Here is an 87,329-nt window from a genome sequence, read left to right on the forward strand (position 1 = left end):
GTAACGCTTATGGCTCCAAAAAGTAGGCGAACGAGCAACTGTAGGCGTTAAAAACGCCGATGGACCGGAAAGTAACTCTGATTAGCGTCCATAGGCGGTAGTAACGCTTATGGCTCCCAAAAGTAGGAGAACGAGCAGCTATAGGCGTTAAAAACGCCGACGGACCGGAAAGTAACTCTGATTGGCATGCATAGTCGTTAGTAACGCTTATGGCTCCAAAAAGTAGGCGAACGAGCAACTGTAGGCGTTAAAAACGCCGATGAATCGGAAAGTAACCCTGATTAGCGTCCATAGGCAGAATAGCGACGCTCCTGTCCGTTAGAAGGACAACCCTTGCATAACGGAGCTTTGTGGGATCTTAATATCGTACGCTTGACGCAACACTGAAAATTCTACCTAAAGTCTCTGCTTTTTCGGTTATTCGAAAAACAGCAAGCGGTTACAATTAGGGAGCAGACAAGTTGAGAACAGGGTAAAGCGCCATCTGCAAACATTATTTGGGAGGGGATAGTCTTGAGGAAAGCAATGAAGGTTATCGGTCTGCTCGCCATATCGCTGACAATGACGTTGGCAGGCTGCTCGCAAGGCAGTAATGGAAATCCAGGGTCGCCTTCGACGAACAACGGTTCGAACCAAACGGACAAGGCGCCTAAGGACGTAACGCTTAGAATGTCTTATTGGGCAGGCTCGCAGCTAACCGTAGACAAAAACAATGCTGTGATCGAACTGTTCGAGAAAGCGTATCCTCACATCAAGATCGAAGCCGAATATTACGCCGGAGACGCCTACAACGACAAAATCAATGTACAGGCTGCATCCAACAGCTTGCCGGACATTATCCGGGTGGACTACGCGCAAATTAAAAACTATGTCAATAAAGGGCTGCTGACGCCGCTTGACGATTACATCTCCGATCAAACCATCAATATGGAGGGCGTTGCCGAAGTTAATATGAAGGGCGGCATGATCGACGGCGTCACTTACGGCATTAACATCGGCAACAACGCGCTTGTTATGTTCTACGATCCCGACAAGCTCGCGGAAGCCGGCGTAAATCCACCCGAACCGGACTATACATGGGAGCAATACGAAGCCGATCTGCGTGCCGTAAAGGATAAGCTTGGTTTGTACGGAGATACCCATCTGGCCCGCGAACACTTTGAAGTCTGGTTGAGGCAGCACGGGCAGAAGCTGTACGCAGCCGACCAGAAGACGTTAGGTTATGAGGACGATCAATTGTTTGTTGAGTTTATGGAGCAGCAGCTTAGATGGCAGAAGGAAGAAATGATCAGCCCTATCAGCGTTGAACTGGAAATTCGAGGTTTGGAAGATGGACCGTTTCCGAAAGGCGAATCCGCCTTTGGCGGCTATTCCTACTGGAGCAATCACGCCGACATTATGGAGACTCAACTCGGCAAAGAGCTAGGGATGGCGATGTATCCGGGCTCCGGCGACGGCAAAGGCATGTATATGAAACCGTCCTTCTTCCACGGGGTGTGGTCGGGTTCCGAACATCCGAAAGAAGCGGCCATGTTCATCGAATTTTTTACAAACAACATCGACGCCGCCAAATCGCTAAACGCTTACTTCGGCATGCCGTATCATCCGAATCTGGTGCAGGAGATGCAAGCCACGTTCTCGGAGACTCAGAAGCGAGTGTCGGCATATCTCCAAGTGGTCGAGCAGCATTCCTCCGAGATAGATCCGCCTGCGCCGGTTGCCGGCTCGGAGGTCGGGAAAATCTTTACCAACGTAGCTTCGGAAATTTTTTACGAGCGAATTACGCCTGCAGAAGGCGCGGCCAAATTTAGAACGGAAGCGAATGCGGCTTTGGCGAAAGCCAAGTAACGATTCCACAGCCAGGAGGTGACAAGAGCATGCGCGGAGTTGGCAACAAATCCATATGGTCTTCCGACAATACGGCAGGATATCTCTTCATATTCCCCTGGCTGTTCGGATTTCTTGTCTTTTCAATCATTCCCATCGGAGCGTCCTTGTTTCTCGCCTTTACGCGCTACGATATTTTATCCCCGCCCGAATGGGTAGGAATGAACAACTTCAAAGCGATGTTTACGGAAGACAGCCGGTACTGGCTGTCGGTGAAGGCGACGCTTCTCTTCGTATTCGTTGCCATCCCCTTGCGTCTCGTCTTTGCGCTGATCGTGGCGATGGTTCTGAATCAGAAGCTCCGATTTCTCGGGTTTTTCCGTTCCGCTTATTATTTGCCTACGCTTATTGGAGGTAGCGTGGCGGTTGCGGTGATGTGGCGCCATCTGTTCGGTCTTAACGGAGCGCTCAACTCATTTCTTGAGAGCGCCTTCGGCATCACCGACAAAATATCGTGGATCACGCATCCGTCCACGGCGCTGCCTTCGTTGATCCTGTTGTCGGTATGGCAATTCGGTTCCGCCATGCTGATCTTCCTCGCAGGATTGAAGCAAGTGCCCAAGGAGTTATACGAGGCTTCCGAAGTAGACGGGGCCGGTTCCTTCCAACGTTTTAAGTCGATAACGTTGCCGCTGCTGACTCCCGTGCTTCTGTTCAACTTGATCATGGGCATCATTAACGGATTTAAAGTGTTTACCGAAGGAATGATCGTAACCGGAGGGGGACCCTTCGACAAAACGTTGTTCTACGTGCTGTATTTGTACGAGAAGTCGTTCAGGTATTACGAGATGGGTTATGGCTCGGCGATGGCCTGGATTCTGCTGATGGTTATCGCGGCTTTCACGGCGATAGTGTTCACGACGTCCAGGCATTGGGTGCATTACGAGTCGAAGGGGGACTAAGACATGGGAACGTCTGTGAGGACAATACGCCTGCTCCGAAGTGGGATTTTTCATCTGGCGGTTACGGCATTTGCGCTCGTCATGCTGTATCCCATGTTATGGATGCTGTCGAGTTCGCTCAAGGATACGACCGAGATTTTCGTCAATTCGCATCAGTTAATTCCAAGCGAGTGGAGCTTCGATAACTATGTGACGGGGTTTAAAGGGTTTGCCGGCATTTCGTTTTCCGTATTTTTTAAAAACTCGTTTATCATAACGATTTTATCGGTTCTGGGGACGGTAATATCCTCCGCGCTGGTGGCCTACGGTTTTGCCAGAATCCGCTTCAAGTTCGCGCCGTTTTGGTTCGCATGCATGATGTTGACGATGATGCTTCCGGCTGAAGTGCTAATGATTCCCCAATATATTTTGTTTCACAAAATAGGCTGGATCAATACCTTTCTTCCACTCATCGTGCCGTCGTTTTTCGGAGGAGCTTTCTTCATATTTCTGATTATTCAGTTTATGAGAGGGATTCCGAAGGAGCTGGACGAGGCGGCGGTCATTGACGGATGCGGCAAATATCGAACATTCGCCATGGTCATCCTGCCGCTGCTGACGCCGCCGCTTATCACGACCGCGATATTCAAGTTTTATTGGACCTGGGACGATTTCTTTAGCCCGTTGCTCTACTTGAATTCACCTAAGCTGGCAACCGTATCGCTGGCGATCAAAAATTTTTCCGATCCGACGATGAAGACGGATTGGGGAGCGATGTTTGCGATGTCCGTGTTATCGATTATACCGATCGTCGTCGTCTTCTTTCTCTTCCAACGCTACATCGTTGACGGAATCAGCACGACGGGACTCAAAGGGTAAAAAGAATGGAGGGACAGACCATGAGCCATTATCAGGCGCAAGCGCAACGTTATGAACAGATGACCTACAATCGATGCGGGGTTTCGGGCTTGAAGCTTCCCGCTGTCTCGCTCGGGATGTGGCATAATTTCGGGGATGTGGACGTCTATACGAACGCGAAGGCAATGATGCTTCGAGCCTTCGATCTCGGCATTACCCACTTTGATCTGGCCAATAATTACGGGCCGTCGCCTGGCTCTGCCGAAGAGACGTTCGGAACCGTCATTACACGGGAACTGAAGGCTTACCGGGATGAGATGATCGTCTCGACGAAAGCCGGATATTATATGTGGCCCGGACCCTACGGAGAGTGGGGCTCCCGCAAAAACCTGATCGCCAGTCTCGATCAAAGCCTGAAGCGAATGCGGCTGGATTATGTCGATATTTTCTACTCGCATCGGCCTGATCCGAATACGCCGCTGGAAGAGACAATGGGCGCGCTGGCGCAGATCGTGCGGGAAGGCAAGGCGTTGTACGTGGGCATCTCCAATTACAGCGCGGAACAGACGCGGGAAGCGATAGGCATTCTGAAACGGCTGGGCATCCCCCTATTGATCCATCAAGCGACGTATTCCATGTTCAACCGCTGGGTCGAAGACGAGTTGCTGGATGTGCTTGACGAAGGAGGGGCGGGCTGCATCGCGTTTAGTCCGCTCGCGCAAGGTTTATTGACGAATCGTTATCTGGGCGGCATCCCTGACGATTCGCGCGCGGCGAGCGCGAACAGTCCGTTCTTGAAGTCGGGAGACGTTACGGCAGAGAAGCTGGAGAAACTTCGCGAGTTAAACGAGATCGCCAGGCAGCGCGGACAATCGCTTGCCCAGCTTGCGCTGGCGTGGGTGCTCAGGCAGAAGCAGGTAGCCTCCGTTTTGATCGGGGCTAGTAAAGTAGAGCAAATCGAAGACAATGTAGGCGCTTTGGATCGACTTAGCATTGAGGCTGACGAGTTGACGGCAATCGAACGAATCTTGCAGAAGTGAGCAGAGGGAGAGGAGCAGAAGAAATGGACAAAATAACAAGAATGCTGCGTACGCTTAATCAGGAGGCGGTTGATTATCCGCCGGTAGGGTTCTGGTTTCATTTCAACGAAGAGGAAGGAATGGGGCAAGCTTGTGTCGACGCCCATCTGAACTACTACAGGGAGACCGACATCGATTTCATTAAAATCATGTGCGATGGATATTTCCAATTCCCGCTAGCCGTCGAAATCAAGGAAGCGGCCGATTGGAGGAAGATAAAGCCGCTGAGCGCGGATCATCCTTATATCACGGAGCAAGTGGAGCGGGCGCGGCTTATTACGGAAGGCGTGAACGGGGAATGCTGCACCTTCTACAGCCTGTTCGCCCCCTTCTCCTGCATCCGGTTCGCGACGTCCGACGAGTTGGTCATGAAACATCTCAAGGAAGATCCGGAAGCCGTCCTGTACGCGCTTACCGTAATAGCCGAGGATCAAGCGGCGCTGGCGGAACGGCTCATTGCGGAGGCAGGCTGCACAGGCATCTATTATTGCTTGCAAGGCGGCGAGATGGATCGGTTCTCGGAAGGGGAGTATCGCAACCTGATTATGCCGAGCGACAGATACGTGCTCGATCGCGCGAACGGCTTCAGTCCGAACAACCTCCTTCATATGTGCGGCTGGGCGGGCGTGCGCAACAGATTGGATAATTGGAGGGAATATCCTGCCAAAGCGGTCAACTGGGCGATCTACGTCGAAGGGCTCGGCATTCGCGAGGGAAGGGAGTACTTGGGCGATCATGCCGTTCTAGGCGGCTTCGACAATACGAAGTCAGGCGTTCTGCACAGCGGCACTCGCTCGGAGGTTGAGCAATTTGCCAAACAATTAGTAGCCGAGGCGGGAACGCAAGGACTTATTGTCGGCGCGGACTGTTCGTTATCGCATGACATAGACAGGGAGCGAATCAAATGGGTAGTCGAAACCATCCGTTCGGCCTAGATTCCGATCCGATGCCCTATACGCTGGTCGCGCATGACGAGCATGATGAACGGCATCAGGGAGCCGTCGTGTACCCGATCTACCAGAATACGCTGTTCACTTATGCGAGCAGCGATCATCCGGGGCATGGCTACAAGTACAGCCGCATGGGCAATCCGACCGTTATGGAGCTGGAGAAGCGGCTTGCGGCTCTGGAGCACGGGGAGCGCGCGCAATGTTTCGCCTCGGGGATGGCGGCTATTTCGGCAGCGATTCTGTCGCGCGTAAGCGCAGGCGATCATGTGATTTGCGTCAGTCAAGTGTATTTCGGCACCCGGGAGTTTATGGACAGCTTTCTGTCCCGCTATCAAGTAGAAGTGACTTATGTGGACGGCGCCTCGATAGAAGCCATTCGGCAGGCGGTACAGAGCAATACGAGGGCTCTGTATTTGGAAAGTCCGACCAGCTATTACTTTCAACTGCAGGATTTGCAAGCTTGCGTCGGGCTTGCTCGCGAATGCGGACTGGAAACCATTATCGACAATACATGGGCGTCGCCTTGTCATCAGCATCCTCTAGATATCGGCATCGATCTGGTTGTGCATTCGCTGACCAAATACGTGAGCGGCCACAGCGATGTGCTGGGTGGAGCGGTAATCGGCAGCTCTTCGTGGATTGAGCGGCTCTCTCAGGTGGATCATCAGCTTCTTGGGGGCATCATGACTCCGCATACGGCTTCCTTGATGATGAGAGGATTGCGGACATTGCCGCTAAGGATGGCACGGCTGGGCGATACGGCGATGAAGATTGCCGAATATTTCGGCACGCTATCCTGCATACGCAAAGTCAATTTCCCCGGGCTGCCCGAGCATCCCCAGCACGAATTGGCAAAGCGGCAGATGACCGGCTGGGGCAGCCTTCTGTCGATCGAATTGGAGCAACCGCTGGAGAAAGCGAAACAATGGATTGATCAACTCGTCTATTTCCGGATCGGTCTCAGCTTTGGCGGTTATGAAAGCCTGGTGCTTGTAGTCGGGGCTGCCGAGCAGAGCACGGAGGAAAAGCCGGTTACGCTCATTCGGTTTAATGTGGGGCTGGAGGATCCGGCGGATTTGATTCGGGATCTCGACAGCTGTCATACGTTTTTCGGGAACGGGAGCGGGAACGGAAACGGGAATGAAAACAGCTGCTTGCGGGAGCAGGCGCAATAACAGGGCAGGACGGATGATAAGATCGGCGCTTGAAGCGTCGATCTTATCGTCGTTGCAGTCGGCTGATATAATTAGTGGCGAGGGGGAGTATGGATGAAACAAATGAAGCTCGAGCGAAAACTGATTCTCTTTATCGTGATGGCGGCATTGACCACAAGCGTCCTTGGTTATTTGTTCGTCCAGTTCTCTCGCTCACAGTACAATGATCTGATCTATCGCGAATCTTCGGAGAAATTCCATCTTTTTTCGCTACGAATCGAGGAGAAGCTTGAAAATATCGATCGGCTGTCCTTATCCATCATGTCAGATCCCCATATTCAATCCTATCTGCTTACGATCAAAACCGAACCGGGCACATATGAAGCTTACAGCGCCTCGAACAGTCTCAAGCGCAGGCTGCTTTCTTACCAAATATTCGATTATGCGGTAGCTTCTATCGTCATTATCGATAGCAATGGCACGCATCATACCTCTGGACTGCATACGAATCCGATGAACGGGGAGGAGATAGCGCAAGTGGTCGGGAAGGCGGCCGAATTTAAGGGAGCGAGCGTATGGGTCGGCGGCAAGGAGGGATATTTCCAATCGCTGAGGGAGATCCGCGAGGTTAGCGATTATAGCATGGACCCGCTAGGCACACTCGTCTTGCGGGCGCACGCGGATAACATCGTATATTCAAGTCCGGAAGAGGCGAATTATTACGATACGAAGCTGATGATCTCCTCCGATAATCAATTGCTGTTCGCCAGTCCCCATGCCATAGTACCGGAGCAGTTGGCTTATCGGCTTGGCGACAAAGACGCGGAAATCGACACCGACACCGGCTCCTATAAGGTCATCACGATCGAGGGCAGCAAATATTTGGAGGCGCAGTTTACGCTGGATTACACGGGATGGACGTTTACCCAATTAGTTCCCTATGGAACGTTATTTATGGAGATCGAAAAAATGCAGCTGTTGCTGCTTGGATTATATGCGTTGCTGCTGCTTGCCATACTTGCGGCAGGTTTGCGGGTATCGAGGTATATTACGAAGCCGATCGGGAAGCTCATTGATAAAATGGCCGTCGTCGAGAAAGGGAATCTGGAGCTCGATCGGCTGGAGGTTTCCAACCAACGCAATGAAATTACATTGCTCAGCTTATCGTTCGACCGCATGGTCGATCGGCTAAATGAGCTGATCAAAGAAAACTATATTAAGCAGCTTATGCTGCGCAACGCGGAGTATGAGAGGCTGAAATCGCAAATCAATCCGCATTTTCTGTACAATACGCTGGAGTCGATCAACTGGCTGGCGCGAATGAACGGTCAGCTTCAAATTTCGGGCATGGTAAAGGCGCTCGGCAAGCTCCTCAGGCACTCCATAACCGAAAAGCCTTACATTACGATAGGCGAGGAAGCCGACCACCTCGAGCAGTATATTTATATTCAGAGGTTCAGGTTCGAAGAGAGGCTCGACTTTCGCATCGAGATCGACGAGCGTCTGCGTCTGCTCTATATGCCATGCGGCATTCTTCAGCCGATCGTGGAGAATAGCGTCAAATATGCGGTAGAGACTTCTACGGAGCCCTGCCGGATCGTTGTCTTCGCAGAGGAGCGACCGGATCGGCTGGACATTGTCGTTCGCGATACGGGTGGCGGAATGGATCCTCGTTACTTGGAGAAGCTCGAGCGGGGAGAAATTAAAGCGGAAGGTACCGGAGTTGGGCTTAAGAGTATTCATGACCGGCTGCGGCTGTTGTACGGCTCCGGGTTCGGCTTGTCGATCGCAAGCGAGCCGGGCCAGGGAACATCGATTACAATCGCAGTGCCGTACACGCATGAACCGGATTCGTCTGCTTCGATGATTAATCGCTACGAGGTGATAGCACATGACTAACGAGTCATATCGAGTAATGGTGGTCGACGACGAGAGGATTATACGCGAAGGCATCGCTTCCCTGGTGGATTGGCAGGGCATGGGGCTGGAGCTGGCGGGCTGCCTGAAGGATGGAGCGGCAGCGCTGGAAGAGATGGAGCAGCTGAGGCCCGATATCGTCATTACGGATATCAAGATGCCCCGCATGGACGGGCTGGAGCTGATCAAGCAAGCCAAGGAGCGGTTTCCCGATATGAAGTTCGTGGTATTGTCGGGGTACGGGGAATTCCGGTTCGCCAGCCAAGCCATGAAGCACGGCGTCAAACATTATATTCTCAAGCCATGCGATGAGCATGATATTAAGAAGGTATTGACGGACATTGTCAATGAACTGGATGTAGAATCGCGCGAGCGCAAGGCATTAGGGCAAATGGAGCGGATGCTCTCCGAAGTAGTGCCGAGAGCCCGCGAGAAGTTGTTGTCCGATTATTTGCTCGGCCGGATGACGGACGACGAAACGGCGGACTATCTCGAACAGGTTCGTCTTCATGACGGAGAAGGCATGCTGCGCCTGCTGGCATGCAGGACGGAGACGGAATTGCGGTACGAGGAAGCGAAGAAGCTCATACCGCTGATCGTCGAACATCTCGGCGAAAAACATGTAAAGCATTACGCCGTTATTCACCAGGTCATGGTACTGCTCGTAGCGAATTATTCCAAGACGGATCTTCTTGAACGGATGGAATACACGACAACACGCCTCGAATCGGAAGCGGGAAGCAAGTTCATTTGGTCGATAGGACGCGAGGGCGCCATGACGGACATGCCTCGCGCTTTCGAGGATGCCATGCGGCATATGGAACAAGCTTATTATTTGGGCGAACGCTCCATTACGGCATTGCGGACGGAGGGATCTGTCGACAAGGCCGAGTCGCCCGCGGTGTTCGCTGCGGCCGAGCTGGATCATTATTCCGGCATATTGGACCACATTCGGATCGGGTCCAGAGAGGGATTGAACAAGGAACTCGCGGCGTTATTTTCTAAATTGAGACAGCTGCGGCTGTCTATCGGAACGACAACCGGCATTAGCATCGACTTGATTGCGATCTTGCACAAACAATGCGTTCCCAATCCAACCAACGAATATTTGAATCATACGGTGCCGATTCTCCAGATGAAGACGCTGGGGGAAGTGGAGAGGTATATTTCCGAGGAGGCCCACTCCATTTTGGATAAGTATTACGGCACGCCGGCGGCGAGGGGCAAAATGGCGGCCCATCGGATGGCCCGGTACGTTCATGACAATCTGGAGCGGGAGGAGCTGTCCTTGCAATGGCTTGCGAAACATAAGCTGTTTATGAATCCCGATTATTTGGGCAAGTTGTTTCGCAAGGAAATGAAGATGAGCTTTCCGCAGTATGTAGCCAAGGCGCGCATCGAAAAAGCAAAAGAAGCGATCGCGCGCTCCGGCGACTACAAAATTTATGAACTGGCCGAGATGTCGGGGATGGGGAGCGATCCCAAATATTTCAGCAATTTGTTTAAAAAACAGACGGGCTGCACGCCGCAGGAGTATAAGTCCCGCATCGCTGCGGAACGGAAGGGGGGATAAATTCTGAAATCAGGGCGTCAATGAAACGGGAAGAAGAAAAAAGGGCTGAGGCGGTTGCCTCAAGCCCTTATTGTCGTTTGTGCGAGCCCATTTGGGCGATTGATCATAAACGGACTTTTTGAACAACCCCGCTTAAGTCAAGTTGAACAGTCCGAGAGTCGAGCATTTGTCGTATTCGTCCGCGACGACTTCGTCCAGCTGGATCTGAAGCAAGTTGCAGAGCGCCGTCATATAAAACAAATTGCGACCCAGCTCGCTCTTCAGCACTTCGTTGCAATGTTCGCACAACGCTCCCGATAGATGGCTTTGCAACGTTTCCTTGGCATTCTCAAGCTCGTGTGTGTCGGAATACTGCTGCTTCCTCGCATTCAATTCGATACAGCCGCAGTCTGTTACGGCCTTGCTGACAGCACGGTTTACCGACGCGCCGGATTGACCGAACTTTGACATCACGTCAAGCAAGCTGCGATGCCGCAGCAACAGCTCAGATACCTGCTGCTGGAATTGATCCAATGTTGGAGCATTCATAGATTCCACCTCAAATCACCGCCTTATAGTAGTCGTCACTATTTCCATTATAATGCTCTCGCACATGGTTTTCCACATGCCAGAAGTTGCAGACTGAATCCGGGGCGCGTCCTTAAGGGGCGCAGGTCAGGAAACTTTTGGCGAAAAAGGGCAGGGGGACGATTAGAGGGCGAAAGATTGGAACATAATTGTAATGGAGGTGAACCATTATGGTGATTAGAAGAATGATACAACTTATTGGATTATGGTTTGGCGCGATGGCCGGCAGCGAAGTATACGGATGGGGGAGCGGCGCGGCCGCATGGTCCACTCCGTCCTATGGCATGCTGCAATCCGGCACTTATTACATGAATGTGGCGCTCGGAGCCGTGTTTGGCGTTATTATGGCTTCGGTGCTGGCGGGACCGATCGTTCGATCCTTACACAAAGGCGTGGACGCGATAACGGACATGCCGATCAGGCAATTGCTCATCGGCACAGGCGGCCTTCTGGCAGGCTTGCTGCTTGCGGTCATGCTGTATCCCGTCGTCGCCGATCTGAGCGGTATCGGCAATCTGCTGCCCGCGGTCATGGCGCTGGCGTTCGGCTTCGTCGGTCTGCGGATCGGCGTGCTAAAGCAGGAGGAGATCGCGGCAGGCTTCGCGGCGCTGCTGGAGAAGCCCAAGCCCGTGTCTGCCTCGCCTGAAGCGAAGGGCTTCGAAGAGCACAAAATTCTGGATACGAGCGTCATCATCGACGGGCGGATCGCGGATATTTGCAAGACGGGATTCATTGAGGGAACGCTGGTCATTCCTGAATTCGTGCTTGAAGAGCTGCAGCATATCGCGGATTCCTCGGATCTGCTCAAACGCAACAGGGGTCGCAGAGGTCTCGATATTCTGAATAAGATTCAGAAGGAGCTCGACGTCAAAGTGCTGATCTACGAAGGGGACTTCGAGGAGATCGGCGAGGTCGACAGCAAACTGGTCAAGCTCGCGAAGGCTCTGCGCGGCAAGGTCGTCACCAACGACTTTAACCTGAATAAGGTGTGCGAGCTGCAGGGCGTGTCGGTTCTGAACATTAACGATCTTGCCAATGCCGTCAAGCCGGTCGTTCTTCCGGGTGAGGAAATTATCGTTCAAGTGATCAAGGACGGCAAGGAGCACGGCCAGGGCGTCGCTTATCTGGACGATGGCACGATGATCGTGGTGGAGGGCGGACGCGACTACATCGGCACGACGATGGAGGTGCTTGTAACGAGCGTGCTTCAGACGTCAGCGGGAAGAATGATTTTTGCCAAGCCGAAGCTGTTGGAAAAAGCGTTGTAAAAAGGTATGATAGTATTCAAGGTGCCATAACGGCACATGGAATATAATCGTACATATGGTAAGCGTTCGAAAGGTTCGGTTTTGGCGGACTTTTTGAACCTCATATACAAGGCTAAGGCAGGTAGAGGGCATGGCGGAGAAGTGGGGCGTTGTCATTGTGGCGGCCGGTCGCGGCACGCGCATGGGAACGCGCGAAAGCAAGCAATACTTGCGGCTTGCGGACAAGCCGATTCTGGTCCATACGCTGGAGCTGTTCCAGCGGATGGACCTTATTCGCGAGATCGCGCTTGTTGTTGGCGGCGAGGATATCGATAGATGCAGTCGCTGGGCCCGCGAGTATGGGCTGACGAAGGTGACGCATGTGCTTGAAGGCGGTGCGGAGCGCCAACATTCCGTGCTGCGGGGGCTGCGGGCGCTTGAGGACTGCGATTGGGTTATGGTGCATGATGGCGTAAGGCCGCTCGTTACCGAAGCGTCGGTCGCTGCCTGCTGCGAGACCGCGATTGCTAGCGGAGCGTCGGTGCTGGCCGTGCCCGTAAAGGACACGATCAAGCAGGTGGACGCCGTCGGCGTGATCACGGCGACGCCCGACCGACGCGGCTTATGGGCGATTCAGACGCCGCAGGCGTTTCGCCGGGAGCTGCTCGTGAAAGCTCATGAGCGTGCGGAAGCGGAGGGATTCCTCGGCACCGACGACGCAATGGTCGTCGAGCGGCTGGGGCACCCCGTGACGGTAACGGAAGGGGATTACACGAATATAAAAATTACGACGCCCGAGGATTTGCCGTACGCGGAATTTCTGCTGGCTCGGCGCAAGGACATGTCCGGCAGTTGCGGTTCGCCGGACGTCCCGGATCGCGAGCCGGGGGCTTCGCATGGAGGAGAAACGAGATGATTAGAGTAGGACAAGGATTCGACGTCCATCAGTTGGCGGAAGGCAGACCTTGTATTATCGGGGGCGTGACGATTCCGTACGAGAAGGGGTTGCTCGGCCATTCCGACGCGGACGTGCTGCTTCATGCGATCAGCGACGCCATCCTTGGCGCGCTGGGGCTGGGCGATATCGGCAAGCACTTCCCGGATACGGACGAGGCGTTTAAGGATGCCGACAGCGTAGTGCTCCTGGAGCGCGTTTGGGCGATGGCCAAGGAACGGGGCTTCAAGCTCGGCAATATCGATTCCACGATTATCGCGCAACGGCCGAAGATGCTGCCGTATATCCCGCAGATGGCGGAGGTCATTGCCAGAACGCTGGAGGCGGACGTATCGCTGGTAAACGTGAAGGCGACAACGACGGAGCAGCTTGGTTTTGCCGGCCGGGGCGAAGGCATCGCGGCGCAATCGGTGGTTTGTTTGGTGGCCGTATAGGCAGGCGTTTAAATTTACGATTGTGGGGAGTGGCTCATCATGACAACGGAAGTGCGCGTAAGATATGCGCCGTCGCCGACGGGGCATCTGCATATTGGCAATGCGAGAACGGCCTTATTCAATTATTTATTCGCAAGAAATTTGGGCGGCAAATTCATTATCCGGATCGAGGACACGGACGTAAAGCGCAACGTGGCGGGCGGAGAAGAGAACCAGCTTACCTACTTGAAGTGGCTCGGCATTAATTGGGACGAAAGCATTGACGTTGGCGGCGGCTACGGCCCGTATCGCCAGACGGAACGGCTCGACCTGTACAGGGAGTATTGGCAGGAGCTGCTGGACAAAGGCCTTGCTTACCGCTGCTATTGCACGGAAGAGGAGCTGGAGCAGGAACGCGAGGAGCAGCAAGCGCGCGGCGAAACGCCGCGGTATTCCGGACGTCACCGCAATCTGACAGCGGAGCAGCAGGCGGCGTTCGAGGCGGAAGGCCGTGTCGCGAGCATTCGCTTCCGGGTGCCGGAAGGCCGCTCGTATACGTTCGACGATATGGTTAAGGGCGCCATCACGTTCGATACGGCGGAGATGGGCGACTTCGTCATCGTCAAGAAGGACGGTATTCCGACGTATAACTTCGCGGTCGTGCTCGACGATCATCTGATGAAGATCAGCCATGTTCTGCGCGGCGAGGACCATATTTCCAATACGCCCCGCCAGCTTATGATCTACGAAGCGTTCGGCTGGGAGCCGCCGGTTTTCGCGCATATGACGCTGATCGTGAACGAAAGCCGCAAGAAGCTGAGCAAGCGCGACGAATCCATCATTCAGTTCATCGAGCAGTATGACGACCTTGGCTACTTGCCGGAGGCGATGTTCAATTTCATCGCGCTGCTGGGCTGGTCGCCGGAGGGCGAGCAGGAGATGTTCACGCGCGAAGAGCTGGTAAACGCGTTCGACGCCGACCGCTTGAGCAAGAGCCCGGCCGTGTTCGATACGCAGAAGCTAAGCTGGATGAACAATGAATATATTAAAAAAGCCGACTTGGAGCGTATCGTCGACCTGTGCCTGCCTCATCTGAAGAAGGCGGGCTGCATCCCGGACGCGCTGGACGGCGAAGGACGCGAATGGGTGACGGCGCTGGTCGCGCTTCACCAGGACAAGCTGCGCTGCGCGTCTGACATCGTCCCGGTGACGGAGCTGTTTTTCCGCGAAGAGGTGGCGGACGAGGAAGAAGCGACCGCCGTGCTGGCGGAAGAACAGGTGCCGGCCGTTCTGTCGGCTTTCCTGGGGCTGCTCGAGAGCGATGCTGCGGAATTCTCTGCGGATGGCATCAAGGATATGATCAAGACCGTGCAGAAAGATACGGGGCATAAGGGCAAAGCGCTGTTTATGCCGATCCGCGCGGCGATCACCGGTCAGACGCATGGTCCGGATCTCAACCAGTCTATCGTGCTTCTCGGCAAGCCGAAGGTGCTTGCCCGTCTGAAGGAAAGGCTGGGTTAGAGGGGGCGGCAATAACTTTGCTTGCACTTTCCCGACGATCCGGTATACTATGACTATTATTAATTATCGGCTATGATCAGGAGAAGTACGTTAATCTGTGGATTGTCAGAGAGGGCAACCGTCATGAGAATCCGTAGGCAGTGATTGCATTTGCTGCGCGCGGAAGAGGACAGTGCTGGAAGTTGCCTAATCCGCTGGAACGGAACATGCACCTGGGAGCCTTGCTCCGAGCTGCTGCCCCTCGCGAATACGGACGATTGGTCCGGACGGAGGCAGTCAGGGTAGGCGGCAACGCATTGCCTGCGTTACGGGCTTCGAGACGAGCGGCCGCGCTTTCCGGATATTCCCCGGACAACGCCCGTTCAAGCAGAGTGGGACCGCGATCATAACGCCTCTGCAGCACAGGATGCTGCGGAGGTTTTTTTGTTTTCAGGAAACTATGCACATAATCGAGCTGGGACCCTTGTATTCGAGATGGCGCATGAGTATGAAAAATCATATACAGTCGAGCTGAAAAGGTGGCTTCGAGGCATGCGAGTATGAAAATTCATACACAATGGAGCTGGAACCCTGGATTCGAAGCAGATGAGTATGAAAAATCATACACAATGGAGCTGGAACCCCGGATTCGAGGCGGATGAGTATGAAAAATCATACACAATGGAGCTGGAACCCTGGATTCGAAGCAGTTGAGTATGAAAAATCATACACAATGGTGCTGGAACCCTGGATTCGAAGCAGTTGAGTATGAAAAATCATACTCATGGAGCTGGAAGCGATTTTGTCGGTTTCAAAAAAAGTCCTCGCTGATAGAGAAAATCTGCGCATGTCGAGCTTATATGGGGTATAAGAGTGTAAGCTCCCGTCCGTGCGTCGCAGAGACGAAGGCAGGCAATTTGGAAGGGGGAGGAACGGATATGTTTCGCCATTTTCGCTCGGATGTCAAGACGGTGTTCGAAAATGATCCTGCGGCTCGCAGCAGGTTCGAAGTTATCTTTACGTATTCCGGCGTACATGCCATCTGGGCGCATCGTGTGTCGCATGCCCTCTATCGGAGAAAATGGTTCACGCTGGCCAGAATCATCTCACAGACGAGCCGGTTCTTTACCGGGATCGAGATTCACCCCGGCGCTACGATCGGACAGCGGCTCTTTATCGATCATGGCATGGGCGTGGTGATCGGGGAGACATGCGAGATAGGGGACGACGTCGTTATCTATCAAGGCGTGACGCTCGGCGGCACGGGCAAGGAGAAGGGCAAGCGGCATCCCACGATCGGCAACAATGTCGTCATAGGCTCCGGGGCCAAAGTATTGGGATCGTTCCGCGTGGGCGATAATTCCAATATAGGCTCCAACGCCGTCGTTCTGCGCGAGGTTCCGGATAATTGCACGGTCGTAGGCAATCCGGGGCGCGTCGTCAGACGGAACGGAGAAAGGGTGGGCGATCGGCTCGACCATACGCAGCTGCCCGATCCGGTCATCGAGATGTTCCGGGCGATGCAGGGCGAGATCAACGGTCTCAAGGATGAAGTGGGGCGGCTGACGTCCGCAGGAGAGGGCGCGCCGGCTACCGTTCGGGCAATTGCGCCGGCCAAAGCGGAGAACGGCGCGCAGGGCCGCCCCGCGAACGAGGTCAAGGAAACCATGCAGAAGGAATTGCAAGAGGGAGGCAAGAGCAAAGTATGACGATATCCATCTATAACTCGCTCAAGCAGGCCAAGGAGCCATTTGCTCCGCAGGAAGCGGGCAAAGTGAAGATGTATGTATGCGGACCAACGGTATATGACTATATTCATATCGGCAACGCGAGACCCGTCATTTTTTTCGACGTTGTTCGCCGCTATCTGGAGTATGCGGGGTATGAAGTCAATTACGTCAGCAACTTCACGGATGTCGACGACAAGCTGATTCGCAAAGCGGAGCAGCTTGGCACGGACGTGCCGCATGTGGCGGAAAAATTTATAGAGGCCTTTTACGAGGACATCGAGTCGCTGGGCGTGCGAAAGGCGACGCTTAATCCGCGCGTTATGGACCATATTCCGGAGATCATCGACTTTATAGCTGGTCTGGTTGATAAAGGTTACGCGTATCCAAGCGAAGGGGATGTCTACTTCCGAACGGCGAAGTTCGAAGAGTACGGCAAGCTGTCCCATCAGAAGATCGACGAGCTCCAATTCGGCATTCGCATCGAGATCGGCGAGCGCAAGGAGCATCAAGGCGACTTCGTGCTCTGGAAAGGCGCCAAGCCCGGCGAGATCAAGTGGGATAGCCCTTGGGGGCCGGGCCGTCCGGGCTGGCATATCGAATGCTCCGCGATGGCGCGCAAATATCTCGGCGATACGCTTGATATCCACGGCGGCGGACACGATCTGCAATTCCCGCATCACGAATGCGAGGTGGCCCAGTCCGAATCGCTGACAGGCAAGCCGCTGTCTAATTACTGGATGCATAACGGCTACATTCATATCAACAATGAGAAAATGTCGAAGTCGCTCGGCAACGGGATTACGGTTCAAGAGATCGTCAAACGCGTCAAGCCGGAAGCGATTCGGTACTTTATGCTGTCGACGCATTACCGGAGTCCGTTGAACTTCAGCGACGAATCCATTGCGCAAGCGACAAACAGCGTGGAGCGCATCGCGATCTGCTATGCCAATCTGCAGCACCGCCTTGCGGCCGAAGGGATGGCTGGTCCGGTCGATGATGCGCTCGCGGGCAAGCTTGCGCAGCTCGCGGATCAATTCGCGGCGAAGATGGGCGACGACTTCAACACGCCGGACGCCATTACCGCCGTGTTCGAACTGGTGAGCGAAGCTAATCTCTACATCAACCGCCCGGAGGCGAACGTGGCGGGGCTGAAAGCTCTGATCGCGCTGATGGAGCGTTTCGACAGCGTGCTCGGCCTGCTCCAGCGTCAAGAGGACGCCGATTCGCTCGCGGAAGAAGTAGAAGCTCTGATTCTCGAGAGGACCGAGGCTCGCAAGTCGAAGAACTGGACGCGGGCCGACGAGATTCGGGATCGGTTAAACGAGATGAATATCGTCCTTGAGGATACGCCGCAAGGCATCAGGTGGCGGCGCAAATGATGGAGCATCCTAACGAGAACAATCAAGAACCGATTGAGAAGGCGGGGAGAATCGGCGAGGAGAAGGCATCGCCTGCCGCGTCCTTCTCCAATCCCCTCGCCATACACGCGCCCGGCAAGAAGAGCGGCCTCATCAATCCCGTCGTACTGGCGTACATGGGAGATGCCGTTTTCGAATTGCTTGTGAGGCAATACCTGATCTCGCTTCCCAACAACAAGTCGCATCATCTGCATCAAGAGGCGACTAAGAGGGTGTCTGCGAAAGCGCAGCGCCTGCAGTTGGAGCGTCTGCAGCCGCTCCTGACCGAAGAGGAAGCCGATATGGTGCGCCGAGGGCGCAACACGAAGTCGGGGGCGCCTCCGAAAAATGCGGACCCGGCCGATTACCGTCAGGCGACCGCGCTGGAATGTTTATTCGGCTATTTGTACTTCGAAGGGCGCATGGAACGGATCGGCGAGCTGATGCGCGTAGCCCTTGGAGAGGACGAATAGTCCGGTGATTGGCGAAAGCAGGCATAGACTGGCAAGAATGAAGGAGGGCTACCATGTCCGAACATAATGGGCAAGAAGAAGAAATCATCGCCGGGAAACATCCCGTGCTGGAAGCGCTCCGTTCGGGACGCGAGATCAATAAAATATGGATTGCCGAGGGCTCCCAGAAAAGCGTGACGGGACCCATTACGGCGGAGGCCAAGGCGCTTGGCATCGTTGTTCAATTCGTGGACAAGCGCAAGCTGGACGCCATGGCCGCAGGCGTTGCCCACCAGGGCGTAATTGCCCAAGCCGCGGCGTTCGACTATGTCGAGGTCGACGATATTCTGGCTATCGCGGAGAAGAAGGGCGAGACGCCGTTTATCCTCGTTCTCGACGAGATCGAGGACCCGCATAATCTAGGCTCCATTTTGCGTACGGCGGAGTGCACGGGGGTGCACGGCGTCGTCATTCCGAAGCGCCGTTCGGCCAGCTTGACCGCTACCGTGCTTAAGACGTCGGCGGGCGCCGCGGAGCACGTCGCCGTCGCTCGCGTGACGAACCTCGCCCAGACCATCGAGAAGCTCAAAGAAGCGGGCGTTTGGGTAGCTGGCACGGATGTGTCGGCCGCTCAGGATGTATACAAATCGAAGTTCGACATGCCGCTTGCGATTGTCATCGGCAACGAGAGCAAGGGCATGGGCCGCTTGATCAAAGAAAAATGCGATTTTCTTGTCAAGCTTCCCATGCTAGGCCGTTTGAATTCCCTTAACGCCTCGGTAGCGGCAGGCGTGTTGATGTACGAGGTTGTCAGGCAGAGACGGGGTCAATAGCGATGAATCGGCCCAATGATGTGCTCCTGGTCGACGGCTACAATATAATCGGGGCGTGGCCGGTCCTGGAGAAGCTCAAGGAGTCGGATCTGGAGGACGCGCGAGACAAGCTCCTCGATATGCTGGCCGACTATCAGGGGTTCTCGGGCATGGAGATCTACGTCATCTTCGATGCGCATCAGGTACCCGGACTCGGAGCCACATACAAGCAGCATAAGCTTACCGTCGTGTACACGAAGGAGAAGGAGACGGCGGACGAATGCATCGAGCGGCTATGCAGCGAGCTGATGGTCAGGAGACGCAGCATCTACGTGGCGACTTCGGATCTTGTCGAGCAGCATGTGGCATTCGGCAAGGGAGCGCTGAGACTGTCTGCCCGGGAGCTGCTGATCGACATTAATCAGAACCGGAAGCTGATCGAGCAGAACATTCGGGAGCGGGAGACGAAGCCGATTCGCCGCAACTCGGTCGACGAGAATGTCAGCCTCGACGTCTGGAGCAAGCTTGAACGACTTCGCCGCGGAGAGGAATAAGTTATCTACCAGTCAGGGACATTTTTCCACAACGTGTCATATTGTTACATTTTTGCTAGAAATACGATAGGTTTCGGGGTGTGGTTCTGTTGACGTTGCAAGGTTACATAATGTATACTGACTCTATGTTTCTATCTGTTGAATCTAGCGCGGTGTACGCCTTGCAGGCCGGAGGGATAGTGTGTGAGTTACGACCTCAAAGAATGGAGTACGCTCGAATATGAGTGCAGTACGGACGAGGACATCGTAGAGGCGGTCCGTAACGGCGACAGCATTGCGTTGGAATATTTGATTAACAAATATAAGAACTTTGTGCGGGCGAAGGCCCGTTCCTACTTCCTAATCGGAGCCGATCGCGAAGATATCGTCCAGGAAGGCATGATCGGCCTGTACAAGGCGATCCGAGACTTCAAGGGCGACAAGCTCGCGAGCTTTAAGGCATTCGCTGAGCTCTGCATTACCAGGCAGATCATTACCGCGATCAAGACGGCCACGAGGCAGAAGCATATCCCCCTCAACTCCTACGTTTCCCTGGACAAGCCTATCTACGACGAGGATTCCGACCGAACGCTGCTTGATGTCATTTGCGGCACTCGCGTATCCGACCCCGAAGAGCTGATCATTAACCAGGAAGAATTCATCGGTCTTGAAGACAAGATGGCGGAGATTTTGAGCGATTTGGAACGCAAGGTTCTAATGCTGTATCTGGACGGAAGATCCTATCAGGAGATCGCCGTTGATCTCGATCGTCACGTAAAGTCGATAGACAACGCGCTTCAGCGAGTAAAGCGCAAGCTGGAGAAGTATTTGGAGATTCGCGATTTTGGAGGAGTATAGCTCCGCGGTTCCGGCATAGAGGACGTTTTGACGACTGGACTTGCAGGACGAGGATGTCGTCATCGTTTTAAGACAACGGACTGTCTTGGCCATCTGATCAACGTTTCAGGGGGCGAAGACAGTCCATTGGTTTATATGGAGGAGCATTCGGTCATACTGTGTAGAGATAGTTCAAAAAGTCCGCTTCCCATCACGAAGTATGCCACGGGGCATAGTCGACTTCGAATATTGAATTCAGGCGAAACTAAGCAAATGCTTACGAAGTATGTTTCCTTCGGAAACATTGCAGGTGCTCACGTAGCTACCACTACGCTCCGCTCCTCAGTTTCTACCTTCTTTCAATCTTCTCGGTGCTGAAAACCGAACTTTTTGAACTCGCAATGATAGAATTCAGAGATCGATGCCAATATTTCGCAAGTCAGTAACGGGATGCATGCGTTGACACGACATAGCCCTTGTGATAAAGTGTTTAGGTAGGCCTGCAAACGGGTTCTTTTTTTGTTTGGCCGAAGTATTGGCGATGGAATCAATAAACTTGACTATAGAGTTTCGCGATTCGTATTTTTTAGCAGTTCGGGAGGTGTAATTCAATGCGGGTAATCATCACGTTGGCATGCACAAACTGCAAACAAAGAAACTATGCGACAACCAAGAACAAACGTAATCACCCCGACCGCATCGAGTTGAAGAAGTTTTGCAAGTTCTGTAACGAGCAGACTCCTCATCGCGAGACGAGATAGTCCATTGGAGGTGTAACCGTGACATTTTTGGCCAAACTGAAGCAAGGCTTTGGAACGACGTTTAGTTTTTTTGCCGACAGCTGGGCGGAACTGAAGAAGGTTCGCTGGCCAAGTCGTAAGGAGTTGACGAGCTATTCCATCGTCGTCTTGCTGACAGTTGTCGCTGTGACGATTTACTTCTGGCTTCTTGACATCGGAATCTCTGAATTGGTTCAACTCATTGTCTAATAAGGGACCAAAGGTGGATTTGTGATGGAAAAAAGATGGTATGTCGTACACACTTACTCCGGCTACGAGAACAAGGTGAAAGCCAACTTGGAGCGCCGGGTTGAATCGATGGGCATGGAAGACAAGATCTTTCGCGTGCTCGTTCCTATGGAAGACGAAGTGGTAGAAAAGGACGGAAAGAAGAAAACCGTCCAACGCAAGGTCTACCCTGGCTACGTTCTCGTAGAGATGGTTCAAACCGACGATTCGTGGTACGTTGTTCGCAATACGCCGGGAGTAACGGGATTTGTAGGTTCGACGGGCTCCGGTTCCAAGCCGACTCCTCTGCTGCCTGACGAAGTGGATCAGATTCTGAAACACATGGGCATGGAAGAGCCGAAGCCGAAGATCGAATTCGATCTAAAGGAAACGGTTCGCGTCAAAGTTGGTCCTTTTGCGGACTTTGTCGGATCGGTAGAAGAAATTTTGCTGGACAAGGCGAAGCTGAAGGTTCACGTCAACATGTTTGGCAGGGAAACCCCGCTTGAGCTGGATTACACTCAGGTGGAGAAGATATAATTATCCGGTTTCCGGAGCAAACTCGCTGACGCGGGTTTGTATATCAGGGCAAGGAGGTGTGAATCATGGCAAAAAAGGTCATCAAGATGGTCAAACTGCAAGTTCCTGCAGGCAAAGCGAATCCGGCTCCTCCAATCGGTCCGGCACTGGGTCAAGCAGGCGTTAACATCATGGCGTTCTGTAAAGAATTCAACGCTCGCACGGCGGATCAAGCAGGTCTGATTATTCCAGTCGTGATCACGGTATTCGAGGACCGTTCCTTCACATTCGAGACGAAGACTCCACCGGCAGCAGTATTGCTTCGCGTGGCAGCTGGTATCGAGAAGGGTTCCGGCGAACCGAACAAGAAAAAAGTCGCAACTGTGAAGCGTGACAAAGTTCGCGAAATCGCAGAAACGAAGATGCAGGATCTGAACGCAGCTTCTGTTGAGGCGGCAATGCGTATGGTTGAAGGTACTGCCCGCAGCATGGGTATCTCCATCGCCGACTAATGGGGGAACGTCCATCGGGACGGGAAACCCAAGGTGTCTTCGAAGGCACCGACGCTTGGCGAAGCATGAGCTTCGCGAGGTGGGAGGATCGGTCCCAGGAGGCCGTTCCGTTATAACCACAAAGGAGGACAATTTCAATGGCTAAACACGGCAAGAAATATGCAGAAGCAGCCAAGCTGATCGACAGCGAAGCCACTTACGAGCCGGCTGAAGCAATCGAGCTTGTAAAGAAAACGGCAACTGCCAAGTTCGACGAATCCGTCGAAGTGGCCGTTCGTCTGGGCGTAGACCCACGTAAACAAGACCAAGCGGTACGCGGCGTTGTCGTACTTCCGCATGGCACAGGCAAAACAAAACGCGTTCTCGTTTTCGCAAAAGGCGAAAAAGTGAAAGAAGCGGAAGCTGCAGGCGCTGACTATGTCGGCGACGCAGACATGATCAACAAAATCCAACAAGGCTGGTTCGAATTCGACGTCTGCGTAGCAACGCCGGACATGATGGCTGAAGTTGGTAAGCTCGGTCGTATCCTGGGCGGTAAGGGCCTCATGCCTAACCCGAAAGCAGGTACGGTAACGTTCGACGTTGCCAAGGCCGTTCAAGAAATCAAAGCAGGTAAGATCGAGTACCGTCTGGACAAAGCGGGTCAAATCCACGCTCCAATCGGCAAAGTATCGTTCGACGCTGAAAAGCTGAACGAAAACCTGAAAGCTCTGATCGACGCTCTGGTGCGCGCTAAACCGGCTGCTGCCAAAGGCGTTTACCTGAAAAACATCGCCGTTTCCTCCACGATGGGCCCTGGCGCTCGCGTATCAACTGCTAGCTACCGCTAAGCAAAAAGGAAACGACACTAAATTCGAATACGCATACCGTAGACAGTAGGTGTCCGGAAGGACTTAATTTCCTACCGAGGTGTTATGATAATACGTTAATGAAGTCGCGGCCTGCCGCATGTACTTGATAACGACATCATGGCCTTCGCAGTGTCTGCGAAGGCCTTTTCTCATGCACCCAAGGAGAAGGAAATTTATCGTATCACGGCATGTAAAATTTAACGGGAGGTGTACAGTTTGGCTAACGCTAAGATCATCCAAGAGAAACAAGAAGCGGTTGCGGTTGTCGCGTCGAAGCTCACTTCGAGCTCCAGCACGGTTATCGCCGACTATCGCGGATTGAACGTCGCGCAAGTAACTGAACTGCGTAAGCAACTCCGCGAAGCGGGCGTTGACTTCCAGGTTCTGAAAAACTCGATCGTTCGTCGCGCCACGGAAGGTACAGAACTGACGTCGCTGAACGACATTCTTACAGGTCCTACGGCAGTAGCATTCAGCGGCGAAGACGCTGTTGCTCCGGCCAAAATTCTTAACGACTTTGCCAAAAAGAACGATGCCCTGAAATTAAAAGGCGGCGTTGTAGAAGGTAAAGTCGTTAGCGCCGAAGAAATCAAGGCGCTTGCAGAGCTTCCTTCCCGCGAAGGCTTGCTCTCCATGCTCCTCAGCGTGCTTCAAGCTCCAATGCGCAACTTCGCGCTTGCGGTTAAAGCAGTTGGAGAAAAACAAGAAGCTAGCGCGTAAGCAAAGTTTCTGCCCCGGCAAGACCGATGCCGCCTGACAGGTCAGGCATCATAACTAGCAATACAACAACCAAAACTAAACCATTCGGAGGTATATACCATGTCTAAAGAGCAAATCTTGGAAGCCATTAAAGGTATGACAGTTCTTGAACTGAACGATCTCGTGAAAGCAATCGAAGAAGAATTCGGCGTAACTGCTGCAGCTCCAGTAGCAGTAGCAGCTGGCGGCGGCGCTGCTGAAGCTGCTGCTCAAACAGAATTCGACGTTATCCTGACAAGCGCTGGCGCTTCGAAGATCAACGTAATCAAAGTTGTTCGCGAAATCACGGGTCTTGGCCTGAAAGAAGCTAAAGAGCTGGTTGATGGCGCTCCTAAAGCTATCAAAGAAAAAATCGGCGAAGACGAAGCTAACGGTATCAAAGCTAAGCTTGAAGAAGCTGGCGCAGCCGTTGAAGTTAAGTAATATCGCTTCTCGATAACCTGCAGCGGGATGATCGTCTGACGAAAATCCCGCTGGCGAACCCCTTGATACCGTGAGGTAACAAGGGGTTCCTTGCATGTTGCCGAGTTATGAGGATAAGGAGGCGGCGGAACATGTCGAATCACTATTATTCCAAAGCGCCGGAGGCGAAACATAATCGCCAAACCGTCGAGACGCTTCTAAGGGGACGTAAGCTGAAGTTTACGACAGATGCAGGCGTGTTCTCCAAGACGGGCGTCGATTACGGCAGTAAAGTGTTGATTGATGCCATGGAACTGTCGGAGAGCGACCGAGTGCTCGATATCGGCTGCGGCTATGGGCCCATCGGGCTTAGCGCGGCAGGACTAGTTCCGCAAGGGTCGGTAACGATGGTCGATATTAATGAGAGAGCAGTAGAACTTGCGAAGGAGAATGCTGCGCTCAACGAGATTGGCAATGTGCAGATCATGCAAAGCGATCTCTATGAGTCCGTATCCGAGAGAGAGTTCGACGCCATTTTGACAAACCCGCCGATTCGTGCCGGCAAGGCGGTTGTCCACCGGATTTTTGAAGAAGGACATGCTTATTTAAAGAAGGGCGGCAGCTTGTGGGTCGTCATTCAGAAAAAGCAAGGGGCCCCATCTGCGCTGGAGAAGCTGGAGCAATTGTACGAGGAAGTGGTCGAAGTGACCAAAGACAAGGGATACCGGATTTTTCGAGCCAAAAAATAGAAATACCCGATTTTCGATCAAATGTCAATGTTTTTTTGTTTGAAACGTTGGAAATGAATTGACTTGACAATTTGGATATGGTAATATTATAAAATGTCAGTATAAAATTGCTGTAATTCTCTTTAGTTAACTAAAATGTCAAGTGCAATTTTCCGTAGGGAATGCATACTTTTGGAGCATTTGACGTATAATGTTTACATTTTGGGCAAAATACTTGATATGGGACCTGCGCGGTCAGCCGCGTCAGGCAAACTGCCGGAAACATGCTCTTTTTTCGAACCTATTCGATAAGGGCTTTTCTTTATTTATCTGTATGGGCGGCTGCCGCCGCCTAAGAGAGTAACGCAGTAGTATCGATGCTGTGAGACAGACACGAGGGGTGAGGTTAAGTTGGCAGGACAACTTGTTCAGTATGGTCGGCGTGCTAGAAGAAGCTACGCTAGGATCAGCGAGGTGCTGGAAGTCCCGAACCTGATTGAAATCCAACAAAAATCGTACGAGAAATTTTTGGACAGCGATTTAATCGAATTGTTCCAGGATATCTCTCCGATTTCGGACTTTACGGGCAATCTTTCACTGGAATTTATCGACTATAGCTTAGGCGAGCCGAAGTATTCGGTGGATGAGTCGAAGGAACGCGACGTAACTTACGCGGCTCCGCTGCGCGTAAAAGTAAGGCTGTTCAATAAGGAGACGGGCGAGGTTAAGGAGCAAGAAGTATTCATGGGCGATTTCCCGCTTATGACCGAGACCGGCACATTCATTATTAACGGCGCAGAACGCGTTATCGTCAGCCAATTGGTTCGTTCCCCGAGTGTGTACTTCAGCACGAAGGTAGATAAGAACGGCAAGAAGACGTACACGGCAACGGTTATTCCGAACCGTGGCGCTTGGCTGGAACTGGAAACGGATGCCAAGGACATCATCTACGTTCGTATCGACCGGACCCGGAAAATTCCGGTAACGGTACTTTTGCGCGCGCTTGGGTTTGGCACTGACGCCGAAATTCTGGATTTGCTCGGACATGACGAGTACATCCGCAACACGCTGGACAAAGATAGCACGGATTCCACGGAGAAAGCGCTGATCGAGATTTATGAGCGTCTTCGTCCGGGCGAGCCGCCTACTTTGGACAACGCGAAGAGCTTGCTTGTCGCTCGTTTCTTCGATCCAAAACGATATGACTTGGCCAATGTTGGCCGTTACAAAATAAACAAGAAGCTGCACATCAAGAACCGTCTGTTCAATCAGCGTCTTGCCGAGAACCTCGTTGATCCGTCTACTGGCGAGATCATCGCGGAATCCGGCCAGATGATTGACCGTCGCCTTCTTGACGAAATTCTCGAAAAGCTCGAGACCGACGTGGGTTTCAAGACGTACCATGTCGCTAACGGCGTTCTGGATGCGGATAGTATTCCACTCCAAGCCATCAGCGTATTCTCGCCGCTCGACGAAAATAAGGTAATCAAAGTTATCGCGAACGGTATAATCGACAAATCCGTCAAACATATTACGTCTGCGGATATTATTTCGTCGATTAACTACTTCATTAACTTGCTGCACGGCGTCGGCAGCACGGACGATATCGATCACCTGGGCAATCGTCGTCTGCGCTCCGTAGGCGAGCTGCTGCAGAACCAATTCCGAATTGGTCTATCCCGTATGGAACGCGTTGTCCGCGAGAGAATGTCGATTCAGGACGCCAACGCGATCACGCCGCAGGCGCTGATCAACATTCGTCCCGTTATCGCATCCATCAAGGAGTTTTTCGGTTCGTCCCAGCTGTCCCAGTTCATGGACCAGACGAATCCGCTTGCCGAGCTTACGCATAAGCGCCGTCTGTCCGCTCTGGGCCCCGGCGGTCTGACGCGGGAGCGCGCAGGCTTCGAAGTTCGTGACGTCCATCACTCGCATTATGGCCGGATGTGTCCGATCGAGACGCCTGAGGGGCCGAACATCGGTTTGATCAACTCTTTGTCCACGTTCGCCCGCATTAACGAATATGGCTTTATCGAAGCGCCGTATCGCTGGGTGGATCCCAAGACGGGTATCGTGACGAATCAGATCGCTTATTTGACGGCAGACGAAGAGGACAACTACGTTATCGCGCAAGCGAACGCGGAGCTCACTTCGGATAACAAGTTTTTGGAGCCGCAGACGATTGTTCGTTACAATAAACAAGCGGATAACATTTTGACTATGCCAAGCGACCGCGTCGACTATATGGACGTATCGCCTAAGCAGGTCGTGTCGGTTGCGACGGCGCTCATTCCGTTCCTTGAAAATGACGACTCCAACCGCGCGCTTATGGGTTCCAACATGCAACGGCAGGCTGTACCGCTGCTCATTCCTAAAGCTCCTTTCGTGGGCACGGGCATGGAGCATAAGGGAGCCAAGGACTCCGGCGTATGTATCGTGTCGAAATACGACGGCGTTATTGAACGTGCATCCGCCAACGAAATTTGGCTTCGCCGCGTCGAGATGATCGATGGCAAGCCGGTGAACGGAGATCTCGTGAAGCATAAGCTTCACAAGTTTATGCGTTCCAACCAGGGCACATGCATCAATCAGCGTCCGCTGGTCCGCAAAGGCGATATCATCAAGAAGGGTGATATCATGGCGGATGGTCCTTCCACGGAGATGGGTGAACTCGCGCTTGGCCGCAACGTTGTCGTTGCGTTTATGACGTGGGAAGGCTACAACTACGAGGATGCCATCTTGCTTAGCGAGAAGCTGGTTAAGGAAGACGTATACACGTCTATTCATATCGAAGAATACGAATCCGAAGCCCGCGATACGAAGCTGGGTCCGGAAGAGATTACACGCGACATCCCGAACGTCGGCGAAGAGGCGCTTCGCAATCTCGACGAGCGCGGTATTATCCGCGTCGGCGCCGAGATCGGCGCAGGCGACATTTTGGTCGGCAAGGTTACTCCGAAGGGCGTTACCGAGCTGACGGCCGAAGAGAGATTGCTTCATGCCATCTTCGGAGAAAAAGCTCGCGAGGTTCGCGACACTTCGCTTCGCGTACCGCATGGTACCGACGGCATCGTCGTGGATGTAAAAGTATTTACCCGCGAAAACGGCGACGAACTGCCTCCGGGCGTTAACCAGCTCGTGCGCGCTTATATCGCTCAGAAGCGTAAGATCTCCGAAGGCGACAAGATGGCCGGACGTCACGGTAACAAAGGGGTTATCGCACGTATCATGCCGGAAGAAGATATGCCGTTCCTGCCGGACGGAACTCCTGTAGAGGTCGTTCTGAATCCGCTCGGCGTTCCTTCCCGGATGAACATCGGTCAAGCGCTGGAGGTTCACCTTGGCATGGCGTGCAAGCATCTGGGCATTCATGCCGCCACTCCTGTATTCGACGGCGCGAACGAAGAAGACGTCTTCGATACGATGGAAGAAGCAGGCATGCAGCGGAACGGTAAGACGGTTCTGTACGATGGACGTACGGGCGAATCGTTCGAACGCGAAGTAACGGTTGGCGTCATGTACATGATCAAGCTCGCGCACATGGTCGACGACAAGATCCATGCCCGTTCCACGGGTCCATACTCCCTCGTTACGCAACAGCCGCTGGGTGGTAAAGCCCAGTTCGGCGGACAGCGTTTCGGCGAGATGGAAGTTTGGGCGCTCGAGGCTTATGGCGCTGCTTATACGCTTCAAGAAATTCTTACCGTCAAGTCCGATGACGTGGTCGGCCGCGTGAAAACGTACGAGTCGATCGTCAAGGGCGAGAACGTGCCGGAGCCTGGCGTTCCAGAATCGTTTAAAGTTTTGATCAAAGAGCTTCAGAGCTTGGGTATGGACGTTAAAATCCTGTCCGAAAATGAAGAAGAGATCGAAATGAAGGAAATCGACGACGAGGATGAGGGTACGGGCGACAAGTTGAACCTCAATCTGGAAGGCGCCGAAGCAGGAGCCGAATAAGCTTTATCTTCGAATTGGCCTCGATAGAGGTTTTCTCAATAGACACCGTCATACATGACGAAGGAGGGTTGCTCCTTGTTGGACGTGAACAACTTCGAGTATATGAAAATAGGTCTGGCTTCGCCGGATAAAATTCGCTCGTGGTCCCGCGGAGAAGTCAAGAAGCCGGAAACCATTAACTACAGAACGTTGAAACCCGAGAAGGAAGGTCTCTTCTGCGAGAAGATCTTCGGTCCGACCAAGGACTGGGAGTGCCATTGCGGCAAATATAAGCGGGTTCGTTACAAAGGCGTTGTCTGCGATCGCTGCGGCGTCGAAGTAACTCGCGCCAAAGTTCGCCGCGAGCGGATGGGTCATATTGAATTGGCAGCTCCCGTCTCCCATATCTGGTATTTTAAAGGCATTCCGAGCCGCATGGGGCTTGCACTCGATATGTCCCCGCGTTCGCTGGAGGAGATTATCTACTTTGCATCCTATGTCGTAACGGATCCAGGGGATACGCCTCTCGAAAAGAAACAGCTCCTGTCCGAGAAGGAATACCGCAGCTACCGCGAGAAATACGGCTACGGCTTCCAAGCCGGCATGGGCGCTGAAGCGGTCAAAAAGCTGCTTCAGGATATCGACGTTGAGCGTGAGCTTGAGCAGCTGAAGGAAGATCTTCGTACCGCTCAAGGGCAGCGTCGTAACCGCGCTATCAAGCGTCTCGAAGTTATCGAAGCTTTCCGCAACTCCGGCAACGAGCCGGAATGGATGATTCTAGACGTGCTCCCGGTTATCCCGCCGGAGCTTCGTCCGATGGTACAGCTGGACGGCGGCCGCTTTGCGACCTCCGACCTGAACGATCTGTATCGCCGCGTAATCAACCGGAACAACCGTCTTAAGCGTCTGCTTGATCTCGGCGCGCCGGACATTATCGTACAGAACGAAAAACGTATGCTTCAGGAAGCGGTTGACGCCCTGATCGATAACGGACGTCGCGGACGTCCGGTAACGGGTCCCGGCAACCGTCCTCTGAAATCCCTAAGCCACATGCTAAAGGGTAAGCAAGGACGTTTCCGTCAGAACCTTTTGGGTAAACGGGTTGACTATTCCGGTCGTTCCGTTATCGTCGTAGGTCCAAACCTTAAGATGTTCCAATGCGGTCTTCCTAAGGAAATGGCACTGGAGCTGTTCAAGCCGTTCGTGATGAAGGAGCTTGTAAACAAAGGCCTTGCCCATAATATCAAAAGCGCGAAACGTAAAGTCGAACGCGTAAGCCCAGAAGTATGGGATGTTCTCGAAGAAGTCATTAAAGAGCATCCGGTTCTCTTGAACCGTGCCCCCACGCTGCACAGACTCGGCATTCAGGCATTCGAGCCGATTCTTGTCGAGGGACGCGCGATCAAGCTGCATCCGCTCGTATGTACGGCATACAACGCCGACTTCGACGGTGACCAGATGGCCGTTCACGTACCGCTCTCCGCGGAAGCGCAAGCGGAAGCGCGCCTGCTTATGCTGGCGTCCGGCAACATCCTTAACCCTAAGGACGGCAAACCGGTCGTCACGCCTTCCCAGGATATGGTGCTTGGCAGCTTCTATCTGACGATGGACAACAAGGAAGCCAAAGGCTCCGGATCCGTCTTCGCGACGGTCAACGAAGCGATCTCCTCGTACCAACGTGGTATCGTATCGCTGCATGCGCGCATTTTCATCCCGGTGAAAGTGCTCAATAAGAAAAACTTTACGGAGAAACAGCAAGCTTCTCTAATGGCTACTACGGTAGGTAAAGTGATCTTTAACGAAATCTTCCCCGAAGATTTCCCGTATATCAACGAAGCGACGAAAGTAAACCTTCTGCAAGGTACGCCTGACAAGTACTTTGTGTACGAAAAGGGTTCGGACTTGACGAAGTTTGTCGATGAGATCGCAACAGCTGGCGCGGTAGGCAAAGACTTCCTCGGCACGATCATTGCAGAATGCTTCCGTCAGTACCATACAACCTTGACTGCGGTTATTCTTGACCGCATCAAGCAGCTAGGCTTCACTTATTCCACCAAAGCGGGCATTACGATCGGCGTATCCGACGTTATTGTTCCGAAGGAAAAAGCGGAGATCATGAAAGCTTCCGACGAGAAGGTCGCTACCGTTATGAATCAGTACCGCCGCGGTCTGATTACGAACGAAGAGCGTTATGACCGGATCATCAGCATCTGGAGCAAATGCAAGGACGAGATTACGGAAGTCCTTATGAAATCGATGGATCGTTACAACAACATCATGCTCATGGTCGACTCCAAAGCACGGGGTAACAAATCCCAGATTACACAGCTTGGCGGCATGCGTGGTCTGATGGCGAATCCATCCGGCCGTATCATCGAGTTGCCGATCAAATCGAACTTCCGCGAAGGCCTAACCGTCCTCGAGTACTTCATCTCGACGCACGGAGCCCGGAAAGGTCTTGCCGATACGGCTCTTCGTACGGCCGACTCCGGTTACCTGACTCGCCGTCTCGTAGACGTTGCGCAGGACGTTATCGTTCGCGAAGACGATTGCGGCACGGACAAAGGGTTTACCGTTAGCAAGATCCAGGACGGCAAAGAAGTCATCGAGGACCTGTACGACCGTATCGAAGGGCGTTACGCATTCGAGACGATTCGTCATCCGAAGACTGGCGAAATTATCGTCAACCGCAGCGAACTGATCGACTCCGGCAAAGCAGATGCGATTATCGATGCGGGCGTAGAGAAACTCCAAATCCGTTCCGTACTGAGCTGCCGCGCGCGTCATGGCGTCTGCAAAATCTGCTACGGCCGTAACCTGGCAACCGGCAAGCACGTTGAGATCGGCGAAGCGGTAGGCATTATCGCGGCGCAATCCATCGGCGAACCGGGAACACAGCTGACGATGCGTACATTCCATACCGGCGGCGTTGCCGGCGACGATATTACGCAAGGTCTCCCGCGTATCCAGGAGCTCTTCGAGGCGCGTAATCCGAAAGGTCAAGCGATTATCTCCGAGCTCGACGGCGTTATCAAGGAAATTCGCGAGGCGAAGGACCGCAGAGAGATCGAAGTGCAAGGCGAAGCCGAGACGAAGGTGTACGCTGTGACATACGGCTCGCGTATTCGCGTGACGGAAGGACAGCACATCGAAGCAGGCGACGAATTGACCGACGGTTCCATCGATCCGAAGGATATGCTGCGCATTAAGGGTATCCGTGGCGTTCAGAACTATATCCTGCAGGAAGTACAGCGCGTATATCGGAACCAGGGCGTTGAGATCAACGACAAACACGTCGAGGTTATGATCAAGCAAATGCTCCGGAAGATCCGTATCGTGGACGCTGGAGGTACGACACTGCTGCCAGGCGCGTTCGTGGACATTCACGAATACGAGTCCGCTAACCGTGAAGCGATTTTCGCTGACAAGGAGCCTGCGGTTGCGAAGCCCGTACTGCTTGGTATTACGAAGGCGTCGCTGGAGACGGATTCGTTCCTGTCCGCGGCATCGTTCCAAGAGACGACTCGCGTACTGACCGACGCTGCTATCAAAGGCAAAGTCGACCAGTTGCTCGGCCTGAAGGAGAATGTTATCATCGGCAAGCTGATCCCGGCTGGTACGGGCATGCAGCGTTACCGCAACATTCGCTTCGCCGGGTTGGAAGACGAAATTGTCGAAGGCATGGAGCTTGAAGAAGCTGCGGAAGCTGTAGTGGTCGAATAATGATTAAGGATCAGCACAGATGTGCTGATCTCAACAGAAACGATGCTTTCCCCTTGAGGGGGAAGGTGTCGTTTCTTTTTTTTTTGCATGCGAAATGAGTCGAAAAAATAGATAAAATTTTTTTTATAAAACCTACAACTACTTGCGTCTTACAGGTGTTTATAGGATGAAGGTACATGCGCGATAGGAGAGGGATCCATGTTGTCGAATAGCCACGAAATCGACGAAGTGCTTGAGTACATCAGAATTAAATTTGAGGTTCCACATGGAGACGTTGAGCTTGAGCTTGAACTGGCAGGCATTCGGGCAGAGCTCGAGAAGCTGCAAAAAAAATCGGTGATTATACAAGCGAATTTTGGATAGCCTGTACCTGCTCCGGTCGTAACAGCGAGTCGATTCCGTATGAGAAACGGGTATTGCATATCGATAAAGATCGGGCAGGTATAGAGCGGCCGCGGGCCAATCCGTACCTTTCCGCTAAGTCAATTGACTAAGACCGATATGCAAAATATTCGTAAATAGGGCTAAACGACAAAAAGTGCCATTAATCTTGCTTGACATTGGTATAGGCGAAGTGATAATATATCGAAGTGTGCCTGATGACCGGGCTTATGGAATACTTTTGTTTCATTATGAACCGCCTGGGTCTGTGGGCTTAAACTGTGGATGAAATGTCTACCATGAGAAAACCTTTATCGAGGTCGATCAAAGATGAGCGACCGCGTTTTTAGGGTAGGTTTTATCGCCAATAAGACTTTATGTTTCCGACATGCACGGAAATTGTCAATTCTTATGTGGACATCAAGACATGAATAAGGGGAAGGGGGTGGCAACATGCCAACTATTAACCAGCTCGTTCGCAAAGGCCGTCAAGCGAAAGTCGTGAAATCGAAATCGCCAGCCTTGCAAAGAGGTTTCAACGCTCTGAAACGTGAAGCAACTGAAATCAACGCTCCGCAAAAACGCGGTGTGTGCACTCGTGTAGGTACAATGACTCCGAAAAAACCGAACTCCGCGCTTCGTAAGTACGCGCGTGTACGCTTGACTAACCGTGTTGAGGTTACTGCGTACATCCCAGGTATCGGTCATAACCTGCAAGAGCACAGCGTTGTTTTGATCCGTGGCGGTCGTGTTAAGGACCTTCCGGGTGTACGTTACCATATCGTTCGCGGCGCATTGGATACTGCGGGTGTTAACAACCGTAACCAGGCCCGTTCCAAATACGGTACGAAACGTCCTAAAGTTAAAAAGTAAGAAAACCTTTATCGAGGTTACTCGAAGATGAGCGACCGCGTTTAGAGGTAGGTTTTATTGCCAATAGGAATGATTTTCCTAACGATGTATCGCGTTAAAGATCATAAACATTCCTATGTAGTAAGAATAGCCCGATCGGGATATTCCAAGCAAGTACAAGCCACTATTAGAAGAAAGGGGGACTTTACATGCCACGCAAAGGTCCTGTAACAAAACGCGATGTGCTGCCGGATCCGGTTTACAATAGCAAACTGGTAACTCGTCTGATCAACCGTATTATGATCGACGGCAAGAGAGGTACTGCACAAACGCTGTTATACGATGCTTTCAAGCTGATTCAGGAGCGTTCCGGTAAAGATCCAATGGAAGTGTTCGAAGCAGCATTGAAAAACATCATGCCGGTTCTTGAGGTTAAGGCTCGCCGTGTAGGCGGCGCTAACTATCAAGTGCCTATCGAGGTTAAGCCTGAGCGCCGTACGGCTCTTGGTCTTCGTTGGCTCGTGAACTACTCGCGCAACCGCGGCGAGAAAACGATGACTGAACGTCTGGCTGCCGAGATTTTGGATGCTTCCAATAACACTGGCGCATCTGTTAAGAAGCGTGAAGACACGCACAAAATGGCTGAAGCAAACAAAGCGTTTGCTCACTACCGTTGGTAGGATAACCATAATCGAGAGGAGACAAATTTATGGCAAGAGAGTTCTCCTTGGAAAATACGCGTAATATCGGGATTATGGCGCATATTGACGCTGGTAAAACCACAACCACTGAACGGATCTTGTTCTTCACGGGCCGTACCCACAAAATTGGCGAGGTGCACGAAGGTGCAGCTACAATGGACTGGATGGAACAAGAACAAGAGCGCGGCATCACAATTACGTCTGCCGCTACTACCGCTCAATGGAAGGGTAACCGCATCAATATCATCGATACTCCGGGTCACGTTGACTTCACAGTTGAAGTTGAACGCTCCCTACGCGTATTGGACGGGGCCGTTGGTGTTTTCAGTGCAAAAGAAGGCGTTGAGCCACAATCCGAAACGGTATGGCGTCAAGCCGACCGCTACGGCGTTCCACGGATCGCTTACGTTAACAAGATGGATATCATCGGCGCAGACTACCTGAATGTTGTCAAAGACATGCGTGAGCGTCTGCAAGCCAATGCCGTTGCGATTCAATTGCCTATCGGCGCAGAATCCGACTTCGTCGGCGTAATCGACATTGTTGAGCGTGTGGCTTACAAGTACGTTGATGATCTGGGCAAGGATCCGATTAAAGGCGAGATCCCTGCTGAGTATGCTGACCAAGTTGAAGAACTTCGCAGCGAACTCGTAGAGAAGGTCGCAGAACTGGACGAAGATCTGATGATGAAGTATCTGGAAGGTGAAGAAATCACAATTCCAGAACTGAAGGCTGTTCTTCGTAAAGGCGTTTGTGACGTTAAGATTTTCCCTGTAGTAGCCGGTTCTTCCTATCGTAACAAAGGCGTTCAATTGGTATTGGATGCGGTTGTTGACTACTTGCCTGCGCCAGTTGACGTACCATCTATTAAAGGTACGCTCGAAGATGGCGAAGAAGCGGTACGTCCTTCTTCCGACTCGGAGCCGTTCTCGGCTCTGGCATTCAAAATCATGACGGACCCTTACGTAGGACGTTTGACGTTCTTCCGCGTATACTCGGGTATCCTGAAGTCCGGATCGTATGTTCTTAACGCAACTAAGGGCAAACGCGAGCGGATTGGCCGGATTCTGCAGATGCACGCGAACAGCCGTCAAGAGATCTCGGAAGTACACTCGGGCGATATCGCTGCCGCGGTAGGTCTGAAGGATACGACTACGGGAGATACGCTGTGCGACGAGAAGTTCCCAATCGTTCTTGAATCGATGAACTTCCCTGAACCCGTTATCCAAATCGCAATCGAGCCTAAGACGAAAGCAGACCAAGACAAACTTGGCGTTGCAATCTCCAAGCTCGCCGAGGAAGATCCGACATTCCGCGCTTATACGGACGAAGAAACGAACCAAACGATCATCGCGGGTATGGGTGAGCTTCACCTTGAGATCCTCGTTGACCGTATGCTTCGTGAATTCAAAGTAGAGACGAATGTAGGTAAACCTCAGGTTGCTTACCGTGAGACCTTCCGCCAAGGAGCTAAGGTTGAAGGTAAATTCGTACGTCAATCCGGCGGTAAAGGTCAGTTCGGTCATTGTTGGGTCGAGTTCGAACCACAAGAGGCTGGAGCAGGCTTCGTCTTCGAAAGCAAAGTTGTGGGTGGATCGATTCCTCGTGAATACATCGCCCCAATCCAAGCGGGTATCGAAGAGTCGATGAAGAATGGCGTTATCGCCGGCTTCCCGCTCGTTGATATCAAAGCGACTGTTGTCGATGGATCCTATCATGACGTCGACTCCTCTGAGATGGCATTTAAGATCGCTGGTTCCCTGGCGCTTAAAGCAGCGAAAGACAAGTGTAAACCTGTCCTTCTCGAGCCAATCATGAAGGTCGAAGTTACGGTTCCAGAAGAGTACATGGGCGACGTTATGGGTATGCTGAACTCCCGTCGTGGTCGCATCGAGGGTATGGATTCCCGCGCAGGCGCGCAAATTATCCGTTCCAAGGTGCCTCTCTCCGAGATGTTCGGTTACTCCACAACTCTTCGTTCCGGTACGCAAGGACGCGGCGTATTCTCGATGGAGCTTTCTCACTACGAAGAAGTTCCGAAATCGATCTCCGAAGAGATCATTGCCAAGCACAAAGGTTCGGCTGAGTAATAGCCGACTGGCTGCTCTAGCATGAACAAGTTGTATTTTGGCCGGTGTTCAGGTGTGATTTCGCTCTCGATGCCGGCCCACACATAAAATATCAAGTGATATTGAGGAGGATTAAGTTCAATGGCTAAGTCTAAATTTGAACGTACTAAACCGCATGTTAACATCGGTACTATCGGTCACGTCGACCATGGCAAAACAACTCTGACTGCTGCGATCACAACTGTACTTTCCAAAAGATACGGCGGCGCGGCTATCGCGTTTGACCAAATCGACAAAGCTCCAGAAGAGCGCGAGCGCGGTATCACAATCTCCACATCCCACGTTGAGTATGAGACTCCTAACCGTCACTATGCTCACGTTGACTGCCCAGGTCACGCCGACTATGTTAAAAACATGATCACAGGCGCTGCACAAATGGACGGAGCGATCCTGGTTGTATCCGCATCTGACGGCCCAATGCCGCAAACGCGCGAGCACATCCTGCTCTCCCGTCAAGTAGGCGTTCCTTACATCGTTGTCTTCCTGAACAAATGCGACATGGTTGAAGACGAAGAGCTTCTTGAGCTGGTTGAAATGGAAGTTCGCGATCTTCTGTCCGAGTATGACTTCCCAGGCGACGACACTCCAATCATCCGCGGCGCGGCTCGTGAAGCTCTTGCTAACCCAGATGGTCCTTGGGCTGACAAAGTCATCGAGCTGTTCGAGCAAGTTGACACTTACATCCCAACTCCTGAGCGCGACACGGCTAAGCCTTTCCTTATGCCTGTCGAGGACGTATTCACAATCACAGGCCGTGGTACAGTTGCTACAGGTCGCGTAGAGCGTGGCGTTATCAAAGTTGGCGACGAGATCGAAATCATCGGTCTGCAAGAAGAAACTCGCAAATCCGTTGTTACGGGCGTTGAGATGTTCCGTAAATTGCTTGACTCCGCTCAAGCTGGCGACAACGTAGGCGCACTTCTTCGCGGTGTTGACCGTAAAGACATCGAGCGCGGTCAAGTTCTGGCTAAACCAGGTTCCGTTAAGCCACACACGAACTTCACGGCTCAAATCTACGTTCTGACTAAAGAAGAGGGTGGCCGTCACAAGCCTTTCTTTACTGGCTACCGTCCACAGTTCTACTTCCGTACAACTGACGTTACAGGTATCATCAACCTGCCAGAAGGCACTGAGATGGTTATGCCTGGCGACAACATCACAGTTACAGTTGAACTGATCGCTCCAATCGCGGTTGAAGAAGGAACTCGCTTCTCCATCCGTGAAGGCGGCCGTACTGTAGGCGCTGGCGCTGTTGCAACAATCCAAAAATAATGACATGCGGCGACTCGCCGCATGCATGGAAAACCTCCACTTCGGTGGAGGTTTTTTTTTCGTTCTCGTTTTTTAATGACAATAATTATCATAAAAATTGGCATTGACGAGGTCGCTAGTAAACAATTATGATTAAGTTCATATGAGTATAAACGCATTTTTTTGTATTTATATCAAAAATATTATCGTTTTCTCTAATACTTTAACGACAAAAAGCGATAAAGCTTTGATGCATCTACAGGGAATTGCGGGAAAGTAATACAAAATAATGAAAAGAGCGAGAGGGGTTTAACATCATGAAAAAGAAGTTTTGGTTAGGACTGGCACTTGCGTCAGTAATGGTTGTTACGGCGGCATGCGGAGGCAATAACGGTAAACCAAGCGAAGGCAATGGAGAACAGGCCGGGGCGACCAATGCTCCCGAGGCCGGCAAGACATACAACATCGCGATATCTCAAATTGTCGAGCACCCTTCTCTCGATGCTACGCGTGAAGGGTTTCTGGCCGCGCTGAAAGACGCAGGTCTTGAAGTGAACGTGGATTACAATAATGCACAGGGAGATCCTAACAATTTTAAATCTATTGCCGAGAAAATTGCTTCTGGCAATGCCGACCTGGCACTCGGGATCGCAACGAATACCAGCAGCGCCTTGGTGGAAGAAGTAAAGGACAAGCCAGTATTGTTTGCTGCTGTTACAGATCCTTTGAAAGAGAAACTTGTCCCGCAGTTGAAAGCTCCGGGCGGCAATGTAACAGGCGCGTCGGATACAAATCCGGAAGCGATCGTTCAGTTGATGGATTTTATCGCGAAGGAACTGCCCGAGGTTAAAAAGGTAGGCATTATTATAAATGAAGGCGAACCCAATGCGGTTGTAATGAGTGATATTGCGCAAGAGGCGCTGTCCAAGCACGGCATCGAGCTTGTAAAAGCCCCGATTGTAAATAGCTCCGATGTGCAGCAAGCGGCCCAGTCCTTGGTTGGACGTGTTGACGCGGTATATATTACGCTAGACAACACTGTTGTTGAAGGAGCTGATGCAATCCTGGACGTAGTGGAAAAAAATAAAATTCCATTCTTCTCCGCGGATCGCGATACGGTAGAAAAAGGCGCATTTGCAACGGTTGGATTTAAATACTTTGACCATGGTTATGAAGTTGGCCAAATGGCGGTAGAGATTCTTAAAAACGGCAAAAAACCGGGTGAGCTCGATGTGCGGACGCCAGAGAAGCTGGACTTTATACTCAATCTTAAGGCAGCAGAAGCACAAGGAATTACCGTAACAGAAGCGATGAAGGCGTATGTCAAAGATCCAGAAAACAATATCATCGAGTAATTCGTTGAACATGATACAGACATAGATTTAAATGGGGGGATCGAATTTCCGATTCGCCCCATTGTTATTCTAATGTAGGATTCTTGAAAGGAGGACTCAAATGCTTGTATCTTTGACTGGCGCTGTCGAAAGTGGATTATTGTATGCATTGATGGCGCTTGGCGTCTACATTACGTTCCGTATTTTGGATTTCCCTGACCTGACGGTGGATGGCAGTTTCACAACCGGTGCAGCGATTGGGACTGTAATGACAATTGCAGGCTCTCCGCCATGGTTGGCGGTAATATATGCCTTCTTGGGCGGAGCGCTTGCGGGAATGCTAACAGGGCTTCTTCACACCAAAGGGAAAGTAAACGGGTTACTATCCGGCATCATTATGATGATTGCGTTGTATTCCGTTAATCTTCGCATATTGGGTAAGCCGAATGTATCGTTGCGAGGAGAAGAAAACGTATTCGACGGATCATCAGTGCTTATCATTGGATTGATTCTTGGCATCGCTGTCAAGATCGGCCTGGACCTGTTTTTTAAAACAAACATGGGACTTAGCCTTCGAGCAACCGGGGATAATGGCCGTATGATTCGCAGCTTCGGAGCCAACACAGATAACACGATTATTATGGGGGTAGCGCTGTCTAATGCGTTAGTTGCCAGTTCTGGCGCGCTTATCGCTCATTCGCAAAATGGAGCGAATAACTCCATGGGGATAGGCATGATCGTGATCGGATTGGCATCGGTCATAATCGGCGAGGCTATATTCGGCGCCAAAACGATATTCCGCGCGACGCTTGCCGTTCTGCTTGGCGCGATTATCTATCGTATTATTTACGCATTGGCGTTGCGAGTAGAATGGCTTGATGCGCAGGATATGAAGCTTATTACAGCAACCATTATCGTGTGCGCCCTTGTCGTGCCAACCATACGGAGAGCCGTAAAGACCAAATCGATGGCTAAAAAACGTACAGAAGAAGTATTGGCGTCGATTAGCCATACCGCTGGAGGTGGACGCTAAATGCTGCGAATCGAAGGCGTGTCCAAATTATTTAATCCCGGTACGGTGGACGAAAAGATCGCTTTAATGAATGCCCAACTGCATCTAAAGCCGGGAGACTTCGTGACGGTGATCGGGAGTAATGGTGCCGGGAAGTCCACTCTTATGAATATTATCTCTGGCGTAATGAGGCCTGATGCTGGCAACATAATTATAGAAGACAGGGACGTCAGCGAAGTTAGCGAGTACCATAAGAGTCGGTGGATCGGCCGGGTATTTCAGGATCCCATGGCCGGAACGGCACCGCGGATGACGATCGAAGAAAATCTTGCGATTGCATACAAACGCGGCAAGACCCGCGGCTTTTCTTTCGGAGTCACAAACAAAACCCGTAAAATCTTCCGAGAGGAGCTGCATCGTCTCGGAATCGGGCTCGAGAACCGTATGGGCGCCAAGGTTGGATTGCTGTCCGGCGGGGAGCGGCAAGCTTTGAGCCTGCTGATGGCCACATTTACACGTCCGCAGATCCTTTTGCTCGACGAGCATACGGCAGCGCTGGATCCTGCTAGAGCGGAGCTCGTGACGACGCTGACCGAAGCTATTGTGCGCGAGCTGAACTTGACTACGCTTATGGTCACGCACAACATGGAGCAAGCCATTCGTCTTGGAAATCGCCTCATTATGATGGACAAGGGCAGAATTATTTTACAAGTCGATGAAGATCGCAAAAAAGATCTGACCGTCGAGCGGTTGCTTGGAGAGTTCGAACAGATCAGCGGCAAGAAGATGGCGGACGATCGTGTCGTGCTGGGGTAGCAGAACTAATCAAAAAGCTCGGCAGTTTGCGGATGCAATTCGGTATCCGTTGGCTGCCTAGCTTTTTTTGTTTGATCGCATCAACACTGACGGGGACTGTCGCTCTGCCGCGCGCTCTTTAGTTATGATGGAGGGATGAAGTGAGTGTAGAGTGGATCAAGGAGAGAAGTGTAAAGAGAATAATTTGAGAGTAAAGAATAGGGGTTAAGGAGTATTGGTGTTGAGCTCTGAATACGGGTGTTGAATGGTACGGGGACGGAGGGGAGCACTGCGCGGTGCGCGGATGATGGCGGTAGAACGAAACGTAATACATGAGGAGCAGAATACTAAGCGATTGCGCAGTCTTGATAAATCTTATGCTATTTCAAGTGCTACTAGCAACATTAAGTCGCTTGTCGCGCCATACGCCGAAAGGTACGCGCGATGTCGGTAAAATCCTTTAACGGACATAGATGGCCTTATTTAGTGAAAAGCATGCATTTTGTATTTATAACGGACATGAGCAACACTATCTGCACAAATTACGATCACTTACACTGAAATGAGCAGGAATAAGGTATTCTATGTCCGTTAGAATCTTGGAATGAGGATATTGCGGCAAATAACGTCGCTTATGTCCGTTAGCTCCGCTCCCAATTGTCAACGAAATGAAGCGATTAAGCAAGTAATCTTGTAACTCCCGCGTCCAGCTAGCACTAGTGTAATGCTGCCCTGTACATTGCATCCGCAGCCTTATATATAGAAGAAACACATGGAGCATCGCTAAGGGATGATATGGATTGTGGAGTCGGCCGGATATGCAACCTTCTCAAAGCCTTGCGCGGCGCGGGTTCCGGCGATCTCAACTTTTATTCAAATGATTGAATGTTTTAGTTGCAATCGCCCGCCCAATCCGATATAATATTGACTGTTGGTCTGACGTTGCGTTGATGTGAGAGGTTGCCGACACACCCGGCCCCTTTGCCATGGGACCTGTGCGGGTTATTCTCACGGAGTATGTCCGATTAAAAAATTGGGCGAAAGAAGGAGGGACTTATATGGCAAAGCAAAAGATTCGTATCCGCTTGAAAGCATACGATCACAGAATTCTTGATCAATCCGCAGAGAAAATCGTTGAAACTGCAAAACGTTCCGGTGCAGGCGTTTCCGGGCCGATTCCGTTGCCAACGGAAAAGCAAATCATCACTATTCTTCGTGCGGTTCACAAGTACAAGGATTCCCGTGAGCAATTCGAGATGCGCACACACAAGCGCTTGATCGACATTGTGAATCCTACGCCGCAAACCGTTGATGCGTTGATGCGTCTGGATCTGCCGTCCGGTGTAGATATCGAAATCAAGCTTTAATTAACAAGAACATCCGTATATACGATCATAGAGAGGAAATGAGGTGTCAACATGAAAGGTATCTTAGGGAAAAAGCTTGGAATGACTCAAGTATTTACCGCTGAAGGTAACGTGGTTCCAGTAACGGTAATCGAAGCTGGCCCGAACGTTGTTCTTCAGAAGAAAACAGTCGAAACTGACGGCTACGAAGCTGTTCAACTCGGTTTCGCTGATAAAAAAGAAAAAAGATCCAACAAACCAGAGATCGGTCACGCCAAGAAGGCTGACGCGACTCCTAAGCGCTACGTTCGCGAAATTCGCGGTATCAACCTTGGTGAGTATGAAGTTGGCCAACAAGTGAAGGCTGACCTTTTCGCAGAGGGCGAATTTGTTGACGTAACAGGTATTTCGAAAGGCAAAGGCTTTGCCGGCGTTATCAAACGTTGGGGACAAAGCACGGGACCTATGTCCCACGGTTCCCGTTATCACCGCGGTCCAGGTTCCATGGGTTCCATCCAGGCGAACCGCGTACCGAAGGGCAAACGCCTTCCAGGCCACATGGGTCATGAGACAATCACGATCCAGAAGCTTGAAGTTATCCGCGTCGATGCGGAGCGCAACGTCATCCTCGTTAAAGGCTCCATTCCAGGACCTAAGAACGGATTCGTAAAAGTCAAACAAACGGTTAAGAACTAATCGTTCTTAAAAAGAAAGGAGGAACACGAAATGCCTAAAGTAACAGTATTTAATGTGAGCGGTTCGCAGGTAGGCGAATTGGAACTGGCCGAGAACGTATTCGGAATCGAGCCTAACACTCATGTTATGCATAGCGCAGTCGTTCTGCAGCAAGCTGCCGAACGTCAAGGGACGCACAAGACTAAAGGTCGCTCCGAAGTACGCGGCGGCGGTCGCAAACCTTGGAAACAAAAAGGCACGGGCCGCGCACGTCAAGGTTCCATTCGCTCCCCGCAATGGGTTGGCGGCGGAACGGTATTCGGGCCTACGCCACGCTCTTACGGCTTTAAATTGCCTAAGAAAGTTCGTCGTCTGGCGATCAAATCCGCATTGTCTTCCAAAGTGATCGCGAACAACATCATCGTTCTGGATCAACTGACATTCGCGGCTCCTAAGACGAAGGAATTCCAAAGCATTCTAAACAACCTGAAAGCTGATCGCAAAGCTCTGGTTGTAACAGCTAACTATGAGGATAATGTAGCATTGTCCGCACGCAACATCCCTGGCGTGAAGTTCGTCGCTGCTGACGGCATCAATGTTCGCGATGTGCTTGTGTATGACAAGCTGATCATCACCAAGGAAGCAGTAGAGAAAGTACAGGAGGTGCTTGCGTAATGAAAAATCCACGCGATATTATCAAGCGCCCGGTTATTACGGAACGTACGAGCGATTACATGGCTGCCAAACGTTATGTGTTTGAAGTAGACCTTCGCGCGAACAAAACCGAAATCAAACAAGCTATCGAACAAATCTTTAACGTAAAAGTAACCGGCGTTAACACAATGCGTGTTGCAGGTAAACCGAAGCGTTATGGCAGACATAGCGGCTACAGACCTGACTGGAAAAAAGCAATCGTTCAGCTGAGCGATGACAGCAAAGAACTTGAGTTCTTTGAAACGTCTGTATAGAAAAGGAGGGAATACAAGTGCCAATCAAAAAGTACAAACCGACCTCTCCAGCTCGTCGTGCGATGTCCGTATCCACATTCGAGGAAATCACGACAAGCACACCGGAGAAATCGTTGCTTGCGCCGCTCTTTAAAAAAGCCGGCCGTAACAACCAAGGTAAAATTACGGTTCGCCACCATGGCGGCGGACATAAACGTAAATATCGTATCATTGATTTCAAACGTACCAAAGACGGTATCGCAGGTAACGTGGCAACGATCGAATACGATCCGAACCGTACCTCGAACATCGCACTGATCCACTACGTTGACGGCGCGAAAGCTTACATTATTGCTCCACAGGGCCTTAAAGTAGGCGATCAAATCGTATCCGGAGCGGACGCGGATATTAAGATCGGCAACGCATTGCCGCTCAAAAATATTCCTGTTGGTACAGTTATCCACAACATCGAGCTTAAACCAGGCAAAGGCGGCCAATTGGTTCGCGCAGCCGGTACGGAAGCTCAATTGTTGGGTAAAGAGGAAGACTACGTATCCATTCGTCTGAGCTCTGGCGAAGTTCGTCGCATCCTGAGCACTTGCCGTGCTACAATCGGTTCCGTAGGCAACGGAGATCACGAACTCGTGAAAATCGGTAAAGCCGGCCGTAATCGTTGGCTCGGCAAACGTCCTCAAGTTCGCGGCGTAGTTATGAACCCGAACGATCACCCGCACGGTGGTGGCGAAGGCCGCGCTCCAATCGGACGCAAGTCGCCGTTGTCCCCATGGGGCAAACCGACACTGGGCTACAAAACTCGCAAGAAAAAGAAAGCATCGAGCCAATACATTATTCGCAAACGTACGAAGTAATAACTGCTTGATACAATCCGCGTGAGAGCAGTCTCACGCCAGCGCTTATGCGAAGGGAGGATTCTACATGGGTCGCAGTTTGAAAAAAGGTCCATTCATCGACGGTCATCTGCTTAAGAAAGTCGAGGGCCTGAACGAAACGAACAAAAAGGTCGTAATCAAAACATGGTCCCGCCGTTCGACGATTTTCCCACAATTCATCGGACACACGATCGCGGTATACGACGGACGCAAACACGTGCCGGTATACGTGACTGAGGACATGGTAGGACACAAGTTTGGTGAATTTGCACCGACTCGTACTTACAAAGGCCATGCGAACGACGATAAAAAAACGGGCAGACGTTAATTTGCCCTTTATCTATTTTCTAACGAACGAGAGGAGGTTCCCACATGCCAGAAGCAAAAGCGCACGTTAATTTCGTACGTATCGCTCCTCGCAAAGCGCAGCTCGTAGCGGACTTGATCCGTGGCAAGAAGGTTGGCGAGGCGATCGCGATTTTGCGTCACACGCCTAAAGCTGCTTCCCCGATCATCGAGAAGCTGCTTAACTCTGCGATTGCTAATGCCGAGCACAATTACCAAATGGACGTAAACAACTTGGTCGTATCGCAAGTATACGCAAACCAAGGTCCTACTATGAAACGTTTCCGCCCGCGCGCGATGGGTCGCGCAAGCCGGATTAACAAAAGAACCAGCCACATCACCTTGGTGGTATCTGAAAAATAAGGAGGGATAACGTGTGGGTCAAAAGGTAAATCCAGTCGGTCTTCGTGTCGGGATTATCCGTGATTGGGAATCCAAATGGTACGCAGGCAAAGACTTTGGCGATCTTCTTTTGGAAGACGTAAAAATCCGTGAGTACTTGAAGAACAAGCTGAAAGACGCAGCAGTATCCCACATCGAGATCGAGCGCGCGGCTAACCGCGTGAACGTGACGATCCAAACCGCTAAACCAGGTATGGTTATCGGCAAGGGCGGTTCCGAAGTGGAAAACCTGCGTACGGAGCTGGGCAAGATCTCGAAGGGCAAAAAAGTCCACATCAACATCTCTGAAATCAAACAAGCCGATCTGGACGCTATCTTGGTAGCTGAAAGCATCGCACAACAACTTGAGCGTCGCGTATCTTTCCGTCGTGCATTGAAACAAGCAATTCAACGTTCCATGCGCGCTGGTGCCAAAGGGATCAAAACCGCTGTCAGCGGCCGTCTCGGTGGTGCAGAGATCGCGCGTAGTGAAGGCTACAGCGAAGGCACGGTTCCGCTTCATACGCTTCGTGCCGATATCGACTACGGCACTGCTGAAGCACATACGACTTACGGCCGCATCGGCGTAAAAGTATGGATCTACCGTGGCGAAGTCCTTCCTACGAAGAAGAAAGCTCCCCAGGAAGGAGGCAACTAATCATGTTGGTACCTAAACGTGTAAAACACCGCAAGCAACAACGCGGTAATATGAAAGGTCGCGCGAAAGGCGGCACTACGGTTGCTTTCGGCGAATACGGTCTTCAAGCTATTGAACCGTCATGGATCACGAACCGCCAGATCGAAGCGGCTCGTATCGCGATGACTCGTTATATCAAGCGTGGCGGTAAAGTATGGATCAAGATTTTCCCTGACAAACCGATCACTCAAAAGCCTCTCGAGGTGCGGATGGGTAGCGGTAAAGGTAACGTTGAGAAATGGGTAGCTGTTGTTAAGCCGGGCAAAATCATGTTCGAGCTGGCTGGCGTACCTGAAGAAGTAGCTCGTGAAGCAATGCGCCTTGCGGCTCACAAACTGCCTGTTAAAACGAAGTTCGTGAAACGCGAAGAAGTGGGTGGTGAAGCAAATGAAGGCTAGTGAATTTCGCAACCTAACCTCTGTTGAGATTGAACAACAAATCGCCGGTTTCAAAGAAGAGTTGTTTAACCTTCGTTTCCAATTGGCTACGGGTCAACTGGACAACCCGACTCGAATCCGTGATGTGCGTAAGGAAATAGCTCGTGCTAAAACCGTTTTGCGTGAAAGAGAACTCGGAATTACCAGCTAATTATAAACCTTGCACAAAAAACGATCACGGATGAAGGAAGGAGGCAAAACATGAGCGAACGCAATGCCCGCAAAGTTCAAATCGGCAAAGTGGTAAGCGACAAAATGGATAAAACAATCGTGGTGGCTGTAGAAACTTACAAAAAACATGATTTGTACCATAAACGCATCAAATACACGAAAAAATATAAAGCCCATGACGAGAACAACCAAGCGAAAATCGGCGATACCGTCAAAATCATGGAGACTCGTCCACTATCCAAAGACAAGCGCTTCAGATTGGTTGAGGTTGTCGAAGTAGCCGTTGTACTTTAATGAGCGCAGCAGTGCCCGCATGAATGTCGAAAGGAGGACGTAATCCATGATTCAACCATTTACACGTTTGCGTGTTGCCGACAACTCCGGCGCTAAAGAATTGATGTGTATCCGCGTACTCGGCGGTACTGGCCGTCGCGTTGGCCACATCGGCGATCTGATCGTTTGCTCCGTCAAACAAGCAACGCCAGGCGGCGTTGTCAAAAAGGGTGACGTAGTAAAGGCGGTTATCGTTCGTACGAAGCGTTCGGTTCGCCGTAAAGACGGTTCCTACATCGCATTCGACGAGAATGCTGCCGTAATCGTCAAAGAAGACAAGAGCCCTCGCGGCACTCGTATCTTCGGACCAGTTGCCCGTGAGCTTCGCGATAAGGACTTCATGAAGATCGTATCGCTTGCACCGGAAGTAATCTAAGAACGACAAGATAAAGGCCTGATAGCTTAGCGAGCAGGAGGTGTAACAAATGCCAAGACTGAAAAAAGTATTGGAATCCCACAACAATAAATTGCATGTAAAGAAAGACGATACGGTCATCGTCATTACCGGTAAAGACAAAGGTAAGAAGGGCCGCGTCATCGCAGCTTATCCTCGTGAGAACCGCGTGCTGATTGAGGGAGTCAACATGGTGAAGAAGCATTCGCGTCCTTCCCAAGCGAACCCGCAAGGCGGAATCATCGAGCAGGAAGCTCCAATCCACGTCTCGAACGTGATGCACGTAGATCCGAAGAGCGGCGGCGTAACCCGTATCGGTTACAAAGTGCTGGATAACGGCAAGAAAGTACGGATTGCTAAAAAATCCGGAGCACAGATCGACTAATCGTTATGGTAAGAAAGGAGGTCCATGAACAATGACAGCAAGACTGAAAGGTCGCTTTCTTAATGAAATCACTCCTGCCTTGATGCAGAAGTTCAACTATACTTCGGTTATGCAAGTTCCGAAGATTGAGAAAGTCGTAATTAACATGGGTGTTGGCGAAGCGGTTTCCAACTCCAAAATTCTCGATGTTGCCGTAGAAGAGCTGCGCATCATCTCCGGTCAAAAGCCGGTTGTCACTCGTGCCAAAAAATCCATCGCGGGCTTCAAGCTTCGTGAGAACATGCCGATCGGGGTTAAAGTAACGCTGCGCGGCGAGCGCATGTACCACTTCCTCGACAAGCTGTTCAACATTTCCCTTCCGCGTGTACGTGACTTCCGCGGTGTATCGACCAAAGCGTTCGACGGACGTGGAAACTACACGCTGGGCCTTAAGGAACAGCTGATCTTCCCTGAGATCGAATACGATAAAGTTGATAAAGTACGCGGTATGGACATCGTCATCGTCACGACGGCAAAAACGGACGAAGAATCTCGTGAGCTGCTGACCCAAATGGGCATGCCGTTCACGAAGTAATCCACTTTAGGAGGTGTAATACCCAGTGGCAAAAACTTCGATGAAAGTGAAGCAACAACGCACACCGAAATTCAAAGTGCGCGCTTATACGCGCTGTGAGCGTTGCGGCCGTCCGCACTCTGTTCTTCAAAAGTTTAAAATTTGCCGGATTTGTTTCCGCGAGTTAGCATACAAGGGCCAGATTCCTGGCGTGAAAAAAGCAAGCTGGTAATCAAGCCTAGTTCGGGAAGGAGGTTCACATAAATGGTTATGTCTGATCCGATTGCAGATATGTTGACGCGCATTCGCAATGCGAACGTCGTTCGTCACGAAACAGTGGAGATGCCTGCTTCGAAAGTGAAGAAGCAAATCGCTGAGATCTTGAAGCGCGAGGGCTTTATCCGCGATGCTGAATATATCGAAGACAACAAACAAGGGATTATCCGTATTTTCCTGAAATACGGCCCTAACCAAGAGCGCGTTATCACTGGCCTTAAGCGTATCTCGAAGCCAGGTCTGCGCGTATACACGCAAGCAACTGAGGTTCCTCGCGTGCTTGGAGGACTGGGAATCGCGATTATTTCCACGTCCAAAGGCGTTATGACAGACAAGGAAGCTCGCCAGGTGAAATCCGGCGGCGAAGTCGTCTGCTACGTTTGGTAAGAAATAAGTCAGAAAGACAGGAGGTGTAACAATGTCCCGTATTGGTCGCAAACCAATTGCTGTCCCAGCTGGTGTAACTATCAACTTGGACAACACAATCATTACTGTTAAAGGACCGAAAGGCACGCTTACTCGCGAATTTCACAAGGACATGAAAGTGAATGTAGCGGAGAACGAGATCGTGATCGAACGTCCTTCCGACAATAAATTGCATCGTTCCCTGCACGGAACGACACGCAGCATTATCGCAAACATGGTGACAGGTGTTACTGACGGCTTCACAAGAAATCTGGAGCTCGTTGGCGTAGGTTACCGTGCTAGCAAATCCGGTGATAAAATCGTGCTTAACGTTGGTTACTCCCACCCGGTTGAAATTGCTCCCGAGAGCAACATCGAGTTCGAAGTGCCAGTCAACACGAAAATTACCGTTCGCGGAATCGACAAAGAGCGCGTAGGCGCTGTTGCCGCTCAAATCCGTGCCGTACGCGAGCCTGAGCCGTATAAAGGCAAAGGTATCAAATACGAAGGCGAGCGCATCATCCGCAAAGAAGGTAAAGCTGGTAAGAAGAAGTAAGTTGAACGAACAGGGACGTGAGACGTTCCATGCAATAGCTTCCTAAGGCGTTAAGAAAGGAGGAACACAAGCATGATTACGAAAGGCGACAAAAACAAGGCCCGTCTGAAAAGACACCTTCGTGTTCGCAAGAAAATCAACGGCACGGCAGCACGTCCGCGTCTGTCCGTATTCCGTTCCGCCAAACATATGTACGCTCAACTGATCGACGACGTAGCAGGCGTAACACTGGCTGCAGCATCCACTAAGGATAAAGAGCTGGTAGAGGCAATCGGCAACGGCGGCAACGTTGAAGCTGCTGCTAAAGTTGGCGAACTGATCGCGAAACGCGCTCAAGCAAAAGGCGTAACCGAGGTTGTATTCGACCGCGGAGGTTACTTGTATCACGGCAGAATTTCTGCGCTGGCAACCGCGGCACGCGAAGCTGGCTTGAATTTCTAATCACTCAATAAGGAGGTTAAACGACTTGCGTGTAGATCCTAATACGTTAGAACTGACTGAAAAAGTTGTTCATATCAATCGCGTTGCAAAAGTTGTAAAAGGCGGACGCCGTTTCAGCTTTAGCGCGCTTGTAGTAGTCGGCGACGGCAAAGGCTACGTTGGCGCGGGAATCGGTAAAGCAGGCGAAGTGCCGGATGCGATTCGCAAAGGCATTGAAGATGCGAAGAAAAACCTGATCCACGTTCCACTCGTAGGAACTACGATTCCTCACCTCGTACTTGGTCACTTCGGTGCTGGCGAAGTTTTGCTGAAGCCTGCTTCCGAAGGTACTGGCGTTATCGCCGGCGGCCCGGTTCGTGCGGTTCTCGAGCTGGCTGGCGTAGGCGACATTTTAACGAAATCCCTTGGTTCTTCGAACTCCCTGAACATGGTTAACGCGACGCTGGAAGGTCTGTCCCGTCTGAAACGTGCGGAAGACGTTGCAAAGCTGCGTGGCAAAACAGTCGAAGAGCTGTTAGGTTAAGGAGGGAAATAAGATGGCAAAATTGCAAATCACCCTCGTTCGCAGTTTAATCGGTCGCAACGAGAAGCAACGCGCAACGGTTGAAGCGCTTGGCCTTCGCAAAATTCGTCAATCGGTCGTTCATGACGATAACGTGGCGATTCGCGGCATGGTTAACGCAGTTAACCACCTGGTTAAAGTCGAAGAAGTTTAATTACGATAATGCAATACACGAAATAAACAAGGAGGTGCACGAACGATGAAATTGCATGAGTTAGCACCAGCACCAGGCTCGACTGCGGCGCCTAAGCGCAAAGGTCGCGGTATCGGCTCCGGCAACGGCAAAACGGCAGGCAAAGGCCATAAAGGTCAAAATGCTCGTTCCGGCGGCGGTGTTCGTCCTGGATTCGAGGGCGGCCAAAATCCTTTGTACCGTCGCGTTCCGAAGCGCGGTTTCAACAATCCATTCCGCAAGGAGTACGCGATTGTTAACATTGAAGATCTGAACAGCTTTGCTGCAGGGACAGAAGTTACACCAGAGGTTCTTCTTGAGCAAGGAGTTATCAGTAACCCTTTGGCAGGAATCAAAATCTTGGGTAATGGTGAATTGAAAGTAGAGCTCACTGTTAAAGCAAACAAGTTCTCTCAATCTGCGGTAGAGAAAATCCAGGCTGCCGGCGGTAAAACCGAGGTGATCTAATTGTTCACAACCGTGTCCAACATTTGGAAAGTGGCGGATCTGCGTACAAGGATCCTCTTCACGCTTTTCATTCTTTTCATTTACCGGATCGGTTCTTTCATTCCGGTACCGGGAGTAGACAAAACCGTATTCGAGAACATGGATTCGCAAGGCGCTGACTTGTTCGGCTTGCTGAACACGTTCTCGGGCGGTGCGCTCTTCCAATTCTCCATTTTCGCCATCGGTATTACGCCGTACATCACGGCATCGATCATCGTGCAGCTCTTGTCGATGGACGTTATTCCGAAGTTTGCGGAATGGGCGAAGGAAGGCGAGAACGGCAAGCGCAAGCTGGCTCAAATTACGCGTTACGGCACGATTATCCTTGGTTTGGTACAAGGCTTCGCAACAGCGATTGGCTTCAACCGCTCCTTCGGACTTGAAATGATTCCGGGCGCAAACTTCGTAGACTACTTGGTCATCGCACTCATCCTGACAGCTGGTACAGCTTTCTTGATGTGGCTCGGCGAGCAAATTACGGAGAGAGGTATCGGCAACGGTATCTCCATCTTGATCTTCGCAGCGATCGTAGCCGGTATCCCTGGTCACATCCGCACGTTGTATCAAGATCAATTCATCGATGCGCAAGACCAACTGTTCTTGAACATCGCGAAGATGGTGCTGATCGTACTCGTGATTATCGCGATCATCGTCGGCGTTATCTTTATTCAGCAAGGTATCCGGAAGATTCCGGTTCAATACGCGAAGCGTGTTGTCGGACGTAAGATGTACGGCGGACAATCGACTCACATTCCTATGAAGGTTAACGGCGCGGGCGTAATCCCGGTTATCTTCGCGGTATCCCTGATCATGTTCCCTGTAACGATTGCCAACTTCTGGTCCACCAAGCCTTGGGCGCAATGGATCATCGACAATATGAACTATGACCGGCCGCTTGGCATGGTATTGTACGTATTGCTGATCATCGGTTTCACCTTCTTCTACACATTCGTGCAAATTAATCCTGTGCAAATGGCAGATCAGATGAAGAAGAACGGCGGTTATATCCCGGGCATTCGTCCTGGCAAGCCGACTTCCGCTTACCTGACTCGCGTTATGTCGCGGATTACGCTCACGGGTGCACTCTTCTTGGCAGCGATCTCCGTATTCCCAGTGTTCTTTGGAGCATTGGCGGGATTACCGCGGTCCGTGCAGCTTGGCGGCACATCGCTCCTCATCGTTGTCGGCGTTGCGCTTGATACGATGAAGCAGATCGAGAGCCAGTTGATCAAACGTCATTACAAAGGGTTTATCAATAAATAACAGCAGGTTCGAAAGCGGGCTGCCGCGCTCTTAAGGCTAGTGCGGTGCGGTGCCCGAACGAGCCTTCCTGCGTTTAAAGCGAGGAACACGGTAATGAACATTTTATTCATGGGCCCTCCGGGAGCCGGCAAGGGTACACAAGCAGAGCGGATCGTAGAAGAGTTCGGCATTCCCCACATTTCGACTGGCGACGCATTTCGTCTTGCGATGAAACAAGGCACGCCGCTTGGTCTAAAAGCGAAGGAATATGTCGATCAAGGTCTTCTTGTTCCGGACGAAATTACGAACGGCATCGTGAAGGAGCGTCTTGCTCTGGACGATTGCGAGAAGGGTTTCCTTCTGGATGGCTTTCCCCGTACGCTGCAGCAAGCCGAAGCGCTTGATGTCATGCTGACGGAGCTAGGCCGGAGCGTCGATCATGTCGTGAACCTGAAGGTTGACCGCGGATTGCTGCTTGCTCGTTTGACGGGCAGACGCATCTGCAAGTCTTGCGGATCGACTTACCATGTACTATTCAACCCGCCTAAGGTCGAAGGCATCTGCGACAAGGACGGCGGAGAGCTGTATCAACGTTCCGATGATACGGAAGAGAAGATGGGCACGCGCCTGGACGAATATACGTCCAAGACGGCTTTGCTTCTTGATTACTACAGCGGTAAAGGTCTGCTGCGCGAAGTCGACGGCGAGAAGGATATCGACGTTGTTACAAGCGATATCGTTTCCTGCCTGAAAGGTACGTTGTAATGATTATTTGCAAATCCGAATCGGAGCTGCGATTAATGAGGGAAGCCGGACGGATCGTTGCGGAAACGCATCGGTTGATGGCAGCAGCAGTAAAGCCGGGCATCACCACAGGTGAGCTTGACCGTATTGCCGAACAGTACATTCGAAGTCAGAATGCCGTTCCTTCCTTTAAAGGTTACAATGGGTTTCCTTCCAGCATTTGCGCTTCTGTAAATGACGAGTTGGTGCACGGATTCCCTGGATCACGCAAGTTGAACGAGGGCGATATAATAAGCATCGACATCGGAGCGCAGTTCGAAGGCTATCATGGCGATTCCGCTTGGACCTATGCGGTCGGGAGCGTGACGCCGGAAGTTCAGAGACTGCTCGACGTGACGGAAGAATCGCTATACGCGGGACTTGCGCTCGTTAAGCCTGATGTCAGGCTTTATACGATATCGCACGCCATCCAGAAGGTTATTGAAGCAGCAGGTTTCTCGGTAGTACGGGAATACGTAGGGCACGGAATCGGCGCGGAACTGCATGAAGAACCGCAAATACCGAACTATGGTATACCGGACAGGGGGCCGCGGCTGAAGCCGGGTATGGTGCTTGCCATCGAGCCGATGGTTAATATCGGAGAACGATATGTACGAACGCTCGAAGACGATTGGACAGTCGTAACGCAAGACGGTTCCTGGTGCGCTCACTTTGAGCACACGGTTGCCGTCACAGAGGACGGCTTTGAAATATTGACCATTCTGCCGCAGCAGTCCGAGGTGTAAGGTGGATGCTCATCCCCGGATTGGTCAGTTCGTCAAAGTACTTCGAGGCAAGGACGAAGACAGTTATGCCGTGGTCATTGCCATTATCGACGACAAGTTCGTCATGATTGCGGACGGCGACAAGCGAAGGTTCGACCAGCCCAAGAAAAAGAACGTTCTGCATCTGATGTTACAGCCTGCCTTTAGTCATGAGGTAATAAGCAGCTTGCAAGAAACAGGCAGAGTGACGAATGCCAAATTACGTTACGCAATTCAGAAGTACGCGCATGCGAAAGGAGAATGACGGTGGCGAAGGAAGACGTCATTGAGGTCGAAGGTACGGTTATCGAGCCGTTGCCGAATGCGATGTTCAAGGTGGAGCTGGAGAACGGTCATCAAATTCTCGCACATGTATCCGGCAAACTTAGAATGCACTTCATCCGCATTCTGACCGGAGACAAAGTGGTTATACAGTTATCGCCTTACGATTTATCAAGAGGGCGCATCACCTATCGGAAGTAACCGCGGTTAGCGGCAAGCTTTTCGAAAGATTCGGGAGGTAATCACAATGAAGGTTAGACCTTCGGTTAAGCCGATTTGCGAGAAATGCAAAGTCATTCGTCGCAAAGGCAACGTTATGGTGATTTGTGAAAATCCGAAACACAAACAAAAACAAGGATAAAAGGAGGGAAATATAGCCCATGGCACGTATAGCTGGTGTAGATATTCCGCGCGACAAGCGCGTTGAAATCGCCCTGACGTATATTTTCGGTATCGGCAAAACGACTTCGCAAAAAATCCTGGCTTCCACGGAAGTTAACCCAGACACTCGCGTTCGCGATCTGACTGAGGATGAGCTGGCTCGTCTGCGCGAAGCCATCGACAAGAGTGTTAAAGTGGAAGGCGACCTTCGTCGCGAAATTTCGCTTAACATCAAGCGTCTAACTGAGATCGGCTGCTACCGTGGTCTTCGTCACCGTCGCGGACTTCCTGTTCGCGGTCAACGTACGAAAACAAACGCGCGTACGCGCAAAGGTCCACGTCGTACTGTAGCGAACAAGAAGAAATAAGAAAGGAGGATAATGGACAATGGCTAAACCAAAAAAAGTCGTTCGCACAAAACGTCGCGATCGGAAAAACATTGACACTGGCGTGGCTCACATTCGTTCGACGTTCAACAACACGATCGTTACGATCACAGACCCGCATGGTAATGCAATCTCTTGGGCAAGCTCCGGCAACCTTGGTTTCAAAGGTTCCCGTAAAAGCACGCCGTTCGCAGCTCAGATGGCTGCCGAATCCGCAGCGAAAGCGGCTATGGAGCATGGCATGAGAACTGTCGAAGTTATGGTTAAAGGACCTGGCGCTGGCCGCGAGGCGGCGATTCGTTCGCTGCAGGCTGCTGGATTGGAAGTTAACCTCATTAAGGATGTAACCCCAGTTCCGCATAACGGATGCCGTCCACCGAAACGTCGTCGCGTATAGTTAGATCCACTGTGGTATCAAATGACTGCAACTTGTGAATAATGGTTGTGAAGGTTTGGCATACTACGAGATTTGACATAAATAACGACAAGGTAACGGAGCGACGTTTGAAGGAGGGTACTATTTGTGATTGAGATCGAAAAGCCGAAAATCGAAACCGTAGAGCTGAATAACGAGGGCACTTACGGACGTTTCGTGGTCGAGCCGCTGGAACGCGGATACGGCACGACGCTTGGAAATTCGCTTCGCCGAATTTTATTGTCGTCTTTGCCTGGCGCGGCGGTGACGTCGGTTCAAATCGACGGCGTGCTGCATGAGTTTTCTACGGTTCCCGGAGTGATTGAAGACGTAACGGAAATCATTCTGAACCTGAAAGGCCTCTCGCTGAAGATCCACTCCGACGAGGAAAAAGTGTTGGAGATCGACGCGGAAGGCGAAGGGAACGTAACAGCGGGCGACATTCGAGCTGATAGCGATGTCGAAATTTTAAGCCCTGATCTTCACATTGCGACCTTGGCCTCCGGAGCGCGGCTCCATATGCGGATTTTTGCTAATCGGGGACGCGGTTACGTGCAAGCGGACCGGAACAAGAGCGACGATCAACCGATTGGCGTCATCCCTGTCGATTCGATATACACGCCCATTACTCGGGTTAATTACAGCGTAGAGAACACACGCGTCGGCCAAGTCACCAACTATGACAAGCTGACGCTTGAAGTTTGGACGGACGGCAGTATTCGCCCTGAAGAGGCTGTAAGCCTCGGCGCTAAGATTTTGACCGAGCACTTGGACTTGTTCGTTGGATTAACGGATGAAGCCAAAGATGCCGAAATCATGGTTGAGAAGGAAGAGGACAAAAAAGAGAAGGTTCTGGAGATGACTATCGAAGAACTGGATCTGTCCGTACGTTCATATAACTGCTTGAAGCGTGCCGGCATCAACACCGTTCAAGAGCTGATCACGAAATCCGAAGAGGATATGATGAAGGTTCGTAACCTGGGCCGCAAATCCTTGGAAGAAGTTCAAGAGAAGCTGGAAGAGCTGGGTCTTGGCCTGCGCATGGAAGAGTAGTCTTGTAAACAGACAGCAATGTTAAACACAAAGCAAGGGAGGGGAAAACAAAATGGCATATCAAAAATTGGGCCGTGACGCAAGCGCGCGGAAAGCATTGTTCCGCGATCTCGTAACGGATTTGTTCCTGTATGAGCGCATCCAAACGACTGAAGCCAAAGCGAAAGAGGTTCGTTCTATCGCTGAGAAGCTGATCACGAAAGCGAAAAAAGGTGATCTGCACGCTCGTCGTCAAGTTGCTGCATTCGTACGTCGCGAGACTGTTGACGGCGAACAAGACGCAATCCAAAAGCTGTTCTCCGAACTGGCAACTCGTTATTCGGAGCGCGCAGGCGGATACACGCGTATCCTGAAGCTTGGACCGCGTCGCGGTGACTCCGCGCCTATGGTTTACCTTGAGCTGGTTGACCGCGCGTAGTATTTCGAAGAAGGGTGGACCCTTGAGGCCACCTTTTTTTTATTGCGGCGGGACTATCGAAGAACGGGGAGGAGAGGCATGCGCAACATCGGCGTGAAAGTTAGTTATGACGGAAGCGGATTTAACGGATTCCAGTCGCAGCCATACGGAAGAACCGTTCAACACGAAATCGAGAAAGCGATTCGCCACCTTACGGGCGAAGAGATTGTCATAATCGGTTCGGGACGGACGGATGCCGGCGTTCACGCCATGGGCCAGGTTTTCAACTTTCATACGGCTTCGACGATTCCAACGGAGCGCTGGGCGATCGCGCTGAATACGAGGTTGCCGAAGGACATAGTTATTCTGGAGGCGTGGGATGTCCCGCTTGAATTCCATTCTCGTCGTTCCGCCAAACGGAAGACGTACCGTTACTCGATCGACTTAAATAAGTTTCCTGACGTATTTATGAGACCCTATAGGTTTCATCATCCGACAAAGTTGAATATTGCCGCGATGGAGGAAGGGCTGGCTTACCTGGTAGGCAGACATGACTTTACATCGTATACATCGATTCACTCCACCAAACCTCACCATATTCGTACGATCTATGAAGCTAGCTTCCAAATGGAGGAAGGTGCGCTTCATATGTACATTACGGGTAACGGGTTCTTATACAATATGGTGCGCGTCATTATGGGAACGCTGCTGTGGGTGGGGCAAGGCAAGCTGAAGCCGGCCGATATGGGACGGATTCTGGAAGGCAAGTCTCGTTCGCTTGCCGGACCTACGGCGATGGCGCACGGATTAACGCTGGTAGACGTAGAGTACGGTGGGTGGAGCGCGCCAGAACCTCTGGATGATCATGAAAGTGATATTCGAGACGAGGATGAGGAGTAGGGGCTGGTCTTTGACGGAGTCGTAGCGGTCAGATTGGGAGACATTCGCCGGCATGAAGAAGGGACAGCCTCGAGGGGGAGGCTGTCCCTATAGGTCGGATCGGATTATCTCAAAATAATATCGCCGGAGCCGGTGCGTACGGTAAGCTTATGCTCGCCGCTGCCGAAAGCGCCGTTCACTTCCCGTTCTCCGTTCTTGCCCTGCTCGTTGAATCCGTTCATGCGGACGATGGCATCGCCGGAGCTGGTTCGGAATTGAACGGCAAGCGACTCCGGCTCATGATCAAGCGAGATAAGGATATCGCCGCTTCCTGCCTTCAGGTCGACATCGCGGTTGATCGTCGAGGTATCCAATCGAATGTCGCCGGATCCCGTCAGGCCTTGGAGCGCGCCAGATCCATCCTCTAAGGAAACATCGCCGCTGCCGACATTGAATTTGAGTGTTTCCGCTTCGTAACGTTCCAGCTCCACATCACCGCTGGCGGTATCAATTTTTATCGACTGTGCAGTAATATCCTTGAGCTTGATGTCGCCGCTAGTTGCTTTTAATTCAAGCTCGGCGGAAGCTGATATCGATTGAACCTCGATGTCGCCGGAATTCGTTCGGAGCTCGACGGTTTCGAAGTCGGAGGAGCCAAGCTCGATGTCGCCGCTGTTTAGCTTGGCGGTTAATGTGCCCCAGGACTTCTCCGGCAGTTCGACGGTCAGCTTAACATTGGACCAATGGAATCCGAACCTGAAGCCACGATCCGATTGCAACGACAGATTCAGCGTGTCGCCGTCTTGGTCTGCCTTGAGCAGCAAATCATTGGCAACACGTTTCGTAGCGCGTCCTTCTAAGGTTACTATAACTTCGTCTGAATGGCCTCGGACGATATTTACATCCAGGCTGCTGGAGTCGATGGCGATGTTCGATAATTCGTTAGAAGAGAATGTCCGCTCGTCATGGACCGGTTTGGTAAACCCGGAGAACAGGCTTCCAAACGAGGTATTGCCTTGATTGAAGAACAGGTAGACAAGCGCGATCGCTCCGAGGAGTACGAGCAGCGTACCGAGTGCTTTGTTTGGTTTCATTATAAACGCTCCTTGCATATTGGCTTGGATTCGCCGCATCGATCCGTGGCGATTCCGATGTTCTTATTGTAACAATGGAGATACCAAGAAGAAACAGCCTGCTGGCTTACCCGAAGACTGGCCTTAGGTCCAGCATGGGGAGAGAACGTGAAGCAAAGAGAATTGCAAATACGGCTTGCACTTCCCTATTATTTATAGTAGAATATAACTTGTGCTTTCTTAGTGGCTCTCCCACAGCCCCGACTAAGAATGGCCATCCAAATGCAAGTTCCAACCATGAATAACAAACCAACGGCAACGTTGTTATAAAACGATTAATGTAAGAGAATTAAGGAGGATCATCCATGCGTACCACCTATATGGCTAAGCCGAATGAAGTCGAACGTAAATGGTTCGTCATCGATGCGGAAGGCAAAACGCTCGGACGTCTGGCTAGCGAAGCTGCAAGCCTGATCCGCGGCAAACACAAACCGCAATTTACGCCTCACATCGACACTGGCGATTTCGTTGTTATCATCAACGCTTCGAAAATCGTTCTGACAGGCAACAAAATGGCTGACAAAAACTACTACCGTCACTCCATGTACACAGGTGGCTTGAAAGTCACTCCTGCACACGAGATGTTGAAAAACAAGCCAGAGCGTATGATGGAGCTGGCTGTGCACGGCATGTTGCCTAAGAACCGTCTGGGCAACAAAATGAAACTTAAGCTGAAAGTCTACGCAGGTGCGGAACACCCACATCAAGCCCAAAACCCTGAAGTCTACGAGCTTCGCGGCTAATAAAGAGGAGGACAAGTTTCATGGCTCAAGTGCAATACTATGGAACAGGTCGTCGTAAACACTCTGTTGCACGTGTACGTCTCGTGCCGGGTGAAGGACGAATCATTGTTAATAAACGCGATTTAAACGAATATTTCGGTCTGGAAACGCTGAAGCTGATCGTTAAACAACCGCTTAACCTGACTGACACATTGTCCAAGTACGATGTATTGGTTATCGCTAACGGCGGCGGCATGTCCGGTCAAGCTGGCGCAATCCGTCACGGTATCTCCCGTGCTCTGCTCAAAGCAGACCCTGAGTTCCGTCCGTCCCTTAAGCGCGCAGGCTTCCTGACTCGCGATCCGCGCATGAAAGAACGTAAAAAATACGGTCTTAAAGCGGCTCGTCGCGCTCCACAGTTCTCGAAACGTTAATACGACGAAATACCATCTTTGCTACTTGCAAAGATGGTATTTTTTTTTTGCCTAGACAAGCGCGGAGCTGTCACTTCGAAAACTTTTTCTCATATTGGTGGAAAGAAGGATTGAACATTTGGTTTGAAAGTACTATAATCGATAATACAGACCAATTTACTTGGAATTAAAGATGGAGGTAACGACCAATGAATTTGTTTGAGAAAGAAGCGCTTATTGCGCAGAAGGCTGTAGAACTCGAGAATGCATCGCCGGAAGACATTATCCGATTCGCCGTCGAGACTTTCCCGAATATTACGTTCGCGTGCAGTTTCGGTGCGGAGGACGTCGTGCTGGTTGATATGCTTCAGAAGATTAGCCCGAAGACAGACATCTTCTACTTGGATACGGACTTCCACTTCAAGGAAACGTACGAGACGCGCGACCGAATCGCGGAAGCTTATCCTGGCATTCCATTCGTGGAAGTGAAACCGGAGATTACTCCTGAAGAGCAAGCGGAGCAGTTCGGGGAACAACTGTGGAAGAGCGACGCCAACAAGTGCTGTGACATTCGCAAGGTACAGCCGCTGACGAAGATTCTGTCCAAATACGAGGCGTGGATCACGGGAATCAGACGTGATCAGGCTCCAACCCGCGCTAACGCGAAGAAGATCGAATATGACGTGAAGTTCGGACTTGTAAAGTTTAATCCGATCGCACATTGGACGTCTGACGATGTATGGAATTACATCCGCGAGAATAACGTTGTATACAATCCGCTTCACGATAATTATTATCCAAGCATTGGCTGCGAGTATTGCACGCGTCAAGTTATGCCTGGCGAAGACCCGCGTGCAGGACGCTGGTCCGGGCAAGAGAAGACGGAGTGCGGTTTGCATAAGTAAGATAATATAGAAAAGCCTATATTTTTAACTTCCATTATAGGAGGCATTATCCCATCATGAGTCAAATTGCTCCCCATGGCGGCGGCGAATTGGTCAATCGAATCGCAGCCGGCGAACAACGTGAAGCGCTTCTGGCAGAAGCCGCAAATCTTAATCCCATCATCATTAACACTTGGACGATCTCTGACCTGGATCTGATCGGAGTAGGCGCATTCTCCCCGCTTACAGGTTTCCTGGGTGAAGCCGATTACCATGCCGTTGTCAGCCAAATGCGCCTGTCGAACGGAACGGTATGGAGTATTCCGATTACGCTGTCTGTAAGTGAAGCGAAGGCTGCCGAGTTAAAGACTGGCGAACGCGCCGCGCTCGTTGGCGAAGATGGCATCACTTATGGCATTATCGATGTAGAAAGCGTTTATAGGGTCGATCAGAACATAGAAGCGGTCAAGATCTTCAAAACGGACGACCTCGCTCATCCAGGCGTTCAGAAGCTGTTCGAGCGTTCGAATATTTACGTAGGCGGCTCCATTACGGTATTGAACCGTCCGCAACCGGAGAAGTTTCAGGAGTTCTATTACGATCCGTCGGAGACACGCCGTTTGTTCGCGGAAAAGGGATGGAAGACGGTTGTCGGCTTCCAAACGCGCAACCCGGTTCACCGCGCTCATGAATACATCCAGAAGACGGCTATGGAGATCGTGGATGCGCTTTTCCTGAATCCGCTTGTCGGCGAGACCAAGTCGGATGACGTGCCTGCCAACGTACGGATGAAGAGCTACCTGGCGCTTCTGGAGAACTATTATCCGAAGGATCGCGTGTTCCTCGGCGTATTCCCGGCCGCGATGCGTTATGCGGGACCGCGCGAGGCGATCTTTCATGCGATCGTCCGTAAGAACTACGGCTGCACGCATTTTATCGTCGGCCGCGATCATGCCGGCGTAGGCGACTACTATGGCACATACGAGGCGCAAGAGCTGTTGAAGACGATTCCTGCCGAAGATCTCGGCATTACGCCGTTGTACTTTGAGCACAGCTTCTTCTGCAAGGCTTGCGGCAATATGGCTACAACGAAAACTTGCCCGCATGACAAGGAACAGCATCTGACGTTGTCCGGCACGAAAGTGCGCGCATTGCTTCGCGATGGCGTCTGCCCGCCGCCAGAGTTCTCCCGTCCTGAAGTGGCGAAGATTCTGATCGAAGGCATGTCGGAGCAGCCTGTAGGTTAAAGGAAAACGTTTCGTATATTACCGCCTGTCAGTTGCGCGCATAACGCATTCGTCAAGGAATATCGCACATGGCAACGTCCGCTTTCTTCGGAAGGCGGGCGTTTTGTCGTTCGTACCAATGATTGAATCAAAAAAATACACGCATAGGGTCAAAATTTGACCCGTCGCAGGGATACCCGCTCTTCTATGATGGATAGGTAAGTTTCGGAATATTCATCATTTGGAGGGAGGATTACCTTGAGAACTGCAACGAGAATGCTTTCTATGCTGCTGGTGCTCTGTATGCTGACAGGTCTGTTCGGAGCGATACCGGGCTCGGCTAGCGAGGATGACGAGAACCTGTTCTCCAACGGCGGTTTTGAGCTTGTAACCGCAACTGGAGCGGCGACCTGGAACGGAGGGCAACGTCCGGAAGATTGGACTTTATGGCGGGCCAGCGGCAATGCCGACATATCGGTTACCGATCAGGTCCGTTATTCGGGGCAATACGCCGCGCAGATCGTGCACGGCGCGTCAAGTCGTACGGCGTTGACGACAAACGCTCGTGTCGAGAGCGGCCAGCGTTACCGATTGAGCGCATGGATCAAGACGGAGGAAGTCACGTCCGCCCTAGGTGCATTCATCCGTACGCAATATTACAAAACTTTAAACGGCGTTGACGGAAGCACGACACACGAGAAGGTAAGCGACGGTCCGTCGACGGAACGGATGCGCGGTACGAATGACTGGACAAAGCTCGAGGTATTGGTAACCGTGCCTGCAGAGGCCAGATACCTCGTCGTAGAACCGTTTTTCGAAACCGGTCTGGGAAAAGTATGGTTCGACGAACTGCGGCTGGAAGCATGGGATGGACCGACGGGCTTGAAGCTGCAGCCTGAAGCAACGGCTTTAAATGTCGGAGACACCCAGCTCTTGACGCCAATATTTACGCCAGAAGGAGACTCTGTGCCGCTGCAATGGCAATCGTCCAATGAAAGCGTAGCGGCTGTTCTGAATGGTTCCGTTACGGCAATCGCCAATGGAAGCGCTGTTATTACGGCAACCGGAGCTGACGGATTGCTTCGCGCCCAAGCTGCAATAACGGTCGAGTCTACGGAAACGGTCGCCGCATACAGCGAGCTTAGGCATAGATGGTTGGACAAGCTGACGGGCGTAACGCTTCTTCCGCCGGATGATTCCGATGCCGCCGCATTCCTGACTGCGCTGGCAGAGAAGGTTTCCAATGAAGACGGAACCGGAAGTTGGGATTTGCTGAATACGGCTCCCGATGCCGAATATTTGTGGGATGGCGGCATCCGAAGCAATAATGCCGATTCCGCGGTTATGAGCCGAGCTTATTCGACGATCAGGGAGATGGCTGTCTCCTATGCAACCCCGGGTTCGCTATATTATAAAAATGCGGAGCTGGCGGCAGATATCGTAAGAGCGATGGAATGGATGCACACCCATCAGTATAACGAAAACAAAACAATCGTTGGCAATTGGTATGATTGGGAAATTGGCACGCCGCAAGCCCTGATGGATTTGAACGTGCTCATGTACGACGTGCTGACCGCAGAGCAGCGGGAGCGTTATATGAAAGTGATCGACAAATTTGTGCCCGATCCAAAGAAAAGGGTGCAAAATGCCAATGTCATCGAGGTTGGCGCCAATCTGCTCGATAAAGCTCTTGTTGTTGTGCTGCGCGGCATTGTCGGAGAGCGCGGCGACAAGATTGCGCTGGGCGGAGGCGTTCTGCCGGATGAATTCGAATATGCGACTAGCGGCGACGGCATCTATGCGGACGGCTCGTTGATTCAGCATTACAATGTCGCTTATTCCGGCGCTTATGGCAGCGTGCTGGTCGGACGCGTAACCGATCTGTTGTATTTGCTTGACGATTCGCCTTGGCCTATTGACGATCCCCGTCTTTCCCGCGTATACAATTGGCTGGAAGACAGCTTCGAGACGTTAATTTACGACGGGGCCATTATGGACAATGTCAAAGGCAGAAGCATTGCGCGTCAGCAGGATTCGGATCATCTGGCGGGAAGGGGAGTTATCCGGACGTTTGCCCGTCTGGCCCAGTTTGCGCCGGAGCCTTACGCGAGCCAGATGAAAAGCGCGATCAAGGAATGGGTGACGAAGGATACCAGCTTCGACAATTATTACGAGGGAGTGGGGCTGTACGACGTTGCTGCTCTGAAAGCGATCGTGAACGATCCGGGCGTAGCGCCTCGCGGCGAACTGATTAAACATCAACAATTCTCCGCGATGGATCGTATCATGCATCTGCGTCCGGGCTTTGGCTTCTCGGTCAGCATGTTCTCCGATCGCATCTCCGCCTTTGAATTCGGGAACGGAGAGAACAAGACGGGCTGGTATACCGGGATCGGAATGACCACTCTGTATAACAGCGATATCAAACAATACAGCAACGATTATTGGCCGACCGTGGATATGTTCCGTCTGCCCGGAACGACGACGGACGGTTATGCGATTGCCCCCGCCGCATGGGGAGCTTATATGAACGGCAAAGACTGGGTCGGCGGCGCATCGATCGATGAGCTGTACGGAGTCGCGGGGATGGATTTTGCCTTAGGACAAAGCACCGGCAGCAAGCTGCAGGGCAAAAAATCCTGGTTTATGTTCGATGATGAAATCGTGGCGGTCGGCTCGGGCATTACAAACACCGATTCCCGCAAAGTCGAAACGATTGTGGAAAACCGCCAGTTAAATGAACAAGGCAGCAACAAGCTGATTGCGGATGGCGAGGCCATGTCGACGGAAGCAGGCTGGCAAAAGCAATTGTCCGGCATTAGCTGGGCGCATCTGGAAGGCAATACTTCAGGCTCCGATATCGGGTACTACTTCCCCGGTACAGCCGATATTAAGGGCATACGCGAGGCAAGAACCGGCTCGTGGCGAAATGTGAACGACAGCGGTTCGACGGAGCCGATCACGCGCCATTACGCCAGCCTTGCTTTCGATCATGGCACGGCGCCGCGCAACGAGTCTTACTCGTACGTGCTGTTGCCTGGCTTTGCAGCGGAACAAACGGAGAGCTACAGCGGGCATCCGGATATTGAAATCATTAGCGACAGCTCCAATGTGCATGCGGTACGCGAGAGCGGACTCGGACTGACCGCGTTCAACTTCTGGACAAAGGATACAGCCGACTTCGTTCGCAGTTACCAGCCGGCATCCGTCATCGTGAAAGAGGACGGAGAGAAGCTGACCATCGCCGTCTCCGACCCGACCCAGAAGCAGGACAAGCTGGTGCTCGATGTAGGCAAGGCCGTGCTGGAACAACTGGAGGCAGACTCCGGCATCCGGGTGATCCAGACGGAGCCGTTCCTGAAGCTTGAGGTGGATACTGCGGGAGCGCTTGGAGGCACGCGGACCGTAAGCTTCCGTTATGACGCTTCGCAAACTCCGGATATCGGGACCGACGAACCGGAGGTTGGCAAGCAGGAGATTGTATATGTGTCGGAAGATACGTATACCAATGCCGGCAGCAAAGCGGCGCAGAACTTTGGATCGGTTGGTTATCTGAATGTCAAGAAGGGCGTAGGAGACTACTTGCGTCAAACTTGGCTGAAGTATGATATTAGCCATCTTGACGGCCCGATTCAATCAGCCAAACTGATCGTTTACGGGAAAACCAATGATTCTCGTTCCACGGAAACGGAAATTACCGTTCACGGCGCCGCTTCCGATGACTGGAAAGAACAGGAGCTTACCTGGAATACGATGCCGGCTGTCGGGGGAGCGCTCGACCGGGTGCTTATTGACGGACCGGATGACTGGCGGGAGCTCGATGTAACCGGCTTTGTGCGCGAACAACTGGCGGGCGACGGAACCGTCAGTCTGGTCTTGAAGGGGACAAACGACTATACGGTGGAAATTCGCGGCAAGGAGAATCAAGCCGGGTTGTACAAATCGTATTTGCTGATCACGTTCGCAGCCGCCGAAGGCGATCTGAACGGCGATGGCGAGCTGACGCTTGGCGACCTGTCGATTGCTTCGGCCCATTACGGTTTAAGCAAGAACAGTCCCGGATGGGATGGCGTCAAGGCTGCGGACCGGAACGGCAACGGGAAAATCGACGATGCCGACTTGCAATGGTACGGTTCGCGATTGCTGAGTGGAAATCCATCCGAAAGGGGAGCTGGGGACAAGTGAAATCGGGCAAATTGCGAACGGGTCTAATGATTACGACGATATTGTCATTGGTGTTTACGCTTCTGCAGCCGACTCCTGCCGCTGCTGCGCAGCAGTCGGAAAAGTTTGGCGAGCTGCGTCTGAAATGGTTCAATTTCCTGACTGGCGGTACAGATATTGATCTGCAGGATGAAGATATTAGACGTGCCGCTCAGGCGAACGCGGCTAAGGTGACCAATGATTCCGGCACCGGGGCGTGGGATACGATGAACAAACAAGAAGGTCGTTCATCCTTGTGGGCGGACTACAACAGCACAACCAATTCGAGCCATATCACCAATTCCTACAATCGATTAAAGGATATGGCGATTGCGTTTGCGACGCCTGGAACGGAGTTGCATAAGGATACCGGGCTGCGGGATGATATCCTCGCGGGCATCGATTGGATGTATCAGAATCGCTACAACGTAACCAGAGCTTCATACAACAACTGGTGGGATTGGGAGATCGGAGCGCCGCTTGCGCTTGCAGATATCGTCACGCTGATGTACGACGATATGAGCGCGGAGCAGATTTCGGCTTATACGAGCACGATCGACCGTTTTGTGCCTAATCCCGGCAAAAGATTGATCGGCGCACCCGGGTTGACGGAGACGGGAGCCAATCTGATGGACAAAGCGCTGGCTGTCGTGCTGCGCGGCATTCTGGGGAGCAACGAGGCCAAAATCGCGCAGTCGCGCGATGCGCTCGATTCGGTATTCCCTTATGTGAGCGGCGGTGATGGCTTCTATAAGGACGGTTCGTTCATTCAGCACAACAATATCGCATACACAGGAAGCTACGGAAGCGTGCTGCTCGGCAATATGGGCAAGCTGCTGACTCTTCTGGCCGATTCCGACTGGCCGATCGACAGTCCGAGTTTTGAGAATGTGTGGAAATGGGTGACCGACTCGTTCGAGCCGGTCATCTATAATGGGCATATTATGGAGATGGTTAGCGGCAGGGCGGTTTCACGCTACAACAATAATACAAGAGGCGCGGTTTGGACGATTCTGCGGCTGTCTCAGTTCGCGCCAAAAGAAGAAGCACAGCGCTACAAGGAGATGGTGAAAGAATGGCTTCTTGCGGATCAGTCGGTTGCAAATCCGTATGACGGCGTGCCGATTCGCGACATCGTGGCGCTGAAGAAATTGCTGAACGACGATTCGATTGACCGTCGTGGCGGCTTGTTAGGCAACTATGCGCTCACGGCTATGGATCGTATCGTCCATTCGCGAGAGGCGTTTACATTCGGGATCAGCATGTCTTCTACACGCATTGCCAACTACGAAGGCAGCACGAACGGTGAACATACGAAGGGCTGGTATACAGGCGACGGCATGACGTATCTGTACAATCAGGACGCCGGTTATTATCGGGACGGCTTCTGGCCGACAGTTGATCCGCTGCGACTCGCGGGTGTCACTTCGGACGGCAAGCAGCGCACCGCTACCAGGACGACAAGCTCTACTTGGGTCGGCGGTTCGTCGCTGGACAAGGCTTACGGCACGGCAGGCATGGATTTGTCTCCGCCCGGCAGCGATCTGAGAGGCAAGAAGTCGTGGTTTATGTTCGATGATGAAATTGTGGCGCTTGGCGCCGACCTGACGACCGGAGCGGCAAGAACGGACGGGAAGCAGGTCGAAACGATCGTCGAGAATCGGATGATCGGATCGGCGGACGAGAATGCACTGACTGTCGACGGCGAGATTATGCCGGCACAGTCCGACTGGTCGGAGAAGCTAAGTCAAGTACAGTGGGCGCATATTGCGGGTAAGTTGCCGGGAGCGGATGTCGGTTACTATTTCCCGGGGGGCTCGGATGTTAGCGCGCTGCGCGAGACGCGAAGCGCAGTGTGGAGCTCGATCAATCCTTCGGGGCCGACGACTCCGCTCACGCGCAATTATTTGAGCCTGGCCGTCGAGCACGGCGCGAAAGCGACGGCTGCGGAGTATGCTTATGTACTGCTTCCGGGCAAAAATACCGGGGATACGAACATGTACAGTGAAAATCCGGATATTCGCATCCTGAGCAATACCGCCGCTATACAGGCGGTACAGGAGACGAAGCTCGGCGTTACGGGCATCAACTTCTGGCGGGCCGGGGAAACGGAGCAAGTACGCGCCTATCAGCCCGCTTCCGTGATGGTGAAGGAAGCAGGAGACGAGTGGACGGTTGTGGTTTCCGACCCGACGCAAGCACAAGCCAAAGTGAGAGTAGAGCTGGCGGCAGTCGCGCTGGAACAGCTTGAGGCCGATTCGACGGTTACGGTCTTGCGCTCTTCGCCGTCCGTGTTGCTGGAGGTGGCGACCGCGGATACGAAAGGCGCCAGCCATACGATCAAGCTGAAGGTAGATCCGGACGCCGTTACCGACTTGCCTGTCGAGGAAGGAGTTTCCCCGGATCCGGAAGCGGTGATCCGAGTGGATGTGACCGCGGATGCTTATGTCAATGGCGGAGCCAATGCCGCTGTCAATTATGGAAATACAGGTTACTTGAACATTCGTAACGGTACGGGCCTATATGACCGCAGAACGTATCTGAAATACGATCTTTCCACGCTTAGTTCCGAAGTCGAACGCGCTTATCTTTATGTCTACGGCAGAGTGAACGACAGCGCGGGAGGCACTGCAAACATAGGCGCCTATGCCGTGGAAGATGACAGCTGGACGGAAGCCGGCCTGAATTATAACAATAGGCCGGCCGAAGGCGCTCGCATGGATGACGTAACCTTCAACGCGACTAATGAGTGGAGAAGCTTCGATGTGACGTCTTTTATGAATCAGGAGCTGCTGTCCAATGAAACGGCGACGGTTATGCTGCGCCAATTCGATGGCGACAAAAGCTCGGAAATACGAAGCCGCGAGAATGAAGGCGGCGCTTACCGTTCGTATCTGGAACTGTTGATGAAGGATGAGACTGCGCCGGCCACGAACGTTCGTTTCGAAGCGGATGCGGCATCGGCCGGTCTCGACGGTCAGCCGGTAACGCTGCTGGTTGAAGCCGAAGACAATGAGGGCGGTTGGGGCGTATGGCGCACGCAGTACCGCATCAATGGCGGAGGCTGGATGACGGTGGATGCGGGCCGGATCGTGCTGCAAGGCGACGGCAGCTATAGGGTGGAATACCGCTCCACCGACAAGGCGGGCAATGTGGAGCAAACGAAACAGCTTGCCGTTACGATCTCTACTCCGACCGCGGAGCTTGTCGGACCGGAGCAAGCGGTCGCCGGCGAATCGATCGAAATCATGTATCGAATTAACACTGGTTTAAATCATTTGTACGCAAGCGAATTTGTAGTGGAGTATGATTCGGAAAAGTTGATCTTCGATTCTGCCGAAGCCGCTCAGCAGCACATCATTGTGGCCGGTCTGGCCAATGAACCGGGCCGTCTCGGCGTAATCGTGGCCGGGCTTGGCCAGCCGCTTGGCGGAAATGAAAATTTGGTCAAGCTTGTGTTCAAAGCAGCATCGGTCGAAGAAACGGCAACGACGCGACTTGAAGTTGTCGAAGCACAAGCAGCGGACCGCACCGGCAAGGAGCTGACGCTGCGTCCGACCTCGATTGCCGTCACCGTCAAGGCGCAGACGGAGGAACCGGGTACGGGCGAACCTGGCACCGGGGAACCTGGAACGGGTGGACCAGGTACAAGCGAACCAGGTACAAGCGAACCAGGTACAAGCGAACCGGGTACAAGCGAACCAGGAACAGGCGGACCGGGTACGGATGAACCGGGAACAGACGAACCAGGTACGGAAGAGCCGCGCGAATGGTCGGATGTGCAAGGACATTGGTCGGAGAGCGTAATCAAGGAGGCAGCCAAGCTGAATTGGCTGAATGGTTATCCTGACGGTACGTTCCGTCCGGACAAGGCGATGACCAGAGCGGAGTTTGCCGTGCTGGTAGTCAGGGCGCTCGGACTGACCGAGGCGAATACGCTGGCCTTTGCGGACATGGAGCAGATGCCGGAGTGGGCGCGCGATGCGATCGCAATCGGCGTACGCAATGGATTTATCGCCGGATACAAGGATAACACATTCCGCGCGAACCGTCCGATTACCCGCCTGGAGATGGCGGTCATGATCGCCAGAGTGCTGGAGTTGACACGCAGCAAGCAGACGGAGCATGTGTTTGCCGATGCCGGCGACATACCGGCATGGGGGCGTGACAGCGTTGCCGCCGTATTCGAGAACGGACTGTTCCAAGGTAAAGGAGGCAATCGCTTCGTGCCGAATGCAGGAGCAACCAGAGCCGAGGCGGTTACTGTACTTCTGCGTGCGTTAAATAGGGAGTAGCGGAAGACGATTCATGCCATAACGGAAACAAGAAAAAGGAAGTCTTCAATTCCATTTCATAATGGGATTGGAGGCTTTTCCTTTTTTTTAAGCGAAAAAGCTGTAACAATGGGGAAAAGGTAAAAATAGTGCACGTATCAACCAAAAATTTCGCCCGCCAACAGCCACCGCTCTGCTTATCCTAAAGTTGCCAGAGTTATATGAATAGCCGGTCCTCGGCTTCATTGGTATAATTTTTGCATAGAGTGAGAGTTCAAAAAGTTCGGTTTTCAGAACAAAAGCGGACTTTTTGAACAACCTCTTAAAGGGAAAAGAGGCGATCGGCTTGTTTAGAAGTACTTACTACCGCAGAATTCAGCTGTCTTTTCTATTGTTGATCGGGCTGCCTATCGTGACGATGTCGATTGTTTCCTTTATTGTCATTCGGCAAAACATGGTAGATAAGCTTCAGATGAGCAATGATAATTTGCTGAACGTTATGGCCGCGGAGATCGAAAAAACGATTGACGATATTAGTTTTTCTTCGCATTTCATGGTCAACGACAGCAACTTCCACAATTATTTGAAGGATTTTGCGGATACGGCTAGATTAGGCTCCCACGAGGATTACAGCAGCTTTGTGTGGATCGGGGACGGACTGTCGCTTATTTCATCCAAACCGCTGAACAATTACATTAGCATGTATCTGATTAATCGCGCCGACTTTATGATTGCTTCGAACTCGGCAACGGACTTGACGCTTATCAAAAAAAATCTGCCGGGGCTGATGGAGAAGGTAAACATGAAACTGCCGGAAACGCTGCAATGGCTTGGCATGGCCGACGGGGAGACGCCGGGCAAAGGCAGTTATTTTATCGCCCGCGTCATATACGACCGGGAGGAGAACCGAGAGTTGTCGGTGCTGTTGATCTCCCTGGCGCAGCCTTACTTTGAAAAAGTGCTGCAAAATGTCGAGTTTGGCGAAACGGCGTTGTTCGATGCGGCCGGTATCAGAATCGCCGGAAGCGAGAAGATCGAACCGGACGGATCGCCGAATGCGGAGATCGAATTTCGATCCGAGGTGACGCTGGGGAAAACAAACTGGACGCTTGTGTACGAAGCCGCGGAGCAAGAAATTTTCGGACGGATGTCGCAAACCTTCTACGTGGGCTTCGGCATAGTCATCATCTCCTTCATCATCTTCTCCGTCTTTTCCATGTTTGTTGCAAGACGACTGCATAACCCGATTCAAAAGCTTCAGCGCGTTGTGCGCCAATTCGGCGGCGGCAATCTGGATGCGCGGCTCGAGGTCAAAGGGCAGGACGATATCGCCGAGCTTGGCCATACGTTGAATACGATGCTGGATCAGATCAAAAGTTTGATTTCCGATATCGAGAACGAGCAGGAACGGAAGCGGGTCATGGAGCTGGAGGCGCTATTTATGCAGATCCGGCCTCACTTTCTCATCAATACGCTTAATTCGATCAAATGCAGTCTCATCCTGAAGAAAGATCTGCTGCACAGCGGCACGATCGATTCGTTGATGAGCCTGCTGCGGGCCTATCTGAAAGTAAACGAGCCGGCAATGCTGCAGGAAGAATGCAAACTGCTGGGACATTATATCGACATTATGAAAATACGCAATGAAATTCCGCTCCAATTGATTGTGGAGCTGGAGGACGGGCTGGAACGCTTTATCGTTCCGAAGCTGGCGCTTCAGCCGCTGGTTGAGAACGCGATCGTGCACGGGCTGACGGATGAGCCCGAACCGATTATCCGGGTACAAGGAAGCCGCCAGGCGGGCCGCGTCGTCATCGCGATCGAGGATAACGGCTCCGGCATGGAGGATCAGGAGCTGGAGCGGCTAAATGTCCGGCTCGCCAGCGATGACGAGCAGGAGCATTCCGCTTATGAGCGCGTTGGGCTTGTTAATGTGCTTCAGCGTCTCCGCCTGACATTCGGGCCAAGCACTACGATGGAGATGCGCCGGAATGAGCAAGGAGGCGTAACGGTCGTTCTGACGCTGAATCAACCGATGATAGATCGCAGCTTGTCAGGACAGGAGAGGGGCGGACAGAATGCATAAAGTGCTGCTGATCGACGATGATGTGCCCATGCTGAAGCTGCTGCAGCAGATGCTGCCTTGGGAGGATATGCAATTACGCGTCGTCGGAGCGACGTATTCGAGCGCCAAGGCGCTGCATCTGTTCAAGGAGACGATGCCGGATATCGTCATCACCGATATCGGTTTGCCGCAGAAGAACGGCTTGGAGCTTGCGGCCGCGTTCGCGGAGCTTAAGCCGGATGTCCGGCTGATCTTCTTGACCTGTCATGAAGATTTCCATTATGCGCAGCAGGCAGTCAAGCTGAATGCCGACGATTATCTGCTCAAGGATCAACTGACGGCCGAGCAGTTGAAGCAAAGTTTGCGCAAGGCGCTGCGATTGCTCAAAGCCAAGGCGACTCGCTTGGAGCCAGAGGTGACCGGGTACAGCACCGAGCTGTACAAACACGGTCTGTTCCAGCGCGTGCTTCACGGACTCGAGGCGGACGCAACACGCGAGCAAGCGGCTCAATTGGGCGTATCCTGGTCCTACCCGTGGTTTATGTTCAGTATCGTGCACGTGAACTATATCACCTTCGACGAGCATTACGATCATGGCGATTTGTCGCTTGTATTATATGCGGTCTACAACATCGCGCAGGAACTGGCCGAACCTCACGAGGGAGTGACAGTGTTCCTGCTTGGCGATCATTTGGTCGTGCTTCATAATTTCCGTGTTAATCTGGCCAGAAATGCAGAGCTTCAATTAAGCAAGTTCGTGCAGGAACTGCGACTCCAATGCGAGCGTGTGTTGAAGCTGGGGCTCAGCATCATGTCCATGACCGACAAGCTGGAGCTGCGGGGGATCGGATCGGTGTACCAGCAGTTGCTGCATGGCAAATTCGAGTTCTACGAAGGAGATGATCTGGTTGCGCCCGATCTGGGAGGGCTGCTTCAGCATATGTTTCTGCAGGCTCCGCCGCGTTTCCTGGAGCATTTCAAGCCGGGACTGGAGCGGGCGCTGCTTGTTCAGGATGCGAATGCTCTGTCCGACATCGTTCGGCAGATGGGAGAGGCCGCCAGACAGCAACGCACCGAACCGGATCAATTTATACGGGACGTCGTTTACTTGCTGCGCAGGATGGAGATGATGTTTGCGGAAAGCATGCGGGATGAATCGTTGTACGATTATTTGTCATTGACCCGGACGATTGCGGACGCTTCGGCCCTGACCGTCAGAAAGCTGGTCGAAATTTCGGGAACCCCGAAGCACGGGTCGGAGAAGGCGGTTCAGGAGCCGAAGCTGCAGGTGATCCAGCAGTTTATTGACCGGCATTTGTCGGAAAACATCACGTCGATCGACATCGCTAGGTATCTTTATTTGAATCCCAGCTATTTCTCCCGCTACTTCAAGCGGCTGACGGGCGTTAATTTTACCGACTATGTGCATCAGTACAAAATGAAAATCGCCGCCAAAATGTTGAAGTCATCCGACCAGACGCTGGAATCGTTGGCGATCGGCCTCGGATATTCGGAGCGTACTTACTTCTCGAAAGTTTTCAAAAAGTATATTGGCATTTCTCCGAGCGAATACAAGCTGAAACACGCCGCGCCGGGCAAAAACGCCAAGTAGCATTAAAGGTTAAAGCCGCTCTGCGATCGATCGCAGAGCGGCTTTTTCCACGTTCCTTTCAAAAGCCAAAGCTTAAAAGGAAGGGTCAAAATTATGCACGCGACAGGTCATAATCCATCCTTGGGACGTCCCCGTCTATCCTTTATGCTATAACAAAGAATGATAAAGGTAGAGGTGAGACAACATGGAAGCTGCCAACATGCCTGCTATTGCAGAGAAACCAATTAAGCGCAAATTCTGGAGTCCGCGAAAAAAAGAAGCAATTATCGGCTGGCTGTTTCTGGCGCCGGAAGTAATCGGCATGCTGCTGATGAACGTATTCGCGCTGGGGTTTTCGTTATACTTAAGCTTCTCCGAATGGGATCTGCTGTCGGGGATATCCGGCGTCAAGTTTATCGGACTGGATAACTACATCAAGCTGACGGAAGACCCTACCATTGTCAAGGCGCTGCTCAACAATTTGTTGTATACGGTGCTGACCGTGCCGCTGCCGATCGCGCTGGCGCTCGTGCTGGCCGTTTTGCTCCACAGAAACACTTTTTTTAAGGATTATTTTAAAGTCGCTTTTTTTATCCCTTATATCTCTTCCATTATTGCGGTAGCTGCCGTATGGAGCGCATTGTTCCATCCTTCGCTTGGCCCTATCAACCAGCTGTTGATGGATCTGGGCATCGGCGCTCCGCCCAAATGGCTCGTCGATCCGAAAACCTCGCTGCTGGCGGTCGCCATTATTAGCTCCTGGGCAGCGCTCGGATATACGATCATTATCTACATGGCCGGTCTGACCAACATTTCGGACGAGCTGTACGAGGCCGCTGAGATCGACGGCGCCACGGCGCTGCAGAAGTTTTTCCGTATTACGATTCCGATGCTGCGCCCGACGACCTTCTTCCTGTTCGTGACCATGCTGATCGGTTCTTTCAAGGTATTCGATATTATCGCCTTCCTGACGCAGGGCGGACCGAACAACTCCTCGACGGTGCTTGTATTCCGAATTTACGAAGAAGGTTTCAAATATTACAACATGGGTTATGCGTCGGCTATTTCCTGGCTGTTGTTTGCGGTGATCGGCATCGTGACCGCCCTGACCTGGAAGCTGCAAAAGGACGATGTTTAACACCAACAAGAACGGAGGCGAGAGTATGGCGCATATACGCAACAATATATCAAAATGGGTGACCACGATTATTATGGGCGCGTTATCGATTGTGTTTCTGGTGCCGCTGATCTGGATGTTGTCATCGGCGTTCAAATTCGAGAAGGATGTCATGCGGTTTCCCATCCAGTGGATACCCGATAAGATCAATGTCATCTATAACTTCAAGGCGGTTTGGATGGGGCGGGTTCCGTTTACCGATTTTTACTTAAACTCCTTCAAGGTTTCGATTATTACGACGCTGATCACGCTTGTTATTTCCTCCATGGCGGCTTACGCGCTGACCAAGCTGCGGTTCCGCGGCAGGAACATGGTGTTTCTCGCATTGCTTTCGTTTATGATTATTCCGGATCAAGCGACGCTCATACCGCGGTTTATGTTGATACGCTGGTTCGGATTATATGATACGCATGCGGCGATTATATTAACGAGCATGTTTTCCATTTATTTCACCTTCCTGCTGCGCCAATTCATGAACGGTATCAACGACGAGTTTATCGAGGCGGCGAGAATGGACGGGGCCGGCTATGTCCGGATCTTCGCTTCGATTATGGTGCCGCTGTGCAAGCCGGTGCTCGCTACGGTGGCCATCATTAAATTTATCTGGACCTGGAACGATTACCAGAATCCGCTCATCTTCCTGCTTAGCCGGGAATTGTACACGATTCCGCTAGGCATGACCTTGTTCAGGGACGATTACACGAACAATTACGCCATTATGATGATGGCCGCGCTCTCGGCGATCGTTCCGCTGGTTATTGTATTCATTGCCTTGCAGCGTCAGGTCATCAACGGCATTGCGCTGGGCGGCGTGAAAGGGTAAGGCGCCTGGCAAAGGTCAAAATCGTATGCCTATTTGAGCAAAATTGTGCACTTCCGCAAGAAGGACGATCCTTATACTGAAGACACAGGCGGGAACGTCTTATTACTTACTAACCGACACAGGGGGAAGTCGAATGATGAAGATGAGAGGCAGATCAAAAGTGAACACGTTGTTAAGCTTGGTGCTGGCGAGTACGCTTGTAGTGAGCGCATGCGGCAATGGAAACAACAACAATACGCCGTCCGCATCGCCAAGCCCGGGCAATGGCGAAAGCAAGCCGCAAGCAGAACAAGTTACGATCAAGTATTATAACTGGGATAACGAGGCGCAAGCGGCCGGCACGCGGGGCATGCTTGACGAATTTACGGCCGAAAATCCCAACATCAAGGTCGAGCATGTCGTGCTGGTTCCGGGCAACTCCGTGGAAATGCTGCAAAAGCTTGATTTCCTGATCTCGTCCGGCGAAGCGATCGACGTTATTCAGCTTCCAAGTCTCGGCTCTGTACTGGAGCGGGCGACTCGCGGGGCGTTCGAGCCGCTGAATACGTATTACACGAACGAAAATCTCACGCCGGAAGACGAATACTTCGTAAATGCAAAAGTAGGCGAGGATTACTACGGCATGCAATTTACGAAAAGCGTCAACTATGTCATGTTGAACAAGGACATGCTCGATGAAGCGGGTCTGGCAGTTCCGAAATACGGATGGACATGGGACGACTACCGCGAATACGCCAAGCAGCTGACGCAAGGCGAAGGCGTGGACAAACGTTACGGCTCTTATTTCCACACATGGGAGCTGTACATGAATGCCCCGGCGCAAACGATGATGAAAGATCCGTTCTTGTATGATGACGGAACGACGATCCTGGCCGATCCGACGTACAAATATTTCTTCGAGCTGCGCAAAGGCATGGAAGAAACGGACAAAACGTCGAAACCTTATGCGGATATACTCGCTGCCAAACTGAATTACCGTACGGAGTTCTTCAACGAAGAGGCGGCCATGATTCTGACCGGCAACTTCACGATTCCGGATCCGGGCAACACCGAGCAATATCCGCATGACTTCAAGACGGCATTTGCTCCGGTGCCAGTGCCGCCTGCGGGTTCCGAGCCGAAAGATTATGAAGGCAAATATTTCACGAGCGGCAGCCAGATTGCGATGGGCGCCACGTCCAAGCACAAGGAAGCAGCCTTTAAGCTGATGAGATTCATGACGACTGCCGATTCGGACAATCGGATGGAATTCTCGGGTTACAAAAAAGCGAACAACGAGGAATTGCTGACGAAGTTGATTGCCGGCAAAGAAGATATGTATGATGTTGATTCGCTCAAGTACTCGCTGTTCAGCGAAGACATTCAGTTCCTTGACGGAGCGCAAGTGATGACGACCGCAACCTCCGAATTGACGAAAGTGATCAATGACGGCTTCAGCAAATATATGCTGAGCAATGAGCCGATCGACGAAGTACAGGCCTGGATGGTTGGAGAAGCGACCAAAATCATCAGCGAAAAAGGCGTCATTAAATAATAGACTTCGATAGTGGCCGGAAGAGCCGTCTGACGGGATCAAACGATCGCGTAAGGCGGCTTTCCGCCTTTATGAAATAAGAACGGCAGGAAGGTGAGAGATGATGGGAAACGAGACGCAAGGGATTGCTCTTCGCCATGAGTTGGCGCTTCCGACGAACGCTCAGCGGGAGTGGCAGGATATGGAGCTGGGTTTATTCTGCCACTTCGGCATCAATACGTTTTGCGATCAGGAATGGGGAGAAGGCAAGGATTCGCCCGCTTTGTTTAACCCGGACAAGTTGGACGCCCGCCAATGGGCCAGGACTGCCCGCGAGGCCGGGTTTCGATACTTCGTTCTGACAGCGAAGCATCATGACGGTTTTTGTTTATGGCCGACGGCTACAACCGATTATTCGGTTGCCTCCAGCCCGTGGAAGAACGGGCAGGGAGACGTAGTGGCGGAATGCGCCGCCGCTTGCCGGGAGGAGGGCATCGGCTTCGGCATCTATGTGTCGCCGTGGGACAGGCATGAACCGTCTTATGCCGATCCGGCGCTATACGACGACTTCTATGCCCGGCAATTAGAGGAGCTGTTGACCGGCTACGGTCCGCTCGTCGAAGTGTGGTTCGACGGCGCCGGCTCCGAGGGCCGGGAATACGACTGGCCGCGCATCATGGGGCTGGTCAAGAAATATCAACCGCAAGCGATGGTGTTCAACATGGGCGCCCCGACGATTCGTTGGGTTGGCAACGAGGACGGGCTCGCTCCGTATCCATGCTGGAACACGGCTGAATCGGCGCGGGCCAGCATGTTCACCAATTCGACTTCGCATTGGCTTCCCGAGACGCCGCGCTGGGTCCCGGCGGAGTGCGATGTCCCGATCCGCAAGGATCGTTGGTTCTGGCATCCCGGCGAGGAGCATCTGCTGCTATCCCTGGACGATCTGATGGACATCTATTACCGCTCGGTGGGGCATGGCGCGACGCTGCTGCTTAATGCGGCTCCCGATGACCGGGGCCTGCTCCCGGAAGCCGATGCGGCGCGCTTGATCGAATTCGGCAACGAAATTCGGCGGCGGTTCGGCAGCAGCGTAGCGGAGACGGCGGGAGCGAAGGAAGCAGCGGCTGAAGCTGCCGAGTCTGCCGGGTTCGCGGACGATGCCGCGTATACGACAGTGCTGCCGCTGCCGACGGGGGCCGTTATCGATCATGCGGTGTTAATGGAGGATATCGCTTACGGCGAGCGGGTTCGCAAGTACGCGCTGGAAGCGTTCGCGGACGGAGCTTGGAAGGTGTTGCACGAAGGCAGCGCGATCGGGCATAAAAAAATAGAAGCATTCCCGCCCGTCGTCGCGGAGAAGCTGCGGCTGCGCATTACGGAAGCGGCTGCGGAGCCGGTCATCAGGCGAATGGCCGCGTACCGCTGTCTGTAAAGGTTGAGCAACAAGCTCCAATTCTATGGAGAGGTTGGCGTGTGATTGGATCAAAGGAGGTTGGCTGCAGCATGAGCGTGCTGGCATGGAGCAATGGACAATATACGTTGGACGGCGAGCCTTACCGAATTTTGTCGGGGGCCATTCATTATTTTCGGGTCGTGCCGGATTATTGGGAAGATCGTCTCAGAAAATTGAAGGCATGCGGTTTCAATACGGTGGAAACATACGTAGCATGGAACGTGCATGAGCCGCTGCAAGGGGAGTTTCAATTTCAAGGATTAGCCGATGTTGCGGCTTTCGTTACGCTTGCAGGGCAATTGGGTCTGCATGTGATCGTGCGGCCAAGCCCTTACATTTGCGCGGAATGGGAGTTTGGCGGCTTGCCGGCCTGGCTGCTGAGAGAGGAGGGAACGCAGCTTCGCTGCATGGATCCCGCTTATCTGGCGCATGTCGACCGTTATTACGATGTGTTGATTCCCGTACTGCTTCCGTTGTTGTCCACGAACGGCGGGCCGATTCTGGCTGTGCAGGTCGAAAACGAATACGGCAGCTACGGAAACGATACCGCCTACATGCAATACCTTCGCGAAGGGCTGGAGAAGCGGGGCGTCGACGTGCTTCTGTTCACCTCGGACGGTCCGACGGACGAGATGCTGCTGGGAGGGACGATCGAGGATGTGCACGCGACGGTTAATTTCGGTTCCCGCGCGGCGGAATCATTCGCGAAGTATAGAGAGTACCGCAAGGATGAGCCGCTTATGGTGATGGAATACTGGAATGGCTGGTTCGATCATTGGGGAGAGCCTCATCATGTGCGGGATGCCGCCGATGTGGCGCAGGTGATGGACGATATGCTTGCGAGCGGGTCATCCGTCAATGTGTATATGTTCCATGGCGGCACGAACTTCGGCTTCTATAACGGAGCAAATCATATACGCCAGTACGAACCTACCGTCACCAGCTACGATTATGACGCGATGTTGACCGAATGGGGCGACGTGACGGACAAATACCGGGCCGTGCGGGCCGTCATGGAGAAACACGGCATTCCGGAAGGAGGAGCGCTGCCCGCGCCGATCCCGAAACGCGCATACGGGGAGGTTGCGCTTGCGCAGCGGAGCGGATTGTTTACGCAACTGGACGTGTTGTCCGAGCCGGTGCGGATGACGGCGACGGCGACGATGGAGCAGCTTGGCCAAAGCTACGGCTTCATCTTGTATTCGACGGAGCTCAGAGGACCGCGCAACAATCAGAAGCTCCATATCCGCGACGTTCACGATAGGGCGCTTGTGTTCCTGGACGGTCGTCCGCTTGGCGTGATCGAGCGCTGGAACAATGAGCCGCTCGATATTTCGGTGCCGGCCGGAGGAGCAAGACTTGATATATTGGTCGAGAATATGGGCCGCATCAATTACGGTCCGCTCCTTCGCGACCCTAAGGGCATTACGAAGGGGGTGCTGCTCGACAACCAGTTTCAATTCGACTGGACGATTCGGCCTCTGCCGCTTTACTCTGAGGAGCTCGCCGGCATCCAGTACGAAACGGCGGCCGCGCCGGAACCGGGTCCGGCCTTCTATCGCGGGTATTTCGACGCGGAAGAGATCGGCGATACGTTTCTTCGCTTGGACGGCTGGGGCAAGGGCGTTGCCTGGATCAACGGCTTCAATCTAGGTCGTTATTGGGAAGCCGGGCCGCAGCGGACGCTCTACGTCCCGGGACCGCTGCTTCGGCAGGGACGTAACGAAATTGTGTTGTTCGAGCTGCATCAGCCGGCGGAAGGCGCGGTCATTGCGCTGACGGATCGGCCCGATCTGGGTATCGTCGCGGACATGGATCAGTCGGCGCTGCATTTCGTGGCCGACGCTGTCGAGGAGTAGAAGATCCATCATCCTCATATTCCAAGGCACATAAAAAACCATCTTGTCCCATATACATGAATGAGTGTATATGAGAGACGGGGTGGTTTTTTTTGATGCGTCGAATTCGTCGGCATTTTGTGATTTGGTTGACGCTGAAGGGAGCATTGCGGATTGCGGCTGCCGTCGCGGTTCTTATACTGACAGGATTACTGCTCCGTGACAATTTGCCTGCTTCCAGCTCCTGGTCGTACTGGACGCTGCCGTTATCCGGCAAAACGATCGCGATAGATGCGGGACACGGCGGAGCGGACGGCGGAGCCATCAGCAAGCAGGGCGCGGTCGAGAAGGATCTGAATCTTGCGATTGCGCTGCATGTAAGAGATTACCTTCAGCAGGCGGGGGCTCTAGTTGTCATGACCAGGGAAGGGGACTACGATCTGGCCTCGGGGGACGCCAACGCCTACAGCAAGCGGAAGACGGAGGATTTGAAGCGGCGGGCCGCTTTGATCAAGGAAAGCGAGCCAGCCGCGTTTATCAGCATTCATATGAATAGCATCCCTTCGGAGAAGTGGTCCGGCGCCCAGACGTTCTATAATTCGTCGGCACATCCCGACAACCGCCTTCTGGCGGCTTTTATTCAGGACGAGATCAAGCGCAACCTGGCTAATACGACGCGTATCGCGGCCGTGAAAAAGGATGTATATCTGCTCAAGTCGGTGCCCGACATTCCGACCGCGCTTGTGGAGGTCGGATTTTTGTCCAATCCGGGCGAGGCAGCGCGTCTCGCGAACGCGGATTATCAGCGCCAAGTGGCCGCGTCGATCTATCAAGGCATTCTTCGTTATGTGTCGGGGGAGAAGCTCAGCGGCAGCACGTCGGATGAGATAAAATTGCAAAATGGCGAGTAACACTTGTATAGCGGTCTTATGTGCGCCGCCGACTTCAGACAAAGTCGCAACCTGTGGTATACTAGGGGGGATTGTTTATGGAACTCTCCGAGGGCGGAGAGCAGTGATTACGATAAAAGGTGGGACTATCACATATGTTGACACGCGAGCAAGCGATCGAAGCCATCGAACGCGTGATGGCTGAGCAATATTCCGCGGAAGGCATCTCCTTCCGCGACGTAATGGTTCGGAACCGTCAAGTATCTTTGACGGTTCTGGAAGCGAGCGCGGCGCGGCATTCCGCGCTCGAGGCCTCGCTGCGCGAGGCCCTGGCGCCCCTCGGCGCCGAAACCGTGCATTGCCGGTTTCGGAGCGCCGAGGGGGCGCCTTCGGCTGCGCCAGGCGGGGACGCCCCGGCGCAGCCACAGAAGCAGCAGGCGCCGGGCGGCGGAGCCGGCGCCAAAAGCGCTCCTGCCCCGGTGCAAGGGCACGGGGCAGGGCTGGATGTCCCGCTGCTGGACGCAAGCAGCGGGACGGAGTTCATCGCCGTCGCGAGCGGCAAGGGCGGCGTCGGCAAAAGCACGGTGACCGTCAATCTGGCGGTCGCCCTGGCACGCAAGGGCAAACGCGTCGGCATCATCGACGCGGACATCTATGGCTTCAGCGTGCCCGATATGATGGGCATCGAGGAGCGGCCGCAGGTCGTAAACGACCACGTCATCCCGATCGAGCGCTTTGGCGTGAAGGTCATCTCCATGGGTTTCTTCGTCGAGGACAATAGTCCGATCGTGTGGCGCGGACCCATGCTCGGCAAGATGCTCCGCAACTTTTTCCAGGAGATTGAGTGGGGCACGCTGGATTATCTGTTGCTCGACTTGCCTCCGGGTACGGGAGACGTGGCGCTTGACGTCCATCAGATCATCCCGCAAAGCAAGGAAATCATCGTCACGACGCCGCATGCGACGGCTGCTTTTGTAGCGGCGCGGGCAGGAGCCATGGCCATCAAGACCGAACACGAAATTATCGGCGTCGTGGAGAATATGTCGTATTACGTCTCCAAATCGGGAGACAAGGAATACGTCTTCGGCCGCGGCGGAGGCGCGCGTCTCGCCGAGACGCTGCATTGCGACCTGTTGGCCCAAATTCCGCTTGGAGCGCCGGACAACCACGTATCGGAGCCTGACTTCTCGCCTTCGGTCTACAAGGCTGATACAGAGACAGGCGCTATGTACTTGGAGCTGGCGGATAGTGTAATTTCCCGTGTAGAGTCCCGCTGAGCTTAATATAGCCCGTATCGTCCTCCTTGCAAGCAAGAACCAACTTGTCGACTTACAATTCGACTGTTCTTGCAGAAGAGAGGCGATACGGGCTTAATTTTTTTATTTGAGGGGCTGCCGAATTTTTCGGATCCAAATCTACTGCTGCTCTTCCTCGCCTTGCTGCTGCTCTTCCTGTCCTTGCTCTTCTTCCTCCATGCCTTGCTCTTCCTCTTGCTTTCCTTCCCCACCGGATTTCTTGACCTTCTCGTCGGGCTTCGTCTGGAGTTCTTCCTTGACGGCGGCCTTCATCAGATCCAGCACTTCAAGCCGGAACAGCGGATTTTGCATGGATTCCTGCATCAGCGACATGACTTCTTTACGATACTGCGCGCTCTTGAGCACTTCGAGGATCATCTTCTCCATCTCCGGGTTATTGAACGTCTTGAGCAACTCGGCTTGGTATTGCGGATCCTTGATGAGTTCCTTGTGGATCGTTTTGTTTTCTTTATTAACCGATTTGGCGAATTCACCGGCGAACCGTGTGTCCGTCATCAGCTTCTTGATCACCTTATCGTAATCGGGGGAACTGATGACGTCCTTAACCGCCAGACGAACTTCTTCCTGATCCTGTACAGACAAAAGCTTTGATTCCTGCATGGAGTATCCTGACAGCTGGTGAGCGGAATCCTGAAGAGCCTTTTGGGCGTCCTCTGTCTTCAGAATATCGATCACCATCGACTTCATGTCTTTGTAACTGATCTGCTGCTGTCCGCCCGACGTCTCCGCGCCGCAGCTCGACAGTACGAATGTGAGCGCCAATATCGACAACGATAAAGTCCATCTGATGCGCATATTAGAGTTGCTCCCTTCTATATCAATGCCCGCCCTAGACCATGATGCTTGTTGTCTAACGCCTGAATTGAGATTATTATGTGCATTGTTCACGGTTTTATCATGGACGAGCATTAGCTTTTTGTTGTGATCGTGGTAAAATAAAGCCAAAACGTTCTGGAGGATTCAAACGGTGACTTTGCGCAAATGGTTTTTTTTATTCTGGAGCACGATGGCGATCGGAGCAGTCGTCTGCATCATAAGCGGCGGAATTATGCTGTTAACGGATCAGGAATTCGGATTCCTTGGCATGGAAGCGACGGGATTCAACATCCTGATGATGGGAATTTCCGGCCTTATGATCGGAGCATTCAGCCAGATGGGTTTCTTCGCTTATTTGACGCTCAATTATATTGCGCTTAGCGTTTTCCGGCGCAAATACTTATGGCATGCGCTTCAAGGCTACACGACGTTGTTTGCGGTATTCGGCCTGGGCTATGTCTTGTTCGAAGAGCGCACGAACAATTGGTTTTTCTGGGTGCTGCCGCTTATCCTTTTCGTGGCCTCATTGCTCGTCTCCTGGAGCAAAATCAAACAAACCAACCAAAGCGCCTTCATCCCGACGATGTTCCTTATGTTCGTCGTAACCTTCGTGGAGGCATGGCCGGCGCTGCAGGGGGCGACAAATGTCGCGGCCATCATCTTTATGATGATCCCACTCTTTGTCTGCAATGCGTACCAGAATATAATGATGCATCGTCTTCTGGGCAGCAAAGAAGCCGATCCCGCGGTCGTTCCCGCGAAACCGGCTAGTCGATAAATGCGAGTTCAAAAAGTTCGGTTCTCAGTACCGAGAAGATTGGATGAAGCTAGAACCTGAGGAGCGGAGCGTAGTGGAAGCTACGTGAGCACCGGAGGGTTCGGCGGAATTCAAGATTCGACGTCGAGTATGCATCCTGGATTACTTCGTAATGGGAAGCGGACTTTTTGAACAACCTCTATAAGGTAGATCCTTCACAGAAGTCCGTTTATTCGCTTGCAGCGCTCAGCTGGGAAGCGGAGGCGGGCTTCTTCTGATCGGAGGGAGCGCCCTGAACCGAGTTGCCTTCGGCTTCGGTACCATTAATAAGCTGCGTTACATTGACGAACTCATATCCTTTTTCCCGCAGTTGATCAATAATGACGGGAAGGGCCTCGTGCGTTTGAAGCACTGTATCGCTTGCGTGTAGCAAGATGATGTCGCCGGGATGCGTCCGGCTGACGACTCGGTCGATGATTTTGTCCGTGCCTATGTTCATCCAGTCCATGGAGTCCGTGTCCCACTGAATCACTTTGTATTGCAGCTCTTCGGCGATACGAAGGACGCGTTTGTCGAAGTCGCCATTGGGAAGACGGATCAGATTGGGCTGTTTGCCCGTAATATCGGCCAGAATGGTGTGAGCGGTGGAGATTTGCTTGCGAATCTCATCATCGCTATATTTGGTGTAGAAGTCGTGCTTGTGGCCATGGCTGCCGATTTCGTAACCCGCGTCCTGGATTTTTTTCACGAGTTCGGGATGAGACTGGCTCCAGGTGGAGGAGAGGAAGAAGGTTGCCTGCGTAATATTTTTCTCCTTGAGCACCTCCAGAATAGGCTCGGCACGCTTGTCTCCCCAACTGATGTCGAAGGTGAGCGCGACAACCTTCTTGTCCGTAGGCACACTGTAGATGGCAGCGGGCTGCTGCGGAGCGAACACCGTAATGTTGTCGCGTTCCGCGTAAATAATTCCGATAGAAAACACGAGAGCGATCGCGATAAAAAAATACTTTTTGAGCTTTCTGCCGTTCATAACATAGAACATATTCATGGGAATGGGCTCTCCTCTCTTGGATATGCCCCGGCTTTCCCGAGGCAACGGCTTGATTAGTACAATCTATGCTCGTACACATCGGGGATATGCCAGTTGATTTTTTCTATAATCGAATAGGAGAGTGACGCTCATGTTCAAATGGCGGGCCATATGGCGGGATTTGAAAGAGACCAGGGGATACATCGCTTTTGCGGCGATCATGTTTATCGCAGGGATCTTTATTGGAGGAAGCAATCCGGCATTCCGTTCGTTTCTGGATGCTCAGCTAACGGGGCTGCAGCAGCTTGTCGAGACGGTCGATCAAGCAGAGAACAGGACGTTTGCCATGATCACGGTTATTTTCTTGAATAATGCGATCAAGTCGATTTTCATAATTTTTTTGGGTGCATTCCTTGGCGTTATTCCGATTCTGTTCTTGATTATCAACGGAATGGTCATCGGATATTTGCTGGACAGGGTCGCCGAGACGCCGGATGCCATGCCTGTATTCGA

89 protein-coding genes and 1 other annotated feature (1 of these 90 running past the window's edge) are annotated in these 87,329 nt (G+C 52.3%); of the genes, 85 read left to right on the plus strand and 4 right to left on the minus strand.

All coding sequences use genetic code 11. From position 1 onward, the window contains the following. Window positions 1-513 precede the first annotated feature (513 nt). From H7F31_RS05855 to H7F31_RS05890, 8 genes are all read left to right on the plus strand, one after another. Window positions 514-1,848 carry an ABC transporter substrate-binding protein gene (locus H7F31_RS05855; protein ID WP_187103404.1) on the plus strand — a complete coding sequence of 445 codons (1,335 nt, stop codon included), beginning with the start codon at window positions 514-516 and terminating at the stop codon, window positions 1,846-1,848. 29 nt (window positions 1,849-1,877) lie between these two features. Continuing rightward, on the plus strand, window positions 1,878-2,789 hold the full coding sequence (locus H7F31_RS05860; protein ID WP_187103405.1) for a carbohydrate ABC transporter permease: 912 nt from the start codon (window positions 1,878-1,880) through the stop codon (window positions 2,787-2,789). A gap of 3 nt (window positions 2,790-2,792) precedes the next feature. After that, a complete protein-coding gene (locus tag H7F31_RS05865; protein WP_187103406.1) occupies window positions 2,793-3,647 on the plus strand; it encodes a carbohydrate ABC transporter permease in 855 nt (284 codons plus the stop codon). Between the two features lie 20 nt (window positions 3,648-3,667). Further along, a complete protein-coding gene (mgrA, locus tag H7F31_RS05870) occupies window positions 3,668-4,666 on the plus strand; it encodes an L-glyceraldehyde 3-phosphate reductase (protein WP_187103407.1) in 999 nt (332 codons plus the stop codon). Between the two features lie 23 nt (window positions 4,667-4,689). Continuing rightward, window positions 4,690-5,640, plus strand: coding sequence for a uroporphyrinogen decarboxylase family protein (locus H7F31_RS05875; RefSeq protein ID WP_187103408.1), 951 nt, complete (start codon window positions 4,690-4,692; stop codon window positions 5,638-5,640). Next, window positions 5,610-6,830 (plus strand): trans-sulfuration enzyme family protein, encoded by a 1,221-nt coding sequence (locus H7F31_RS05880; RefSeq protein WP_187103409.1) that lies wholly within the window; start codon window positions 5,610-5,612, stop codon window positions 6,828-6,830. The genes H7F31_RS05875 and H7F31_RS05880 overlap by 31 nt, the downstream gene beginning before the upstream one ends. 93 nt (window positions 6,831-6,923) lie before the next feature. Continuing rightward, window positions 6,924-8,708 (plus strand): sensor histidine kinase, encoded by a 1,785-nt coding sequence (locus tag H7F31_RS05885; protein WP_187103410.1) that lies wholly within the window; start codon window positions 6,924-6,926, stop codon window positions 8,706-8,708. Continuing rightward, window positions 8,701-10,299, plus strand: a complete 1,599-nt coding sequence (locus H7F31_RS05890; protein WP_187103411.1) for a response regulator — start codon at window positions 8,701-8,703, stop codon at window positions 10,297-10,299. Before H7F31_RS05885 ends, H7F31_RS05890 begins: the two co-directional genes overlap by 8 nt. A gap of 132 nt (window positions 10,300-10,431) precedes the next feature. Here the strand turns inward: H7F31_RS05890 and H7F31_RS05895 are convergent, their stop codons facing one another. Continuing rightward, entirely contained in the window at window positions 10,432-10,827 is a 396-nt protein-coding gene (locus tag H7F31_RS05895) for a nucleoside triphosphate pyrophosphohydrolase family protein (protein ID WP_087570283.1), read from the minus strand. A 209-nt stretch (window positions 10,828-11,036) separates the two neighbouring features. On the opposite strand from H7F31_RS05895, the gene H7F31_RS05900 reads away from it, so the two are divergent. The 60 genes from H7F31_RS05900 (at window position 11,037) to truA (ending at window position 58,710) form a co-directional block, all read left to right on the plus strand. Further along, window positions 11,037-12,134 (plus strand): PIN/TRAM domain-containing protein, encoded by a 1,098-nt coding sequence (locus tag H7F31_RS05900; protein ID WP_087570284.1) that lies wholly within the window; start codon window positions 11,037-11,039, stop codon window positions 12,132-12,134. Window positions 12,135-12,264: 130 nt separating this feature from the next. Then, entirely contained in the window at window positions 12,265-13,029 is a 765-nt protein-coding gene (gene ispD, locus H7F31_RS05905; RefSeq protein ID WP_187103412.1) for a 2-C-methyl-D-erythritol 4-phosphate cytidylyltransferase, read from the plus strand. After that, window positions 13,026-13,502: a 2-C-methyl-D-erythritol 2,4-cyclodiphosphate synthase gene (gene ispF, locus H7F31_RS05910; RefSeq protein ID WP_087570286.1), complete on the plus strand. Its 477-nt coding sequence runs from the start codon at window positions 13,026-13,028 to the stop codon at window positions 13,500-13,502. Before ispD ends, ispF begins: the two co-directional genes overlap by 4 nt. 39 nt (window positions 13,503-13,541) lie before the next feature. Next, window positions 13,542-15,002, plus strand: coding sequence for a glutamate--tRNA ligase (gltX, locus tag H7F31_RS05915; RefSeq protein ID WP_187103413.1), 1,461 nt, complete (start codon window positions 13,542-13,544; stop codon window positions 15,000-15,002). Window positions 15,003-15,919: 917 nt separating this feature from the next. Continuing rightward, window positions 15,920-16,690: a serine O-acetyltransferase gene (cysE, locus tag H7F31_RS05920; protein ID WP_187103414.1), complete on the plus strand. Its 771-nt coding sequence runs from the start codon at window positions 15,920-15,922 to the stop codon at window positions 16,688-16,690. After that, window positions 16,687-18,090: a cysteine--tRNA ligase gene (gene cysS, locus H7F31_RS05925; protein WP_187103415.1), complete on the plus strand. Its 1,404-nt coding sequence runs from the start codon at window positions 16,687-16,689 to the stop codon at window positions 18,088-18,090. The genes cysE and cysS overlap by 4 nt, the downstream gene beginning before the upstream one ends. Beyond that, window positions 18,087-18,581, plus strand: a complete 495-nt coding sequence (locus H7F31_RS05930) for a Mini-ribonuclease 3 (protein ID WP_397373948.1) — start codon at window positions 18,087-18,089, stop codon at window positions 18,579-18,581. The genes cysS and H7F31_RS05930 overlap by 4 nt, the downstream gene beginning before the upstream one ends. A gap of 53 nt (window positions 18,582-18,634) precedes the next feature. Then, on the plus strand, window positions 18,635-19,393 hold the full coding sequence (gene rlmB, locus H7F31_RS05935) for a 23S rRNA (guanosine(2251)-2'-O)-methyltransferase RlmB (protein ID WP_087570290.1): 759 nt from the start codon (window positions 18,635-18,637) through the stop codon (window positions 19,391-19,393). 2 nt (window positions 19,394-19,395) lie between these two features. Further along, entirely contained in the window at window positions 19,396-19,926 is a 531-nt protein-coding gene (locus H7F31_RS05940) for an NYN domain-containing protein (protein WP_087570291.1), read from the plus strand. Window positions 19,927-20,109: 183 nt separating this feature from the next. Then, the gene (sigH, locus tag H7F31_RS05945) at window positions 20,110-20,763 is read left to right on the plus strand and encodes an RNA polymerase sporulation sigma factor SigH (protein WP_087570292.1); all 654 of its coding nucleotides are present in this window, start codon (window positions 20,110-20,112) and stop codon (window positions 20,761-20,763) included. 590 nt (window positions 20,764-21,353) lie between these two features. Next, entirely contained in the window at window positions 21,354-21,503 is a 150-nt protein-coding gene (gene rpmG, locus H7F31_RS05950) for a 50S ribosomal protein L33 (RefSeq protein ID WP_082967189.1), read from the plus strand. 18 nt (window positions 21,504-21,521) lie between these two features. Then, a complete protein-coding gene (secE, locus tag H7F31_RS05955; RefSeq protein WP_087570293.1) occupies window positions 21,522-21,731 on the plus strand; it encodes a preprotein translocase subunit SecE in 210 nt (69 codons plus the stop codon). Window positions 21,732-21,755: 24 nt separating this feature from the next. Next, window positions 21,756-22,289 carry a transcription termination/antitermination protein NusG gene (nusG, locus tag H7F31_RS05960; RefSeq protein WP_087570294.1) on the plus strand — a complete coding sequence of 178 codons (534 nt, stop codon included), beginning with the start codon at window positions 21,756-21,758 and terminating at the stop codon, window positions 22,287-22,289. A gap of 65 nt (window positions 22,290-22,354) precedes the next feature. Then, entirely contained in the window at window positions 22,355-22,780 is a 426-nt protein-coding gene (gene rplK / locus H7F31_RS05965) for a 50S ribosomal protein L11 (protein WP_087570295.1), read from the plus strand. 137 nt (window positions 22,781-22,917) lie between these two features. Next, window positions 22,918-23,610: a 50S ribosomal protein L1 gene (rplA, locus tag H7F31_RS05970; RefSeq protein ID WP_087570296.1), complete on the plus strand. Its 693-nt coding sequence runs from the start codon at window positions 22,918-22,920 to the stop codon at window positions 23,608-23,610. 18 nt (window positions 23,611-23,628) lie between these two features. Next, window positions 23,629-23,790 (plus strand) — a sequence feature (ribosomal protein L10 leader region). A 57-nt stretch (window positions 23,791-23,847) separates the two neighbouring features. After that, entirely contained in the window at window positions 23,848-24,351 is a 504-nt protein-coding gene (gene rplJ, locus H7F31_RS05975; protein WP_187103416.1) for a 50S ribosomal protein L10, read from the plus strand. 99 nt (window positions 24,352-24,450) lie between these two features. Continuing rightward, window positions 24,451-24,813, plus strand: a complete 363-nt coding sequence (rplL, locus tag H7F31_RS05980; protein WP_187103417.1) for a 50S ribosomal protein L7/L12 — start codon at window positions 24,451-24,453, stop codon at window positions 24,811-24,813. Between the two features lie 131 nt (window positions 24,814-24,944). Next, window positions 24,945-25,541, plus strand: a complete 597-nt coding sequence (locus H7F31_RS05985) for a class I SAM-dependent methyltransferase (RefSeq protein ID WP_187103418.1) — start codon at window positions 24,945-24,947, stop codon at window positions 25,539-25,541. Window positions 25,542-25,931: 390 nt separating this feature from the next. Further along, window positions 25,932-29,477, plus strand: coding sequence for a DNA-directed RNA polymerase subunit beta (gene rpoB / locus H7F31_RS05990; RefSeq protein WP_187103419.1), 3,546 nt, complete (start codon window positions 25,932-25,934; stop codon window positions 29,475-29,477). Between the two features lie 75 nt (window positions 29,478-29,552). Beyond that, complete coding sequence (rpoC, locus tag H7F31_RS05995; RefSeq protein ID WP_087570301.1) at window positions 29,553-33,179, plus strand: DNA-directed RNA polymerase subunit beta'; 3,627 nt, start codon at window positions 29,553-29,555, stop codon at window positions 33,177-33,179. Between the two features lie 198 nt (window positions 33,180-33,377). Continuing rightward, the gene (locus tag H7F31_RS06000; protein WP_179215758.1) at window positions 33,378-33,542 is read left to right on the plus strand and encodes a hypothetical protein; all 165 of its coding nucleotides are present in this window, start codon (window positions 33,378-33,380) and stop codon (window positions 33,540-33,542) included. A 471-nt stretch (window positions 33,543-34,013) separates the two neighbouring features. Further along, window positions 34,014-34,433, plus strand: coding sequence for a 30S ribosomal protein S12 (gene rpsL, locus H7F31_RS06005; protein WP_187103420.1), 420 nt, complete (start codon window positions 34,014-34,016; stop codon window positions 34,431-34,433). A 188-nt stretch (window positions 34,434-34,621) separates the two neighbouring features. Further along, the gene (rpsG, locus tag H7F31_RS06010) at window positions 34,622-35,092 is read left to right on the plus strand and encodes a 30S ribosomal protein S7 (protein ID WP_087570303.1); all 471 of its coding nucleotides are present in this window, start codon (window positions 34,622-34,624) and stop codon (window positions 35,090-35,092) included. Window positions 35,093-35,121: 29 nt separating this feature from the next. After that, on the plus strand, window positions 35,122-37,203 hold the full coding sequence (gene fusA, locus H7F31_RS06015) for an elongation factor G (RefSeq protein WP_187103421.1): 2,082 nt from the start codon (window positions 35,122-35,124) through the stop codon (window positions 37,201-37,203). Window positions 37,204-37,323: 120 nt separating this feature from the next. After that, window positions 37,324-38,514, plus strand: a complete 1,191-nt coding sequence (gene tuf / locus H7F31_RS06020; RefSeq protein ID WP_187103422.1) for an elongation factor Tu — start codon at window positions 37,324-37,326, stop codon at window positions 38,512-38,514. A gap of 296 nt (window positions 38,515-38,810) precedes the next feature. Continuing rightward, window positions 38,811-39,848: an ABC transporter substrate-binding protein gene (locus H7F31_RS06025; protein WP_187103423.1), complete on the plus strand. Its 1,038-nt coding sequence runs from the start codon at window positions 38,811-38,813 to the stop codon at window positions 39,846-39,848. Window positions 39,849-39,948: 100 nt separating this feature from the next. After that, the gene (locus H7F31_RS06030) at window positions 39,949-40,860 is read left to right on the plus strand and encodes an ABC transporter permease (RefSeq protein WP_187103424.1); all 912 of its coding nucleotides are present in this window, start codon (window positions 39,949-39,951) and stop codon (window positions 40,858-40,860) included. Then, window positions 40,861-41,655 carry an ABC transporter ATP-binding protein gene (locus tag H7F31_RS06035; RefSeq protein ID WP_187103425.1) on the plus strand — a complete coding sequence of 265 codons (795 nt, stop codon included), beginning with the start codon at window positions 40,861-40,863 and terminating at the stop codon, window positions 41,653-41,655. 1,037 nt (window positions 41,656-42,692) lie between these two features. Beyond that, window positions 42,693-43,001, plus strand: a complete 309-nt coding sequence (gene rpsJ / locus H7F31_RS06040) for a 30S ribosomal protein S10 (RefSeq protein ID WP_005544556.1) — start codon at window positions 42,693-42,695, stop codon at window positions 42,999-43,001. A gap of 51 nt (window positions 43,002-43,052) precedes the next feature. Next, complete coding sequence (gene rplC, locus H7F31_RS06045) at window positions 43,053-43,676, plus strand: 50S ribosomal protein L3 (protein WP_087570309.1); 624 nt, start codon at window positions 43,053-43,055, stop codon at window positions 43,674-43,676. Window positions 43,677-43,706: 30 nt separating this feature from the next. Continuing rightward, window positions 43,707-44,330: a 50S ribosomal protein L4 gene (gene rplD / locus H7F31_RS06050; protein ID WP_087570310.1), complete on the plus strand. Its 624-nt coding sequence runs from the start codon at window positions 43,707-43,709 to the stop codon at window positions 44,328-44,330. Next, entirely contained in the window at window positions 44,330-44,623 is a 294-nt protein-coding gene (gene rplW / locus H7F31_RS06055; protein WP_087570311.1) for a 50S ribosomal protein L23, read from the plus strand. The genes rplD and rplW overlap by 1 nt, the downstream gene beginning before the upstream one ends. A 17-nt stretch (window positions 44,624-44,640) precedes the next feature. Next, window positions 44,641-45,471, plus strand: a complete 831-nt coding sequence (gene rplB / locus H7F31_RS06060) for a 50S ribosomal protein L2 (RefSeq protein ID WP_087570312.1) — start codon at window positions 44,641-44,643, stop codon at window positions 45,469-45,471. Between the two features lie 67 nt (window positions 45,472-45,538). After that, a complete protein-coding gene (gene rpsS / locus H7F31_RS06065; RefSeq protein WP_087570313.1) occupies window positions 45,539-45,820 on the plus strand; it encodes a 30S ribosomal protein S19 in 282 nt (93 codons plus the stop codon). Between the two features lie 44 nt (window positions 45,821-45,864). Further along, window positions 45,865-46,200 carry a 50S ribosomal protein L22 gene (rplV, locus tag H7F31_RS06070; protein ID WP_087570314.1) on the plus strand — a complete coding sequence of 112 codons (336 nt, stop codon included), beginning with the start codon at window positions 45,865-45,867 and terminating at the stop codon, window positions 46,198-46,200. Between the two features lie 13 nt (window positions 46,201-46,213). Continuing rightward, window positions 46,214-46,876 (plus strand): 30S ribosomal protein S3, encoded by a 663-nt coding sequence (gene rpsC, locus H7F31_RS06075; protein WP_087570315.1) that lies wholly within the window; start codon window positions 46,214-46,216, stop codon window positions 46,874-46,876. Window positions 46,877-46,878: 2 nt separating this feature from the next. After that, on the plus strand, window positions 46,879-47,313 hold the full coding sequence (rplP, locus tag H7F31_RS06080; RefSeq protein WP_087570316.1) for a 50S ribosomal protein L16: 435 nt from the start codon (window positions 46,879-46,881) through the stop codon (window positions 47,311-47,313). Next, window positions 47,303-47,503 (plus strand): 50S ribosomal protein L29, encoded by a 201-nt coding sequence (rpmC, locus tag H7F31_RS06085; RefSeq protein WP_087570317.1) that lies wholly within the window; start codon window positions 47,303-47,305, stop codon window positions 47,501-47,503. The genes rplP and rpmC overlap by 11 nt, the downstream gene beginning before the upstream one ends. A gap of 50 nt (window positions 47,504-47,553) precedes the next feature. Continuing rightward, the gene (rpsQ, locus tag H7F31_RS06090; protein ID WP_068679351.1) at window positions 47,554-47,817 is read left to right on the plus strand and encodes a 30S ribosomal protein S17; all 264 of its coding nucleotides are present in this window, start codon (window positions 47,554-47,556) and stop codon (window positions 47,815-47,817) included. Between the two features lie 46 nt (window positions 47,818-47,863). Then, window positions 47,864-48,232, plus strand: a complete 369-nt coding sequence (gene rplN, locus H7F31_RS06095) for a 50S ribosomal protein L14 (RefSeq protein ID WP_087570318.1) — start codon at window positions 47,864-47,866, stop codon at window positions 48,230-48,232. Window positions 48,233-48,281: 49 nt separating this feature from the next. Then, window positions 48,282-48,635 carry a 50S ribosomal protein L24 gene (gene rplX / locus H7F31_RS06100; RefSeq protein ID WP_087570319.1) on the plus strand — a complete coding sequence of 118 codons (354 nt, stop codon included), beginning with the start codon at window positions 48,282-48,284 and terminating at the stop codon, window positions 48,633-48,635. Window positions 48,636-48,666: 31 nt separating this feature from the next. Then, window positions 48,667-49,209, plus strand: a complete 543-nt coding sequence (gene rplE / locus H7F31_RS06105) for a 50S ribosomal protein L5 (protein ID WP_087570320.1) — start codon at window positions 48,667-48,669, stop codon at window positions 49,207-49,209. Between the two features lie 25 nt (window positions 49,210-49,234). Further along, window positions 49,235-49,420: a type Z 30S ribosomal protein S14 gene (locus tag H7F31_RS06110; RefSeq protein WP_013312154.1), complete on the plus strand. Its 186-nt coding sequence runs from the start codon at window positions 49,235-49,237 to the stop codon at window positions 49,418-49,420. A 32-nt stretch (window positions 49,421-49,452) separates the two neighbouring features. Beyond that, window positions 49,453-49,851 carry a 30S ribosomal protein S8 gene (gene rpsH / locus H7F31_RS06115; RefSeq protein ID WP_087570321.1) on the plus strand — a complete coding sequence of 133 codons (399 nt, stop codon included), beginning with the start codon at window positions 49,453-49,455 and terminating at the stop codon, window positions 49,849-49,851. Window positions 49,852-49,882: 31 nt separating this feature from the next. Beyond that, the gene (gene rplF / locus H7F31_RS06120) at window positions 49,883-50,425 is read left to right on the plus strand and encodes a 50S ribosomal protein L6 (protein WP_087570322.1); all 543 of its coding nucleotides are present in this window, start codon (window positions 49,883-49,885) and stop codon (window positions 50,423-50,425) included. Between the two features lie 72 nt (window positions 50,426-50,497). Continuing rightward, window positions 50,498-50,866 (plus strand): 50S ribosomal protein L18, encoded by a 369-nt coding sequence (gene rplR / locus H7F31_RS06125; protein ID WP_087570323.1) that lies wholly within the window; start codon window positions 50,498-50,500, stop codon window positions 50,864-50,866. Window positions 50,867-50,891: 25 nt separating this feature from the next. Continuing rightward, a complete protein-coding gene (rpsE, locus tag H7F31_RS06130; RefSeq protein WP_068679339.1) occupies window positions 50,892-51,389 on the plus strand; it encodes a 30S ribosomal protein S5 in 498 nt (165 codons plus the stop codon). Window positions 51,390-51,402: 13 nt separating this feature from the next. After that, window positions 51,403-51,582, plus strand: a complete 180-nt coding sequence (gene rpmD / locus H7F31_RS06135) for a 50S ribosomal protein L30 (RefSeq protein ID WP_087570324.1) — start codon at window positions 51,403-51,405, stop codon at window positions 51,580-51,582. Between the two features lie 45 nt (window positions 51,583-51,627). Further along, entirely contained in the window at window positions 51,628-52,068 is a 441-nt protein-coding gene (gene rplO, locus H7F31_RS06140) for a 50S ribosomal protein L15 (RefSeq protein WP_087570325.1), read from the plus strand. Further along, window positions 52,069-53,370 carry a preprotein translocase subunit SecY gene (gene secY, locus H7F31_RS06145; RefSeq protein ID WP_187103426.1) on the plus strand — a complete coding sequence of 434 codons (1,302 nt, stop codon included), beginning with the start codon at window positions 52,069-52,071 and terminating at the stop codon, window positions 53,368-53,370. 93 nt (window positions 53,371-53,463) lie between these two features. Further along, entirely contained in the window at window positions 53,464-54,114 is a 651-nt protein-coding gene (locus H7F31_RS06150; RefSeq protein WP_087570327.1) for an adenylate kinase, read from the plus strand. Further along, window positions 54,114-54,878: a type I methionyl aminopeptidase gene (gene map, locus H7F31_RS06155; RefSeq protein WP_087570328.1), complete on the plus strand. Its 765-nt coding sequence runs from the start codon at window positions 54,114-54,116 to the stop codon at window positions 54,876-54,878. Before H7F31_RS06150 ends, map begins: the two co-directional genes overlap by 1 nt. A gap of 1 nt (window position 54,879) precedes the next feature. Then, window positions 54,880-55,161 carry a KOW domain-containing RNA-binding protein gene (locus tag H7F31_RS06160; RefSeq protein WP_087570329.1) on the plus strand — a complete coding sequence of 94 codons (282 nt, stop codon included), beginning with the start codon at window positions 54,880-54,882 and terminating at the stop codon, window positions 55,159-55,161. Window positions 55,162-55,163: 2 nt separating this feature from the next. Further along, the gene (gene infA, locus H7F31_RS06165; protein ID WP_015847200.1) at window positions 55,164-55,379 is read left to right on the plus strand and encodes a translation initiation factor IF-1; all 216 of its coding nucleotides are present in this window, start codon (window positions 55,164-55,166) and stop codon (window positions 55,377-55,379) included. A 46-nt stretch (window positions 55,380-55,425) separates the two neighbouring features. Then, window positions 55,426-55,539, plus strand: coding sequence for a 50S ribosomal protein L36 (gene rpmJ, locus H7F31_RS06170; protein WP_003333770.1), 114 nt, complete (start codon window positions 55,426-55,428; stop codon window positions 55,537-55,539). Window positions 55,540-55,558: 19 nt separating this feature from the next. Beyond that, window positions 55,559-55,927, plus strand: coding sequence for a 30S ribosomal protein S13 (gene rpsM, locus H7F31_RS06175; protein ID WP_187103427.1), 369 nt, complete (start codon window positions 55,559-55,561; stop codon window positions 55,925-55,927). A 19-nt stretch (window positions 55,928-55,946) separates the two neighbouring features. Then, window positions 55,947-56,342 (plus strand): 30S ribosomal protein S11, encoded by a 396-nt coding sequence (rpsK, locus tag H7F31_RS06180; protein WP_028609630.1) that lies wholly within the window; start codon window positions 55,947-55,949, stop codon window positions 56,340-56,342. 126 nt (window positions 56,343-56,468) lie between these two features. After that, on the plus strand, window positions 56,469-57,413 hold the full coding sequence (locus H7F31_RS06185; protein WP_087570331.1) for a DNA-directed RNA polymerase subunit alpha: 945 nt from the start codon (window positions 56,469-56,471) through the stop codon (window positions 57,411-57,413). A gap of 52 nt (window positions 57,414-57,465) precedes the next feature. Continuing rightward, a complete protein-coding gene (gene rplQ, locus H7F31_RS06190; protein ID WP_087570332.1) occupies window positions 57,466-57,831 on the plus strand; it encodes a 50S ribosomal protein L17 in 366 nt (121 codons plus the stop codon). Between the two features lie 78 nt (window positions 57,832-57,909). Then, entirely contained in the window at window positions 57,910-58,710 is an 801-nt protein-coding gene (gene truA / locus H7F31_RS06195; RefSeq protein WP_187103428.1) for a tRNA pseudouridine(38-40) synthase TruA, read from the plus strand. A 104-nt stretch (window positions 58,711-58,814) separates the two neighbouring features. Here the strand turns inward: truA and H7F31_RS06200 are convergent, their stop codons facing one another. Continuing rightward, window positions 58,815-59,783: a DUF4097 family beta strand repeat-containing protein gene (locus H7F31_RS06200; RefSeq protein ID WP_187103429.1), complete on the minus strand. Its 969-nt coding sequence runs from the start codon at window positions 59,781-59,783 to the stop codon at window positions 58,815-58,817. A gap of 344 nt (window positions 59,784-60,127) precedes the next feature. On the opposite strand from H7F31_RS06200, the gene rplM reads away from it, so the two are divergent. The 15 genes from rplM (at window position 60,128) to H7F31_RS06275 (ending at window position 84,174) form a co-directional block, all read left to right on the plus strand. Continuing rightward, window positions 60,128-60,565, plus strand: coding sequence for a 50S ribosomal protein L13 (gene rplM, locus H7F31_RS06205; protein ID WP_087570335.1), 438 nt, complete (start codon window positions 60,128-60,130; stop codon window positions 60,563-60,565). A 20-nt stretch (window positions 60,566-60,585) separates the two neighbouring features. Then, a complete protein-coding gene (gene rpsI, locus H7F31_RS06210; RefSeq protein ID WP_087570336.1) occupies window positions 60,586-60,978 on the plus strand; it encodes a 30S ribosomal protein S9 in 393 nt (130 codons plus the stop codon). Window positions 60,979-61,166: 188 nt separating this feature from the next. After that, a complete protein-coding gene (locus H7F31_RS06215) occupies window positions 61,167-61,862 on the plus strand; it encodes a phosphoadenylyl-sulfate reductase (protein WP_108991871.1) in 696 nt (231 codons plus the stop codon). 56 nt (window positions 61,863-61,918) lie between these two features. Next, window positions 61,919-63,088, plus strand: a complete 1,170-nt coding sequence (gene sat, locus H7F31_RS06220; protein ID WP_187103430.1) for a sulfate adenylyltransferase — start codon at window positions 61,919-61,921, stop codon at window positions 63,086-63,088. A 237-nt stretch (window positions 63,089-63,325) separates the two neighbouring features. Next, on the plus strand, window positions 63,326-67,252 hold the full coding sequence (locus H7F31_RS06225) for a polysaccharide lyase family 8 super-sandwich domain-containing protein (RefSeq protein WP_187103431.1): 3,927 nt from the start codon (window positions 63,326-63,328) through the stop codon (window positions 67,250-67,252). Beyond that, window positions 67,249-71,565 (plus strand): polysaccharide lyase family 8 super-sandwich domain-containing protein, encoded by a 4,317-nt coding sequence (locus H7F31_RS06230; protein WP_261800322.1) that lies wholly within the window; start codon window positions 67,249-67,251, stop codon window positions 71,563-71,565. Before H7F31_RS06225 ends, H7F31_RS06230 begins: the two co-directional genes overlap by 4 nt. A gap of 325 nt (window positions 71,566-71,890) precedes the next feature. Beyond that, window positions 71,891-73,630 (plus strand): cache domain-containing sensor histidine kinase, encoded by a 1,740-nt coding sequence (locus tag H7F31_RS06235; RefSeq protein WP_187103433.1) that lies wholly within the window; start codon window positions 71,891-71,893, stop codon window positions 73,628-73,630. Beyond that, on the plus strand, window positions 73,623-75,221 hold the full coding sequence (locus tag H7F31_RS06240; RefSeq protein WP_187103434.1) for a response regulator: 1,599 nt from the start codon (window positions 73,623-73,625) through the stop codon (window positions 75,219-75,221). Before H7F31_RS06235 ends, H7F31_RS06240 begins: the two co-directional genes overlap by 8 nt. A 184-nt stretch (window positions 75,222-75,405) precedes the next feature. Continuing rightward, window positions 75,406-76,338 carry a carbohydrate ABC transporter permease gene (locus H7F31_RS06245; RefSeq protein ID WP_261800323.1) on the plus strand — a complete coding sequence of 311 codons (933 nt, stop codon included), beginning with the start codon at window positions 75,406-75,408 and terminating at the stop codon, window positions 76,336-76,338. 25 nt (window positions 76,339-76,363) lie between these two features. Then, window positions 76,364-77,200 carry a carbohydrate ABC transporter permease gene (locus tag H7F31_RS06250; RefSeq protein WP_087570343.1) on the plus strand — a complete coding sequence of 279 codons (837 nt, stop codon included), beginning with the start codon at window positions 76,364-76,366 and terminating at the stop codon, window positions 77,198-77,200. Window positions 77,201-77,333: 133 nt separating this feature from the next. Beyond that, window positions 77,334-78,734 carry an ABC transporter substrate-binding protein gene (locus H7F31_RS06255; RefSeq protein WP_261800324.1) on the plus strand — a complete coding sequence of 467 codons (1,401 nt, stop codon included), beginning with the start codon at window positions 77,334-77,336 and terminating at the stop codon, window positions 78,732-78,734. Window positions 78,735-78,837: 103 nt separating this feature from the next. Next, window positions 78,838-80,148, plus strand: coding sequence for an alpha-L-fucosidase (locus H7F31_RS06260; RefSeq protein ID WP_187105235.1), 1,311 nt, complete (start codon window positions 78,838-78,840; stop codon window positions 80,146-80,148). Window positions 80,149-80,219: 71 nt separating this feature from the next. Then, a complete protein-coding gene (locus H7F31_RS06265; RefSeq protein WP_187103435.1) occupies window positions 80,220-82,028 on the plus strand; it encodes a glycoside hydrolase family 35 protein in 1,809 nt (602 codons plus the stop codon). A 95-nt stretch (window positions 82,029-82,123) separates the two neighbouring features. After that, on the plus strand, window positions 82,124-82,918 hold the full coding sequence (gene cwlD / locus H7F31_RS06270; protein ID WP_187103436.1) for an N-acetylmuramoyl-L-alanine amidase CwlD: 795 nt from the start codon (window positions 82,124-82,126) through the stop codon (window positions 82,916-82,918). Between the two features lie 134 nt (window positions 82,919-83,052). Beyond that, window positions 83,053-84,174, plus strand: coding sequence for a P-loop NTPase (locus H7F31_RS06275; protein ID WP_187103437.1), 1,122 nt, complete (start codon window positions 83,053-83,055; stop codon window positions 84,172-84,174). Window positions 84,175-84,312: 138 nt separating this feature from the next. On the opposite strand, the gene gerD is transcribed toward H7F31_RS06275, so the two are convergent. Then, a complete protein-coding gene (gerD, locus tag H7F31_RS06280; RefSeq protein ID WP_187103438.1) occupies window positions 84,313-85,008 on the minus strand; it encodes a spore germination lipoprotein GerD in 696 nt (231 codons plus the stop codon). A 172-nt stretch (window positions 85,009-85,180) separates the two neighbouring features. Between gerD and H7F31_RS06285 the strand changes: the two genes are divergently transcribed. Continuing rightward, window positions 85,181-85,807 (plus strand): KinB-signaling pathway activation protein, encoded by a 627-nt coding sequence (locus H7F31_RS06285; RefSeq protein WP_246608448.1) that lies wholly within the window; start codon window positions 85,181-85,183, stop codon window positions 85,805-85,807. Between the two features lie 208 nt (window positions 85,808-86,015). On the opposite strand, the gene pdaB is transcribed toward H7F31_RS06285, so the two are convergent. Continuing rightward, window positions 86,016-86,834 carry a polysaccharide deacetylase family sporulation protein PdaB gene (gene pdaB / locus H7F31_RS06290; RefSeq protein WP_187103439.1) on the minus strand — a complete coding sequence of 273 codons (819 nt, stop codon included), beginning with the start codon at window positions 86,832-86,834 and terminating at the stop codon, window positions 86,016-86,018. Window positions 86,835-86,967: 133 nt separating this feature from the next. On the opposite strand from pdaB, the gene H7F31_RS06295 reads away from it, so the two are divergent. Next, a protein-coding gene (locus H7F31_RS06295) for a stage II sporulation protein M (protein WP_187103440.1) crosses the window boundary here: on the plus strand, window positions 86,968-87,329 show its 5' portion. The gene runs 265 nt beyond the window's last position; 362 of the gene's 627 nt are visible here — the first part of the coding sequence; its start codon is at window positions 86,968-86,970; the stop codon falls past the right edge of the window.

Origin of the sequence: Paenibacillus sp. PAMC21692 (assembly GCF_014303795.1) — a bacterium.
Classification (GTDB): Bacteria; Bacillota; Bacilli; order Paenibacillales; family Paenibacillaceae; genus Pristimantibacillus; species Pristimantibacillus agaridevorans.

Bases quoted from the DNA above. Each gene is read 5' to 3' on its own strand.
- H7F31_RS05860 (WP_187103405.1), top strand. From the start codon at position 1,878: ATGCGCGGAGTTGGCAACAAATCCATATGGTCTTCCGACAATACGGCA.
- H7F31_RS05865 (WP_187103406.1), top strand. From the start codon at position 2,793: ATGGGAACGTCTGTGAGGACAATACGCCTGCTCCGAAGTGGGATTTTT.
- mgrA (WP_187103407.1), top strand. From the start codon at position 3,668: ATGAGCCATTATCAGGCGCAAGCGCAACGTTATGAACAGATGACCTAC.
- H7F31_RS05875 (WP_187103408.1), top strand. From the start codon at position 4,690: ATGGACAAAATAACAAGAATGCTGCGTACGCTTAATCAGGAGGCGGTT.
- H7F31_RS05880 (WP_187103409.1), top strand. From the start codon at position 5,610: ATGGGTAGTCGAAACCATCCGTTCGGCCTAGATTCCGATCCGATGCCC.
- H7F31_RS05885 (WP_187103410.1), top strand. From the start codon at position 6,924: ATGAAACAAATGAAGCTCGAGCGAAAACTGATTCTCTTTATCGTGATG.
- H7F31_RS05890 (WP_187103411.1), top strand. From the start codon at position 8,701: ATGACTAACGAGTCATATCGAGTAATGGTGGTCGACGACGAGAGGATT.
- H7F31_RS05895 (WP_087570283.1), bottom strand. From the start codon at position 10,827: ATGAATGCTCCAACATTGGATCAATTCCAGCAGCAGGTATCTGAGCTG.
- H7F31_RS05900 (WP_087570284.1), top strand. From the start codon at position 11,037: ATGGTGATTAGAAGAATGATACAACTTATTGGATTATGGTTTGGCGCG.
- ispD (WP_187103412.1), top strand. From the start codon at position 12,265: ATGGCGGAGAAGTGGGGCGTTGTCATTGTGGCGGCCGGTCGCGGCACG.
- ispF (WP_087570286.1), top strand. From the start codon at position 13,026: ATGATTAGAGTAGGACAAGGATTCGACGTCCATCAGTTGGCGGAAGGC.
- gltX (WP_187103413.1), top strand. From the start codon at position 13,542: ATGACAACGGAAGTGCGCGTAAGATATGCGCCGTCGCCGACGGGGCAT.
- cysE (WP_187103414.1), top strand. From the start codon at position 15,920: ATGTTTCGCCATTTTCGCTCGGATGTCAAGACGGTGTTCGAAAATGAT.
- cysS (WP_187103415.1), top strand. From the start codon at position 16,687: ATGACGATATCCATCTATAACTCGCTCAAGCAGGCCAAGGAGCCATTT.
- H7F31_RS05930 (WP_397373948.1), top strand. From the start codon at position 18,087: ATGATGGAGCATCCTAACGAGAACAATCAAGAACCGATTGAGAAGGCG.
- rlmB (WP_087570290.1), top strand. From the start codon at position 18,635: ATGTCCGAACATAATGGGCAAGAAGAAGAAATCATCGCCGGGAAACAT.
- H7F31_RS05940 (WP_087570291.1), top strand. From the start codon at position 19,396: ATGAATCGGCCCAATGATGTGCTCCTGGTCGACGGCTACAATATAATC.
- rpmG (WP_082967189.1), top strand. From the start codon at position 21,354: ATGCGGGTAATCATCACGTTGGCATGCACAAACTGCAAACAAAGAAAC.
- nusG (WP_087570294.1), top strand. From the start codon at position 21,756: ATGGAAAAAAGATGGTATGTCGTACACACTTACTCCGGCTACGAGAAC.
- rplK (WP_087570295.1), top strand. From the start codon at position 22,355: ATGGCAAAAAAGGTCATCAAGATGGTCAAACTGCAAGTTCCTGCAGGC.
- rplA (WP_087570296.1), top strand. From the start codon at position 22,918: ATGGCTAAACACGGCAAGAAATATGCAGAAGCAGCCAAGCTGATCGAC.
- rplL (WP_187103417.1), top strand. From the start codon at position 24,451: ATGTCTAAAGAGCAAATCTTGGAAGCCATTAAAGGTATGACAGTTCTT.
- H7F31_RS05985 (WP_187103418.1), top strand. From the start codon at position 24,945: ATGTCGAATCACTATTATTCCAAAGCGCCGGAGGCGAAACATAATCGC.
- H7F31_RS06000 (WP_179215758.1), top strand. From the start codon at position 33,378: ATGTTGTCGAATAGCCACGAAATCGACGAAGTGCTTGAGTACATCAGA.
- rpsL (WP_187103420.1), top strand. From the start codon at position 34,014: ATGCCAACTATTAACCAGCTCGTTCGCAAAGGCCGTCAAGCGAAAGTC.
- rpsG (WP_087570303.1), top strand. From the start codon at position 34,622: ATGCCACGCAAAGGTCCTGTAACAAAACGCGATGTGCTGCCGGATCCG.
- fusA (WP_187103421.1), top strand. From the start codon at position 35,122: ATGGCAAGAGAGTTCTCCTTGGAAAATACGCGTAATATCGGGATTATG.
- tuf (WP_187103422.1), top strand. From the start codon at position 37,324: ATGGCTAAGTCTAAATTTGAACGTACTAAACCGCATGTTAACATCGGT.
- H7F31_RS06025 (WP_187103423.1), top strand. From the start codon at position 38,811: ATGAAAAAGAAGTTTTGGTTAGGACTGGCACTTGCGTCAGTAATGGTT.
- H7F31_RS06030 (WP_187103424.1), top strand. From the start codon at position 39,949: ATGCTTGTATCTTTGACTGGCGCTGTCGAAAGTGGATTATTGTATGCA.
- H7F31_RS06035 (WP_187103425.1), top strand. From the start codon at position 40,861: ATGCTGCGAATCGAAGGCGTGTCCAAATTATTTAATCCCGGTACGGTG.
- rpsJ (WP_005544556.1), top strand. From the start codon at position 42,693: ATGGCAAAGCAAAAGATTCGTATCCGCTTGAAAGCATACGATCACAGA.
- rplC (WP_087570309.1), top strand. From the start codon at position 43,053: ATGAAAGGTATCTTAGGGAAAAAGCTTGGAATGACTCAAGTATTTACC.
- rplD (WP_087570310.1), top strand. From the start codon at position 43,707: ATGCCTAAAGTAACAGTATTTAATGTGAGCGGTTCGCAGGTAGGCGAA.
- rplW (WP_087570311.1), top strand. From the start codon at position 44,330: ATGAAAAATCCACGCGATATTATCAAGCGCCCGGTTATTACGGAACGT.
- rpsS (WP_087570313.1), top strand. From the start codon at position 45,539: ATGGGTCGCAGTTTGAAAAAAGGTCCATTCATCGACGGTCATCTGCTT.
- rplV (WP_087570314.1), top strand. From the start codon at position 45,865: ATGCCAGAAGCAAAAGCGCACGTTAATTTCGTACGTATCGCTCCTCGC.
- rplP (WP_087570316.1), top strand. From the start codon at position 46,879: ATGTTGGTACCTAAACGTGTAAAACACCGCAAGCAACAACGCGGTAAT.
- rpmC (WP_087570317.1), top strand. From the start codon at position 47,303: ATGAAGGCTAGTGAATTTCGCAACCTAACCTCTGTTGAGATTGAACAA.
- rpsQ (WP_068679351.1), top strand. From the start codon at position 47,554: ATGAGCGAACGCAATGCCCGCAAAGTTCAAATCGGCAAAGTGGTAAGC.
- rplN (WP_087570318.1), top strand. From the start codon at position 47,864: ATGATTCAACCATTTACACGTTTGCGTGTTGCCGACAACTCCGGCGCT.
- rplX (WP_087570319.1), top strand. From the start codon at position 48,282: ATGCCAAGACTGAAAAAAGTATTGGAATCCCACAACAATAAATTGCAT.
- rplE (WP_087570320.1), top strand. From the start codon at position 48,667: ATGACAGCAAGACTGAAAGGTCGCTTTCTTAATGAAATCACTCCTGCC.
- rpsH (WP_087570321.1), top strand. From the start codon at position 49,453: ATGGTTATGTCTGATCCGATTGCAGATATGTTGACGCGCATTCGCAAT.
- rplF (WP_087570322.1), top strand. From the start codon at position 49,883: ATGTCCCGTATTGGTCGCAAACCAATTGCTGTCCCAGCTGGTGTAACT.
- rplR (WP_087570323.1), top strand. From the start codon at position 50,498: ATGATTACGAAAGGCGACAAAAACAAGGCCCGTCTGAAAAGACACCTT.
- rpmD (WP_087570324.1), top strand. From the start codon at position 51,403: ATGGCAAAATTGCAAATCACCCTCGTTCGCAGTTTAATCGGTCGCAAC.
- rplO (WP_087570325.1), top strand. From the start codon at position 51,628: ATGAAATTGCATGAGTTAGCACCAGCACCAGGCTCGACTGCGGCGCCT.
- H7F31_RS06150 (WP_087570327.1), top strand. From the start codon at position 53,464: ATGAACATTTTATTCATGGGCCCTCCGGGAGCCGGCAAGGGTACACAA.
- map (WP_087570328.1), top strand. From the start codon at position 54,114: ATGATTATTTGCAAATCCGAATCGGAGCTGCGATTAATGAGGGAAGCC.
- rpmJ (WP_003333770.1), top strand. From the start codon at position 55,426: ATGAAGGTTAGACCTTCGGTTAAGCCGATTTGCGAGAAATGCAAAGTC.
- rpsM (WP_187103427.1), top strand. From the start codon at position 55,559: ATGGCACGTATAGCTGGTGTAGATATTCCGCGCGACAAGCGCGTTGAA.
- rpsK (WP_028609630.1), top strand. From the start codon at position 55,947: ATGGCTAAACCAAAAAAAGTCGTTCGCACAAAACGTCGCGATCGGAAA.
- rplQ (WP_087570332.1), top strand. From the start codon at position 57,466: ATGGCATATCAAAAATTGGGCCGTGACGCAAGCGCGCGGAAAGCATTG.
- truA (WP_187103428.1), top strand. From the start codon at position 57,910: ATGCGCAACATCGGCGTGAAAGTTAGTTATGACGGAAGCGGATTTAAC.
- H7F31_RS06200 (WP_187103429.1), bottom strand. From the start codon at position 59,783: ATGAAACCAAACAAAGCACTCGGTACGCTGCTCGTACTCCTCGGAGCG.
- rplM (WP_087570335.1), top strand. From the start codon at position 60,128: ATGCGTACCACCTATATGGCTAAGCCGAATGAAGTCGAACGTAAATGG.
- rpsI (WP_087570336.1), top strand. From the start codon at position 60,586: ATGGCTCAAGTGCAATACTATGGAACAGGTCGTCGTAAACACTCTGTT.
- H7F31_RS06215 (WP_108991871.1), top strand. From the start codon at position 61,167: ATGAATTTGTTTGAGAAAGAAGCGCTTATTGCGCAGAAGGCTGTAGAA.
- sat (WP_187103430.1), top strand. From the start codon at position 61,919: ATGAGTCAAATTGCTCCCCATGGCGGCGGCGAATTGGTCAATCGAATC.
- H7F31_RS06240 (WP_187103434.1), top strand. From the start codon at position 73,623: ATGCATAAAGTGCTGCTGATCGACGATGATGTGCCCATGCTGAAGCTG.
- H7F31_RS06245 (WP_261800323.1), top strand. From the start codon at position 75,406: ATGGAAGCTGCCAACATGCCTGCTATTGCAGAGAAACCAATTAAGCGC.
- H7F31_RS06250 (WP_087570343.1), top strand. From the start codon at position 76,364: ATGGCGCATATACGCAACAATATATCAAAATGGGTGACCACGATTATT.
- H7F31_RS06255 (WP_261800324.1), top strand. From the start codon at position 77,334: ATGATGAAGATGAGAGGCAGATCAAAAGTGAACACGTTGTTAAGCTTG.
- H7F31_RS06260 (WP_187105235.1), top strand. From the start codon at position 78,838: ATGGGAAACGAGACGCAAGGGATTGCTCTTCGCCATGAGTTGGCGCTT.
- H7F31_RS06265 (WP_187103435.1), top strand. From the start codon at position 80,220: ATGAGCGTGCTGGCATGGAGCAATGGACAATATACGTTGGACGGCGAG.
- cwlD (WP_187103436.1), top strand. From the start codon at position 82,124: ATGCGTCGAATTCGTCGGCATTTTGTGATTTGGTTGACGCTGAAGGGA.
- H7F31_RS06275 (WP_187103437.1), top strand. From the start codon at position 83,053: ATGTTGACACGCGAGCAAGCGATCGAAGCCATCGAACGCGTGATGGCT.
- gerD (WP_187103438.1), bottom strand. From the start codon at position 85,008: ATGCGCATCAGATGGACTTTATCGTTGTCGATATTGGCGCTCACATTC.
- pdaB (WP_187103439.1), bottom strand. From the start codon at position 86,834: ATGAATATGTTCTATGTTATGAACGGCAGAAAGCTCAAAAAGTATTTT.